Origin of the sequence: Streptomyces sp. CHD11, from assembly GCF_018638295.1 — a bacterium.
Classification (GTDB): Bacteria; Actinomycetota; Actinomycetes; order Streptomycetales; family Streptomycetaceae; genus Streptomyces.
The window spans coordinates 286,666-401,330 of sequence record NZ_JABTTS010000001.1 but is presented as its reverse complement, the minus strand read 5'-3'; the positions used below and the strand labels follow the sequence as shown (position 1 = coordinate 401,330).

At 73.9% G+C, this 114,665-nt stretch carries 98 protein-coding genes and 2 pseudogenes (2 of these 100 only partly in view); 58 read left to right on the top strand and 42 right to left on the bottom strand.

From position 1 onward, the window contains the following. The 3 genes from HTV45_RS01615 to HTV45_RS01605 all read right to left on the bottom strand — a co-directional run. Positions 1–487: the beginning of a metallophosphoesterase gene (locus HTV45_RS01615; RefSeq protein ID WP_215203725.1), read on the bottom strand. It extends 1,022 nt beyond the left edge of the window; the window shows 487 of its 1,509 coding nt (coding positions 1–487); the start codon lies at positions 485–487; its stop codon lies off the left edge, out of view. A gap of 99 nt (positions 488–586) precedes the next feature. Continuing rightward, positions 587–1,342, bottom strand: coding sequence for a dienelactone hydrolase family protein (locus tag HTV45_RS01610; RefSeq protein WP_215203724.1), 756 nt, complete (start codon positions 1,340–1,342; stop codon positions 587–589). A 17-nt stretch (positions 1,343–1,359) separates the two neighbouring features. Further along, the gene (locus HTV45_RS01605; protein ID WP_215203723.1) at positions 1,360–1,980 is read right to left on the bottom strand and encodes an L-threonylcarbamoyladenylate synthase; all 621 of its coding nucleotides are present in this window, start codon (positions 1,978–1,980) and stop codon (positions 1,360–1,362) included. A 159-nt stretch (positions 1,981–2,139) separates the two neighbouring features. Here HTV45_RS01605 and HTV45_RS01600 point away from each other — a divergent pair, with 159 nt between their 5' ends. The 7 genes from HTV45_RS01600 (at position 2,140) to HTV45_RS01570 (ending at position 9,568) form a co-directional block, all read left to right on the top strand. Beyond that, complete coding sequence (locus HTV45_RS01600) at positions 2,140–3,630, top strand: helix-turn-helix domain-containing protein (RefSeq protein ID WP_215203722.1); 1,491 nt, start codon at positions 2,140–2,142, stop codon at positions 3,628–3,630. A gap of 356 nt (positions 3,631–3,986) precedes the next feature. Then, the gene (locus HTV45_RS01595; RefSeq protein WP_215203721.1) at positions 3,987–4,223 is read left to right on the top strand and encodes a hypothetical protein; all 237 of its coding nucleotides are present in this window, start codon (positions 3,987–3,989) and stop codon (positions 4,221–4,223) included. 292 nt (positions 4,224–4,515) lie between these two features. Then, positions 4,516–6,174 carry a catalase gene (locus HTV45_RS01590; protein ID WP_215203720.1) on the top strand — a complete coding sequence of 553 codons (1,659 nt, stop codon included), beginning with the start codon at positions 4,516–4,518 and terminating at the stop codon, positions 6,172–6,174. A 225-nt stretch (positions 6,175–6,399) separates the two neighbouring features. Beyond that, positions 6,400–6,723: a hypothetical protein gene (locus tag HTV45_RS01585; RefSeq protein ID WP_215203719.1), complete on the top strand. Its 324-nt coding sequence runs from the start codon at positions 6,400–6,402 to the stop codon at positions 6,721–6,723. Positions 6,724–6,796: 73 nt separating this feature from the next. After that, a complete protein-coding gene (locus tag HTV45_RS01580) occupies positions 6,797–7,330 on the top strand; it encodes a DoxX family protein (RefSeq protein WP_215203718.1) in 534 nt (177 codons plus the stop codon). Between the two features lie 90 nt (positions 7,331–7,420). Next, positions 7,421–7,984 carry a hemerythrin domain-containing protein gene (locus HTV45_RS01575; RefSeq protein WP_215203717.1) on the top strand — a complete coding sequence of 188 codons (564 nt, stop codon included), beginning with the start codon at positions 7,421–7,423 and terminating at the stop codon, positions 7,982–7,984. 360 nt (positions 7,985–8,344) lie between these two features. Next, the gene (locus tag HTV45_RS01570) at positions 8,345–9,568 is read left to right on the top strand and encodes an MFS transporter (protein ID WP_251690990.1); all 1,224 of its coding nucleotides are present in this window, start codon (positions 8,345–8,347) and stop codon (positions 9,566–9,568) included. 201 nt (positions 9,569–9,769) lie between these two features. On the opposite strand, the gene rfaE2 is transcribed toward HTV45_RS01570, so the two are convergent. The 8 genes from rfaE2 to HTV45_RS01530 all read right to left on the bottom strand — a co-directional run bounded on the left by rfaE2 (position 9,770) and on the right by HTV45_RS01530 (position 19,024). After that, positions 9,770–11,194 carry a D-glycero-beta-D-manno-heptose 1-phosphate adenylyltransferase gene (rfaE2, locus tag HTV45_RS01565; RefSeq protein WP_215203715.1) on the bottom strand — a complete coding sequence of 475 codons (1,425 nt, stop codon included), beginning with the start codon at positions 11,192–11,194 and terminating at the stop codon, positions 9,770–9,772. Beyond that, entirely contained in the window at positions 11,191–11,820 is a 630-nt protein-coding gene (locus HTV45_RS01560) for an SIS domain-containing protein (RefSeq protein ID WP_215203714.1), read from the bottom strand. Before HTV45_RS01560 ends, rfaE2 begins: the two co-directional genes overlap by 4 nt. Positions 11,821–11,915: 95 nt before the next feature. Next, positions 11,916–13,193 carry a glycosyltransferase gene (locus HTV45_RS01555; protein ID WP_215203713.1) on the bottom strand — a complete coding sequence of 426 codons (1,278 nt, stop codon included), beginning with the start codon at positions 13,191–13,193 and terminating at the stop codon, positions 11,916–11,918. Continuing rightward, positions 13,190–14,155: a glycosyltransferase gene (locus tag HTV45_RS01550; protein WP_215203712.1), complete on the bottom strand. Its 966-nt coding sequence runs from the start codon at positions 14,153–14,155 to the stop codon at positions 13,190–13,192. Before HTV45_RS01550 ends, HTV45_RS01555 begins: the two co-directional genes overlap by 4 nt. A 49-nt stretch (positions 14,156–14,204) precedes the next feature. Beyond that, positions 14,205–15,269: a glycosyltransferase family 2 protein gene (locus HTV45_RS01545; RefSeq protein WP_215203711.1), complete on the bottom strand. Its 1,065-nt coding sequence runs from the start codon at positions 15,267–15,269 to the stop codon at positions 14,205–14,207. After that, positions 15,266–16,939 (bottom strand): carbamoyltransferase C-terminal domain-containing protein, encoded by a 1,674-nt coding sequence (locus tag HTV45_RS01540; protein WP_215203710.1) that lies wholly within the window; start codon positions 16,937–16,939, stop codon positions 15,266–15,268. Before HTV45_RS01540 ends, HTV45_RS01545 begins: the two co-directional genes overlap by 4 nt. A gap of 62 nt (positions 16,940–17,001) precedes the next feature. Further along, a complete protein-coding gene (locus HTV45_RS01535) occupies positions 17,002–17,964 on the bottom strand; it encodes an NAD-dependent epimerase/dehydratase family protein (protein ID WP_215203709.1) in 963 nt (320 codons plus the stop codon). A 550-nt stretch (positions 17,965–18,514) separates the two neighbouring features. Beyond that, positions 18,515–19,024, bottom strand: a complete 510-nt coding sequence (locus HTV45_RS01530; protein WP_215203708.1) for a hypothetical protein — start codon at positions 19,022–19,024, stop codon at positions 18,515–18,517. Positions 19,025–19,197: 173 nt separating this feature from the next. Between HTV45_RS01530 and HTV45_RS01525 the strand changes: the two genes are divergently transcribed. The 6 genes from HTV45_RS01525 to HTV45_RS01500 all read left to right on the top strand — a co-directional run bounded on the left by HTV45_RS01525 (position 19,198) and on the right by HTV45_RS01500 (position 24,531). Then, on the top strand, positions 19,198–20,445 hold the full coding sequence (locus HTV45_RS01525) for a cytochrome P450 (protein ID WP_215203707.1): 1,248 nt from the start codon (positions 19,198–19,200) through the stop codon (positions 20,443–20,445). A gap of 141 nt (positions 20,446–20,586) precedes the next feature. Further along, on the top strand, positions 20,587–20,772 hold the full coding sequence (locus HTV45_RS01520; RefSeq protein ID WP_215203706.1) for a hypothetical protein: 186 nt from the start codon (positions 20,587–20,589) through the stop codon (positions 20,770–20,772). A 22-nt stretch (positions 20,773–20,794) separates the two neighbouring features. Continuing rightward, positions 20,795–21,487 carry a hypothetical protein gene (locus HTV45_RS01515; RefSeq protein ID WP_215203705.1) on the top strand — a complete coding sequence of 231 codons (693 nt, stop codon included), beginning with the start codon at positions 20,795–20,797 and terminating at the stop codon, positions 21,485–21,487. Next, positions 21,484–22,485, top strand: coding sequence for a hypothetical protein (locus HTV45_RS01510; RefSeq protein ID WP_215203704.1), 1,002 nt, complete (start codon positions 21,484–21,486; stop codon positions 22,483–22,485). The genes HTV45_RS01515 and HTV45_RS01510 overlap by 4 nt, the downstream gene beginning before the upstream one ends. Then, positions 22,482–23,399 carry a hypothetical protein gene (locus tag HTV45_RS01505; RefSeq protein ID WP_215203703.1) on the top strand — a complete coding sequence of 306 codons (918 nt, stop codon included), beginning with the start codon at positions 22,482–22,484 and terminating at the stop codon, positions 23,397–23,399. Before HTV45_RS01510 ends, HTV45_RS01505 begins: the two co-directional genes overlap by 4 nt. 37 nt (positions 23,400–23,436) lie before the next feature. Continuing rightward, positions 23,437–24,531 carry a serine hydrolase gene (locus HTV45_RS01500; RefSeq protein ID WP_215203702.1) on the top strand — a complete coding sequence of 365 codons (1,095 nt, stop codon included), beginning with the start codon at positions 23,437–23,439 and terminating at the stop codon, positions 24,529–24,531. A 48-nt stretch (positions 24,532–24,579) separates the two neighbouring features. On the opposite strand, the gene HTV45_RS01495 is transcribed toward HTV45_RS01500, so the two are convergent. The 5 genes from HTV45_RS01495 to HTV45_RS01475 all read right to left on the bottom strand — a co-directional run bounded on the left by HTV45_RS01495 (position 24,580) and on the right by HTV45_RS01475 (position 29,798). After that, positions 24,580–25,950 (bottom strand): trypsin-like serine protease, encoded by a 1,371-nt coding sequence (locus HTV45_RS01495; protein ID WP_215203701.1) that lies wholly within the window; start codon positions 25,948–25,950, stop codon positions 24,580–24,582. A gap of 162 nt (positions 25,951–26,112) precedes the next feature. Continuing rightward, on the bottom strand, positions 26,113–27,774 hold the full coding sequence (locus tag HTV45_RS01490; protein ID WP_215203700.1) for an alkaline phosphatase: 1,662 nt from the start codon (positions 27,772–27,774) through the stop codon (positions 26,113–26,115). Positions 27,775–28,015: 241 nt separating this feature from the next. Next, on the bottom strand, positions 28,016–28,771 hold the full coding sequence (locus tag HTV45_RS01485) for a metallophosphoesterase (RefSeq protein WP_215203699.1): 756 nt from the start codon (positions 28,769–28,771) through the stop codon (positions 28,016–28,018). Further along, on the bottom strand, positions 28,771–29,055 hold the full coding sequence (locus HTV45_RS01480; RefSeq protein WP_215203698.1) for a BON domain-containing protein: 285 nt from the start codon (positions 29,053–29,055) through the stop codon (positions 28,771–28,773). The genes HTV45_RS01485 and HTV45_RS01480 overlap by 1 nt, the downstream gene beginning before the upstream one ends. Positions 29,056–29,102: 47 nt before the next feature. After that, the gene (locus HTV45_RS01475) at positions 29,103–29,798 is read right to left on the bottom strand and encodes a nucleotidyltransferase family protein (RefSeq protein WP_215203697.1); all 696 of its coding nucleotides are present in this window, start codon (positions 29,796–29,798) and stop codon (positions 29,103–29,105) included. Positions 29,799–30,060: 262 nt separating this feature from the next. Between HTV45_RS01475 and HTV45_RS01470 the strand changes: the two genes are divergently transcribed. The 7 genes from HTV45_RS01470 to HTV45_RS01440 all read left to right on the top strand — a co-directional run bounded on the left by HTV45_RS01470 (position 30,061) and on the right by HTV45_RS01440 (position 39,930). Further along, positions 30,061–30,612: a hypothetical protein gene (locus tag HTV45_RS01470; protein ID WP_215203768.1), complete on the top strand. Its 552-nt coding sequence runs from the start codon at positions 30,061–30,063 to the stop codon at positions 30,610–30,612. 21 nt (positions 30,613–30,633) lie between these two features. Further along, a complete protein-coding gene (locus HTV45_RS01465; protein ID WP_215203696.1) occupies positions 30,634–34,968 on the top strand; it encodes a cation-translocating P-type ATPase in 4,335 nt (1,444 codons plus the stop codon). A 366-nt stretch (positions 34,969–35,334) separates the two neighbouring features. After that, positions 35,335–36,408 carry a zinc-dependent alcohol dehydrogenase family protein gene (locus HTV45_RS01460; RefSeq protein ID WP_215203695.1) on the top strand — a complete coding sequence of 358 codons (1,074 nt, stop codon included), beginning with the start codon at positions 35,335–35,337 and terminating at the stop codon, positions 36,406–36,408. A 102-nt stretch (positions 36,409–36,510) separates the two neighbouring features. Continuing rightward, on the top strand, positions 36,511–37,110 hold the full coding sequence (locus HTV45_RS01455) for a hypothetical protein (RefSeq protein WP_215203694.1): 600 nt from the start codon (positions 36,511–36,513) through the stop codon (positions 37,108–37,110). Between the two features lie 157 nt (positions 37,111–37,267). Further along, positions 37,268–39,001, top strand: a complete 1,734-nt coding sequence (locus tag HTV45_RS01450; RefSeq protein WP_308308981.1) for a SulP family inorganic anion transporter — start codon at positions 37,268–37,270, stop codon at positions 38,999–39,001. Next, positions 38,998–39,441 carry an ATP-binding protein gene (locus HTV45_RS01445; protein WP_215203692.1) on the top strand — a complete coding sequence of 148 codons (444 nt, stop codon included), beginning with the start codon at positions 38,998–39,000 and terminating at the stop codon, positions 39,439–39,441. The genes HTV45_RS01450 and HTV45_RS01445 overlap by 4 nt, the downstream gene beginning before the upstream one ends. Before the next feature lie 135 nt (positions 39,442–39,576). Beyond that, positions 39,577–39,930: a metalloregulator ArsR/SmtB family transcription factor gene (locus HTV45_RS01440; protein WP_215203691.1), complete on the top strand. Its 354-nt coding sequence runs from the start codon at positions 39,577–39,579 to the stop codon at positions 39,928–39,930. 205 nt (positions 39,931–40,135) lie between these two features. Here HTV45_RS01440 and HTV45_RS01435 read toward each other — a convergent pair whose 3' ends face one another. Beyond that, the gene (locus HTV45_RS01435; protein ID WP_215203690.1) at positions 40,136–40,825 is read right to left on the bottom strand and encodes a class I SAM-dependent methyltransferase; all 690 of its coding nucleotides are present in this window, start codon (positions 40,823–40,825) and stop codon (positions 40,136–40,138) included. A gap of 73 nt (positions 40,826–40,898) precedes the next feature. Between HTV45_RS01435 and HTV45_RS01430 the strand changes: the two genes are divergently transcribed. Next, a complete protein-coding gene (locus HTV45_RS01430; protein ID WP_215203689.1) occupies positions 40,899–41,351 on the top strand; it encodes a flavodoxin family protein in 453 nt (150 codons plus the stop codon). Positions 41,352–41,404: 53 nt separating this feature from the next. Here the strand turns inward: HTV45_RS01430 and HTV45_RS01425 are convergent, their stop codons facing one another. Then, positions 41,405–42,535, bottom strand: coding sequence for a YihY/virulence factor BrkB family protein (locus tag HTV45_RS01425; protein ID WP_215203688.1), 1,131 nt, complete (start codon positions 42,533–42,535; stop codon positions 41,405–41,407). Positions 42,536–42,640: 105 nt separating this feature from the next. On the opposite strand from HTV45_RS01425, the gene HTV45_RS01420 reads away from it, so the two are divergent. The 4 genes from HTV45_RS01420 to HTV45_RS01405 all read left to right on the top strand — a co-directional run bounded on the left by HTV45_RS01420 (position 42,641) and on the right by HTV45_RS01405 (position 47,086). Beyond that, positions 42,641–43,273 (top strand): N-acetyltransferase, encoded by a 633-nt coding sequence (locus HTV45_RS01420; protein WP_215203687.1) that lies wholly within the window; start codon positions 42,641–42,643, stop codon positions 43,271–43,273. Between the two features lie 236 nt (positions 43,274–43,509). Continuing rightward, the gene (locus tag HTV45_RS01415) at positions 43,510–44,184 is read left to right on the top strand and encodes a lytic polysaccharide monooxygenase (protein ID WP_215203686.1); all 675 of its coding nucleotides are present in this window, start codon (positions 43,510–43,512) and stop codon (positions 44,182–44,184) included. A 284-nt stretch (positions 44,185–44,468) separates the two neighbouring features. After that, positions 44,469–46,496, top strand: coding sequence for a DUF1996 domain-containing protein (locus HTV45_RS01410; protein ID WP_215203767.1), 2,028 nt, complete (start codon positions 44,469–44,471; stop codon positions 46,494–46,496). A 398-nt stretch (positions 46,497–46,894) separates the two neighbouring features. Further along, complete coding sequence (locus tag HTV45_RS01405; protein WP_215203685.1) at positions 46,895–47,086, top strand: hypothetical protein; 192 nt, start codon at positions 46,895–46,897, stop codon at positions 47,084–47,086. Positions 47,087–47,174: 88 nt separating this feature from the next. On the opposite strand, the gene HTV45_RS01400 is transcribed toward HTV45_RS01405, so the two are convergent. Continuing rightward, positions 47,175–49,748, bottom strand: coding sequence for a SpoIIE family protein phosphatase (locus tag HTV45_RS01400; protein ID WP_215203684.1), 2,574 nt, complete (start codon positions 49,746–49,748; stop codon positions 47,175–47,177). A 153-nt stretch (positions 49,749–49,901) separates the two neighbouring features. Here HTV45_RS01400 and HTV45_RS01395 point away from each other — a divergent pair, with 153 nt between their 5' ends. Beyond that, complete coding sequence (locus HTV45_RS01395) at positions 49,902–50,480, top strand: hypothetical protein (RefSeq protein WP_215203683.1); 579 nt, start codon at positions 49,902–49,904, stop codon at positions 50,478–50,480. Between the two features lie 28 nt (positions 50,481–50,508). Here the strand turns inward: HTV45_RS01395 and HTV45_RS01390 are convergent, their stop codons facing one another. Continuing rightward, positions 50,509–51,174, bottom strand: coding sequence for a GAF and ANTAR domain-containing protein (locus tag HTV45_RS01390; protein WP_215203682.1), 666 nt, complete (start codon positions 51,172–51,174; stop codon positions 50,509–50,511). A gap of 272 nt (positions 51,175–51,446) precedes the next feature. Here HTV45_RS01390 and HTV45_RS01385 point away from each other — a divergent pair. The 6 genes and pseudogenes from HTV45_RS01385 to HTV45_RS01355 all read left to right on the top strand — a co-directional run. Continuing rightward, positions 51,447–52,121: pseudogene (locus tag HTV45_RS01385) on the top strand (restriction endonuclease); the annotation flags it as partial. Between the two features lie 488 nt (positions 52,122–52,609). Then, positions 52,610–53,482, top strand: a complete 873-nt coding sequence (locus HTV45_RS01375; protein ID WP_215203681.1) for an oxygenase MpaB family protein — start codon at positions 52,610–52,612, stop codon at positions 53,480–53,482. Between the two features lie 95 nt (positions 53,483–53,577). Next, a complete protein-coding gene (locus HTV45_RS01370; protein WP_215203680.1) occupies positions 53,578–54,084 on the top strand; it encodes an SRPBCC family protein in 507 nt (168 codons plus the stop codon). After that, entirely contained in the window at positions 54,077–55,708 is a 1,632-nt protein-coding gene (locus tag HTV45_RS01365) for an NAD(P)/FAD-dependent oxidoreductase (protein WP_215203679.1), read from the top strand. The genes HTV45_RS01370 and HTV45_RS01365 overlap by 8 nt, the downstream gene beginning before the upstream one ends. 114 nt (positions 55,709–55,822) lie before the next feature. Continuing rightward, a complete protein-coding gene (locus HTV45_RS01360) occupies positions 55,823–56,281 on the top strand; it encodes a hypothetical protein (protein WP_215203678.1) in 459 nt (152 codons plus the stop codon). Further along, positions 56,278–57,159, top strand: a complete 882-nt coding sequence (locus tag HTV45_RS01355) for an SDR family oxidoreductase (RefSeq protein WP_215203677.1) — start codon at positions 56,278–56,280, stop codon at positions 57,157–57,159. Before HTV45_RS01360 ends, HTV45_RS01355 begins: the two co-directional genes overlap by 4 nt. A 362-nt stretch (positions 57,160–57,521) precedes the next feature. Here HTV45_RS01355 and HTV45_RS01350 read toward each other — a convergent pair whose 3' ends face one another. From HTV45_RS01350 to HTV45_RS01325, 6 genes are all read right to left on the bottom strand, one after another. After that, positions 57,522–57,911, bottom strand: coding sequence for an STAS domain-containing protein (locus HTV45_RS01350; RefSeq protein WP_215203676.1), 390 nt, complete (start codon positions 57,909–57,911; stop codon positions 57,522–57,524). A 2-nt stretch (positions 57,912–57,913) separates the two neighbouring features. After that, the gene (locus HTV45_RS01345) at positions 57,914–58,996 is read right to left on the bottom strand and encodes a B12-binding domain-containing protein (RefSeq protein ID WP_215203675.1); all 1,083 of its coding nucleotides are present in this window, start codon (positions 58,994–58,996) and stop codon (positions 57,914–57,916) included. Then, complete coding sequence (locus HTV45_RS01340; RefSeq protein ID WP_308308996.1) at positions 58,993–60,633, bottom strand: PP2C family protein-serine/threonine phosphatase; 1,641 nt, start codon at positions 60,631–60,633, stop codon at positions 58,993–58,995. Before HTV45_RS01340 ends, HTV45_RS01345 begins: the two co-directional genes overlap by 4 nt. Positions 60,634–60,875: 242 nt before the next feature. Next, positions 60,876–61,559, bottom strand: coding sequence for an adenosylcobinamide amidohydrolase (locus HTV45_RS01335; protein ID WP_215203674.1), 684 nt, complete (start codon positions 61,557–61,559; stop codon positions 60,876–60,878). Positions 61,560–61,634: 75 nt separating this feature from the next. Continuing rightward, positions 61,635–62,060, bottom strand: a complete 426-nt coding sequence (locus HTV45_RS01330; RefSeq protein ID WP_215203673.1) for an ATP-binding protein — start codon at positions 62,058–62,060, stop codon at positions 61,635–61,637. A gap of 82 nt (positions 62,061–62,142) precedes the next feature. Further along, complete coding sequence (locus tag HTV45_RS01325) at positions 62,143–62,292, bottom strand: hypothetical protein (RefSeq protein ID WP_215203672.1); 150 nt, start codon at positions 62,290–62,292, stop codon at positions 62,143–62,145. Between the two features lie 820 nt (positions 62,293–63,112). Between HTV45_RS01325 and HTV45_RS01320 the strand changes: the two genes are divergently transcribed. Next, positions 63,113–63,541, top strand: coding sequence for a hypothetical protein (locus HTV45_RS01320; RefSeq protein WP_215203671.1), 429 nt, complete (start codon positions 63,113–63,115; stop codon positions 63,539–63,541). Positions 63,542–63,782: 241 nt separating this feature from the next. Continuing rightward, a complete protein-coding gene (gene pgm, locus HTV45_RS01315; protein WP_215203670.1) occupies positions 63,783–65,423 on the top strand; it encodes a phosphoglucomutase (alpha-D-glucose-1,6-bisphosphate-dependent) in 1,641 nt (546 codons plus the stop codon). A gap of 56 nt (positions 65,424–65,479) precedes the next feature. On the opposite strand, the gene HTV45_RS01310 is transcribed toward pgm, so the two are convergent. Beyond that, a complete protein-coding gene (locus tag HTV45_RS01310; RefSeq protein ID WP_215203669.1) occupies positions 65,480–65,995 on the bottom strand; it encodes a hypothetical protein in 516 nt (171 codons plus the stop codon). 492 nt (positions 65,996–66,487) lie between these two features. Between HTV45_RS01310 and HTV45_RS01305 the strand changes: the two genes are divergently transcribed. The 4 genes from HTV45_RS01305 to HTV45_RS01290 all read left to right on the top strand — a co-directional run bounded on the left by HTV45_RS01305 (position 66,488) and on the right by HTV45_RS01290 (position 71,423). Continuing rightward, positions 66,488–67,471 (top strand): alpha/beta fold hydrolase, encoded by a 984-nt coding sequence (locus HTV45_RS01305; protein WP_215203668.1) that lies wholly within the window; start codon positions 66,488–66,490, stop codon positions 67,469–67,471. A gap of 60 nt (positions 67,472–67,531) precedes the next feature. After that, positions 67,532–67,945, top strand: a complete 414-nt coding sequence (locus tag HTV45_RS01300) for a hypothetical protein (RefSeq protein ID WP_215203764.1) — start codon at positions 67,532–67,534, stop codon at positions 67,943–67,945. Between the two features lie 539 nt (positions 67,946–68,484). Beyond that, positions 68,485–69,516 (top strand): hydroxyacid dehydrogenase, encoded by a 1,032-nt coding sequence (locus tag HTV45_RS01295; protein WP_215203667.1) that lies wholly within the window; start codon positions 68,485–68,487, stop codon positions 69,514–69,516. Next, a complete protein-coding gene (locus HTV45_RS01290; RefSeq protein WP_215203666.1) occupies positions 69,513–71,423 on the top strand; it encodes a DUF2264 domain-containing protein in 1,911 nt (636 codons plus the stop codon). Before HTV45_RS01295 ends, HTV45_RS01290 begins: the two co-directional genes overlap by 4 nt. 35 nt (positions 71,424–71,458) lie before the next feature. Here HTV45_RS01290 and HTV45_RS01285 read toward each other — a convergent pair whose 3' ends face one another. Beyond that, complete coding sequence (locus HTV45_RS01285; protein ID WP_308308975.1) at positions 71,459–72,268, bottom strand: hypothetical protein; 810 nt, start codon at positions 72,266–72,268, stop codon at positions 71,459–71,461. Positions 72,269–72,444: 176 nt separating this feature from the next. On the opposite strand from HTV45_RS01285, the pseudogene HTV45_RS33845 reads away from it, so the two are divergent. Both HTV45_RS33845 and HTV45_RS01280 read left to right on the top strand, forming a co-directional pair. Then, positions 72,445–72,664, top strand: a pseudogene (locus tag HTV45_RS33845) (hypothetical protein); the annotation flags it as partial. Between the two features lie 283 nt (positions 72,665–72,947). Continuing rightward, on the top strand, positions 72,948–73,712 hold the full coding sequence (locus HTV45_RS01280; protein WP_215203665.1) for a L,D-transpeptidase family protein: 765 nt from the start codon (positions 72,948–72,950) through the stop codon (positions 73,710–73,712). Positions 73,713–73,813: 101 nt separating this feature from the next. Here HTV45_RS01280 and HTV45_RS01275 read toward each other — a convergent pair whose 3' ends face one another. Both HTV45_RS01275 and HTV45_RS01270 read right to left on the bottom strand, forming a co-directional pair. Next, on the bottom strand, positions 73,814–74,821 hold the full coding sequence (locus tag HTV45_RS01275) for an MASE1 domain-containing protein (RefSeq protein ID WP_215203664.1): 1,008 nt from the start codon (positions 74,819–74,821) through the stop codon (positions 73,814–73,816). Positions 74,822–74,873: 52 nt separating this feature from the next. Beyond that, positions 74,874–75,704 carry a PP2C family protein-serine/threonine phosphatase gene (locus HTV45_RS01270; RefSeq protein ID WP_215203663.1) on the bottom strand — a complete coding sequence of 277 codons (831 nt, stop codon included), beginning with the start codon at positions 75,702–75,704 and terminating at the stop codon, positions 74,874–74,876. A gap of 191 nt (positions 75,705–75,895) precedes the next feature. Here HTV45_RS01270 and HTV45_RS01265 point away from each other — a divergent pair, with 191 nt between their 5' ends. Then, positions 75,896–76,246 carry a hypothetical protein gene (locus tag HTV45_RS01265; protein WP_215203662.1) on the top strand — a complete coding sequence of 117 codons (351 nt, stop codon included), beginning with the start codon at positions 75,896–75,898 and terminating at the stop codon, positions 76,244–76,246. Between the two features lie 152 nt (positions 76,247–76,398). Next, complete coding sequence (locus HTV45_RS01260) at positions 76,399–78,450, top strand: discoidin domain-containing protein (protein ID WP_215203661.1); 2,052 nt, start codon at positions 76,399–76,401, stop codon at positions 78,448–78,450. Positions 78,451–78,459: 9 nt separating this feature from the next. Here the strand turns inward: HTV45_RS01260 and HTV45_RS01255 are convergent, their stop codons facing one another. Both HTV45_RS01255 and HTV45_RS01250 read right to left on the bottom strand, forming a co-directional pair. Then, positions 78,460–80,043: a glycerol-3-phosphate dehydrogenase/oxidase gene (locus tag HTV45_RS01255; protein WP_215203660.1), complete on the bottom strand. Its 1,584-nt coding sequence runs from the start codon at positions 80,041–80,043 to the stop codon at positions 78,460–78,462. Beyond that, the gene (locus HTV45_RS01250; protein WP_215203659.1) at positions 80,040–80,648 is read right to left on the bottom strand and encodes a TetR/AcrR family transcriptional regulator; all 609 of its coding nucleotides are present in this window, start codon (positions 80,646–80,648) and stop codon (positions 80,040–80,042) included. Before HTV45_RS01250 ends, HTV45_RS01255 begins: the two co-directional genes overlap by 4 nt. A gap of 74 nt (positions 80,649–80,722) precedes the next feature. Between HTV45_RS01250 and HTV45_RS01245 the strand changes: the two genes are divergently transcribed. From HTV45_RS01245 to HTV45_RS01230, 4 genes are all read left to right on the top strand, one after another. Continuing rightward, positions 80,723–82,315: an FAD-binding oxidoreductase gene (locus HTV45_RS01245; RefSeq protein WP_215203658.1), complete on the top strand. Its 1,593-nt coding sequence runs from the start codon at positions 80,723–80,725 to the stop codon at positions 82,313–82,315. Positions 82,316–82,397: 82 nt separating this feature from the next. Further along, on the top strand, positions 82,398–83,279 hold the full coding sequence (locus HTV45_RS01240; protein WP_215203657.1) for a YegS/Rv2252/BmrU family lipid kinase: 882 nt from the start codon (positions 82,398–82,400) through the stop codon (positions 83,277–83,279). 673 nt (positions 83,280–83,952) lie between these two features. Further along, positions 83,953–86,184 carry a catalase/peroxidase HPI gene (gene katG, locus HTV45_RS01235; RefSeq protein WP_215203656.1) on the top strand — a complete coding sequence of 744 codons (2,232 nt, stop codon included), beginning with the start codon at positions 83,953–83,955 and terminating at the stop codon, positions 86,182–86,184. A 135-nt stretch (positions 86,185–86,319) separates the two neighbouring features. Continuing rightward, positions 86,320–86,550: a DUF2945 domain-containing protein gene (locus HTV45_RS01230; RefSeq protein ID WP_215203655.1), complete on the top strand. Its 231-nt coding sequence runs from the start codon at positions 86,320–86,322 to the stop codon at positions 86,548–86,550. A gap of 359 nt (positions 86,551–86,909) precedes the next feature. Here HTV45_RS01230 and HTV45_RS01225 read toward each other — a convergent pair whose 3' ends face one another. Next, entirely contained in the window at positions 86,910–90,164 is a 3,255-nt protein-coding gene (locus tag HTV45_RS01225) for a family 78 glycoside hydrolase catalytic domain (protein WP_215203654.1), read from the bottom strand. A 479-nt stretch (positions 90,165–90,643) separates the two neighbouring features. Between HTV45_RS01225 and HTV45_RS01220 the strand changes: the two genes are divergently transcribed. Then, the gene (locus tag HTV45_RS01220; RefSeq protein ID WP_215203763.1) at positions 90,644–91,090 is read left to right on the top strand and encodes a hypothetical protein; all 447 of its coding nucleotides are present in this window, start codon (positions 90,644–90,646) and stop codon (positions 91,088–91,090) included. Between the two features lie 200 nt (positions 91,091–91,290). On the opposite strand, the gene HTV45_RS01215 is transcribed toward HTV45_RS01220, so the two are convergent. From HTV45_RS01215 to HTV45_RS01200, 4 genes are all read right to left on the bottom strand, one after another. Next, positions 91,291–91,713, bottom strand: a complete 423-nt coding sequence (locus HTV45_RS01215) for a DUF350 domain-containing protein (RefSeq protein ID WP_215203653.1) — start codon at positions 91,711–91,713, stop codon at positions 91,291–91,293. Positions 91,714–91,801: 88 nt separating this feature from the next. Next, positions 91,802–93,910 (bottom strand): bifunctional serine/threonine-protein kinase/ABC transporter substrate-binding protein, encoded by a 2,109-nt coding sequence (locus tag HTV45_RS01210; protein WP_215203652.1) that lies wholly within the window; start codon positions 93,908–93,910, stop codon positions 91,802–91,804. Between the two features lie 214 nt (positions 93,911–94,124). Continuing rightward, positions 94,125–96,338 carry a bifunctional serine/threonine-protein kinase/ABC transporter substrate-binding protein gene (locus tag HTV45_RS01205; RefSeq protein ID WP_215203651.1) on the bottom strand — a complete coding sequence of 738 codons (2,214 nt, stop codon included), beginning with the start codon at positions 96,336–96,338 and terminating at the stop codon, positions 94,125–94,127. Continuing rightward, a complete protein-coding gene (locus HTV45_RS01200; RefSeq protein ID WP_251690877.1) occupies positions 96,331–97,185 on the bottom strand; it encodes a hypothetical protein in 855 nt (284 codons plus the stop codon). The genes HTV45_RS01205 and HTV45_RS01200 overlap by 8 nt, the downstream gene beginning before the upstream one ends. Positions 97,186–97,372: 187 nt before the next feature. Between HTV45_RS01200 and HTV45_RS01195 the strand changes: the two genes are divergently transcribed. The 4 genes from HTV45_RS01195 to HTV45_RS01180 all read left to right on the top strand — a co-directional run bounded on the left by HTV45_RS01195 (position 97,373) and on the right by HTV45_RS01180 (position 101,519). Further along, positions 97,373–97,729, top strand: coding sequence for a hypothetical protein (locus tag HTV45_RS01195; RefSeq protein WP_215203650.1), 357 nt, complete (start codon positions 97,373–97,375; stop codon positions 97,727–97,729). A 171-nt stretch (positions 97,730–97,900) separates the two neighbouring features. Then, the gene (locus HTV45_RS01190; RefSeq protein ID WP_215203649.1) at positions 97,901–99,142 is read left to right on the top strand and encodes a glycoside hydrolase family 16 protein; all 1,242 of its coding nucleotides are present in this window, start codon (positions 97,901–97,903) and stop codon (positions 99,140–99,142) included. Between the two features lie 279 nt (positions 99,143–99,421). Further along, positions 99,422–99,979 (top strand): tellurite resistance TerB family protein, encoded by a 558-nt coding sequence (locus HTV45_RS01185; RefSeq protein ID WP_215203648.1) that lies wholly within the window; start codon positions 99,422–99,424, stop codon positions 99,977–99,979. A gap of 88 nt (positions 99,980–100,067) precedes the next feature. Then, positions 100,068–101,519, top strand: coding sequence for a WGR domain-containing protein (locus tag HTV45_RS01180; RefSeq protein WP_215203647.1), 1,452 nt, complete (start codon positions 100,068–100,070; stop codon positions 101,517–101,519). 81 nt (positions 101,520–101,600) lie between these two features. Here the strand turns inward: HTV45_RS01180 and HTV45_RS01175 are convergent, their stop codons facing one another. Continuing rightward, on the bottom strand, positions 101,601–102,338 hold the full coding sequence (locus HTV45_RS01175) for a D-Ala-D-Ala carboxypeptidase family metallohydrolase (protein ID WP_251690874.1): 738 nt from the start codon (positions 102,336–102,338) through the stop codon (positions 101,601–101,603). Between the two features lie 227 nt (positions 102,339–102,565). Between HTV45_RS01175 and HTV45_RS01170 the strand changes: the two genes are divergently transcribed. Then, entirely contained in the window at positions 102,566–103,288 is a 723-nt protein-coding gene (locus HTV45_RS01170; protein ID WP_215203645.1) for an FAD binding domain-containing protein, read from the top strand. Positions 103,289–103,411: 123 nt separating this feature from the next. On the opposite strand, the gene HTV45_RS01165 is transcribed toward HTV45_RS01170, so the two are convergent. Further along, positions 103,412–104,890 (bottom strand): glutamate-cysteine ligase family protein, encoded by a 1,479-nt coding sequence (locus tag HTV45_RS01165; protein ID WP_215203644.1) that lies wholly within the window; start codon positions 104,888–104,890, stop codon positions 103,412–103,414. 482 nt (positions 104,891–105,372) lie between these two features. On the opposite strand from HTV45_RS01165, the gene HTV45_RS01160 reads away from it, so the two are divergent. After that, complete coding sequence (locus HTV45_RS01160; protein WP_215203643.1) at positions 105,373–105,819, top strand: DNA-binding protein; 447 nt, start codon at positions 105,373–105,375, stop codon at positions 105,817–105,819. On the opposite strand, the gene HTV45_RS01155 is transcribed toward HTV45_RS01160, so the two are convergent. Further along, positions 105,771–106,517, bottom strand: a complete 747-nt coding sequence (locus HTV45_RS01155; protein ID WP_215203642.1) for a lysophospholipid acyltransferase family protein — start codon at positions 106,515–106,517, stop codon at positions 105,771–105,773. The genes HTV45_RS01160 and HTV45_RS01155 overlap by 49 nt on opposite strands. 290 nt (positions 106,518–106,807) lie before the next feature. Here HTV45_RS01155 and HTV45_RS01150 point away from each other — a divergent pair, with 290 nt between their 5' ends. Next, positions 106,808–107,002: a DUF2795 domain-containing protein gene (locus tag HTV45_RS01150; protein ID WP_215203641.1), complete on the top strand. Its 195-nt coding sequence runs from the start codon at positions 106,808–106,810 to the stop codon at positions 107,000–107,002. Positions 107,003–107,103: 101 nt separating this feature from the next. After that, entirely contained in the window at positions 107,104–107,517 is a 414-nt protein-coding gene (locus HTV45_RS01145; protein WP_215203640.1) for an SRPBCC family protein, read from the top strand. A gap of 93 nt (positions 107,518–107,610) precedes the next feature. Here the strand turns inward: HTV45_RS01145 and HTV45_RS01140 are convergent, their stop codons facing one another. Then, complete coding sequence (locus HTV45_RS01140; RefSeq protein ID WP_215203639.1) at positions 107,611–108,447, bottom strand: pentapeptide repeat-containing protein; 837 nt, start codon at positions 108,445–108,447, stop codon at positions 107,611–107,613. Between the two features lie 93 nt (positions 108,448–108,540). Beyond that, positions 108,541–109,488 (bottom strand): methionyl-tRNA formyltransferase, encoded by a 948-nt coding sequence (locus tag HTV45_RS01135; protein WP_215203638.1) that lies wholly within the window; start codon positions 109,486–109,488, stop codon positions 108,541–108,543. Between the two features lie 257 nt (positions 109,489–109,745). Here HTV45_RS01135 and HTV45_RS01130 point away from each other — a divergent pair, with 257 nt between their 5' ends. From HTV45_RS01130 to HTV45_RS01120, 3 genes are all read left to right on the top strand, one after another. Further along, the gene (locus tag HTV45_RS01130; protein WP_215203637.1) at positions 109,746–111,095 is read left to right on the top strand and encodes a lysine N(6)-hydroxylase/L-ornithine N(5)-oxygenase family protein; all 1,350 of its coding nucleotides are present in this window, start codon (positions 109,746–109,748) and stop codon (positions 111,093–111,095) included. A gap of 101 nt (positions 111,096–111,196) precedes the next feature. After that, positions 111,197–112,255, top strand: coding sequence for an iron-siderophore ABC transporter substrate-binding protein (locus HTV45_RS01125; protein WP_215203636.1), 1,059 nt, complete (start codon positions 111,197–111,199; stop codon positions 112,253–112,255). Positions 112,256–112,353: 98 nt separating this feature from the next. Further along, positions 112,354–114,665: the start of a non-ribosomal peptide synthetase gene (locus tag HTV45_RS01120; protein ID WP_215203635.1), read on the top strand. The gene runs 11,929 nt beyond the window's last position; the window shows 2,312 of its 14,241 coding nt (coding positions 1–2,312); the start codon lies at positions 112,354–112,356; its stop codon lies off the right edge, out of view.

The window sequence follows — 114,665 nt, the reverse complement described above, 5'->3', positions numbered from 1 at the left end:
CCTCGTACCAGTCGTGGTTGCCGGGTATCGCGTAGATCGGGGCCCGGTAGTCCCGGTACGGCCGGAAGAACTTGGGGCCGTAGTCGTCTGCGCTGCCCACCGGGTAGATCACATCGCTGGCGATCAGGGCGAAGGCGGTGTCCCGGCCCTCTTCCAGCAGGCCCGGCACGACCGCGTACTGCGGATCACCGCCCTCCCCGGTGTCGCCGAGGACCAGGAACGAGAACCGGTCCGGGTCGTCGCGCCGGATCACCTTGTCCTGCGGGGCGCCGGCCGCCGCGCACCGGGCCGTCCAGCGGGCCCGGACACCTCCCGTGGGGTCCCCGAACCAGGAGGCCAGGACGCCGTTGCGGGCGGCCAGGAGCATGCGTGGGTCCAGCCAGGAGATCTTCTCCGTCCGGCGCCGCGGCATCAGCCGCCGGTACGTACCGCGTTCGGCGGCACCCCAGCCTGCGCCTTCGGCGGTAACGCGTGAGGAGTCGGACACCGCTGCACCGTAACAACGGTGCGGAGAAGGGGCGGTGGCGGGGGGTCCGTGGCGAGGGCGCCGGACCCCCGCCACAGGAAGCCGAGTCGGCGGTGGGGTTCAGAAGGTACGGGCCAACAGGCCGAGCAGGGCTGCCCAGTGACGCTCGTCCGCCTCCTTGTCGTAGGCGGCCGTGTCGGACTGGGTGTATCCGTGCCCGGCCCCGGTGTACACCTCGCAGCGGTGCCGGACACCGGCGTCCGTCAGGGTCCGCTCCAGACGCCCGATCTGCTCCGGCGGCAGCGACGGGTCCCGGTCGGCGTGCCCGAAGTAGAGCTCGGCGGTGATCCGGCCGGCGAGCAGGTGCGGGCTGTCCGGCGCGTCCGGGGCCAGCCGGCCCCCGTGGAACCCGGCCGCGGCGGCCACCCGCTCCGGGTGGGTGCCGGCCGTGCGCAGCGACAGCGCCGCGCCCATGCAGTAGCCGGTCACCGCCACCGGACCGCCGGCCGCCGCCGGGCAGTCGGCCAGCCACCGCAGATACGCGCCGGCGTCCCGGGCCGCCCGCTCGGGCGTGAGCTGCCGCATCACCGGCATGAGGCGCCGCAGCAGCGGGCCCCGCGCCGCGTCGTCGATGAAGCCGGGCAGCTCGGCCACCGGGGCGGGCCCGCGACGGTAGAACACGTTCGGCACCAGGACGGTGTAGCCGGCCCCCGCCAGCCGGTCGGCCATCTCCCGCAGTCGCGGACGCAGACCGAACGCGTCCATGTAGAACAGCACCGCCGGCCGGGGTGTCCCGTCCGCCGGACGCGTCAGATACGCGTCGGCGGTCCCGTCCTCGGTGGGGACGCCCACGCCGGTCCCCGTCACGGCGCCCACGGCCGGCCCGCTCCCGGTCACTCGAACCGCGAGACGTCGCCCGCGCCCCGCCGGACGATCTCCGCCTCGCCGCCGGAGAAGTCGATCACCGTGGTCGGCTCGGTGCCGCAGTCACCCGAGTCCAGCACCGCGTCCACCTGGTGGTCGAGCAGGTCCTTGATCTCCCAGCCCTGGGTCATCGGCTCCTCCTCGCCGGGCAGCAGCAGCGTGCTGGACAGCAGCGGCTCACCGAGCTCCGCCAGCAGCGCCTGGGTGACGACATGACCGGGGATGCGCACGCCGACGGTCTTCTTCTTCGGATGCTGGAGCATGCGCGGCACCTCCTTCGTCGCGGGCAGGATGAAGGTGTAGCTGCCCGGGGTCGAGGCCTTGACCGCGCGGAACACGTCGTTGTCGATCCGTACGAACTGACCGAGCTGCGCGAAGTCACGGCACACCAGGGTGAAGTGGTGCCGGTCGTCCAGTTTGCGGATGGTGCGGATCCGGTCGATGCCCTCGCGGCTGCCCAGCCGGCAGCCGAGCGCATAGCAGGAGTCCGTGGGATACGCGATCAGGGCGCCTGCGCGGATGCTGTCGGCGACCTGGCCGATGGTGCGCGGCTGGGGGTTGTCGGGGTGCACGTCGAAGTACTTCGCCATTCACCGAGCTTATGCCGCCCCCGCGCGAGCAGCGCACACCCCGGGGCCCGCACTCCTCGGGGCCGGGCGCGGCGCCGCACCTGACGTGAGCGTCGTGCACCGGTGGGGTAACGTCCCCGACCTGGGCCGGGACCGCGAGGCGAAGAAGGGACGACCGGGGTGGCAGGCCGTAACGACGCAGTACGAGGGGCGCCGGGCGATGCCGGGGAGCCCTCGGCCTGGGCGCGGGAGCTGCTCGGTCTCCTGCGGCCGGCCGAGCGGGACGCCGGCCGGGTCGTCGACTGGCTGGCCGGCGCCGCGAACGCGGAAGTCTCCCTCCAGGACGCCACCGGCGCTCTCCTCGCCGGGACCCGGCTGTCCCTGGACGAGTCCCTCGTCGCCGGCCTCGGCTCCGGCCGGATCGCCTCCGCCGCCTGGGAGGGGGAGGGCCGCCATCTGCGCCTCGTACGGATCGGCCATCCCTCGGGCATCCGGGTAATGGCCGTCTCCCGCCGGACCCCCTTCGACCGGCACACCGCCGACGTCGTCACCCACACCGCGCAGGTCCTCGAACTCCTGCTGGCCGCCCACGAGACCACGGCGGCCGGACGCCGGCTCCAGCGGGCCACGGCCGACCTGCGGCTGGCCATCCTGCAACTGCTGATGGTGGAGGACACCGTGGCGGCCCGCCGGGTCGCCGCCGGACTCTGGCCGGGGCTGCTGGACGCCGACACCGCCTGTGTCTACGTCGTCGAGTCCGCGCCCGCCCGGCGCGAACGGCTGGTGGCGGAGTGCCTGGACACCACGCGGGACGAGGCGCTGGTCGTGCGGTGCCCCGCGATGGACGGGCACGTCATCGTCGTCAGCCCCCGCCCGGCCACCGCCTCCGATCTGCGGTCGCTGGTCGGACGGTATCCCGGCACCTTCCTGGGCGGCAGTGTGTGGCAGAGCCTCGCCCGAACCGCCACCGCGTACGGGCAGGCCGTCAGCGCACTGGCGGTGGCGCGCTTCAGGGAGGACAAGACGGCCGTGTACGCCGAGCGCACCCACCCCGAGCGGCTGATGGACCCCGCCGCCCTGCGCGGCTGGGCGGGACGGGTGCTGCGTCCGCTGGACGCGCTGGCCCATCACACCCGCGCCGAACTGCTCGCCACCACCCGGCTCGGTCTGGAGTTCACCGCCGTCAACACCGCCAAGATCCTGGGCGTCAGCCGCAACACCGTGCGGGCCCGCATGGAACGCGTGGAGACCATGCTCGGCACCGACTTCGACGACGTCACCGCCCGCGCCGTCGTGCACCTGGCGCTGCACACCCAGATCAACCTCCAGGACGGACAGGCGGGCACCGACCCGGACGCGCCCTCCCCGGGCCTCGCCGGTCTGCTGGCCGGCCCCGCCATGGGCACCTGGGCGCGGGAACTGCTGGGCCGGCTCGACGGTGGCACCCGCAACGTGCGCCGCACCCTGCGCACCTGGATCGCCGCCGGGGGCAACGCCGAGCGGGCCGCGCTGACCCTGGGGGTCCATGCGCAGACCGTACGCGAGCACGTGCGCAGCGCCGAGCCGGTCCTCGAACGCCAGTTGCTGGCCGCGGGCACCGGTCTCTACGAGGTCGTACTGGCCCATCTGGTGGTGGGCGAGCTGGAACAGCCGGTGCTCACGGCGGAGTAAAACGGGCCATTCGGACGCGGTTGTGCACGGATGAGTCCTCCGGCGGCCGCAGCGGGCATCGGCGCGATACACACGCGCCACCCGCTCCGGCTAGTTTCTAGCCACGACGGGGGCCCGACCGGAACGGGGGACCGGTCGCGCCTCCGTCCCTGGCCCCCGGGCGCCTTCCGCTCCGCCCTTCCCGCCCGCCGCGCCCCGGGGCTCCGCCGTCTCCGGCGACGCGCCGCCTCTCCTCCGACGCTGTGTGTCCTCACGGCGGGCGGGTACCCGACCGCGGCTGTGCAGCCCGTCCCTCCCGTGCGTCACGCCGCGGACCGGGCGGGCGGCGAACGAGCGATCGCGAGGAGGAGACCCGGATGACCAGCGATACGGAGACCGGCGGCGCCACCGGCACGCAGGACAAGGACTACAACCTGATCTGGTACGTCGAGGCGTGTCTGAGCAACGCCCTGCGCCTGGAGAACTACATCCAGGACGCCGAGCGGGCCAAGGACACCGAGGTCGCCGACCTGTTCCGCAAGGCCCAGGCGGACAGCCGCAAGGGCGCGGAACTGGGCAAGGGACTGTTGCGCGCCCGTCTCGACGGCAGCTGAGCACGCCGCTTCACCGGTCCGGTCACCCTGCGGTGACCGGACCCGCGCCGTCCCCGGCCGGCCGCCTCCCCGGTGCACGACAGCGGGCCCGCCTCACCCGCGCACCCGCACCCGTGCCGCCGGACGCCATCGACCGGACGGCGCAATCCACGCACAGACGCATCCCGGCGGCGTCCGGCCCGGTGCGGCGTCCGCCGCGCCTTCGAGTCGCAGCCGGCCGTGATGCGCGGCAGCATGACCCCCGTACACACGCGACCGGGGGGACGACGAGCAGCGCAAGGAGCCGACCAAGATGACGGACGTTTCGAGCCGGGGACCCGCGCCGGGCGACGACCGCAAGGTACTCACCAACCGGCAGGGCCATCAGGTCTACGACAACCAGAACCAGCGCACGGTCGGCGCCCGGGGCCCCGCCACGCTGGAGAACTACCAGTTCCTGGAGAAGATCAGTCACTTCGACCGGGAACGCATCCCCGAGCGCGTCGTGCACGCCCGCGGTGTCACCGCCTACGGGTACTTCGAGGCGTACGGGAAGTGGGGTGACGAGCCCGTCTCCCGCTACACCCGGGCCAAGCTCTTCCAGGAGCAGGGCAAACGCACCGACGTGGCCGTCCGCTTCTCCACCGTGATCGGCGGACGCGACTCCTCCGAGGCGGCCCGTGACCCGCGCGGCTTCGCCGTCAAGTTCTACACCGAGGACGGGAACTGGGACCTCGTCGGCAACAACCTGGGCATCTTCTTCATCCGGGACGCGATCAAGTTCCCGGACGTCATCCACGCCCTCAAGCCCGACCCGGTCACCTTCGAGCAGCAGCCGCGGCGCATCTTCGACTTCATGTCGCAGACGCCCGAGTCCATGCACATGCTGGTCAACCTGTTCAGCCCGCGCGGCATCCCGGCGGACTACCGCCATATGCAGGGTTTCGGCGTGAACACCTACAAGTGGGTCAACGCCGCGGGTGACACCAAGCTGGTCAAGTACCACTGGATGCCCAAGCAGGGCGTGCGCTCCATGACCGAGGAGGACGCCGCGAACGTCCAGGCGGATTCCCTCGGCCACGCCACCAAGGACCTGTACGAGGCCGTCGCGCGCGGCGACCACCCCGAGTGGGAACTGCTCGTCCAGATGATGGACGACCACGAGCACCCGGAGCTCGACTTCGACCCGCTGGACGACACCAAGACGTGGCCCGAGCAGGACTTCCCGCCGCACCCTGTGGGCCGGATGGTGCTGAACCGGATGCCGGACAACTACTTCGCCGAGAACGAGCAGATCTCCTTCGGCACCGGCGTCCTCGTCGACGGACTGGACTTCTCCGACGACAAGATGCTCGTCGGCCGGACCTTCTCCTACAGCGACACCCAGCGCCACCGGGTCGGCCCGAACTACCTGCAACTCCCCGTCAACCAGGCCAAGAACGCGGAGGTGCACACCAACCAGCGCGACGGCCAGATGACGTACCTCGTCGATGACTCCGGGCAGAACCCGCAGGTCAACTACGAACCGTCGATCACCGGCGGGCTGCGCGAGGGCGAGTACCCGACGCACGACGACCAGGGCCCGGAGATCGTGGGCCGGCTCACCCGCAAGCGCATCCCGCGCACCAACGACTACCTCCAGGCGGGCCAGCGCTACTGCCTGATGGAGGACTGGGAGCGCGACGACCTGGTGAAGAACTTCACCGACCTGTTCGCCCAGTGCGACCGCGAGGTGCAGGAACGGATGGTCTGGCACTGCCTCCTGGCCGAGAACGACCTCGGCCGCCGGGTGGGCGAGGGCCTCGGGATCATGCCCGAGGACGTCGCCCACCTGGAACCGCTGGCGAGCCAGACCCTCACCGACGAGGACCGCAAGCGGCTCTCCAGCCTCGGCGACAACCCGCCGCGCGACGTGACGGGGCTCACCATGACCCACTGCGTCCCCGACGAACGCCATGTGGTGACCCGTTGAGCGGTCATCCGGAGACGGCCGCCCGCGCCACCGCGAGCGCCTGCCAGGCGTAGCCGCGGCCGGAGGCGGCACGGCGTGCACCAGCGGCGGGAACGGCTGGTGCACGCCGACGCGTGTCGGCGATGCCCGGCGCAGGAGCCCGGCGGCCGCCGAACGCTCACGCGGGACGGTGAAATCCCGGCGCCGGCCGATCGGACGGGGCCGCGCCGGGGGAGCACTGGGATCATGACAAGTGCATCGTTCCAGCGCACCCTCACCCTGCCCGCCTCGCTCTGCGAGGACGCCGCACACCACCTGGAGCAGGCCGCGAGGCGGACGGTCGACGGAGCCGGAATCCCGCTGAAGGCGTTCCGCGCGGCCGCCGACAGCGACTACACGCTCCCGGTCTCCGTGGTCGAACAGGCGGCGGGCTGTCTGCTCGTCCTGGCCACGGAGACCGCGCAGACCGTGCGCCCCTCGGTGCTGCGCACCACCATCGGCGTCGCCCTGTGCCTGCGCGACGCCGTCGAGGCGGTCCACCAGCCCGCGCTCACCACCCGGTTCTGGTGACGGCCCGCCGATTGCCCCCATCTCCCGGGGGAACCCGGCGCGTTCGCACCACCGACACCCCCAGGAGCAGTCCATGAGTCTGTTGCGTGTCCTCGGCCGGCCGATGCTGGCCTCGATGTTCGTCGCGGGCGGGCTGGATTCCGTCCGTCACCCCGAGAACGTCACCGACATCGCGGAGCCCGTCGTCCGGCCCGTCACCGGCCGCGTACCGCTGCTGCCGGACAGCACCGAGGACTGTGTGCGCCTCAGCGGCGCCGTCCAGGTCGCGGGCGGACTGCTGCTGGCCACCGGACGGATGTCCCGCCCGGCCGCGCTGGCGATCGCCCTCACGCTGATCCCCACGACGCTGGCCGCCCACCGCTTCTGGGAGGAGGAGGACCCCGGTCAGAAGGCCCAGCAGCGCATCCACTTCCTGAAGAACCTCTCCATGCTCGGCGGCCTGCTGATCGCCGCCGACGACACCGGATCCGCCCCCTCGCTGCTGTGGCGCGGCCGGCACGCCGCCCACGATCTGCGGCGCGACGCCCACCTGGTCAGCCGCTCCGTCCGGGCCGGCGCCGGGCCCGCCGCGATGGCGGGCCGGGTCCGCGCCAAACTGTCCTGCTGAGGAACGGGCGGCGTTAGGACCCCTGTGACGAGGGGACCCGGAGCCGGAGAGTGGGCCCGGCTGGGGGCCACCGAACCGGAGGAGAAAGACATGGGACACGGAGGCAACGTCATCGACGAGCTGGTGACCGACCACCGGGAGGTCGAGGAACTCTTCGGCAAGATCGAGGCGCTGCCGCCCGGCCACAAGGACCGCAAGGTCTACGCGGACCAGGCCACGATCGAACTGGTCCGGCACTCCGTGGCCGAGGAGGCCTACCTCTACCCGGCCGTGCGGGAGCACCTGCCGAACGGCGACGTCCTGGCCGACCGGGAGCTCGAGGACCACGCCACGGCCGAGCGGACCATGAAGGACCTCGAGAGCTGCGACGCGGGTGACGCCGAGTTCGACCGGCTCATTGGCTCGCTGATGAGCGAGATCCGCGGGCACATCGCCGACGAGGAGCAGAACCTCTTCCCGAGGCTGCGAGCCGCCTGCTCCCCGGAGCAGCTGGACGAGCTCGGCGACAAGGTGCGTCAGGCGAAGAAGACGGCCCCGACCCGTCCGCACCCGTCAGCCCCGGACAAGCCCCCGGCCAACAAGCTGCTGGCACCGGGCGCCGGCATGGTCGACCGGCTCCGCGACGCGTTGAGCGGGCGCGGCAAACACGGCTGACACCGGGAGCGAGGGCCCGCCGCTGCGAGCGGCGGGCCCTCTGGCGTGCCCGCGCCCTGTGAGCAACCGCACTCGTTACCCCAACCCCTCGCAGACACGGCGTATTTGACCCGCGCGGCCGGGTGCTCTCCCGGCTGCCCGGAACCGACTCGGCGTTCCCTTCTGTCACGATGGTCCGCGCCCAGTCCAGGTGAGGGGAGCCGCCGCGCAGCGCTGCCGGCGTTCCGCTTCCCGCGCCCCCTTCGCTGAGCCCTCCGGCTCGTCTCCGAGTAGCGCACTGTGTCTTCCTCACCCACCTCTGCACCCACCCCTGCCCAGCCCGTCTCCCGCTCGCCCTGGCGGTCCCTGCGGCACCGCAGCATGCGCTGGTGGTCCGTCGCGAACTTCGTGTCCAACGCCGGTACGTGGATGCAGCTCACGGTGCAGAACCTGCTGGTCCTGCAGATCACCGGCTCCGCCGCCGCCACCGGCCTGTCCATGTCCGTGCAGGCCGCTCCGGCCCTGCTGATGAGCGTCCTCGGCGGTGCGGCCGTCGACCGCTGGCCGCGGAAGCTGACGGCCGCCGTCAGCCAGGCGCTGCTCGCCGTCATCGCCTTCACCACGGCCACCCTGGTGGCACTGGACCGGCTCGACATGACGTCACTCATGGCGCTGGCCGCCGTCACGGGCATGATCGCCACCGTCGACAACCCGGCCTGCGCCCTGCTGGGCAACGATCTCGTCCCCGCCGAGGATGTGCCCTCCGCCATCGGCGTGGGCGCCCTGGTCTTCAACGCGGGCCGGCTCGCGGGCGCCGCGCTCGCCGGAGTGACGGTCGGGTTCCTCGGCACCGCCGCCGCCTACTTCGCCAACGGGTTCTCCTTCCTCTTCGTGACCGCGGTCATCCCCTTCCTGCGCCCGGCGGCCGGAGCGGTCCGCCACGTCGCCGAGAAGAGGGGGGAGCGTCCCCGCGCCGCCCTGAGCGTCCGCGAGGGGCTCGCCTTCTTCGCCCGCCGGCCCCGGCTGATGGCCCTCGCCGGAGTCACCGGCATCAGCGCGGTCTTCGGACGCAACTACGGGCTCACGCTCGCCGTCCTGGTCACCGGGCCGCTCGCGGGCGGCCCGGGTGCGTTCGGCACGGTGTCCACCGTCCTCGCCGTCGGCGGAATCCTCGGTGCGGTGCTCGGCGCGCGGCTGCGCAGGCCGTCGGTGCGGCTGGTCGGCGCCCTCGCGGCGACGGGCGCGCTGCTTCAGGTGGTGGCGGGGATGTCACCGTCGCTGGCCGTGCTGATGGTCCTGGTGCTGCCCATGGCCGTCGTCGAATCCGTCTCCGACACCACCGGAACGGCCGTCCTGCAGACCGATCCGCCCGCCCATCTGCGCGGACGGGTGATCGGCGTCTGGGGCAGCGTCGGCACCGTATGGAGCCTGGGCGGCCCGCCCGCCCTGGGCCTCCTCATGGAACTGGCCGGTCCCCGGGGCGCCCTGATCGCCGGCGGCCTGATCATCGCCGCCTCCATAGCCACGGGGCACCTCCTCCACACCCGCCGCACCCCCACCCCTCTCCCGCTCGCCAGGCAGCACACCCTGGAAACGGCGGCCTGACCCACTCGGCCCGTCCGGCGCCCGAGGACAAGGCCCGTCCAGGGCCGAAGGGGGCCCGGCCGGAGGGGGTCCGGGGCGCAGCACCGGGGACGGACGGGACGGGAAGGGGCGGCGGGGGCGAGACACCCCTCGGGGACCTCCCGCCGCCCGCCCCGGGGCCCCCGCAGTCTGCCCCGCCCCACCCTTCCCCGGCGCCGCCCCTCACTCCTCCCCGGACCGCACGGCAACCGCCGCCGCCTGCGCCGCCCGCCGCGCCAGCAGCGTCGTGGACCGCCCGTCCAGGTACGGCAGTACCACCGCCTGCCCGCCCCACCCCCGCAACACCTCCGCCTCCGGCAGCTCCTGCACCGAGTAGTCGCCCCCCTTCACCCACACATCCGGCCGCAACCGCCCCAGCAGCGCCGCGGGCGTGTCCTCCTCGAACACCACCACCGCGTCCACGCTGCCCAGCGCCGCCAGCACCCGCGCCCGGTCCACCGCCGGATTCAGCGGCCGCCCCGCCCCCTTGCGCCGGGTGACGGAGGCGTCGGAGTTGAGGCACACGATCAGACAGTCCCCGATCCGCCGGGCGCTCTCCAGCAGCCCGACGTGCCCGGCGTGCACCAGATCGAAGCAGCCGCCCGTGGCGACGACGGTCCCGCCGCGCGCCCGCACACGCTCCGCCAGCGCGAACGCGTCGGCCACGCCGGCCGCGGAACCGGGCCCCGGTCCGGGCACCACCGGCGCCCGCCACAGGTCCGGGTTCCCCGCCCCGCCCGCCGCGACGAACGCGGCAGCCGCGGCGACCGCCCGCTGCAGCGCCTCCTCGGGCAGCAGCCCGTCGGCCAGCGCCGAGACCGTCGCGGCGGCGAAGCAGTCCCCGGCCCCGCAGGGATCCCCCTCCGCCCGGAACGGCGCCGGGATGAGCATCGGCGTACCCTCGCCCGGCCGGGTCAGCAGCACCCCGCGGTCGCCGAGCGTGACGGCGACACCGGCCGCCCGCCAGCGCTCCGCCAGCGCCGCCCCCCGCTCGGCGAAGGCACCGAGCGACGGACCCGACACCCCCCGCATGCCGGCGCACAGAGCCACCGCCTCCGCCGCGTTGGGCGTGACGATCCGTGCTCCCGGTACCGGCGGATCGCCCTTGGGATGCGGATCCCACACCAGGGGGATGCGACGGGCCGCCTCCTCCAGCTGCGCGCGCACCGCCCCGGCGGTGTGCCGCCCGTAGTCGGCGACGAGCACCGCGTGCGCGCCCGCGAGCGCCGCGCACACCGCCGCGTCCGGTTCGCCCGGCGTGCCGCCGCCCCGGTCGATGCGCACCACCGGCCGCCCGCCCGCCAGCACCCTCGTCTTCACCGGCAGCGTGCCGTGCAACGGCAGCTCCAGCAGCCGGACCCGGCCGCTGAGCCCCCGGCGGACGGCCTCGCTGGCGGGGTCGTCGCCGAGCGCGGTCACCAGGGTCACGTCCCGGCCGCCGCGGGCGGCGAGGGCGGCGGCCAGCCCTGCCCCGCCGGGATGCCGGTGGTCGCCGGTGACGTCGACGACCGGCGCGGGCGCGTCCTGGGCCAGCCGGGTGGCGACCCCCTCGATGTCCTCGTCCAGCAGTACGTCCCCCACGACCACGACGGGCTTGGGCGCGGTCACGGCGTCCTCCCCGGGACGGCCGCCGTACGCCGCGCGAAGGGCGCGGAGAGCACGGCGGTGTCGAACGACTCACAGAGGAGGTGCACGGCGACGAGATGCGCCTCCTGGACGGTCGCGGTGCTGCCGGCCTCCACGCACAGCGCCTCGTGGGCGGCCTCCGCCAGCGGGTTCGGGCCGGGCCCGGTGAGCGCCCACACCCGCAGCCCGGCCCGGCGGGCCGTTACGGCCGCCGCGATCAGATTGGCGCTGCGCCCCGAGGTGGAGAGCACCACCAGGACGTCGCCGGGGCGTCCGTGGGCGGTCACCTGGCGGGCGTACACCTGGTCGAAGCCGTAGTCGTTGGCGATGGCGGTGACGCTGGAGGTCTCCGCGTGCAAGGCGATCGCCGCGTACGCGCGCCGTTCCTGGCGGTACCGTCCGACCAGCTCGGCGGTCAGATGCTGGGCCTGGGCGGCGCTCCCGCCGTTGCCGGCGGCCAGCAGCCGCCCGCCGCCGGTCAGGACCGTGGCGAGACGTCCGCCCCAGTCGGCGATCCGGGGCAGTCCGTGCAGGCGGAGGCCGTCCAGGGCCTCCTGGAGCGACCGGCAGTGCAGTTGCGCGGCGTCGACCGCGGGGTGTTCGGTCATCCTGTTCGGGCGCACCGCCTCGGTGAGGACGGCGGAGGACCCGCACCTCCTTCCAACTTCGGACGTCGGCGGACCGCCGGGGACGGTCCGGCCCGTCAGCCGGCCCGGGTCGCGGCGTGTTCCGCGTCGAGGACCTCGCAGTACGCCGCCTCGGTCGCCGCGGCGATCCGCGGCCAGCCGTAGCGGCTGAGCACCCGGCGGCGCCCGGCCGCCCCGCAGGCCCGCCGCGCCGCCGGGTCGGCGAGCAGCGCGGCCACGGCGCGGGCCAGCGCCTCCGGGTCGCCGGGCGGCACCAGCCGGCCGGTTCCCGGATCAGCGACCGTGTCGAGCTGGCCGCCGACCGCGCTGGCCACCACCGGCCGGCCACAGGCCATGGCCTCCAGCGGGACGATGCCGAACGGCTCGTAGTCGGCGGGGCACAGCACCACGTCGGCGGAGCGCAGCAGCGCGGGCACCCGGGCGGCGTCCATCCCGCCGGTGAAACGGACCCGGTCGGCGACCCCGGTGTCCCGGGCGAGAGCGCGCAGCCGGCGGATGTGCGGGTCGCCGTCCAGACGGCCCGGGGGAGGTCCGCCGGCCACGACGAGTTCGGTCCCCGGCAGCCGGGCCAGCGCCGCCACCGAGACCTCGGCGCCCTTGCGCGGCACCAGCCGGCCCAGCTGCAGCAGCCGGTACCGGAACGGCCCGCGCGGCGCCACGGGTCCCAGCGGCGTGAACCGGCCGGTGTCCACACCACACGGCACGACGCCGATCCGGTCCGCCGGCACACCCATCCGGAGCAGCTCGGCGACCTCGTCCCGGCAGGTGGCGACGACCCGGTCACAGCCCAGACCCACCTCGGTCTCGCAGCCGATCCGCTCCGGCGGGCTGGTGTCGGCGAGCCTCTGGTGCCGCCGCTTCACCGTGCCCAGCGCGTGATACGTGTGCAGCAGCGGCAGGTCCAGCTCCCGGGCCGCCCGCAGCGAGGCCAGACCCGACATCCAGTAGTGCGAGTGAGCCACGTCCGGGGTGCGCGCCCGCCACATCCGGGCCAGGTGCTGCCCGAACTCCTCCATGTACGGCAGCAGCCGGTCCTTGGGGACCGGTTCCGGGGGACCGGCCGGGACGTGGTGCACCTCGACGCCTTCGCGCAGGGTCACCCGGTCGGGCAGGCCGGGACCGTCGCGGCGGGTGTACACGGTGACGCGGTGGCCGCGGTCGGCGAGCGCCCCGGCCAGGGCGGCGACATGGACGTTCTGCCCGCCCGCGTCCACTCCGCCGAGGGTGGCGAGGGGGCTGGCGTGTTCCGAGACCAGCGCGACGGCCAGCACGCCCGGGGCGGCGCCGTCACCGGCGGGCGGGCCGGCCGGGAGGGGACCGAGGACCGGTGTCATGAGCACACCTCCGTGATCAGGCGTTCCCAGTCGTCCAGGAACCGCTTGAGCCCGTACCGTTCCAGCGCGGCCTGCCGGGCTCGCGCCCCGTCCGCTGCGGCCGCCCCGGGGTCCGCCAGATAGCGGCGGGCCGCGAGGGCGAGGACGTCGGGCCGGTTCGACACGGTGCCGGAACCCTCCGGCACCGCCTCCACAACCTCGGTGGCGGCCAGTGCCAGGACCGGCAGCCCCAGGTGCATCGCCTCCAGCAGGGACAGCCCGAGGGAGGTCCAGCGCACCGGGTGCAGATACATCCGGCGTTCGGCCATCGCCGCGTGCAGTTCGCGTTGCGGCAGGTCGGCGGTGCGGCACCGCTCCGGCGGCAGTCCCAGCTGCCCGGCCAGGGAGTCGGTGCCCATCCCGAACACATCCAGCGGCACCGCGGCGGCGAGCGCGGGCAGTAGGTCCGTACCGGTGCAGCGGCCGCGCCGCAGCGGTTCGTTGACGACGACGGCGGCACGCTCCAGCCGCCCGGTGTAGCGGTGGCCGGGGTCGACGATGCCGTGCTCGATCACCTCGGTGCGGGTGCTGCCGCAGTCCCAGAACAGCCGGTTGAAGTGCGTGACGTGCACGAGCGTCAGATCGGAGCGGTCGGCGAACGGGTGCCGGGTCTCCGGCACGGCGCCGTCCGGGGCGTTGTGCTCCAGGTACACGGCCGGTACGTCCCGGCCGGGGCGGCGGCCGCCGAGCCAGTGCTCGGCGAGCCGCAGCTCGTGCGGCCGCTGCAGGACGACCAGGTCGAACGGGATCTCCCGCAGCTCCCCCGGTGTGGCCTCGCGCACCGACGCGGGCCAGGCGAAGGTCCGCGCCCGGCCCAGCCCGTCCGGACCGCGGTCCGGGGTGACCGGGACGACGTAGGTGTGCGGGCCCTGGACGAACGCCGTCGTCCAGGAGCCGTGTACATGCCACAGTAGAATGTTCATACGGCGGCGTCTCCTCGGTTCGTCCGCTCCCCCTCCGGCGGTGGGCGGGTCATGACGGCAGCCGTTCACCGGCCGACGGCGGGTGGGCGGGCACGGGGGTGCCGGCCCGCTGGGGGCGGGCCCGTGCCGCGCGGTGGCGGAGGTGTCCGCCCAGCCAGTGGAAGGCCGCCGCGGGCGGGATGAGGGCGCTGGTGAGGGCCATGGTGATGATCTCCTCCCGGGTCCGCGGACCAGGGAGGACGCGGGCCAGGGCGAACTCGGTGGTTCCGGCGAGCCATCCGCCGAGGCAGGCCGCGGCGGCCCGCGGCCGGCCGGACAGTGCGCAGCCCGCGGCTGCCAGGCCCGCCGCGGTCACGGCCAGATGCCCGGGCAGCCGCCCTCGTGGCGCCCCGGCCCGCCGCCACCAGTCGTGGCCGTGCAGCCGGGACATCAGCACGTCGTCGGCGTTGCCCGCCTGGAGCCGTACGGACACCCAGCGGCCGGCCGGCCGTACCGGGTGGGTGGTGGTGCGGCGCCCCCCGGCCAGTGTCCAGCCGGCGTCGAGCACCCGCAGCGCCAGGTCCGCGTCCTCCCGGAAGGCCCTGCGGAAGCGTTCGTCGAATCCGCCGGCGGCCTCCAGCGCCCGGCGCCGGTACACCATGTCGGCGGTGATCCAGCGGGCGCGGGCGAGACCGGCGGTGTTGCGCTCCCAGTCGGTGGGCCGGCGGCCGGCCGGCAGCGGTACGTCGATGCGCGCGGTGATCCCGGCGGTCGCGACGCTCGCCCCGGCGAGGTCGAGGGCCAGGTCGTCGGCCCAGGTGGGGCCGGGGACCACGTCGTCGTCCAGGAACACGATCCACGGCACGTCCCCGGCCGCCCGCCAGCCGGTGTTGCGGGCGGCGGCCGGCCCTCGCGCCCCGCCGGGCACGACGAGGGTGCGCGTGCGCAGTGACGGTGGAACCGCGGCGGTCAGCGGCGCGGCGGCCGGGTCCGGGCGGTCGTCGACCACGACCACCCGGGCCGGACCGGGCCCGTCAGCCTCCGCCAGCGCCTCCAGACACCGGGCCAGGCACGGCCGGCCGAGCGTCGGCACCACCACGGCGTACTCACCGTTCGGAGCAGGGGACCCGGTCATCGCTGAACCTCGCCTTCGCCGCCGGCGGGGGAGCGGAAGACGTCACCGCGCCGGATCGCGTACGGGCCCATGGCCAGCAGATCGACGGGTGAGGAGCCGAAGCACTCCAGGGCGTCGCGGGGGTCGTCCACCATGGGCCGGCCGGCCGTGTTGAGGCTGGTGTTGACGATCACGGGCAGCCCGGTCAGCCGCTCGAACTCGCCCAGCAGCTTCGCCACCAGCGGCTCGCGCGCCGGATCGACCGTCTGGATGCGTGCCGTGCCGTCGACGTGCACCACGGCGGGAATGCGCTCCCGCCAGGCGGGGGCCACCTCGTGCACGAACAGCATGTACGGACTGGGCAGCGGCCCGTCGAAGATCTCGGCGGCCCGGTCGGCGAGCACCATCGGCGCGACCGGCCGGAACTGCTCGCGGCCCTTGACGTCGTTGAGCCGCTCCAGATTGCCCGCGTGCCCCGGATGGGCGAGCAGTGAGCGGTGGCCGAGCGCCCGGGGGCCGTACTCACCGCGCCCCTGGAACCAGGCGACGACGCCGTTGCCGGCCAGCGTCCGGGCGGCCGTGGCGGCGATGTCCGCCGGCCGCTCGAAGGGCACGGCGGCCGTCTTCAGCCACGCTCCCAGCTCCGCGTCCGACCAGTCCCGGCCGAGGTCGGCGCCGGTCATGGGCTCCGGCCGGTCACCGGCCCCGGCGGACAGCAGCAGGGCGCCGCCCAGCGCGGTGCCCGCGTCACCGGACGCCGGCTGCACCCACACGTGGGAGAACGGGCCCTCGCGGGCGATCCGGGAGTTGGCGACGCAGTTCAGGGCGACGCCGCCGGCCAGGGTGAGCACGGAGTCGTGGGTGCGGCCGTGCAGCCAGCGCACCAGATCCAGCAGCGTCTCCTCCAGCACGGCCTGCGCGCCGGCGGCGACGTCGGCGTGGTCCCGGGTCCAGGGCTCCTCCGGGCCGCGCGGCGCGCACAGTTCGCGCCAGGGCACCCCGGAGGCGTGGAAGCCCCCGTCGCCGGTCGGATACACGTACCTGCGCAGTTCCGGGAGCATGCGCGGGGTGCCGTGGGATGCGAGGGCCATGACCTTGAACTCGTCGGAGGAGCGCAGGAAGCCGAGGTGCTCGGTGAGTTCCTCGTAGACGAGGCCGAGGGAGTGCGGGAGGTCCTGCGCGCGCAGGGACTCGAGCCGGTCGCCGACGCGGCGGGCGGCGAGGTGCGAGGCGCGTTCGCCGCGGCCGTCCAGCACGAGTACCGAGCAGTCCCCGGCGCCGGGTGCGGCGAAGGCACCGGAGGCGGCGTGCGCCAGGTGGTGCGGTACGAAGCGGACGGTGGCGGGATCCAGGCCCGGCAGCGCGGTCCGCAGGAAGCCGGGAGCCTCCCGCGCGTAGGTGAGCCGCAGGTGGTCCCAGGGATCGTCCAGGCCCATCGCGTCGGCGGGACGGGCGAGCGCCGGGTCGAAGGAGTAGGCGACCGCGTCGAGGTCCCGGGGACGCAGCCCGGCGCGTTTCAGACACCAGGCGGCGGCCTGCTCGGGCAGCTCCCAGGCGGAGAACGGCACCGGCCGCTTGCCGTGCTTGCGCCGGGAGAACCGTTCCTCCTCGGCGGCTGCGACGGTCCGCCCGTCGATCACCAGGGCGGCGGCGGGGTCGTGGAAGAGGGCGTTGATGCCGAGGATGCGCATGGCGGACGGCCTTTCGCGGATGGGGGGCGGGGGCCGCGGGTCCTGAGCGTGCGGGGCCGTACTCAGTGACCGGTCTCGGAGCGGAACCAGGCGATCGTGCGGCGCAGCCCCTCCTCGGCGTTCACCCGGGGTTCCCAGCCGAGCTTGTCGCGGGCCAGCGTGATGTCGGGGCAGCGCACCGCCGGGTCGTCCACCGGGCGCTCGATGTAGCGGACGTCGGAGTGGGAGCCGGTGAGCGAGACCACGAGCCCGGCCAGTTCCAGCATGGTGATCTCGGCGGGGTTGCCGAGGTTGACCGGCCCGCGCATGCCGTGGGCGGCCGCCGCGAGGATCCCGGTCACCGTGTCGTCGACGTAGCACAGCGAGCGGGTCTGGCGGCCGTCACCGGTCACGGTGAGCGGCTCGCCGGCCAGGGCCTGCCGGACGAAGGTCGGCACGGCGCGGCCGTCGTGGCCGCGCATCCGCGGGCCGTAGGTGTTGAACAGCCGCACGATGCAGGCGTCGGTGCCGAGGGTGTCCGCGTGGGCGGTGGTCAGCGCCTCACCGAAGCGTTTGGCCTCGTCGTAGACGCTGCGGGGGCCGACCGGGTTGACATTGCCCCAGTAGCGCTCGTCCTGCGGGTTCTGCCGCGGGTCCCCGTAGACCTCCGAGGTGGAGGCCAGCAGGAAGCGGGCCTCGGAGTCCTGGGCGAGCCGCAGGGCGTTGCGGGTGCCGAGACTGCCGGCCTCCATGGTGTGCAGCGGCAGTCGCAGATAGTCCGCCGGGGAGGCGGGCGAGGCGAAGTGCAGGACGAGGTCGGGCCGCCGGTCGACCGGCAGTTCCTCGGCCACGTTCGCCCGTACGAGCGTGAATCCGGGCCGTTCCAGCAGCGGGGTGACGTTCTCCGGCCGGCCGGTGCTGAAGTCGTCCACACAGGTGACGGCGGCGCCCGCGTCGAGCAGGGCGGCGCACAGATGGGAGCCGACGAATCCCGCGCCGCCGGTGACGACGGCGTGCTCCCAGCTCCGGGATATGACGGTGCTCATGTCCTACGGCCCTTTCGTCGGAGGCGTCGGCGTCCGGGGCGGCACCGGTGTTTCCGGCACCCGGACCGAGACAGCCGACCACTCGACCAGCCTGGGCCGGGCCGCCCGGCACGGCAGGTCCGACTACTGCGTTCCGGTGAATCACGCAGCGTGAGGACGGCGCGGCAAGCGCCGTTCTCGCAGGCCGGAGGGGTGCCCGGCGGGCCGGGGACAGCGGCGGGTCCCGCCTGCCCACGGCAGGTCCGACGGCCTTCCCCGGCGGACGGTGCTGCGGGGCGGGCGAGATGGGCACGCGCGGTTTCCCGGACCTGGGAGCCAGGCGGTCGCGGGAGCTGCCCCGCCCGGGGGTGTGCTCCGGCGATCTGCCGCGGTGGGTCCCGGCGCGGGGGCGGGGTGCGGCGGGGTGCACGTTCGGGCCGGGGCAGAGTGTCCGGGGCCGGGGCAGACACCGCCGGGGACGTGAGCCGGACCCCGCGCCGTACCCGGGAGGTCCCGCGCCGGAGCGGTGAGGGGCGGGAGCTGTCGCCGGGCGGTGAGGTCCGGGTGCGGGTCAGGCCGCGAGGGTGGGGTCCGGGGCGAGGAGGGTGAGCAGGGACGCCCGGTGGAGCGTGCCGACCGGGGCGAGCAGATCGGGGTGACGCAGGAGGGCCGCGGAGCGGCGGTCGGTCTCGTCGGGGACGAGGAGGCGGCGGTACCGGGCCGGTGTGTCCCCGCCGAGTGCGCCCACCGCGCGGGCGGCCAGTTCCGGTTCGGCGAGCAGGCAGGCCGCCCAGCTGGCCAGGACCTCGTCGACCCAGGTACGCCAGGCGTCCGCCCGCGCGTCGTCGCCCGGGTCCGCGCCGGTGATCCATTCCAGCCGCGCCGAACCGCCCGGCCCCGCCAGGGAGAGCAGGCCCGCGTCCATCGCCGTCGGGTACCGGAGCCGGGCCGCGACCGTCACCGCCTGCCGCGCCTGCGCCTCGCACAGCGCGGAGGCCAGCGCCCCGCCGGACGCGGGGAAGGAACGCGTCAGCCACTGCGCGGTGGCCGCGATGACCGGGGAGAGTTCTGTGAGGTGCACTGCCGGGCCGTCCGAACCGTCGGGTGAGGGGGACCGGACGGAACGCTAGCCGCCGGCCCGTCCGTCCCGGCGTGACCCGCGCCTCCTTCCGGGCGTGGCCTGCGCCACACCCGTACGGGTGCCCTCCCCGCCACCCGGCGTGTCCGGGGGAGCCCGGCGGGCACCCGGCGGCCATGGACGTACTCAGCCGCCCCTTGATCGACCGCACCCTGCCCCTGCTGGCCGAGGGCTACGCCTGGCTGCCCAACCGGATGCGCGACACCCCGGGCCCCGTGGTCCGCACCCGGATCCTGGGCCGGCCCGCGCTCGCCCTGCGCGGACCCGAGGCGGTGCGCTTCTTCTACGACGAGCGGAACGTGCACCGGCACCGCGCCATCCCCGAACCCGTGCTCGCCACCCTGTTCGGCCACGAGGCCGTGCACACCCTCGACGGGGCCGCCCACCGCGCCCGCAAGTCCCTCTTCCTGCCGCTGCTCGAACCGGGCCGGATCACCGGCCTCGTCGGCCAGGTCACCGCGGCGTGGGACGAGGCCGTACCCGACTGGGGCCGGCGCGACTCCGTCGTGCTGTTCGACGAGGCGGGCACGGTGCTCACCACCGGGGTCCACCGGTGGGCCGGCATACCGCTGGACGGAGCCGGGGCGGCGGCGACGGCGCGCGACCTCATCGCGATGGTGGACGGCTTCGCCACCGCGGGCCCGCGCCATCTGCGCGCCCGGCGTGCCCGCGCCCGGCAGGAGGAACGGCTGGGCCGGCTGGTGCGGGACGTACGCTCCGGCGCGGTCACCGCCGACCCGGACACGGTGCTCGGCTCGGTGTGCCTCCACCGCGGCACGGACGGGCGGCCACTGGACGAGAAGACGGCCGCGGTGGAACTGCTCAACGTCGTCCGCCCGACGGCCGCCGTCGCCTGGTTCGTCGCCTTCGCGGCGCACGCCCTGCACCGGTGGCCCGAGTACCGGGAGCCCCTGGCGGCCGGGGACCTCGCGTTCACCGCCGCGTTCGCGCACGAGCTGCGCCGCTTCTACCCGTTCGTGCCGTTCCTCGGCGGACTCGCGGCGCGCGACCTGTTCTGGCGCGGCGAGTGGGTCCCGGCCGGGGGACTGGTGGTGCTCGATGTCTACGGGCAGAACCACGACGCGTCGCTCTGGGGCGATCCGTACGCCTTCCGTCCGCGGCGCTTCCTGGAACGGCCCGTGGAACGCGACGAACTGATCCCGCAGGGCGGTGGCGATCCGTCAACGGGCCATCGCTGCCCCGGTGAGGGCATCACCGTCGGCGTGCTGGAGGCACTCGCGGGGCGGCTCGCCCGGATGGAGTACACGGTGCCGGAGCAGAATCTGGCCATCCCGCTGGGCCGTGTCCCGACCCGTCCGCACAGCGGTGTTGTCCTTGCGGGAGTACGCCCGGCGGCCGATTAGCCCGCTGTGTTCCGTGCCGCCGCCACCCCCCGGCATGTTGAAGAAGTGACGAAAGTAAGTGCGGGAAAAGTGGCGTGATTTGTCCGATTCGGGTGATTCTGGAAAGCGAACGTACTCGCTACGCCTCAGGGAGATGGTGTTATGCGTTCCGAAAAGATCACCGAAGAGCTCACCGACGTCAGGAGCCTCGACATCGAGGCGGCTCTCGACCCGGCCGAGGCCGACGGTGTGTACCGCGACAGCCGTCAGTGCGCCGCGCTGGCTCTGCTCTCCGGTGCGACCAAGCTGCTGCTGTCGCCCCCGACCCCGCGCCCGAAGAAGGGCTGAACGGATCGACGGGAGTAGTCAGATGGAGCAGTCAGGCACTTCGACCCGATTGCAGGCCGCGGTGCAGGACCTCGCTTCCGGTGTGGTCTCCGCCCTTCGGGGCGGGGGCCACCCGCACGTGGTCCCCCCGGGGGCCGACGGAGAAGCGGGAGACCTCGCACTCGCCGCCGTACGCGTGCTGGGAGCCGACGCGTTGCTGCCCGGCGCATTGCTGCGCACCCCGCCCGACCCGGCGGACGTGGCCGTGTTCCGCAAGGCCGTCGAGGCCCATCCGCCACGCGCGGACGCCGCGCCCACCGTCCGCTGGAGCCACTGGGGCATGGCACGCACCCTCCGGCGGCTCGACCCCTCCGCCGCCACCGGACCGTCCGCGGAACCGGACACCGGATGGCTCGACGGGGCGGGCTGGCAGGTCCTCACCCACCAACTCGCGGTGCTCGCCCCGCTCGCGCTGCCCGGCGAGCAGTGCGCGGTGGGCGACCTGGCCGCACGCCGGCCCGTGGACGTGGCCCGCGGATTCGTCCGCGCGGTGCGCCGCAGGGACTGGCGGCAGGCCGCCGGCGCCGGCCGCTGGCTGACCCTGCTGCCCGGTGTGCCGGACACGGTCGGTCTCGAAGCGGGTCTCGACTTCGTGGAACTGATGGGCGGACGGGACCCCCTCGTCGCCCTCCAGGTACAGGCCGCCCGGATGGTCCGCGCCGGAGCGCTGGTGTGACCCCGCCCGACGGCCTCCGGGATCTCCGGGACATCCGGCGCGTCGCCGAGGACGCCCTGGAGTGGGCGGACGCCCACCGCGCCGGCTTCGCGCTGGGCGACGACGCGCTCGCCGTGGACGGCGAGGTCGACCGCAGTTGGAAGCCGCTGGGCGAACTGGCCCAGGTCTGTGCGACCGTGGCCCGCCACACCGCCCCCGCCGACCCCCTCCACGCCCGCGCCCGTTCCCTGCTGGACCTCGCCTGGCGGGAGACGGAGGAGGGTGAACTGTTCCTGCGGCTGCAACGGCTGGAGCCGTTCGCCACCTACCCGCTGGAGGTGTACGCGGCCCTGGCCTCGGCCGGGTTCCGGCACCCCGCCTTCGAGCAGGCGGCGGCCGTGGTCGCGCGCACCCGGGGCTGGCGGCTCACCGAACAGGACCCCACCCGGAGGCTCGGCGTCCTGCGCGCCGAGGAACGCTGCGGCATCCACCGTCCCGCGCCCGGACCGCCGCGGACCTGGCTCGGCGGCCTGCCCGAGCCCTGGACCTTCGGACGTGACGCCGGATACGCCCTCACCCACGTCGTCTTCCACCTCACCGACTGGGGCCGCGACGCCGGAGGTCTGCCGCCGGACCTCGCCGGCTATCTGACCGACTGGCTGCCGCCCTGGCTCGACACCTGTCTGGAGGCCGGGATGTGGGACCTGAGCGCCGAACTCCTCGCCGTGGCCGCGGTCGTGGCCCGCCCGGCCGGTGACCCGCCGCCCCTCGACGCCTGGCGGCGGATCGGCGCGGCCCGGCGTCCCACCGGCGAACTCCCCCTGGAACGCCGCGCAGCCGTGCCCGGCGGCCCCGGCGAGGGCCCCGAACAGCCTGGCGGCGAGCACTATTTCCTGCACCACTACCACTCCACCCTCATGGCCGCCTTCGCGGCCGTACTGACCAGCGAACGCCCCGCCGCACCCCCCGCGGGCCCCGGCGCGCGGCACCGGCACGGCGGACAAGGAGCGCCGGCATGACCGACACCCGCCTGATCCACACCGTCGGAGTCGGCGCCATGGAATGGCTCTGGGCGCACCGCGACGGCTTCCGGCTGGAACCCGACGTGGACCCGGAGGTGGGCTTCCTGGAACGCTTCAAACCCGTCGGCGAACTCGCCCTGGTCTGCAAGGTGCTGTTCCGCGAGGGGGTCGCCGGATCCCGCCAGGCGCAGCTGGCCCGTCAGCTCCTCGACCACGTCTGGCGCGAGACCCTGGACGGCGGCACCATGCTGGTGCGCGGTCAGCGGACGGAACCGGCCTCGCCCATCCCGTTCGAGGTGTACCTGCCGTTCCGGGAGCTCGGTTACAGCCAGCCCGAGGTGGAGCGGGCCGCCGTGCTGAACCACCGGCTGGACAGCTGGCAGGCCTTCGAGACGACCCCCACCCGCCGGCTCGGCCTCTCCGCGTTCCAGCGCCGCTTCGGACTCACCCCGCTGCCCGCCGAGTCCGAGGCGCTGCGCACCACCTGGCTGGCCCGCACTCCCGAACCCTGGACCGTCGAGGGCCACATCGGCTACGACATCACGCACTGCGTGTTCCATCTGACCGACTGGGGCGAGCACCCCGAGGGTCTGCCCCCGGACATCGCCGACTACCTCGCCACCTGGCTGCCGGCCTGGATCGACGACTGGCTCGACCTCCAGCGCTGGGACCTGCTCGGCGAACTCCTCGTGGTCGACGCCTGTCTGCCCCGCCCCACCCTGGACGAACCGGCCTGGACGGCCTTCGCCGCCGCGCAGCAGCCGGACGGCGCCATGCCCGCGATCCGCACGATGCCCGACGGCGACGAGGAAGCGGTGTTCGACGTCGTCTACCACTCGACACTGGTCGCCGCCTTCGCCTCCGTACTGGCCACGTCCCGGGCGCTCACCGAACTGGCCCGGGCGTCATGACGGCCGTGTCCCGGGCGCCCGGGCCGGCCCGGGCGTCATGACGACCGCGTCCCGGGTGTCCTGGCCGGGCCGGGTGTCCGACGGGGAGGCCGGGCCGGAGGCGGGGCACGGCCGGGACCGGGACGACGGGGACCGGGGTGAACGGCTCGAGCGTGCCGTCGCCGCGTCGGACGCGCCCGATGCCGTGTTCGCCCTCTCCCGCGACGGCCGGCGCACCGTACGCACCGGGGGGACCGCACCGCCACCGCCGTACCCCCGCGACACCCTGCGGTACGAGGCCGGTTCGGCCACCAAGACGTTCACCGGGCTGCTGCTGGCCGAGCTGATGGACGAGGGGCTGCTCTCCGGCGGGGAACCGGCCGTCACCCTCCTCGACGGCGGCCGCCCGCCCGGTACCGACCCGGTCACCCTCGCCCACCTCGTCACCCACACCGCCGGGCTGCCCGCGCTCCCCGTCTCCTTCTACCCGCGGGCCCTGCCCGCCTGGCGCAGCAACCCCTACGCCCGGTTCCCCGACGCGCGGGTGATCGACGCCTTCCTGCGTCACCGCCCCCGCCACCGGCCCGGCGCCCGCTGGCGCTACTCCAACTTCGGCGTCGCCGTGCTCGGTCACGCCCTGGCGGCCGCCACCGGCACCCCGTGGCCGGACCTGGTCACCGGCCGGCTGCTGCGGCCCCTCGGCCTGCGGCACACCGCGCCGCGGGCCGGCGCCGGTGCCGGAACGGACGCCACCGGGCACGGCAAGGACGGCACGACCACCGTGCCCGGCTTCGACGCGGGCGGCTTCCAGGCGGCCGGCGCCGTCCGGGCGACCCCGCACGACCTGCTCACCTTCCTCGAAGCCCATCTCGACCCCGCCCGGTGCCCCCCACTGGCCGGCGCGCTGCACGCCGTGCGCACGCCCGTGCTGCGCCGCGGACCCGGGCACCGGCATGTGCACACCGTCGCCTGGTTCCGGCATCCCACGGACGGCGGTCCGCTCTACTTCCACAGCGGGGCGACCCTCGGACAGCAGACGTTCCTCGGCTTCCGGCCCGGCACCGGCACCGCCCTGGCCGCGGTCTGCACCCGCCGCTTCCGCGCCCGCGACCCGTTTCTCGCCACGGCGTACGCCCTGCTCGCCGAGGAGTGACCGGACGGTGGGGCGCCGGCCCCGGCCGGCCCCCCACCGTTCAGGCGGTCAGAGCCGCTGCCACAGCGCCGGGGTACCGGCGGGCGCCCACACACCCTGCGCCTGGTGGGTCTGCAGACACTGGTACGTCACGCCGTCCCGGGTCACCGTCGTGCCCGCCTCGTAGACCCGGCCGGCCGTCCACGCCTCGGAACCGTCCTCCGGCGAGCCCGGTGTGGTCTGCGCGGCCGCGGTGGTCAGCGTGAGCCCGAAGTCGCTCAGGATCGGGTTGACCGGCTGGTAGAACGTCGTACCGCCCCGGGTGCAGTCACCGGAACCGCCCGAGGTGACTCCCTGTGCCTGCGCGCCCGCGAGATACGGCCCGCCCGAGTCTCCCGGCTCGGCGCAGACCGTCGTCCGGGTCAGCCCGTCGACCCTGCCCTCCGCGTAGCTGACGCTCGTGTCGTGCTGCTCGACGGTCCCGCAGTGCCATCCGGTGGTCGAGCCGGAACGGCACACCGACGCCCCGACGAGCGCCTGTGCCGAACCGGTGACCTGCACCTCCTGGCCGTCCTGCGCCTTCACCCGCGGTGTGGGCGTCCACTGGTCGTTCGTGGCCACCCACGCCATGTCCTCGCCGGGGAAGGTGGAGGCCTGGAAGGTGCCCTGCGCGGTGCGGTCGTAGCCGGTGCTCGTCGCGCCCGGTCTGCCGCAGTGCCCGGCGGTGACGAAGCCCGCCTGCGCGCCCCTGGTGACGGAGAAGCCGACGGAGCAGCGCGCGGAGTCGTTGATGTAGAAGGCGTCGCCACCGGTGATGTCCTGCAGCAGCCGCGGCCGTTCGGCCGTCATTCGCACGCCGACGTCCTCCCCTGCGAGCCCGGCGGCCTTCACGAAGGCGGCGCCGGCGGCCTGGCTGGTCGCCTGCACCATGATCCGGTTCTTCGCCACGTCGATGTACCAGACCGGTGTGTCGAGGGTCTCGACGCCGGTGGCCGCCGTGTCCAGCTTCCGCTTCGCCGCCCGCAGTTCTGCCAGCGTCCGCTCGACCACCTGGGCCGTGGCGCCCTGGGCCTCGATGGCCGGCACGTCCAGGGCGTCGGTCGTGGCGACCGTGAGCTCACCGGAGGTGTCGCCGTGCACCCAGGCCCCGGCGAACCGCTCGCCCAGGGCGTTGCGCAGCCGGCCCGCGCGTGCGCCCGCCTCGGCCTCGTTGACCAGGCGTTCGGAGGCCTGCCGCGCATCCAGGCCCAGGTCGCGCTGGAGGGCGCTGAGGAGGTGGGGGGACGGCCGGTCCGCGCCCAGGGTCTGGGCCGCGCTCGGCGGCGGCCCCGCCGCGGGCGTGGGGTCGGCCGCCGCGGAGGAGGGGAGTCCGGCGAGGACGAGGGCGCCGAGCGCGGTGAGGGCCGTGCGGCGCGCGGTCCGGACGTGACTGGGGACCATTCGGTACGTCTCCTTCGTTCGGGGCGGCGAAGCTGCCGAGGAGACTCAGGCCTTTCCCGGCGCGCCCGACACGATGTCAGGACACGCCGGGGTTAGCGCTTTGGAGACATGAACGGACGCCAAGTGCAGTAGGCGCGTGAGGCCCGCGGGCACCCGGACGGGTCACACGGGTGTCAGTCCGGGCGAGCCGGCCTCCGTGACGAAGGAGGCGGCCGTCGTGACCGGGGCGCCCGGTGTCGTCACGGCCGGGACGACCCGGAAGTCGGCGCGGGCGTGCTCCCGGCCCAGCTCCACGCGTACGTAGCCGCGCCGGCCGTCGTAGAACCTGAGGTGCGGATTGGCCCGCATGTACGTGTCCCAGTTGGCCGGGTGCTCCGTCCCGTTCATGCCGCTGGCCACGGAGGTGCACGTCAGCTCCGTACCCAGGGTGGGGGAGCCGGGGTCGTCGAAGTCGTCCTTGATGTCGAAGGCGTACCCGACATGGACGTCACCGGTGAGGACCAGCCAGTTGTCGACACCGGCCGCCTTCGCGCCGGCGACGAGCCGGCCGCGGTTCGCGCGGTAACCGTCCCAGGCGTCCATCGACATCTTCGCCTCGGCGTTCAGATCCATCTTGCGCTGGCAGAAGGTGACCTGCTGGGGCATCACGTTCCACAGCGCGTCGGAGGTCCTCCACCCGTCGACCAGCCACCGCTCCTGGGCGTCCCCGGTGAGGCTGCGCGCCGGATCGTCCGATTCCGGCCCGGGGGCGTGCACGGTGTCGCCGTAGGCCTGGTCGGAGCGGTACTGCCGGGTGTCGAGGATGTCGAACTGGGCGAGGGTGCCCCAGCGCAGCCGGCGGAAGAGCTGCGCGTCGGGGCCCTCGGGCAGCTGGTCGGCGCGCAGTGGCTGGTTCTCCCAGTAGGCGCGGTAGGCGGCGGCCCTGCGGGTCAGGAACCGGGCCGGGTCGCTGCCGTTCTCGTCGATGGCGGCCGCGTAGTTGTTCTCGGTCTCGTGGTCGTCCCAGGTGACGACGAACGGGTGCGCGGCGTGCACGGCGCGCAGGTCGGGGTCGCTCTTGTAGAGCGCGTACCGCATCCGGTAGTCGGCCAGGGTCGTCGTCTCGCGGTTGAACTCGGCCGGCAGCGTGACGTCGGTGTAGCCGCGGGCCCCGCCCGCGGAGTCGACGGCGTACTCGTACAGGTAGTCGCCGAGGTGGAACACCACGTCGACGTCCTCCCGCGCGAGATGTCCGTGCGCGGTGTAGTAACCGTGGTGGTACGCCTGGCAGGCGACCGCGGCGAGCCGCAGGCCCGTGGTGTCACCGCCGGCCGGGGGAGCGGTGCGGGTGCGGCCGGCGGGGCTGATCCAGGTGCCCGTGCGGAACCGGTAGTAGTACTGGCTGCCCGGTTCCAGGCCCGTCACGTCGACGCGCACGCTGTGCGCGTACTCGGGAAGGGCGAGGAGGGTGCCCCGCCGCACCACCAGCGCGAACGACTCGTCGAGGGCCACTTCCCAGGAGACCTCCACCCGCTGCTGCCCCAGGCCCCCGTCCGGTGTGAAGGGCTCCGGGGCGAGCCGGGTCCAGATGAGCACCGAGCCGGGCAGCGGGTCCCCGGAGGCGACGCCGAGGGTGAAGGGGTCCTCGGTGATCCGGGCCGCGTCGAGCCGGGGCGCGGCGAAGGCGCCGCGCGCGGGCAGCTGGGTGGTGAAGGCGAGGGTGGCCGCGGCGGCGACGGTCAGGAAGCGACGGCGGGCCAGATGCCGTGCGGCGGTGCGCAGTTCGGCGTCGTGGGGGGTGGAGGCGAGCGCGGACGACGGTCCGGGACGGCCCGACAGCGCCATCTGGGGTCCTCTCCTACGGGATCAGCACAGGGCACGGAAGCCTGCATGCTAAGCAGACAAAATGACCAAAAGGGGTGTGCCGTGCCGGGTGTTCCCACGAGAGGGGTACGGGGCGGTGCGGGCACGCCTGCCCCGGTCACCGGGAGGAGCGCCGCCGGTGCTTACCTGCGGTGCCGGTGCCGGTGCCGGTGCCGGTGCCGGTGCCGGTGCCGGTGCGGGGTGCGGGGTGCGGGATACGGGGTCAGACGGCCGGCGTCCCGGCGCCGACGCGTTCGCGGACCGGCAGGTGGTACACGTGGAACGCGCGGCCGATGACCGGCTGGGCGACATTGCGCACCTTGACCCCGCCCGTGGTCATGCCGTGCTCCGTGCCCGCGTGCGCGTGCCCGTGCACGGCGAGGTCGGCGCCGGCCGTGTCGATCGCCTCGGCCAGCAGATAACTGCCCAGGAACGGATAGATCTCCAGCGGCTCCCCGGCCAGCGTCTCGGGTACGGGGGAGTAGTGGGTGAGGGCGATCCGGACGTCGCAGCCCTCCGCGGCCAGCCGCTCCAGCGCGGTCCGCAGACCGTCGGCGCACCGCCGGGACACCCGGACGAACTCCTTCATCACCGGCTCGCCGAACTCTCCGGCGCTGGCCCCCACGAACCCGCCGCCGAAACCCTTGGTGCCGGCCACGCCGACCCGCACCTCCCCGACCGGCACGACCGCCGACTCACCCTCCAGGACCTGTGCACCGGCGTCCCGCAGCAGGTCCGAGACCTCGTCCTGGCGGTCGTCGTGGTGGTCGTGGTTGCCGAGCACCGCGACCACCGGCACCCCGAGGCCACGGATCTCGTCGGCCACCACCCGCGCCTCCCCGACCGTGCCGTGCCGGGTGAGATCCCCCGCCAGCAGCAGGAGGTCGGCCCGCTCGGGCAGGGTGTCGAACGCGGGACGCAGCACGCCCCGGGTGTCGGGGCTCATGTGGATGTCCCCCACGGCGGCGACGCGGATCATCACAGCTCCTCCGCGTGGTCGGGCGACGAGGGTTCACTGATCACGATGTCGCAGTGCACCTCGAGTCCGGTCAGTTCCTCCCGCACCGTGCTCAGCACCTCCTCGCGGCAGCGGGCGGAGGGGACGGTGCCCGTGACCCGTACGGTCCCGCCGCGGACCTCGACCCGCACACCGAGTTCGCCGAGTTCCCCGGAGGCGAGCCGGTCCTGGAGGTGGGCGACGCGGTACTCGGGGCTCCGGGCGGCCTGTGTGCCCGCCGCGGAACCGGCGTCGTGGATGCTCATGGTCGTTCCTTCCGCCGGCGTTCGGATGAGGCGTTCGGATGAGGCGTTCAGATGACGTTCAGGCGTTCCAGGAGGAAGAAGAAGGCCGCGGGCATGGGCTCGTCCCCGTTCTCGCGGCGGACGCGGTCCCAGTCGACCTTCTCCCGCAGGGCGCGGGCGATCGGCAGGACCGCCCCGAAGTCGCAGTGGTGCTCGGAGAAGGCGGCCACCAGGCCGGCCAGCAGATCGGTGGGTGCCAGGACCGGCATGCGTACCGACTCCACCGGAAGCTCCCGCGCCCGCTGGAGCATCTCGGTGGAGACGGGCCGGTGCGCCAGTTCGAAGATGATGTCCACGTCCTGTCCGAAGCAGGTGGCCTTGATCAGCCAGTCCTCGGGCGGGGTGTAGACCGTCAGCCCGGCCTCCCGGAGTGTGGTGGCCACGGCCTCGGCGTCCTCCGGCCGGACGCAGAAGTCGACGTCGTGCTGGAGATTGCCGCTGCCGCCGTGGGCGTGGACCGCGACACTGCCGGCCAGCGCGAAGAGATGCCCGCCCCGCTTCAGTACCGCGCCGACCTGCTTGGCCGCCTCCAGGATGGCCTGATTGCGGTCGCGCGGCAGTTCCGGGACGTCGCCCTCCACCGGGGGCCGCACCTCGGCCGGAGCAATCGGCGGCGGATTTCCCGGGGCGTCCGAGGCCAGACGGAGGTCCGGGGACGCCGGGCGAACGGCGCCGGGCGTGGTGTCCTCGCCGTTCTCCGTCATGACCGCTCCCTCATGACCGCTCCCTTCGCCGGCCGGGCGGTCCCTGCGGCCGCGACTCCGGCCCCCCGCCCGCCCGGGAAGCTACCTAGTACCCGGCGTGCCCGTTCCGACACGGAGGCGGGCGGGGGGACGTCCGGCCGCGCACGGCCGGGGGACAGGCTCGGGTGTACTGGGAAAGCGCTCGGGCCCGTAACGGTTGAACATGGGGTGAACGGCACCTGTGCCGTGGGTTCCCCCGATGGTCGCGCTCGCGGAGGTCGACATGGACCAGGACACGTCTCGTTCGCCGGATCTGCCGCAGCCGCTGCGGGCGGTCGCCGGCGGTCTGCGCCGGCTGCCGGGTGCGGAGCAGGTGGAGAGGGTGGCAGGCGGCGCCCTCGACACGATCGGCGCGGTCTCCCCGCGCGGACGCCGGATCGCCGTCTACACCGGAGCGGGGGTGCTCGGGGTCGCCGGGCTCGTCGAGTGGCCGGTGGCGCTGACCGGCGCGGCGGTCGCCTGGCTCACCCGGCCGCGTCCCGGACAGGGGGCCGACGGCGCACCGGCCGTCACGGACGGGCACCCGCGGGCGCCGGGCCGGGGTCTGCCGGAACACGGCCGCGAGGCCGGCTCCGAGCCGCCCGCGGGCCCGGGTGACCGGCTCACACCCGCACGCCGCACGGGTGGCCGGACGGACCGTACGGTGCACCACGAGCCCGCCAAGGTGGGGGACACCGCCACCGCCGAGGGACTGAAGCAGGTGGCCGAGGCCACGACGCACCACGGGCCGTCCGCCGCCCCCGCGCGAGCGCGCGGCGACCGGCAGACCCGCTGAGCCACGATCACGGAACCCCAGATGCTCACACTCTTCGACGTAGCCCCTCTCGCCGGCGCTGTGGCGGGAACCGCCGCCGGCGCCGCCCGCGGCGCCGCACAGGGACTGACGTCCGTCCAGGACACGACACGCAGGCTGAGCCACGTCGCCCGGGGCGCCCTCGGCGGCGGCCGGCACTGGCGGGCCGGACACCGCGTCCACCTGGCCCTGCACGGCCCGGACGGTACCCTCGCCCCGCTCGCCCGCAAGGCGGCCGCCGAACTCCTCGGCCACCCGGACGTCCTGACCGCGTACTGGGACGAGGGACTGGCCCGTCTCGTGGTGACCGCGGTGACGGACACGGCCGGCGACCGGGTGAGCGAGCACGCCGTCGCACTCGCCGCCCGCCTCGGACTGACCGAGGAGGCGGGCCCCGAGGAGCCCGAGGAGGAGACGGCGAGCGCCCACCCCGGCGACCCCCGCGACGTCAGGCTCGCCGCCGCCGGTCTGCTGCTGGACGCCGCCGGCGCGGCCGGGGCCCTGGCGGGCCGGTCCCTGCGCCTGCCCCGCAGCCCCAAGGCGGTCACCGCCGCCGTCACCCTGCTGCGCGAGAACCCCCGCTTCCGTGCCCTGCTGCGGCAGCGGTTCGGCCGCAGCGGTATGGAACTCCTGCTCGCCGCCGCCAACGCCGCCGCGCACGGCGCGGGACAGTCCCCCGTCTCCCTCGTCCTCGACGCACTGCTGCGCACCGGTCAGCTGGCCGAGGCGACCGCCCGCGCCGCCGCCTTCGAGACCCTGCACGACGCCCTCTGCCTCGAACGGCGCACCAGCATCCCCTGCCCCGCCGGCGTCCGCCCCCCGCTGCACGTCACCCCGGCCCAGGCCTACGCGGCCCACGCCGGCACCGGCAGCGTCGCGGGCGCCGCCGCCACCCTCCTCGTCACGCACGACGCCGCGGAGGCCGCCGAAGCGGTCCTGGCCGGGTCACCGAAGGCGGCACGCTACGGCCCCGCCGCCTTCGACGCGCTGCTCGGCGCCCGGCTCGCCGGATCGGGTGTCCTGGTCCGCAGCGGGCGGCGACTGTGGCAGCTGGAGATCGCCGACTCCCTCGTCCTGCACGCCGACGCCCTGCGCGACCCCACACCCCCCACCTCCGGGGCCGTGTTCCACGACCCCGTCGACCCCTGCGCCGAGGCGGTCCTCGACGCCGCCCGCCGGGCAGGACTGCATGTCGTGATCACCGGCGGCTCCGACCTGAAGGACATCACCCGCCTCGCCGACGAGGTCGCCCCGGCCGGCCTGCCGTTCGGCGACGTCGTACGGGCACTGCAGAACGACGGGCACATCGTGGTGAGCGTCGCCCGGGTGGCCGCGCACGGCAACGACGACGTGGCGGACGGTCTGCCCGCCGGCGACGTGGCGATCGCCCTCACCGACGCCCGCTCGGCGGTCGCCTGGGGCGCCGACGCCCTCGCCACGGGCGGACTGGGAGACGTCTGGCGGCTGCTGACCGCGATTCCGGCGGCCCGCCGGGTCGGCCGACGTTCGCAGACCCTGGCCCGTGCGGGCGCCGCCCTGTCCGGGCTCATGGTGGCCCGCGGCGGCACCCCCGGCGGCCGGCTGTGGCAGCGGCTCACCCGGCACGCCCCGGTGAACATCGCCGCGGCGGCCGCCCTGCTCACCGGCTGGACCGAGGCCGTACGGGTGGCCCGCGCCGCGCCGCCCGAGCCCCGGCTGCACGTGCCCTGGCACGCCCTCGAACCCCACCAGGCACGCGACCTGCTGCGCGACCCCGGTACCGCCACCGAACCCCAGGGACTCGCCCTGCTCACCGGCCGCGCCGGGCAGCGGGCGTCCCGCCTCGCCCGTACGCCGGTCCTCGGGCCCGCCCGCTGGACCTGGCAGGCGGCCGGCGCCGTCCGCCGCGAGCTCGACGACCCGCTCACCCCCGTCCTCGCCACCGGGGCGGTCGCCTCGGCGCTGCTCGGCTCGCTCGTCGACGCGCTGCTCGTCGTCGGCGCCATGGACATCAACGCGGTGGCGGGCGGACTCCAGCGGCTGCGCGCCGAACGGGCGCTGGCCCGGCTGGCCGCCCGGCAGCGGCCCCAGGCACGCCGGCAGGACGGCGAACGCCGCACGGTCACCGTGGACGCCGCCCGGCTGCGGCCGGGGGACCGGATCACCCTCACCGCCGGCGACGTCGTACCGGCGGACGCGCGGCTGCTGGAGGAGGACGGGCTGGAGGTCGACGAGTCCTCGCTCACCGGCGAGTCCCTGCCCGTCACCAAGGGCCTCGAACCGACCCCCGGCGCGCCGGTGCCCCGGCGGACCTGCATGGTCTTCGAGGGCACCACCGTGGTGGCCGGCCGGGCCGACGCGCTCGTCGTGGACACCGGCGACCGCACCGAGGCGGGACGCGCCGTCGCCCTGGCCGCCCGCACCCCGCCGCCCGCCGGGGTCCAGGCACGCCTGCAGGAACTGACCCGCAAGGCACTGCCGGTCACCCTCACCGGCGGCGCGCTGGTGACCGGGCTCTCCCTGCTGCGCGGCAGCCCGGTCCGGCGGGCCGTCAGCGGCGGGGTCGCCGTGGCCGTCGCCGCCGTCCCCGAGGGGCTGCCACTCGTGGCGACCGTCGCCCAGATGGCCGCCGCCCGCCGGCTGTCCCGGCGCGGCGTCCTGGTCCGCACCCCGCGCACCCTGGAGGCGCTCGGCCGGGTCGACACCGTCTGCTTCGACAAGACCGGCACCCTCACCGAGAACCGGCTCCGGCTGGTCCGGGCGGCCACCGCCGACGGCACCGTCCTCGCCCCGGGCGCCGACGGCGCCGTGCCGGTCGTCCGGCTGGCCGCGCGCGCCTGCCCGCAGGAGGAGACCTCCGAGGGACGCCGCGTCCACCACGCCACCGACGAGGCGGTCCTCGACGCCGCCCCGCCCGACCCCGCCTGGACGGCCGAGGGCGAACTGGCCTTCGAGGCCAGCCGCGGCTACGCGGCGGCGGTCGGCCGCGAGGGCGCCGACGGCACAAGCCGCATGCTCGTCGTGAAGGGCGCCCCCGAGACGGTCCTGCCCGCCTGCCGCGACCTCCCCGACGAGGCGGCCGGGACGGCCCACACCCTCGCGGGACAGGGGCTGCGCGTCCTCGCCGTCGCCCGGCGCCCGTGCCGGCGATCCGACCCGGACGCCGAACTCGACGCCGAACTCGGCGACCTGGAGTTCGCCGGGCTGATCGCCCTCGCGGACGTGCCCCGCGAGACCTCGCAGGAACTGCTCACCGCACTGCGCCGGTCCGGCATCCTGCCCGTCATGCTCACCGGCGACCATCCGGAGACCGCCCGCGCCATCGCCCTGCAACTGGGCTGGCCGGAGGAGACGGCCGTGGTCACCGGGGACGAACTCGTCGCCATGGGACGCAGCGACCGGGTCCGCGCGCTGCACGGCGCCGGCGTCGTCGCCCGGGTCGCACCCGAACAGAAGCTCCACGTCGTGGAGGCCCTTCAACAGGCCGGCCGTGTGGTGGCGATGGCCGGGGACGGCGCCAACGACGCCGCCGCCATCCGCGCCGCCGACGTGGGCGTCGCCATCGAGTCCCGCGGCTCCGCCGCCGCCCGTAACGCCGCCGACATCGTGCTCACCACCGGTGACCTGTCCGTCCTGACCGACGCCGTCGGCGAGGGCCGCGCGCTGTGGCGCAGCGTCGCCGACGCGGTGAGCATCCTCATCGGCGGCAACGCCGGCGAGGTCGGCTTCAGCGTGCTGGGCACCCTCCTCGCCGGGTCGTCACCGCTGTCCACCCGTCAGCTGCTCCTGGTCAACCTGCTCACCGACATGTTCCCCGCCATGGCGGTGGCGGTGACACCGAGCGACGACCCGTCGACGGCGGCGCACGCCGCGACCGGCCCGATGGGCCTGGACGTCCTCGGCACACCCCTGCTGCGCTCCATCCGGCGCCGGGGCGTGACCACATGCCTGGGCGCGGTCACGGCGTACCTGTTCGGCCGTCTCACCCCCGGCACCGAACGCCGCTCCACCACGATGGCCCTGTACGGAGTGGTCGGCGCCCAGCTCGTGCAGACCCTCTCCGGACGCCGCCACAGCCCCCTGGTGTGGGTGACCGCCCTGGGCTCCGCCGCGGTGCTGGCCGGCCTGGTCCAGACGCCCGGGGTCAGCCACTTTTTCGGCTGCACCCCGCTCGGCCCCGTCGCCTGGCTCGGCATCGCCCTGGCCATCGCCCTGTCGGCGTTCGCCCCCCGCCTGGAGCGCCTCGCAGCGGTTCGCCGTCTCTACGACCTCCTCACCCGGCTCCTCCAGCACCTGAGCGACTCGACACGCCAGACCCGCCACCTCCTCCACAGCGGCATCGCCCGCCCCGTCGCGTGAGCCTCCCCCTCAAGGGCGCGGGGACTGCGTGAACGGGGGTCCGGGGGCGAAGCCCCCGGGGCAGCGGAGGCGACGAACCGGACCCCCGCCGCCCTGCCCGTGTCCGCGCGCTCCCGCCGGGTGCTGTGCCCCGCGCGGCGCGCCCCGCGCTGTGCCGCCCAGCCCCCCGCGCCGTGTGCCGTGCCGCGCGCCCAGCGCCCCGCGCCGTGCCGCGTGCCCGGCGCCCCGCGCGGATCCGCCCGGCTGCGCTCAGACTGGAAGTGAGTGCAGAGCGGCCCCGGCACCCACCCGGGCCCCACCGACACAGGCGGGCCCGCCCGCGCCCGGTGCCGAAGCCCGCCCGGAGCGAGAGAAGCGAGGATCGGCATGAAGGGTTACGTCTTCCACGGCCCCGGGCAGTCCGCCTGGGAGGAGGTTCCCGACCCGCGGATCCAGGACCCCGCCGACGTGATCGTCCGCGTCGACGCCGTCACCGTCTGCGGGACGGACCTGCACATCCTGAAGGGCGACGTGCCCCAGGTCCGCCCCGGCACCGTCCTCGGCCACGAGGCCGTCGGCGAGGTCGTCGAGACCGGCACCGACGTCCGCACCGTACGCCCGGGGGACCGCGTACTCGTCTCCTGCATCTCCGCCTGCGGGCGCTGCGGTCACTGCCGTGAGGGCGTGTACGGCCAGTGCCGCGGCGGCGGCGGCTGGATCCTCGGTCACCGCGTCGACGGCACCCAGGCCGAGTACGTCCGGGTGCCCTGTGCCGACCTCTCGGTGCACCCGCTGCCCGGCGCCGTCGCGAACGAGGACGCCGTACTGCTGGCCGACATCTTCCCCACCGCCTACGAGGTCGGCGTACTCAACGGCCGGGTCAGCCCCGGTGACACGGTCGCCGTGGTGGGCGCCGGGCCCGTCGGACTCGCGGCGATCGCCACCGCCGGGCTGTTCGCGCCCGAGCGCGTCGTCGCCGTGGACCCGGTCCCGTCCCGGCTGCAGGCGGCGAAGGAGTTCGGGGCCGACGCGGTGGCCGACGCGAGCGAGGACCCCGAGCAGCTGATCGCGGACCTCACCGGCGAACTCGGCGCGGATGTGGTCATCGAGGCGGTGGGCCTCCCGGAGACCTTCGAGCTCTGCGCCCGTATGGTGCGGCCCGGCGGGCGCCTGGCCAACGTCGGCGTGCACGGCGCACCCGCCACCCTGCACCTCGAGGACCTGTGGGCCAGGAACGTCACCATCACCACCGGACTCGTCGACACCCGCTCCACCCCCACTCTGCTGCGGATGGCGGCGGCCGGCCGGCTCCCCACCCGCCCGCTGGTCACCCACACCTTCCCGCTCGACCACATGCAGGAGGGGTACGACGTCTTCGGCAACGCCGCCGAGACCGGGGCGCTCAAGGTCGTGCTCGGCGTGCCGCAGCACGAGGTGGTCGCCGTGCGGCCCACGGTCTGACGCGGCCGCGGTCCGGGCCGTTCGGCCCATGCCGGACCGGAGCCGAAGGGCCATCCTGGAGAGGGGGCGCTGTTCGGCACCCGCGTGAGGAGGTGACCTCCCATGGCGACAGCGCATGGCGCGATGCCGCACAGAGTGCGGCTGTGGCGGTGGCGCAGGAACCCGCTGCGCCGTCGCAGCGATCTGGCCGAGGCCTGGCTGCTGCTCGCCACCCTCGTCCTCGCCCTGCTCGCAGGGATGTTCGCCGGAGTGGCCGCGGCCGGCGCGGTGAGCGGGTCGATCGAGGACCGCCGCGAGCACACCCGCGCCGTCCCTGCCGTGCTCGTGGAGGACGCCGCCCACGCCCCGCCCGCAGCCGTGGCGGAGGACGGGGACGGCCGTGTCTGGGCCAAGGTGCGGTGGGCCGCCCCGGACGGCACCCCCCGTACCGGCCGGGCGGAGGTCGACGCGGGGGCGAAGGCGGGCAGCGAGGCCACGGTCCGCAACGACGCCGAGGGCCGGCTCGTCTCCTCGCCGCCGGAGGGCGCGGACGCGCGGTTCCAGATCGTCATGGCCGGTCTCACGGTCGCCGTGGGCGCCGCAGGAGCGGCGGTGCTCGGCGGATGGGTGGTCCGCTCCCGGCTGCAGTCGCGGCGGTTGGCCGAGTGGGAGGCCGAGTGGCAGCGGGTCGAGCCGTCATGGCGGAAGCGGATGACGGGCTGAGCCCGCATGAGGGGCAGAACAGCCGAACCGGCTCCGCGCGGGGCCGGTGACGCCCCGCAGCGCGCCCCGGGCGGTGGCATGACCTGCAGAATTGCAAATTTTCGCAATTCATTACATGCTTGACTCGTCATTCCGTCGCGAACGAAACCGAGGGGCCGTGTCCGTACCGCTGTCACAGGCCGGAGTCCGGTCCCGGATCACCTCACTGCTGCCCACCCGTGCCGACCTGGGTGAGATGCGGCGCCACCCCCGCCGTGACCTGCTGGCCGGTCTCACCGTGGCGGTCGTCGCCCTGCCGCTCGCGCTCGGCTTCGGGGTCTCCTCGGGGCTCGGCGCCGAGGCGGGCCTCGCCACCGCCGTCGTCGCCGGGGCCCTCGCGGCCGTGTTCGGCGGATCCAGTCTCCAGGTCTCCGGGCCGACCGGCGCGATGACGGTGGTTCTCGTCCCGATCGTCGCGGACCACGGGCCCGGGGGTGTGCTCACCGTCGGTCTGATGGCGGGTGTGATCCTGATCGGGCTGGCGCTGCTGCGGGCCGGGGGCGGCATGCGGTACGTGCCCGCGCCGGTGGTGGAGGGCTTCACGCTGGGCATCGCCTGCGTGATCGGACTCCAGCAGATCCCGAACGCGCTCGGGGTGCCCGAACCCGATGGCGAGCGGGTCCTGGTGGTGGCCTGGCGGGCGGGCGGGGAGTTCGTCCGCGCCCCGAACTGGACCGCGCCGGCGCTGGCCCTGGCGGTGGCGGCCGTGATGCTCGTCGGAGCGCGCTGGAAGCCGGCCGTTCCCTTCTCCGTCCTGGCGGTGATCGGGGCCACCGTCGTGACGCAGGCCGCCGGTCTGGACGGGGCACCGCCGATCGGGGACCTGCCGTCCGGTCTGCCCGCTCCTTCGCTCTCCTTCGTCGACACCGCCGCCCTGGGCAGCCTGCTCGCGCCCGCCCTGGCCGTGGCCGCGCTCGCCGCCCTGGAATCGCTGCTCTCCGCCTCCGTGGCCGACGGCATGACCGTCGGCCGGCAACACGACCCCGACCGGGAACTCTTCGGCCAGGGCCTCGCCAACATCGCCTCCCCGCTGTTCGGCGGCGTCCCCGCGACCGGCGCCATCGCCCGCACCGCCGTCAACGTCCGGACCGGCGCGACCTCCCGGCTGGCCTCGCTCACGCACGCCGCCGTCCTCGCCGTGATCGTCTTCGCGGCCGCCCCGCTGGTGTCGCGGATCCCGCTGGCCGCCCTGGCCGGCGTGCTGATCGCGACGGCGGTCCGCATGGTCGAGGTGGGTTCGCTGCGGGCGATGACCCGCGCCACCCGCTCCGACGCGGTGATCCTCGTGCTGACGGCGGCCGCCACCCTCGTCCTCGACCTCGTCCAGGCAGTGATCATCGGGCTGGCCGTGGCCGGCGTTCTCGCGCTGGGTGCGGTCGCCCGCCAGGCCCGGCTGGCGCCGCTGCCGCTGGACCGGGGAGACCACACGGAGGAGGAGCACGCGCTGCTGGCCGAGCACATCGTGGCCTACCGCATCGACGGCCCTCTCTTCTTCGCCGCCGCACACCGCTTCCTGCTGGAACTGACCGAACTCGCCGACGTACGGGTGGTCGTCCTGCGCATGTCCCACGTGAGCGTCGTCGACGCCACCGGGGCGCTGGTCCTGAAGGACGCGGTGACGAAACTGGAGCGGCGCGGCATCCTCGTCCTGGCCTCCGGCATCCGCCCGGGCCACCGCCGTGCCCTCGACTCCGTGGGCGTCCTGGAACTGCTGCGGCACCAGGGCCGGGAGTACGCCACGACACCCGAGGCGATCGGCGCGGCCCGTGCCCACCTGGTACGCGACGGTGTCCTGCCGGGCGCCGCCGTGCCACCGGCCCCGGTGCCCGCACCCGCCAGGGAGGCGCCGTGACCCCGACTCCCGCACTGGGCGCGCTGCCGCGCCGCCACGTCCTCACCGTGCCCACCGGGCCGGGCGCCGTACGGCTCGCCCGGGAGACCGCCGAACGGGCTCTGGCCGCGTGGGGCATCGGTGAACGGCATCCGGCGGTGGGCCCGGCGCTGCTGATCGTGAGCGAACTGGTGGCCAACAGCGTCCGGCACGCCGCCGAGGCCTCCCCGCAGACCACGGTGGTCTACGCGGCGAGTCCCGACTGCCTGGTCCTCGCCGTGCACGACCGCCATCCGCACCGGCCCCGGCTGTTCGGACCGGACCGGCCGGGTCCGGCCGGTGCCGGGCCGGGCGGCCTCGCCACCGTGGTCGAGCTGACGCACGGCCTGGGGGGCACCGCCGTGGTCCGGGGCGACGCCGACGGCGGGGGAAAGAGCATCTGGATCACGCTCCCGCTGTGAGACCGGCGGACGGCCGGGATGTATGAAGTTGCTAATGTCGGAAAACGTCGAGGCGGGTGCCGACGAACGGATGAGGCGATGGACCGAGGGCCGGCTGTCCGGGCCGTGCTGCCGCGCCGGAAAGGGGACGGCACGATGACCACGCCGCTGTACCAGCTGAAGGCCGAGTTCTTCAAGACCCTGGGCCACCCCGCCCGGATCCGCGTACTGGAACTGCTCAGTGAGCGTGAGCACGCGGTCGCCGAGATGCTTCCCGAGGTGGGCATCGAACCGGCTCACCTGTCACAGCAGCTCGCGGTGCTGCGACGGGCGAACCTGGTGGTCGGCCGCAAGGAGGGCTCGACGGTGTACTACTCGCTGACCAGCCCGCACGTGGCCGAGCTGCTGAGGGTCGCCCGCACCATCCTCTCCGGCGTCCTCGCCGGCCAGGCCGAACTCCTCGCGGACCTCCAGGCCGCCCGGAAGGAGACCGGGCCGCCCCTGCGGTGACGGCCGGCGGCCCCGGTCCGGCTCCCCACGCGCGCCGACGCCGGACTCCGGCCGACGCCGCCCCGTCCCCGCGCGAAACCCCTGCCCCCGGCCGCGTGGGCCGAGGAAGTCGCTCCGGCGGTCCCGGACCGCCGAGCGCCGGCCGGCACGGACGGGTGTGGAGGGTGGGGGGCCGGCCGCCGGAGCCGGCGGCAGCCCGACCGGATCAGCCCGCCGGTTCCGCTTCCTCGCGGCGGCAGTGCAGGAAGAGGTGCGGTTCGGGGCGGGCGTCCGGATGGGTGGGGGTGAACATCACGCTCTCCCGCGACTCCACCGTCAGCCCCGCCGCCCCCACCAGGGCGATGACGTCCTCCGCCGCGAAACTGGTGACCCGTACGGGCTGTCCCATGAACACCCCGTCGAACTCCTCGACGTCCAGCGGCACGGTGGCCAGCGCGAGCAGGCCGCCCGGCCGCAGCGCCCGCGCCAGCCGGTGCACGAGCCGGGACTGCTCGGCCCGGGGCATCTGCAGCAGCGCGAAGTAGACACAGACCGCGTCGAAGGAGCCGTCCCCGAGGTCCATCCGCCGGACGTCCTCGCACCGGAACCCGGCCTCGGGCACCTGCCGTGAGGCGATCTCCACCATCACGGGGGACACGTCGACGCCCAGTACCCGGTGCCCCGCTCCGGCGAGCACGGCGGCCGTGGGCCGGCCCGTGCCGCTGCCCACGTCCAGCACCCTGCTGCCGGGCGGCAGCCCCTCGAGCAGCCGGTCCAGGGAGGCCCGGTGGGCCGCCGACGAGGCGAACGCCTTCTCGTACTCGCCGCCCAGCGCGTCGAACACCGCCGCCGCCGGTGACCCGTGTTCCTCGTCGACCAAGACACACCCCGTCCGTCGTGTACCGATGCGGGGCATCGTGCCACCCCCGTGCCCCCGGTACAACGGCCCCGGCTTGCGGGCGCGGCGACCCGCACGGCAGGGTCGGGGGGTGCGCACTCTGCTGATCGTCCACCACACTCCCTCACCCAACTGCCAGGCGATGTTCGAAGCCGTACTGGCCGGCGCCGGCGACCCGGAGATCGAGGGGGTGCGGGTGGTGAGGCGGGCGGCGCTGTCCGCCACGGCCACCGATGTGCTCGACGCCGACGGCTACCTCCTCGGCACGCCGGCCAACCTCGGTTACATGTCGGGGGCGCTCAAGCACTTCTTCGACCAGGTCTACTACCCGTGTCTGGACACCACCCGGGGACGCCCCTTCGGCTGTTACGTGCACGGCGGCAGCGACGTCACCGGGGCGCTGCGGGGTCTGGAGACGATCACGGGGGGTCTGGGCTGGCGGCGTGCCACGGAACCCGTGACCGTCACCGGCGAACCCGACAGGGCCGCCGTCGAGCGCTGCCGGGAACTGGGCGCCACGCTCGCGGCGGGCCTGATGGACTGAGACGTGCCCGTGCGGACGCCGGTGCCGGCGGTCCGGCCTTCCGGCCGCCGCCGTCAGGTCTCGTCCATCCGCTGCCGGTCCTGCTCGTCCCAGGCGCGTGTGTCGCGCGGCTGCGTGTACGGCTCCGCCTGCGGCGGATGGCCCCCGGCGATGGCCCGCTGCCGGGCGATCTCCGCGTCGAACTCCAGACCCAGCAGGATCGCCAGGTTGGTGATCCACAGCCAGATCAGGAACACGATGACACCGGCCATCGTGCCGTAGGTCTTGTTGTACGAACCGAAGTTGGCGACGTAGAGGGCGAACCCGGCGGAGGCGAGCAGCCAGATCGCCAGCGCCAGGAAGCTGCCCGGGGTGATCCACCTGAATCCCCTGACCTTCGCGTTCGGTGCCGCCCAGTACAGCAGCGCGATCATGATGGTGACCAGGACGACCAGCACCGGCCACTTGGCGATCGACCACACGGTCAGCGCGGTGTCGCCCAGACCGAGCAGATCGCCCGCCTGACGGGCCAGCCCGCCGGTGAACACCACGATCAGCGCGCTGATCACGGCCATCACCATCAACGCGACCGTCACCCCGACGCGTACCGGCAGCACCTTCCAGACCGGACGCCCCTCGGGCATGTCGTAGACCGCGTTCGACGCCCGCATGAACGCCGCCACGTAGCCCGACGCCGACCAGATGGCCAGCACCAGACCGACGATCGCCACGATCGAGCCGATGCCCGCGTTGCCCTGCAACTGCTGCACCGCCTGGGTGATGATGTCGCGGGCGGCGCCGGGGGCGGTGAGCTCCTGGAGGTTCTCCAGCACCTTGTCCGTGGTGGACCTGCCGGTGAGACCCAGGATCGACACCAGGGCCAGCAGCGCCGGGAACAGCGCCAGCACGCCGTAGTACGTCAGGGCCGCGGCCCGGTCGGTGAGCTCGTCGTCCTTGAACTCGCGCACACTGCCCTTCAGCGCCGCGAGCCACGCCCCTTTCGGCAGTTTGGTCAGTGAGTCCGGCGCCGCCCGTTCCACCTCGTCGTCCGGTCCGGGCCCGGTCGTGTCCGCGTCAGCGCTCCGGGTCTCCCGGACCGGGCGGTCTCCGCCCGGTGCCGCGCGCCGCGCCCCGTCGTCCCGACGATGCTTCTCCGTCGCGTTCTCGTGGGCCTGTCCGTTGCGACCCGGGATATGCAGCTTCATGGCCGCCGAGTAACCAGGGGCAGGCATGTCACGCCTTCGCCGCGCAGGGCGGTCCTGGCCGGAAAGCACTTGTGGGAGCGCTCCCAGAGATGCAGGATGCCGAGTATGACCGCGTCCCCCAGGATCCGCCCGTACCGGCGCGAGGACCGGCCCGCCCTCGACGACATCTGCGTCCGCACCGCGCACGTCGGCCAGGACAGCCGCCCCCACTTCACCGACCCCGGCGTCTTCCCCGTCACCTTCGCCGCCCCCTACGTCCACCTGGAACCCGAACTGGCCTTCGTGCTGGACGACGGAGAGGGCAGGGCGGTCGGCTACATCGTCGGCACCGCCGACACGGTCCGCTTCGCCAGGACCTTCCGGGCCGCATGGCTCCCGCTGGTCGCGGACCGCTACCCCGAACCCTCCGGACCCCCGCGGACGCCGGACGAGGAGATCGCCTGGCTGCTGCACCACCCCGAGCGGATGGTCGTCCCGGAACTGGCCGCCTGGCCCGCCCATCTGCACATCGATCTGCTCCCCGAGTGGCAGGGCCGCGGTCATGGCCGGCAGCTGATGCGGACCTTCCTCACCGCACTGCGGGACGGGGGAGTGCCGTCCGTCCATCTCACGATGGTGGCGGCCAACAAGCCCGCCCGCGCCTTCTACGGCCGGATGGGCTTCGAGGAGATCGCCACGCCGATGGACGACTCGGTCGTCTGCCTCGGCCGCGCGACGGGTGACCTCGGCCGGCTGTGACGCTCAGGCGTTTCCGTGGTCCCCTCCGCCGGAACGCGTCGTACGGGCCGCGCGTGCCGGCCGTGCCCGCGTGTGTCGAGCACATCGAACGCGCCACGGCCCGCCGGGAAGTGGCGCGAATGCGCGTTGCCGCGCCGGGCCATCAGGCGCAGCCTAGGCATTGGGAGCGCTCCCACGCGGACGGTGGGCGGCGTGCACCCTGTCCCCGCAACCCCCACAGCGGAAAGAAGGAACTCATGGTTTGGCATGCGCATGACGCATTACCGGTCCGGTCCCGCGTCTCGCTCGCTCTGACCGTCGTGGTCGCCGCGCTGCTCAGTCTGATCCCCTGGAGCGGCACCGCCGTCGCCCATGGCTCCGTGGTCGATCCCGCGTCCCGCAGCTACGGCTGCTGGCAGCGCTGGGGGAGCGACTTCCAGAATCCCGCGATGGCCCAGGAAGACCCCATGTGCTGGCAGGCATGGCAGGACAACCCCAACGCCATGTGGAACTGGAACGGCCTCTACCGCAACGGCTCGGGCGGCAACTTCGAGGCCGTCGTCCCCGACGGCCAGCTGTGCAGCGGCGGGCGGACCGAGGGTGGACGCTACAACTCCATGGACACGGTGGGAGCCTGGAGGACGACGGACATCGACGACAACTTCACGGTCCAGCTGTACGACCAGGCCAGTCACGGCGCGGACTACTTCCGCGTCTATGTCACCCGGCAGGGCTTCGACCCCGCCACCCAACCCCTGGGCTGGGACGATCTGCAGCTGGTGGCCAGCACGGGCTCGTACGGTCCCAGCCAGAACTACTCGATCCCGGTGAGCACGTCCGGCTACACCGGCCGCCACGTCGTCTACACGATCTGGCAGGCCTCGCACATGGACCAGACGTACTTCCTGTGCAGTGACGTGAACTTCGGCTGAGCCGCGCTCACCTCATCCCGGACATCGTCAAGTCCCCGCCGGCGGGCGCCTCGTCCGGCGGGGACCAGGCGTGCCCGGGGCCGCTTTCCCTGAAGTTCCCCGAAGAAAACATGAGGCGTCTGAACGCACGACGGCCCGTCTGCGTATGGGGCGTGGGAATCCCATGCCGACCCCCCCCGTGACAGACGCGTAGGAGTATTACCTTGGCACGCAACACACGCAGACGCCCGAAACAGCGCGCGACGCTCGCCGCCTTCGCCCTGATCCTGGGCGGAGGCGGGATGATGGCGGCCAACGTCTACGCTTCCGCGACGGAAGAGGGCGGGACCGGCGACGCGCAGGTCCTCTCGGGCGCCACGATCGACTGCCCGGACGTGGCCACCGCCACCCAGCTGGCCTCGGTGCCCGAAGAGGCGCGGCCGGAGGTGGACAAGGAACTCGCCTCCCTGGACGCGCAGATCGCCGATGCCTACAAGCGGCTCGGGGAATCCGCCGACGCCCTGAAGCAGGACCCGGCCTTCGCGGAGAACGCGATCGCGGGTCCGCTCGAGGAGAAGCGCTCCGCGGCCCTCGCCCGTATCGCGACCGCGATCGACCGGGTGGGCGACCGGCCCGAGGGCCTCGAGGAACTCGCCGGCTGCGCCGTGCGCGAGTCCGGCAACGCCCCCGCGCAGCCGGACGCCGGGCAGGACGGCGAAGGCGGGGAAGACGGGGGCGAACAGGCGGGTGACGGAGGCGACGGCCAGCAGGAGCCGGGTCAGGAAGAGCAGGACCAGGGGCAGCAGGACCAGGGCGGGAACGGTGGCCAGGCCGGCAACGGGCCCGTGGCCGGCGACTACGTCGACATCGAGAGCGTCCAGCCCAACGTCTCCGCGCCGCGGCAGACCGGCAACGCCTCCCGCGGTACCTTCACCAGCGAGTGCGGCGTCAACGAGAACGGCCTGTTCAACTCGGACAACGTGATCGCCGCCCCGGGTGTCGGCAACGGCGCCCACCACTTCCACGACTACATCGGCAACCAGGCCACCAACGCCTTCTCCAGCGACGACGACCTGGCGGCGGCGGAGACCAGCTGCGAGGACCAGGGCGACAAGTCGTCGTACTACTGGCCGGTGCTGCGCCTGCAGAACGGGGTCGAGGAGCAGGACGCCAACTCCCCGGGCGGCGGTATCGAGGGCAACGTCGGTGAGATCGTCACGCCCAAGGAGGTCACGCTGACCTTCGTGGGCAACCCGCAGGGCGAGGTCACCGCCATGCCGCGGCTGCTGCGCATCATCACCGGTGACGCCAAGTCGTTCGTCAACGGCCCCGGCAACGCCAACGCGTCCTGGAGCTGCACCGGTTTCGAGGACCGCCAGCTGACGGACAAGTACCCGCTGTGCCCGCAGGGCAGTGACGTGGTACGCACGTTCGACTTCCAGAGCTGCTGGGACGGCCGCAACATCGACAGCGCCAACCACCGTACGCACATGGCGTTCATGGACGCCGCGGGCAACTGCCCGTCCGGCTTCGAGCCCGTGCCGCAGCTGGTGCAGCGCATCGTCTACGACGTCGACGCGCCGAGCCTGGAAGACGGCGGGAAGACCACACCGCTGTTCGCGGTGGACTCCTTCCCGGAGCAGCTGCACAAGCCGATCACGGACCACGGCGACTTCATCAACGTCTTCGACGAGGACCTGATGAACGAGGTGGTCGACTGCATCAACGAGGGTCGCACCTGCGGCGCCGGTGACGGCGGCAACGACAACGGTGACGGCGGCAACGGCGGCGGCAACGGCGGCGATCAGGGCGAGGAGCCCCAGCAGCCGGAGGAGCCCACGGCCTCTCCCGACGACCCCGGCCAGGGTGACGGCGGTGACCAGGGCAACGGCGGCGACCAGGACAACGGCGGCGGCGACAAGCCCGGCAACGGCGGCGACCAGGACAACGGCGGCGGCGACAAGCCCGGCAACGGCGGCGACCAGGACAACGGCGGCCAGGAGCAGCCCACGCAGAACCCGGACGACCCGGCGACCGAGGAGCCCGCGGACGGCGGCGCCACCGCACAGCCCGGTGTCAAGGCCTCGCTCCCGGCCCAGGACGGCGACGCCGGTGCCGCGGACCAGGGCGGCAAGGACGACGGCGGCCAGGCGGCCCAGGCCGCCCAGGTGCCCGGCAGCCTTCCCGAGCTCGGGACCGAGGACCGCACCGGGGCACAGGCGCAGGGCGGCAGCCTGGCCGAGACCGGGGGGCAGCTCTGGCCGGCCGCGCTCGGCGGAGTGCTGGTGATCTTCGGATTCTTCGTCCTGCGGAGCGTGCGGCGCAGCGCCTGATCCCTCGCGGCACACCTTCGCGGCGGCAGGGCCCCTCGCGGGCCCTGCCGCCTCGTTCTCGTCGGGGTAGCTTCCGCCGGCCGAGCGGCCGGCGGCCTGCGGAGTCACCAGGGCCACCAGCCAGGACACGATCACGACGGCGGAAGCGCCGGGTGCGCCACTCGCCCAGCCCCGCCGCAGTGCACCCGCCCGCCGTCGCGTCGCCGCATCCGGCGCGTCGCGTCCGGAAGACATGGGCGCGTTCTCCTCTCCCCGGCCGAGCCGTTCTCGGCCCCGGCCCAGGCCCCGGCGTGCGTGACGCGCGATGTCCCCCTCAGTCACCGGTGTGTGACACTGCATGGGGAGGCCGCGGTGCTGCCCGAGGGGGAGCACCGGACGGCCGGTCGAGGGAGGCCGCGGTGGAGCAGGGGACGGTACGCACACGCGAGGACGCGGACGGGGCGGAGGCCACCGCGCGACACGCCCGCTTCGGACGTCTTCCGGAGCCGGTACGGGTGGAGGACATGGTGGAGGAGCGGCCGGCCACGTCCCCGGATCCTGCCCGGCACGCCTACGACTCGGACGAGTGGCTGGTGCGCTACTGCCTCTGACCCGGCTGCCGGCGTGGTCGCGGCTGGTGGTGACGCCGTTCCCGCGGCGGTCGTACTGGCCGTGAGACCCCCGGCGCTCCGCCCGGCCTCACCGGCCGCTCTCCCGGTCGTACGCGGTCAGCAGCAGGGCCACGTCGTCCGGGCGGTCCTCGGTCCGGCGGGCCGACCGGACGAGCTGGTCGGCGAGTTCCTCGACGGAGTCCGTGCGGCTGCGGGCAAGAAGGAGACGCACCTCCTCGATGCCGGCCTCGATGTCACCGCCGGGCGTCTCCACGAGCCCGTCGGTGTACAGCGCGAGCACACTGCCGGGGGCCAGGGTCAGCACCGTGACCGGATAGTCGGCCTCCGGTTGCACGCCCAGCATGACGCCACCGGGCAGGTCCAGGCTCTCGGTGTGCCCGTCCGGATGACGCAGCAGGGGCGGCGGATGGCCCGCCCGGACCGCCAGGGCGCGGCCGGTGGCCGGCTCCAGCTCGATGTAGCAACAGGTGGCGAAGACGTCCGTCTCCAGTTCGGCCAGCAGTTGGTTGGTGTGGGTGATGACCTCCTGCGGCGGCCGCCCGCTGGAGGCGAAGGCGTGCACCGCGCTGCGCAGCTGCCCCATGACGGCGGCGGCGCCCACGCTGTGCCCCTCGACGTCACCGATGACCAGGGCCACTCCGCGCCCCGTCCGGATCACGTCGTACCAGTCGCCGCCGATGGCCATGCCCTGCGTCCCCGGCAGGTAGCGGCCGGCGGCGCGCAGCCGGTCGATGTCGGGGAGCCGGTGCGGCAGCAGGCCTTCCTGCAGCCCCCGTGCCACGGCGGACTCGGCGTCGTAGAGCCGGGCCCGCTCCATGGCCTGTGCGGCCAGCCCGCCCAGCGCGGTCAGCGCGCTGCGCTCCTCCGGGGTGAACCGGTGGTGCGAGTCCCAGCCGAGGATGCAGGAGCCGACCGGATGGCCGGAGGCGATCAGCGGCAGGAACGCCCAGGCGCTCTTCGTGTCCAGGGCGATCCCGGGATAGGCGGTCACCAGTTCTTGTGACGACTCGAAGAACAGCGGGAGGCGGGTGGTCAGCGCGTGCACGCCGGGCAGGTTCGCGTCGAGCGGCACGCCTTCGAACGGGTCGAGGAAATGCTGCGGGTAGCCGGACTCCCACAACAGGTACATCCGCCCGTCACGGATCGTGTACAGGGCGATCTCCTGGGCGCCGAACCCGGGCAGCAACTGCTCGGCGACGGCCCGGCACACGTCCCTGACGGTGACCGCCTCGGTCAGCACGCTGGCCATCTGCACCACGTGGTAGAGCGCCCCCACGCGCGCCGGCGCGACGAGCTCCGACGGCGCTCCGGTGCCCCCGCTGACCGGCGACAGGGCCCGGCCCCGTTCCGCCCCGGCGGGGGCGTCGGTGTGGAAGACCCGGCCGGTCAGACCGTGCACACCGGGATAGAGGACAAATCCCAGCCAGGCCCCGTCCGGGGCGTGCACCAGGTACGACACCGGCTCCTGCGTCAGCATCGCCGCCCGGTAGCGGTCCTCGTAGGCCGGATCGTCCAGCCAGGGCAGTACATCCCACGGGTGATGTCCCAGCAGGCGTTCCAGGCCGCACCCCAGCAGATTTTGGCAGGGGTGATTGGCGTAGACGACCCGGCCGTCCTGGTCGAGGGAGAACAGCCCGTCGGGCAGCCGTTCCGCGGCCTCCGCCGCGGTCGCCCCGCCGGCCGCGTCGACCAGGGCGCCCACCAGGATCCGGGCGGCGCCCTCCACGCGTACGACGTGGCCCCAGAGCTCCACCGGCCGGTACCGGTTCCGGCCCTCGTCGTCCGGCTCGTCCAGCACCCTGAAGTGGCGTGCTCTGACCTGCCCGGTGTCCTCGGCCTCCCGGCGGCTCGCCCTGAGCTCGTACAGATCCTCGGGGCTGACCCGGTCCTCGACCTCCGCCATGGTGCCGCCGAACTCCGCACGGGCGATGCCCAGCAGGGACAGCGCGTCGTCGTCCCCCGACCACCGGTCGCTGTCCAGGTCCCACTCGAGGATGCCGACCTCGACGGCGCGCGCCGGGGGAGTGGGCAGCCGTACGTTCACCGGCTGGTCGTCGTAGTCGATGCCGTAGGCCATGGCTTCCGAGCCCTCCCGGCCGGGCATCCGGCGGGCGAACTCGGTGAGGCGTTCCTCCAGGTCCCGTCCGGCCGCCCGCATCGCCGCCCGCACCCGCCGCTCGTCCGCCGGCTCCCGGGTGGCGGAACGCAGCACGGCCAGCACGCCCACGTCCTCGCCGCCGACCCGCACGGGGTGGTAGGCGTGAGCGAACGAGTAGGGCAGGGCGGCGGTGAACTGGGGGAAGCGCAGCATCGTCGCACGCTCGTCCGGCAGCCAGAGATCCTCGCCGCGGCGGTACACCTCGCACGGCGGCAGCGCGCCGCCCACGGGGACCCGCCACCACGGCTTCAGCAGCGACCGCGGGACGCCGGATACCACGCAGAGCACCAGCGAGCGCCGGTCGCGCGAGCGCAGATACACCAGGCCGCCGTAGCCGCCGACGTCCTGGACCGCCGCCACCACCGGACCGGCGAGCGTGTCCTCGATGCGGTGCTCCGGGTGCGCGGTCCCGATGTCCTCCGCGTCCCGGCCATGCCCTCCCGCCGGCCGTTCCCCGTGCGGTACGGCGGCTGCATCATCCATGTCGCGCCCTCCCGGTGCGGACGCACGGGACATCCGCTCGGTTGCTACCCACCAGGATGTGCCATGCCCGGCCGTTGGGCGACCGGCCGCAACCATCGGGGCATCCCGGTCGTCTCACCCGATATCAGCAGGATGCGAGCCCAGGGGGCCAAAATGCTTCAACCGAGAACAATCTGTGTGACGTTCGCGCTCGCGGGCGCGATGCTGGCCACGGCGGCGGTCCCGGCGTCGGCGGCCCAGGCGGCTCCCGCCCGGGCCGCGGCCTGCCCCACCGGCTGGGGCAGCGTCGCCAAGTCCGACACCGACAGCACGCTCACGCCGGTACGCGACATCAGGACCGGCCGGCACGACTGCTTCGACCGGATGGTCGTCGACCTGCCGGGCGCCACGGCCGAGGGTCTCGGCTACTCCGTCCGCTATGTCGACCGTCTGTACCAGGACGGATCGGGCCGGTACCTTCCCGTCGCCGGCGGCGCCGTCCTCGAGGTGAGGGTGGCCGCGCCCGCCTACACACCCGAGACGGGCGAGGCCACCTACCCCGCACGGGCCGGCCGGCCCCTGCCCGGCGTGAACCTCACCGGGTACCGCACCTTCGAGGACACCCGGTTCGCCGGCAGCTTCGAGGGCGTCACCCAGGTCGGCCTCGGGGTGCGCGCCCGGCTGCCCTTCCGGGTCCTCGAGCTCCCCGGCCGACTCGTCATCGACGTCGCCCACACCTGGAGCGGCGGCTGACCGGCCCCGTACGGCCCCGGTCCCGGGCTCACTTCCCCGCGGTACCGGTCTCGCAGACCTGGCGCGCCACTTCACGCAGCTTGGTGTTGGTGCGCTGGGACCGTGTGCGCAGGATGCCGAAGGCCTGGTCCTCCGTGACGTGATGCCGCCCCATCAGGATGCCCATCGCCTCCCCGATCAGATGCCGGGTGGCGATGGCCTCCTGCAACTGCGCGTCGCTCACGGCGGTGGAGAAGGCCACCGCCGCGTGCGATGCCAGCAGCCAGCCGGCCGTCTCGCTGTCCTCGGTGAACACCCCGGGCTTGCGGGAGTACATGTTGAGCGCCCCCAGCTCCTCCTCCCGCGTGTACAGCAGGAACCCCATCATGCTGCCCACCCCGAGCTCCCGGCAGCGGGGTACGAACCGCGGCCAGCGCTCCGGCTCCTCGGTGAAGTCGGGGATGCGGAAGACCCGCTCGGTCCGGTCCGGCCGGGCCGCGTCGAAGCATGGTCCCTCCCGCAGGTGGCCCTGGAGGTGGTCGCTGTCGGACACCAGCTGTTCGGTGGGGGCCAGTGAACTCACCCGGCCGTCCCGCAGCACCAGGATTCCGGAGGCGTCGCAGCCGTCGACGAGGGCCACCGCGGAGCGCGTGATCTGCTCCAGGGTCGACTCGAGGGTGTGCTCGGCCAGAAGGTCACGGGCCATTGATGCCATCTGCTGCGCGAATCCCCGCCAGTCCACCCGTCCGCCTCTCTGGTCGCCGTCCGCCGGCGCACACTTCGCCTCTACCCCGCCCGCATATGCCGCACGCCGGTGAACGGAGCCATCCCGGGCAGACGGGCTACGTGATCTTCGGCGGGCCCCGCACCACATGCCGGGGCCCGCCGTGCCGGCCGCCAGAGAAGGGAACCACCACGGTGACCAAGCCCTCCAGCCGTACGCGCCCGCTGCCCCGCGGGCGGCGTTTCGACCTGCGCGCGACGGCCATGTTCTTCGGTCTCCTCGCCATCACCCTGGTCACGGGCGGTTTCGCCGTGCGCGCGCTGGCCGGAGCCGTGGAACGGCGCCCGGTGTGGGCCGCGATCCTGCTCTGCGTGGCCGTCGCGGCCGTGCTGGCCCACCGGCGCAGACGACGGCTGTCCGCCGCGCGGATCGCCCGCCGGACGGGCCTGGCACTGCACCGGGCGACCGAGACCGCACTCGACGCCCTGGACGCGCCGGAGCCGGCACCCTCGTCCGCTCCGGCCGTGCCCGCGCCCCGCGCCGAGGACCCGCGGCCCGCGTACGACGACTTCGAGGCCCTCAGCCCCGAGGAGTTCGAGGAGGCGACCGCGGCGCTGTGCGTGCGCGACGGCTGCTCGCAGGTGGAGGTGGTCGGCGGCGCCGGCGACCTCGGGGCCGATGTGGTGGCGCTGGCCCCCGACGGCCGGCGCCTCGTCATCCAGTGCAAACGCTACGGCGACGACAACAAGGTCGGCTCGCAGGACCTCCAGCGATTCGGGGGCACCTGCTACACCGTCCACGAGGCGGACGTGGCCCTCGTCGTCACCACCAGCGAGTTCACGGCCCCGGCCGAGGAGTACGCCGCGCGGTGCGGCATCGTCTGCGTCCCGCGCGACGCCCTGCTCGCCTGGAACGACGGCCGGGTGCCCGCCCCGTGGGAGACGCCCAGCGCCGCCCCGGAGACGCCCAGCGCCGGGCCGGAGACGCCCAGCGCCGCCCCGGAGGCGCACGGCCCGTGGGCCGGCGACCCCTGGCCAGGACCCATTGTCAGTGGCGGATGCCACGCTGCCGGTATGGACGAGCTGGAGTTCATGCGCGGCCGGGTCTACGGGGCGGACCACGACGACCCGGGCCCGCGCGCGGGACGGACGTACGTGGAGCTGGCCGGCGGGCCGCTGGACGGTCTGCTGCTGGATGTCACCGGCCGCGGCGAGGCGGAACTGAGGGACGGCGTCCGCCTGCCCACCGAGATAGGCCGCTACGGCACGGGCGGACGCTCGGTCTACCTGCCCCGGGGCGCCGGCGGCCGGGTGTACGACTGGTGGGGCGATGTTCCCTGAGCGGTGTGCACCCCGAGGGGACCGGGGCAGGGGCAGTACATGGGGCGTCCGCGGCCGTCGTGGGCGCGAGAAGGGCGGAGCGAGCGATGGGACTGCTGACGGAAGGCGGCGCCGGGGTACGCGACCGGATCGGTCACGCGATCTTCTCCAGGGTGGCCGGGCCGGACGGCGCGGCCAACCGCGCGCGCATCCACGACACCCCCGGGCCGCGCTGGTTCGGCCCCGAGCGGCCGGTCAGAAGGGTGCACGGGGACGCCTCGATGTTCATCGGCGGCCTGTCGGCCCTGCTGCTCCAGTCGCTCCACCCCCTCGCCATGTCCGCCGTCGCCGCACACTCCGGATTCCGCGGGGATCCCTGGGGACGCCTCCAGCGGACCAGCACCTTCCTCGCTGTCACCACCTACGGCACCGCCGACAGCGCCCAGCGCGCCGTCGACCGGGTACGTGCCGTCCACGAGACGGTGCGCGGCACCACCGCGGAGGGGGAGGAGTACCGAGCCGCCGACCCACGCCTGCTGGGCTGGGTGCACGTCGCGGAGGTCGACAGCTTCCTGCGCGCCCACCAGCGCTACGGCGCCCGCCCCCTGGACGAGGAGGGCTGCGACGCGTACGTCGCGGACATGGCGCGCATCGCCACCGCGCTCGGCATACCCGACCCACCGGTCGACCGGGCCGGCCTCGACGAGCGGCTGGCCGCCTACCGTCCGGACCTGCGCGCCACCCCCGAGGCACGCGCCACCGCCCGTTTCCTGCTGCTCGACCCACCCGTCCCGCTGCTCGCCCGGCTGCCCTACGGCGTCCTCGCCGCCAACGCCGTGTCCCTCCTGCCCGGCTGGGCCTCCAGGGCACTCTGGCTGCCGCGCGTGCCCCCGGCCGAGAGCGTGTGCGTGCGCCCGCTCGGCACCGCCGTCACCGCGGGCATCCGGTGGGCCATGGCACCGGTCCGCGGCGCCGGCTGACCCGGGCCGGGCCCTCTTCGCGAGGCCGCGGGTTGAGACCGGCCGGAGGGGGCACTCAGTGCTGGCTGGTGCCGGTCCGGACACGGGAGGTCGAAGTGGCGATTCGTCATCGTCTGATCAGGGTGGATCCGCGGTCCGTGTGGGCCGTGCTCGAGGACGGCACACGCTACGCCGACTGGGTCGTGGGAACGTCGGCGTCCGAGCCGGTGCGCGGGCACTGGCCGCAGGTCGGCTCCGCCATCGGGTACGAGGTACGTTTCGGACCGGTCTGCCTGCGCAACGAGACCGTCGTCCGTCGCTGCGTACCCGGCGAGGTCCTGGAACTCGAGGCCGAGGCGGGACCGCTCGGTACGGCGCGGATCGCCATCGAGGTGCACACCTGGGGGGACCACACCCTGGTCAAGGTGGACGAGCATCCTCTGCGCGGCGCCGGAGGCTTCCTGCACAACGTGGCCGTGGAGGCACTCATCCAGATCCGCCACCGCGCCATGCTCGCCCGGCTGGCGGAACTCTGCGAGACCGATGCCGAGGAGGAGGAGCGACGCCGCCCCATGGGCCAGGTCGTCGCCTCGCGGTCCGACGCGGGAGGCGCCCGTGCCTGACGCCGTGGTGATCGGGGCCGGACCCAACGGACTGGTCGCGGCGAACCTGCTCGCCGACGCGGGCTGGAGTGTGGAGGTACTGGAGGAGCAGCCGGAGCCCGGTGGCGCCGTCCGCCACGACCGGGGCGCCGACCCCGACTTCGTCAGCGACGTCTGCAGCTCCTTCTATCCGCTCGCCGCCGCCTCCCCGGTCGTCTCCGGACTGCGGCTGGAACGTCACGGGCTGCGCTGGAGCCACGCCCCGCACGTCGTCGCGCATCCGCTCACCGACGGCCGGTGCGCGGTGCTCGACCGCCGGGTCGATGTCACCGCGGAGTCGCTGGACTCCTTCGCGCCTGGCGACGGCGCGGCCTGGCGCCGGCTGCACGCCGTGTGGGAGACCCTGCGGCCCGACCTCCTGGACGCCCTGTTCACTCCCTTCCCGCCCGTCCGTTCCGGGGCCCGGCTGGCCGTGCGGCTGCGCGGCACCGGAGGACTGCGCATGGCGCGCACCCTGGTCCTGCCGGTGCGCCGGATGGCCGAGGAGGAGTTCCGGGGCGAGGGAGGCGGGCTGCTGCTGGCCGGCAACGCGCTCCACGCCGATCTGGCACCGGAGGCGGCGGGCAGCGGCGGCTACGGCTGGCTGATGTCGATGCTCGGACAGACGTACGGCTTTCCCGTGCCGGCCGGCGGCGCCGGAGCCCTCACCGGCGCCCTGGTACGCCGTCTGGAGACGCGCGGCGGAGTGCTGCGCTGCGGGCAGCGCGTCGATCAGGTGGTCGTGCGCGACGGCCGGGCCACCGGGGTGCGCACGGCCGGCGGCGAGACGGTCGCCGCGGACCGCGCCGTCCTCGCCGACGTGTCGGTGCCCGCCCTGTACGGCGAACTCGTCGCCCCCGAGCACCTGCCCGCGCAGCTCCTGGCCGACCTGCGGCGCTTCCAGTGGGACTTCGCCACCTTCAAGGTCGACTGGGCGCTCGACGGCCCGGTCCCCTGGACATGCGAGCAGGCCGTGGGCGCGGGCACGGTCCACCTCGCGGACGGACTCGGCGAGCTCACCCGCTTCGCCGCCCAGCTCGCCGCCGGCAGCGTCCCGGACCGGCCCTTCTCCCTGTTCGGGCAGATGACGACCTCCGACGCGTCCCGCTCCCCCCGGGGGACCGAGTCCGCGTGGGCCTACACCCACGTGCCGCACGACATCACGGACGACGCGGGGGAGGAGTCCCTCACGGGCGCCTGGGACGCCAGGGAGCAGGAGATCATGGCCGACCGGGTCGAGCGTCAGGTGGAGCGCTTCGCGCCGGGCTTCCGCGGCAGGATCCGGGCCCGGCGCATCCTCGCTCCCCCCACGCTCCAGTCCCTCGACCGGAACCTGCACGGCGGCGCCATCAATGGTGGTACCGCGGCCCTGCACCAGCAGCTGTTCTTCCGCCCGGCCCCCGGCACCGGGCGTCCCGAGACCCCTGTCAAGGGCCTGTACCTGGCCTCCGCCGGCGCCCATCCGGGCGGCGGCGTGCACGGCGCGCCGGGTGCCAACGCCGCCCGCTCCGCCCTGCGCCGGCGTCTGGCGCCCGCGCTGACCGGGGCGCAGCGGCTGCTGGCGCACCGCGACCGCACGGGCCGCAGACAGCCGGACACGGGCTGACGGTCCGGCTGTCTGCGGCCCCCCCCCCCCCCCCCCCCCCCCCCCCCCCGGCCGGGGCCCCGGCCCCGGCCCCGAGGTGCGGGTACACCATCGACGACAGGCGGAGGCGAGACGATGAGCGGACACGAGGACGGTCCCGACCGTGCCCACCGGCGCCCCGAGGGCGTCAGCGACGCGACGGTGGAGGCGCTCGGGGCGCTGTCGAAGGCCCTGGAGACCACCGAGCGCGCCCGGGGGCATCTCTACAGCTTCCATCAGCTCACCGGCACCGCCGATCTCGAACTGGACCGGGCGGTCGAACTGCTGCGGAAGGCCGGGCATGAGGACTGGGCCGAGACGGTGCGCACCCAGATACTGGGGCGCAACGTCATCCCGGGCCACTGGACGTTCCAGATCGTCGAGGCCTACGACACCACGTACCACCAGCCGTTCCGGGAGATCGAGCGAGCGGCCGTCGACGAGCTCGCCGACGGCCGCGACCACCTCTACGAGGCCGAGATGAAGGAGGCCCGCCGCACCGCCGGTCATCCCGACCACACGGCCCGCCCCGATACCGGGGGAGACGGCCGGTGAGCGGCGCCCCGCTGCGCGGCCGCACCGTGGTGGTGACGGGCGCCGCGCGGGGGATCGGCGCCGCTCTGGCCCGCGACCTGGCCCGGCGCGGTGCCCGGATCGCGCTGCTCGGCCACGAGAAGGCCGGACTGGAGGAGGTGGCGGCCGGGCTGCCCACGGTGGCACTGGCGTGCGAGACCGATATCACCGACGAGGCCGCGCTGGACGAGGCCGCCGGTCTGGTCAGATCCCGCCTCGGCACACCGTCCGCCGTCGTGGCCAACGCCGGGATCGCGGAGGGCGGCCCGTTCGCCACCTCCGACCCGGCGCTGTGGCGCCGCGTGATCGACGTCAACCTGACCGGGAGCGCGGCCACGGCCCGTGCTTTTCTGCCGGACCTGCTGGCGACGAAGGGCTACTACCTCCAGGTCGCCTCGCTGGCCTCGATCGGCGCCGCTCCGATGATGAGCGCCTACTGCGCCTCCAAGGCGGGCGTGGAGTCCTTCGCCCACGCGCTGGGCGCAGAGGTGGCGCACCGCGGTGTCGCCGTCGGCATCGGCTACCTCGGCTGGACCGACACCGACATGATCCGCGACGCCGACCGTCACGCCGTACTGCGGGAACTGCGCCGGCGCATGCCCCCGCCCGCCCGGCGGCTGCACCCGGTGGACGAGGTGGCCGCCCGGCTCGCGACGGCCGTGGAACACCGCAGCAGGGCCGTCTATGTGCCGCGCGGCCTGCGGCTGGTCCAGGTGGCCCGTATCGCGGTGCCCTCGGTGGTCCTGCGCGCGACCCGTCTGCGCATGCCCGGCCTGGAGGCGGGGGACCCGCTGCGCCACACCGGTCTTCTGGGCGCCGGCGGCACAGCGGACAGGGCCGCGGTCCGCTCCCGCCGGTGACCCGGCAGCCCGACCGGTACCGGGGAAGTGGGTCCGGCGGAGGGCAGGGACCGGTACCGCCCGGCGCGGGCGAGGCGGATGGCCCATCGAGGGGGTCGGAGCGCGGCCGCGCAGGGAGGCGTGCCGTGCCGCAGGAGACGGACGCAGCGACCGGTTTCGTCCGGTGCCGGGCGAGGCGGGGGCCGACCGAAGGAGACGGAGAGCGGTCGCAGGGGTGACGGGAGACGCCGGCCCGGGGGCGGTACGCCGCCGTGCGCACGCCAGGCCTGACCGGACCGGCTTCCCGGCCGTCGGCCACCGCCGCGGCGCGGGGGAGTGCGTGCAGAGGGCCGGCCGGCCCCACCGGTGAGCCGCGCCCTGGGTCAGTCGCCGTACGCGCTGTGCACGAGGCCGGCGCCGGGGCGCTCCGGCGCCGCCTCGGCCGTCTCCGCGGCCGTGAGATGGCCGAGGACATTGGTCCGGCGCAGCAGACGTTCGAGGGCCACGGGCCGGTTGTCCAGGTGCAGCGCCGCGCCCGCGGCACCGGTGTGACGGCGGATCATGAGCAGTTCGGCCAGCCCCAGCCGGTCGATGCCCTCCAGCGCGCGGAAGTCCAGCCGCACGGTCCGCGGCGGCTCGGGCCCGGTGAGCCGCGCCACCACGACAGCGGTCAGTTCCGCGCCCGCGGCCTCGTCGAGGTCACCGCACACGCGCACCGTCAGCGTGACCGTCTCCCGGTCGGGCGCGGGACGAACCCGGGAGTCGCGGGCCATGCTCATACCGCCGTGCCGGGAACGGCGACGGCGTCCGCCCCGTCCTTCAGAGCGGCCGCGCCCTCGCGGACGAGACGCAGGGCCCGGGGGAAGTCGTGCAGCCGCTCACCCAGGATGTCGAGTCCCATGGCCAGGGAGTGCACCGGGACGCCGCGTGCCGTGAGCACCTCGGAGGTCCACCGGAGGAATGCGGTGAACACCTCGGCGTCGTCCAGGTACAGGGCGGTGGTCAGGAAGTCGATGATGTGCACCAGGTCCTCGGCGGTCCGCTCCCGCTGCGCGTCGCTGTAACCGCGCATCGCCGGGAACCGGCTCTCCAGGTCCACCAGCACCTGCTTGACCAGGCGGCTGCGGGACCGGACGACCATGGTGTACTCCTGGTCGGCCAGGTGCGGCAGGTCGTCGACCGCGTCGCGGAACGCCATGGGCCGGGACAGACCGGCCTCCAGCGCGGCGGCCGCTCCCCGCGCGTCCGGGGCCCACGCGTCGGCGCCCAGGGCCCGTGCGTACCGGCCGTCCGCACCGAAGGCCCTGCCGCCCGCCACCACCGGCACGCCGACCGCCTGACAGGCCGTGATCGCCGCGTGCGCGGCCGGCAGATGTGTGGAGATCGATCCGGAGAGCAGGACGGCGTCGGAGTTGGTGCGGTGCTGATGGGCGACGAGATGGGGGGTCGGCGTCTGGGCGCCCAGATAGTCCACCTGCCAGCCGCGCAGCCGCAGCACCTCGGCGACGAGCCGGGCCGGGAAGGCGTGCCACTCGCCGTCGACGCAGCTGACCGTCACCCGCCCGCGGTACGGGGCGCCGGACCTGTCCACCGGCCGGCGGTGGACGAGGACGGCGATCACCCGCTCGTTGATGGCCGTGGCCGCGTGCTCCTGCGCCACGGTGATCCGGTCGGCGGCCCACTCCACGCCGATCTTCTCCTGCACCGCCGCGACGACGTCGAGCAGCAGGGACTCCTCGTTCCAGCCGGCGTCGAGGCCGGCCTGCACCGCGTCGACGGCCTCGTACTCGCCGCCCTCGATCACCGCGTGCCAGAGCCGCTCCCGCAGCTCCTGCGCCGACCAGCGGGTCCCGCTCACGGAGTCCTCCTCGGATGTTCGTTCCCGGTGCTGTCCACCCCCACCGGCGGGCCCGTGCGCGGCGCGCTGATGGCGAGGGTGGCCATGTCGTCGTGGCTGCCGGAGCCCAGCCACTGCGCGGCCAGCATCTGCACCCGCTCCACGACGGCTTCCCCCGGCATCCCGGCGCACTCCTCCAGGGCCAGCCGCAGCCGGTGCTCCCCGAACAGCTCGTCGCCCAGGGGCCCGCCCCGGGCCTCGGTGATGCCGTCCGTGTAGAGCAGGCAGGTCTCGCCGGGAGCGAGCCACTCCTCGGCCGTCCGTACCGTGACCGAGGACAGCGCTCCGACCAGGGTGCCGTGGGTGGCCGCCTCCTCGACGCGCCCGTCGGTGCGGACGATGAGCGGAGGCATGTGTCCCGCACTGGTCAGCCGGAGCCGGACCCGGCCGTCGTCCTCGCGTCCGACGCAGGCCAGCACCAGGGTGGCGAAGCGCGTGTGGTGCGACGTGAGCAGGGCTCCGTTGAGGAGATTGAGGACCTGCTCGTGATCGGACGCCAGGGGCAGCAGCGCGTGCAGGGTGTTGCGGATCTTCCCGGTGAGGACCGCCGCGTCGAGCCCCTTGCCGGCCACGTCGCCGAGGACGACGAACGTCTCCTGTGCGGGGCCCGCCCCGGGATGGACGTCGTAGAAGTCACCACCGATCCGCTCGTGGTCACTGGCGGCGCGGTAGCGCCCCGCGTAGTCCACCCCGTGCAGGCTCTCCAGTGTCGGCGGCAGCAGTTCCCGCATGAGCGTGGCCGTGATCGCGCTCTGCTCGCTGTAGAGGCGCGCGGCCGACAGGGCGGAGCCCGCGCGTGCGGCGAAGATCCGGGCGAACGCCTCCTCGTCCGGGGTGAACGCCTGCACGGTGCTGGAACGGAGCAGGATCAGCGCGCCGGCGGACACCCCGTGACCGGGGAGCGGCGTGACCATGACGGAGCCGACCGCTCCGCCGAAGCCCGCCGGTACGACCCAGCCGGGAAGGGACCCGGGGTCGATCCAGCGCGCCGGTACCGGCGGGAACCCCTGGAGGGCCTCGGCCAGTCCCGGTACGTCGCGGGGATCCATCTGCTGCGTGGTGTGCTCGGCGGCCCCGCCGCGCAGGGCGTGGGTCACGGGGTAGCGGCGCCCGACGGGCGGCAGGACGAGCAGCGCCGCGTCGGCCAGGTACTCGGCCGCCATCTGCGCGGCCACCTCGGCGCAGCGCGGCACGTTCAGCGACGACAGCAGGGTGCTGGAGACCATGGCGCGGATCGCCGCCTGCTCACGGGCATCGCGCAGGGAGGCCTCGGCCTCGCGACGGCCGGTGGTGTCCACCAGCCACCAGACGGTGCCCCCGTCCGTGACCGGGCCGGGGTGCGCCTCGAAGAACCGGCCGGCGATCTCCCCGGAGGCCAGGGGGGCGTCCGCCCGGACGCCGGCCGCTTCGGTGAGGCTCCGGTGCGCTTGCGCCAGCCAGGACGGTATCCCGTCCGCTCGCGTCCCTCCCCCGCCGCGGTCGTCCTCCAGCACCTGCCGGGCGGACGGGTTCAGATCCACGACCGTGCCGCTCTCGTCAAGGAGCAGGACCGGGTGGGGGGCATCCCTCCAAGACGGACCGTCACGGAGGTCCGCGATGTGCGGATGGGCGGATGAGCCGGGGGAAGGAATCACAGGCGCAGGCACGCTTCGTGCGCACCCCACCACCTCTCTGCCGGGAAAGTCGGTTCATCTGCCACGGTCCCCCATCCGTCACCGCGAAAGCAACCGACCCAGGTGTCGGCGTGCTCACCGGCGCCCGGGTACCCCGCAAACGGCCTCTCAGTCCCGGCTCCTCCCGCCCCCGTGCCGACCCGCGTCCGCGGACCCGACGGGCGGCCTCAGGGCGCCGTCACGGCCGTCAGCACGGCGCGGTGGACGGCGCGGGCCAGTCGCGCACCCCACAGGGAACGGGGTCCGGCGAAGGCGTACGTCTCCTCGCCGGGGACAGGTGTGCCGGCCATCACGCACACCGCGTCGGTGGGAGTACCGGAACAGTCGTGACCGGCCTCCACGAGTGCCTGCACCTTCGCCTCCGTGACCGTGGCCACCGCGTTGACCAGGGCGGCGTCGCTCAGCGGCACCGGTACGGCGGCGACGATGTTGATCGTGCCCGGGGCCTGCGGCCCGTCCGGGCCCACGCCGGGTACGGCGGCCCAGCCGCGCACCTCGATGCCGGCCGTGACGAAGGCGTCCACGCCCTCGTCGTGCCCGTGGGCGTAGACCGAGACGTCCGCCGCCGTCATCAGCCCCGCCCCGGGGCCCTCGGCTCCGCAGCCGGCGGCGAGGCCGGCGAGATGCCGGTCGGGGTCGGTGCGCCGGTAGCCGTGGGAGACCTGCGCGTTGACGACCCAGGTCCGTTCGCCGATGCCCCCGCCGAGTACGGAGCTGCTGATCGTCCGGCGGCCGGGACCCATGGTCCAGAGCAGCGCGTGCAGCCGCTCGCCGTCCTCCTCACGGACCAGGAGCCGCGGGTGTGCGAGCGTGCGGGTGGTGGTGCGGGGCGGCGGGAGTACGGCGGTCACCGGACGGGGCTCCTTGTGGGATCGGACCGGCCGATCGTACGGCCGGACACCGGCCCCGTGCGCACGGGGCCCCGGTCAGTGCTGCCGCGGCCTCTCCGGCCCCGGCCCGCGGAAGCAGGCGGTGACGGTCTTGCCGTGGGGGCAGGGATGCGCCTCCCACGCGTCGGCCAGGGCGTCCACGAGGAACATGCCGCGCCCGCCGACCCGTTCGGTGCTCGGCCCCCGGGGTGCCGGAAGGGAGGCCGAGGTGTCGTGCACCGAGATGTGCAGGCACTGCTGATCCCACGTCATGATCAACTGAGCGGTGCTGTGGGCGTGCCGGTGAGCGTTGGTGACCAGCTCCGAGACGGTCAGCAGCACGGCGTCCACCGTCTCGGGATCGGTGGTGGTCCACCTGAGCGCGTCGAGGTGCCCGCGTGCCCAGTCCCGGGCCGCCTTCACCTCGCTGTCCAGTGGCAGTGAGCGTGCCCAGCCCACCGCACGGACCGACGATCCGGTCATGAGGGTCCTTCCTGGGTCGAACGGGAGCACGGCCCGGCTGCGGGCAGCCGGGCCGTGCGGAGGAGGGGCGCGGGTGCGGGGCTCAGCGCCGGCCTCCGCGCAGCTTGCCCAGCAGGCGCTGCGCCTGGGCCCGGCGACGCGGATCGGACGCCGCCCTGCGCACCTGCTCGGTCGTGCGCCGTCCCTGAGGGCTCCTGGTGAACTGCTTGATGCGCTGGATCATGCTCGGCATCGGTGCTCCTTTCCGGGTGTCCGCTCCGCCACTGCTGCACTCCGCCTACCCCGCCCGGACGAAGTCAGCCCTGCGGCCCGCCCGGCGACCGCACGTCATCCACGGTGGCTCGTCCCCCCGCTCTCCTGCCGACCGTCGTACAGGCGGCGGCCTCGACCACGCCGACCGGCTCGTCCCGCCCGGCCGCCCGGCCGCCCGCCGACCGACTGCCCGTCCGGCCGTGCGCCTGCCGCCGGGCTGTCGGTGCGTCCGACGGTCCGCCTGCCGACCGATCACCCCTGCGTCCGTCGGCCGCCCGCCGCCCGACTGGCCGTCCGTCCGTCCGCCCGCCGTCCAGCCGCCGCCCGCCCGCTGACCGTCCGCCCGCCGTCCAGCCGCCGCCCGCCCGCTGACCATCCGCCTGCCGCCTGCCGCCTGCCGCCTGCCGCCTGCCGCCTGTCATCCGCCGGACGCCCGCCCGTCCGCCGCCTGCGTCTGTCCGTCCGTACGTCCGCCCGACGGAGCGTGCCTTCGCCGGAGCGATTCGCCCCCCGGGCCACCGACCCGCTCCACCGGCCCCGCGGAGCAGGTGTGCCGGTGGCGACCGGCCGACCGTGAGGCGGTCAACGCGCCGCACACCGCCGCTGGTTCGGCCGGTACGGGACCCGTGCTGCTGCCCGCGCACGGTGCGTGCGCGGGCCATGTCGGCCATCTCCCCCTCGGGACGCCGCTGTTGGACCGAATGCCCGTCGGCTGAGTCCGGGTCCGGTCGCGGTGCCCGCGGGCCGGCACGGGGAACAGGTCCGTGTTTGGCGCGGGGAACAGCGGCAAGTCGGTGTCCATGAGTGAACAGAGCAAGAACGCGAACCAGAAGACCGCGACCGCCCGTTCCGCCGCCTCCAAGACCCAGGATGCCGCGGACAAGGCCACCGCTCCCGCCGGCCGGGCGGCGGACAAGGCCGCCGGCAAGGCGAGTGACGCCGCGTCGGCGACCGCGGCGGGTGCCGGACGCGCGGCCCAGGCGGCGAACGGCGCCGCACAGTCCGCGGCCAAGGGGGTCGAGGCGGGCCGCCGGGCCGTCGTCGCCACGTCGGGACAGGTCGCCGCCGGCGCCAAGACCGCCTGGACCGTCATCGCCAACCGCAGGCTGGTCGCCGCCGGAGCAGCGGCCGGCCTGACCGCGCTCACCGCCGCCTCCTATGCGGTGGGCCGCCGCGCGGAACGCCACACCCACGGTCCCCTCACCCGGATGACCGGCGGACGGATCTGACCCCACCGGCGAACCGGCCGCGGGAGGTGGTCGCGGCCCGGCGGGCGGTGCGGCCCACGGCGCGCACCCCGCTCGGTCGGTGGACGCGGCCGGACGGCGGACGCGACGCGGTGACGGTCCGGCTCGGGGACGACGGGACGGCCGAGAGGGCCGGCAGGCCGGGCGCACTCGCGCGCTACGGCCCCGAAGAGGAAAGATGTCTCCGCAAGCGAAGAATCAACCCCTGCGGAGGAGTGGGCACATGCAGCACGAGCGAGCGGGCGGCCCGGCCGGTCCCGAGGATCTCGTCGACGTCGCTCGGCTGGTCACGGCGTACTACGCACTGCACCCCGACCCCGGGGAACCGGGGCAGCGTGTCGCGTTCGGGACGTCGGGACACCGCGGCTCCTCCCTGGCGGCCGCGTTCAACGAGGACCACATCGCCGCGACCAGCCAGGCCATCTGCGAGTACCGTGCCGCACAGGGCACCGACGGACCGCTCTTCCTGGGCGCCGACACCCACGCGCTCTCCGAGCCCGCCCGGGTCACCGCCCTGGAGGTGTTCGCCGCGGCCGGGATCACGGTGCTCATCGACAGCGCCGACGGCTACACGCCGACCCCGGCGGTCTCGCACGCCGTCCTCGCCCACAACCGGGGCCGCACCACGGGCCTCGCGGACGGGGTCGTCGTCACCCCGTCGCACAACCCGCCCGCCGACGGCGGCTTCAAGTACAACCCGCCCAGCGGCGGACCGGCCGGTTCGGACGCGACCGGCTGGATCCAGGACCGGGCCAACGAGATCATCCTCGGCGGCCTCAAGGACGTCCGCCGCATCCCGTACGCCCGCGCCCTCGCCGCACCCGGGACCGGCCGGTACGACTTCCTCGGGACCTATGTCGCGGATCTGCCGGACGTGCTGGACCTGGACGCGATCCGGGCGGCCGGCGTACGGATCGGGGCCGACCCGCTGGGCGGGGCGTCCGTGGCCTACTGGAGCCGGATCGCCGAACAGCACCGCCTCGACCTCACGGTGGTCAACCCGCTCACCGACCCCACCTGGCGGTTCATGACGCTGGACTGGGACGGCAAGATCCGTATGGACTGCTCGTCGCCGCACGCCATGGCGTCCCTCATCGGCCGGCGTGACCGCTTCGACATCGCCACCGGCAACGACGCGGACGCCGACCGGCACGGCATCGTCACCCCGGACGCGGGGTTGATGAACCCCAACCACTATCTCGCCACGGCGATCGGCTACCTCTTCGCGCACCGTGAGCGGTGGCCGGCGGCCGCCGGGGTCGGCAAGACACTGGTGTCCTCGGCGATGATCGACCGGGTCGCCGCCGACCTGAAGCGCGAACTGGTCGAAGTACCGGTCGGGTTCAAGTGGTTCGTGGACGGACTGGCCGACGGCACCCTCGGCTTCGGCGGCGAGGAGTCGGCCGGGGCGTCCTTCCTGCGCCGGGACGGATCGGTGTGGACCACCGACAAGGACGGCGTCATCCTCGCGCTGCTCGCCTCCGAGATCACCGCGGTCACCGGGAAGACGCCCTCCGAGCACTACGCGGCGCTCACCACCCGCTTCGGCGAGCCCGCCTACGAGCGGATCGACGCCCCGGCCACCCGCGAGGAGAAGGCCCGGCTGGCGAAACTCTCCCCGGCCCAGGTCACCGCCGACACCCTTGCCGGAGAACCGGTCACCGGGGTGCTCACCGAGGCTCCGGGCAACGGCGCGGCCATCGGCGGAATCAAGGTGACCACGGAGAGTGCCTGGTTCGCCGCCCGGCCCTCCGGCACCGAGGACGTGTACAAGATCTACGCCGAGTCGTTCCAGGGGCCCGCTCACCTCCGCCGGGTGCAGGAGGAGGCCAAGTCCGTGGTCCTCGCGGCGCTGGGCGGCTGAGCCGCACCTCGTACGGCGATGTCCCGGTCACCCGGCGGAGGGTGACCGGGGGCGCGTCAGCCGGCCTGGACCGCCGGGCCGGAGGAGGACGGGGAAGTGAGTCCGGGCGCCCGGGACGTCGCCGCGGTGGGCAGGTCCGCCGGCGCCACCTCGGACTGCTGCAGCACGCCGTCGCCGCCCGGCCCCTCGACCGGAGTGCCCGCCCCGGTCGACAGGTGGGACCACGCGCCCAGCGCCAGCGCGATCGCGGCCGCCGTGCCCACCACGCGCCCCACACGGCGCACTCTGGCGCGGCGGTCCAGGTCCCGCCAGGAGGGGCCCTCCCAGGGATCGTCGGGCCGCCACAGATCGCCGACCGGGGCGGCGCTGCCCGCGTCCGTCCCCGGGGCAGGGGCGCGGGGACGGGGCGCCGGCCGGGTCGTCCGCTGCCGCGCGGAGGGCTCCCTGGGGGCGGTGGCCCGGATGGCGCGCTCCGTGTCGGTGAGGAACCGCTGCCAGACGTCCTCGGGCACGGACGGGGTGCCGTCGTGCTCGTCCGGCGATCCGCCGGCGTCCGGGCTCTGCGCGGTCACGTCCGTCGATTCCTCTCGTGTGCGGGAGCCCGCCACGGCCGCTCGGCCGACAGGCCGGGGTCCCGCCAGATCATTGCACAGCGCGAAAACGTCAGGACAGAGGGCCCGGCCGCCGTTCACCCGCGACGGTGCCGATCGAGCCGGTTCGGCCGGAACCGCCCCCGGCGCGTTTCCCGGTGCGGCGGCACCCCTGCGAGGTGACCCCCGGTCCCACGGCGCGCCTGTCACCCTGACGCCGGAGGAGGACGACTCGGGACGGGGCGAGGGTGGCGGGCATGCCGGACCGGACCGGGTGGGCGGGCATGCCGGACCGGGAGGCGAGCGCGGCGGATCCGGCGGACGAGCACGTGGTGGACGGCAGGGCGAGCGCGCGTTTGCCGGACCGGCAACACCGCTCGTTCCGCCGGGGCCGCCGGGGCCATGCTCGGCGGAGGCTCTCCGGCGCTCAGCGGGCCGGGAGGGCCGGACGTCCCGGACAACCCTGGAGTACCCATGTCACAGCACCCGGCGACCGGTCCCACGCATCGCCTCGTCCCCTCGCCCGCCGGCCGCACGCACGTGGTGGAGCAGGGCAGCGGCCCTCTGGTGCTGCTCGTCCACGGCTTCCCGGAGTCCTGGTACTCCTGGCGCCACCAACTGCCGGCCCTCGCCGCGGCCGGCTACCGCGCCGCGGCCCTCGACGTGCGCGGCTACGGCCGTTCCTCCCGGCCGGCCGCCACGGACGCCTACCGCATGCGGGAACTCGTCGCGGACGCCGCCGCGGTGGTGCACGCCCTGGGCGAGCGGACCGCGGTCGTCGTCGGCCACGACTGGGGGTCGGCCGTCGCCGCGAACGCCGCCCTGATCCGGCCGGACGTCTTCCGCGCGGCGGCCATGCTCAGCGTCCCGTACGCCCCGCGCGGGGGCCCGCGGCCGAGTTCGGTGTTCGCCGCGATGGGCGGCGACGACGAGTTCTACGTCTCGTACTTCCAGCAGCCGGGCCGTGCCGAGGCGGAGATCGAACCCGATGTACGTGGCTGGCTCGCCGGCTTCTGCAGGGCGCTGTCGGCCGACACCATGCCCGCACCCGGCATGCCTTCGCCGTACTTCGTCAGCCCGGGCGGAACGCTCCGCGACAGGTTCCCCGCGGGACCCCTCCCGGCCTGGCTGACCGAGGAGGACCTGGACACCTTCGCCGGGGAGTTCGAGCGCACCGGGATGAGCGGAGCGCTGGCCCGCTACCGCAACCTGGACCGTGACTGGGAGGAGCTCGCCGAGTACGACGGCGCTCCCGTCACCCAGCCCTCCCTGTTCATCGGCGGCGGACTCGACGCGTCCACCACCTGGATGGCCGACGCGATCAGCGCCTTCCCCGTCACCCTCCCCGGCCTGGTCTCCTCCCACATCCTCGAAGGCTGCGGCCACTGGCTCCAGCAGGAACGCCCCGACGAGACCAGCCGCATCCTCACCGACTGGCTCACCGGCCTGCCCAAATAGGCATGCTAGGTTCATATTCGGAACGCGAACGTGTTCACGCGCAGGGACGGTGACATCTCGATGACGTCGGCAGACAGCGGTACGCCGGGCGACGACGCCCCGCTTCCGCGCCTCCTGTGCGACACGGCCGCGCTGGCCGCGGGCGCCGACGACGCTTCGGCCGGCGCCCTGTGGCGGCTGGAGGAGCCCGGCAGGCAGCTCGACGCCAATGTCGTGCACCTCCCGCCGGGGCAGCACGTCGACACCCACCGCGAGCCCGAACTCGACGTCCTCCTGCTCGTCCTCGCGGGGGACGGCACCCTCACCGCCCCCGACGGCCCGCACCCCCTGCCCACCGGCACCCTGACCTGGCTCCCGCACGGCTCCACCCGAAGCCTCGCCGCCGGACCCGCCGGTCTGACGTATCTCACCGCACACCGCCGCCGTCCCGGCATGCGGATCCAGAGCCGGCCCCCGACAGCCGGGAACATGTGAGCAGCACGCCGAGCACCGGCGGCGGAGTGCGCACGACGCTCGGGCCGGTCCGTCAGGGGGATCCATCTCCTTCCCACTCCACAGCGCCGGTGCGCTGACGGTCCGCGCCCGCCCGGACCGGGGGCGGGAATCGCCGAGGAGCTGAGGCGCTGTGGGGAACCGCGGGTGACGACGGCACGCCGCGCGGCTTCCCGGTACCGCGGCGCCGGGGCGGCGTCCCTGACCCGTGTCACGGACGAACCCGCCGCCGCCCCGGCCCGCCGCACTCCCGCCTCGGCCCCCGCCGGCCGACCGTGCCCCTGGCGCGCGCGGAGGGCCGGACCGGGAGCGCCGCCGACGCCCGCGGTCCGGCCGGCGCGGGCAGACGGATGAGAGAGCCGGAGCGGCGGGACGAGCGCTCGAAGTTTCGTTCCGCTCCGGCCGGACCATTCACTCAGTGATGCTCCGACTCACCACCCCGCACCCGCGCTTCCGGCGCGGCGGTCCGACCCGCCGGTGCCGCGAAGTGACCGCGACCGCCCAAGGAGTTGCGTCACACCATGACCGAGCCACCGGCCGGCCCCGGCTCCCGCCCCCGGGCCGCACTGGCCATGTCCCCGGATGCCGCCGCGGCCGTCCTCGGCCCCGAGTTCCTCACGACCCTGGCGCAGTGGTGCGATCTCGCGCCCCCGCCGGTGCTGGACGACCTCACCACCCCCCGGGCCCGTACCGTGCTCGCCGACGTCGACCTGCTGGTCACCGGCTGGGGCTGCCCACCGCTGGACCCGGACGTGCTGCGCTCGGCGCCACGGCTGCGCGCCGTCGTGCACACCGCGGGGAGCGTACGCGGCCATGTCACCGACGCCTGCTGGGAGCGCGGCATCGAGGTGTCCTCCGCCGCCGCGGCCAACGCCCTTCCGGTGGCGGAGTACACCCTCGCCATGATCCTGCTCACCGGCAAGCGGGTGCTGGAGACCGCGCGCGACCACCGCGCCTCGCGCACCGCCCCGGACTGGCTGTGCACTCCCCGCACGGTCGGCAACCACCACCGCACCGTCGGGATCCTGTCGGCGTCGCTCATCGGCCGGCGGGTCATCGACCTGCTGCGCCCGCACGACTTCGAGGTGCTGCTGCACGACCCGTACGTCGGCGCCGGGGAGGCCCGTGAACTCGGCGTGCAGCACGTCGGACCGACGGAGCTGTTCCGGCGCGGCGACACCGTGAGCGTGCACACCCCGCTGCTGCCGGAGACCCGTGGGCTGGTCGGCCGCGACCTGATCGACTCCATGCGCCCCGACGCCGTACTGATCAACACCGCACGCGGCGCGATCATCGACCAGGACGCCCTCACCGAAGCCGTGCTGGCCGGCCGGATCCGCGCGGTGCTCGATGTCACCGACCCCGAGGTCCTGCCGCCGGACCACCCGTTGTGGGAGTGCGACAACGTTCTCCTCACCCCCCACCTCGCCGGCTCCCAGGGCAACGAGTGGCGCCGGCTGGCCGGACTCGCCCTCTCCGAAGCCGCGCGCTGGTGCTCGGGCGAGGGCTTCCTGCACCCCGTACCGCGCGAAAGGCTGGCCTTCCTGGCATGAGTATCCCCTTCGCACTGCCCGTCGACGACCACGACGTCAGCCCCCGCACCGGCTACACCCGTGCCCACTGGGAGGCCGTGGCGGACGGGCTGCTCACCGCGGCCTGGCGCCGGAGCACCCCCGGCTGCGCCCTGCTCGACCTGCCCGGCCGTCCCTCACGCTCGGGAGTACGCTCCGACGGACTCGAGGGCTATGCCAGGACGTTCCTGGCCGCCGCGTTCCGCGTCGCGGGAGCGGACGGACACGATCCCCACGGGATGCTGGAGCGTTACGCGAGCGGTCTCGCCGCCGGCACCCGCACCCCCGGCCGTGACGACACCGAGTCCTGGCCGCTGATCCTGGACTTCGACGTCCAGGGCCAGCCGATGGTCGAATCGGCGTCGGTCGCGCTCGGCCTGCGGCTGACCGCGCCCTGGCTGTGGGAACGGCTCGACCCCGGTGTGCGGGACCGCGCGGAGGAGTGGCTGCGGGGCGCCCTGCGGCACACCCCGGCGCCCAACAACTGGTACCTCTTCCCTTACACGGTCGCCGGGTTCCTGGAGTCGGTGGGCCGCGGCGACGCCGAGACGGCGGCCGCGCGCGAGCGCGGACGGCTGCTGCTGGAGGACTGGTACCGGGGCGACGGCTGGTACGCCGACGGGGACGGGCGCGCCTTCGACCACTACAACGGCTGGGCCCTGCACCTGTATCCGGTGCTCGACGCCCACCTCGCGGGCGACGCGGCGGCGTCGACGCACTACGGCGCACGCCTGCGCGCCCATCTGGCGGGCCTCGCCCTGATGTTCGGCGCGGACGGGGCGCCGCTGCACTTCGGCCGTTCGCTGACCTACCGCTTCGCCGCCTCGGCCGCCGTCTCGCTGGGTACGGTGACCGGCCACACCCCGCTGTCACCGGGCGCGGCACGCCGCATCGCCAGTGGCAGCCTGCGCCACTTCCTGGACCGGGGCGCGCTGAGCGCGGACGGCCTGCTGATCCCCGGCTGGTACGGCCCGCACGAGGCGGGTCTGCAGAGTTACTCGGGTCCGGCGTCGCCGTACTGGGCGTCGAAGGCGTTCGTCGCCCTGCTCGCCCCCGCCGGCTCCGCCTTCTGGACGGCGCGTGAGGAGGCCGCGCCCGTGGAGGAGTCCGACCGGGTGCTGGCGCTGCCCGCGCCCGGACTGCTCGTCCAGGCGACCCGGGCCGACGGGATCGTGCGGCTGCACAACCACGGCAGCGACCATGTGCGCCCGCACGAGGGTGAGTCGGCGGCCGAGGACGACCCGCTCTACGGACGCCAGGCCTACTCCACCCGGACCGGTCCGACGTCCGCCGGGAACACCGCCGACAACCACCTCAGCGTGCGGACCGGTGGCCGGCACAGTGTGCGCCGCCGCATCCACCCCCTGGGCGCCGGGCACGGCGACGGCTGGGGCTGGGCCGCCTCCTGGCACCGGCCCGTCTTCACCGCGGGCCCGCCGATGGTGCCCGGCCTGCGTGTGGAGAGCGTCACCGTGGCACACGGCCGCCACGAACTGCGGGCTCACCGGGTGGTGGGGGCGCCGGCGGAGTCCCGGCTCACCCTCACCGGCTGGGCGACCGGCCCCGAGGAGTCACTGACCTCCGCCCTGTACGGACTGCACGGCTGGGACGACCCGTCCGCGCGGACGGTCCGCGCACCGCAGGGAACGGCCTGGACCCCGTGGGCCCTGCTGCCGCGCCTCACCGGCCGCTGTGAGGGCACCTCGGTTCATGTCGCCCTGGCGTCCCTCACCGATACCGGGGACACCGGCACCGCGCCCACGCCCCTGTCGGAAGCCGTCGACGACGTGCTGGTGGACGACGCGGTGATCGAGGTGGTCTGGGCCGGCGGCACGGCCCGTACCCGGATCGCCTTCGGCCCGGTGCGGGTGAGTCACACGCCGCGCTGAGCGGTCGGTGGCGGCGGCGAACGGATGAGCCGGCGTCAGGACTGTCCGCCGTCGCTCTCCGGGGCCCGCCCGGCGGTTCCGGCGGCGGTTTCGGAGGTGGTGTCGGGGGTGGTGTAGAAGACCGACGAACCCTGCTTGGTGCGCTGGGCCTGGTTGCGGGCGACGAGGCCCTCCAGGGTGCTGCGCACCACGGTGGTCCTGATGGTGCGCTCGGGGTGTGCCTTCCCGAGCGCGTCGGTCACCTCCGCCGCCGACCGCGGCGCGCCCTGCTCGCGCAGGTGCGATCGCACGAGGTCGACCAGCTTGGGCCCGTCCTTTCCGGCTCCCCGTGCCCCGGTCGGCCCGGTCGCGGACGGGGCCTTGGGCGCCTGCTTCGCGGACGCCCGGGTGGACTTGGCCGGCCGGGTCCCGGCTCCCTGAGCGCCGGACCGCTGTGCCTTCGCCGCGCCCGGCTTGCGCGCCGCCTTCCCGGGCGCGGTGAGCGCGGCCGCCTTCCCCGCGCGCTTCGGCTTCCCCGTCCCCGACCCGGCGCCGCCCCTGGTGCGCGGGGCCGGGACGCTCGCGCCGCCCGGTGCCGCATCGGCCCCGGGAGTCGCCGAGGCATCGGCTGTGCCGGCGGACCCGGCGGACCCGGCGGACCCGGCGGGCGCGGTGACGAGGCCGAGCGCCTGCTGCATGTTCACCAGGATCGCGTGGTCGTGCTGAAGCACCGTCAACTGCTTCTGGAGCGAGGCGATCTCCGCGGTGACCCGCTCCTGCTCCTCGACGTTGCGCTCCAGGTCGCCCGCCACCTGGGCGGTGTACTGCGAGGTGAGGTCGGTGGCTGAGGTCGAGTTCTCGGACACGTCGGTGCCCCTTTCTTCCCGTTGGTTCCCCTGATGGCCAGCCATGGTACGGCCGACGGCGGTCGGCCGTTCGTGCTGAACGACCGCCGGTTGACGTCCCCGGCGGTGCGGAGGCGGCACCGGCCCGTGCGGCGGGTTGTGTGCATGCCGTTGTAAAGAGGGCCACGAGCCGGAGACTTCACTCGACCCACGACGGCATCCGGTTCAAGACGGGCGGCGGTGCGATACCCGACGCCCGGATCACCTCGGTCACCCGTCGGCAGATCGGACAACGGCTCCGGCACCTTCGCCACGGGGGGCGTCCGCGGCAGCGCCACCCTGACGGACGTCACCGTCACCGGTTCGGCCGAAGGGGATGTGGTGATCGAACCGGGTTCCCAGTTCGTGATCAACCGGTGGCACCGCATCCGCGCGCTGCTCCGTCCGGTGGGCCCGTACTCCACCCGGGGTGCGGGTCCGTCACTCGTACGGGTGTCTTCCGGGCCCGGTCGACGGCACACCGGGGCGGCGCAGACGGGGGACTTCACCGGACTCGCGCGGCGAAGCCGAGGCGGATCCGGCCGGTCGAAGTCAGGCTGAGGGCATGGCTTCATCGATCGACTGCCCGCGCCGTCCGTGCCACCGAGCTCCGGCCCGGGGCGGACGCCTGGCCGCAGTCCCCGTCCGGGCAGGCGGCCGTGTGTCGTTGACGGCCGTCCTCCTCCTCGTACTGGCGACTCTGACCGGGTGCGGGGCGGGCACCGCCCCGACGACGGGCGCCCCCGCAGACACCGCACCGGCGGCCACCGCACCGGCGGGCGGGCCGCCGGGCACGGCGAACACGGCCCAGGGCCGGGCCGGCGCGGAGACACGACTGCCGGCCCAGGTCCCCGGGCTCGGTCCGCGGACGCTCGCGTGGATCCCGCGGAACGCCCGTCAGGTGCTCGTGGTCACCGGCCGGGACAGGAACGGCAACCGTTCCGAGGCCGTGCTGTACGAACACACGGACCTGGGCTGGGAGGCGGGGCCGGCCCGGCCCGCCCGCAACGCCCTGAGGGGATGGACCGACGACCACTGGGCGGGCGATCTGCGCTCACCGATCGGGGTGTACACCCTCACCGACGCCGGTGGGCTGCTGCCCGATCCCGGTACCGCCATGCCGTACGACCGGTCGGACGGGTTCACCGTCGGCGGCACGGGTTTCGAGGGGGAGCCACTGGAGGGTTCCTTCGACTACGTCATCGCCATCGACTACAACCGCGAGCCGGGCACCACCCCGCTGGACCTGACCCGTCCGCGCGGCGGTGACCGGGGCGGCGGCATCTGGCTGCACGTCGATCACCAGGGGCCCACCCAGGGCTGCATCAGCCTCGAGAAGCGCCATATGAGGGAACTGCTGCGTGCCCTGGACCCCGAGCGCCACCCGGTCGTGGTCATGGGAGACGCCGCGTCCCTCGGCGAGTGACGCCGGAGGGGCTGGATCCAGCCCCTCCGGCGTCCGGGGAGCGGGGCCCGGGGCGGAGCCCCGGTTCCGGGACGGGAAGGGGCGGCGGGGGCGGGAAACGGTCAGTCCGCGTTCCGGCCCCGCCCACCCTCGTCCCGCGGGGACCGCCCCGCCGCGGATTCTCCCGCCGTCAGATGCTCCAGCACCTCCACCAGTTCCTGACAGGCCCGCTCCACGGACCGCCGCGTATGGTGCTGCTCGGTGATCACCGCGGACAACAGCAGCGAGGTCAACGCCATCGCCCCGTTGAAGGCCTGCAGATTGACCATCACCTCGATGTCGGACAGCCGCTCGAACGGCCCGATCCGGTCGTTCGCCGCGAGCGTGGCCATGACGGAGGCGAACAGCGCGCACAGCACGCTGCCGGTCAGCCGGAACCGCAGCGCCGCCCAGATGAGCAGGGGATAGACGGAGAACAGCAGACTCGCCGGGCTGCGCGTCGCCAGCGGCACGAGACCGCCCGTGATCACCACCAGTCCCAGCGCCTCCTTCCACCTCGACCAGTGCAGCGGAGGCCGCAGCCGCAGGAGCATGAGCACCACCGGGGCGACGAGCAGCACGCCCATCGCGTCGCCCACCCACCAGGCGAGCCACACGCCCCAGAAGTCCCTGCCCGGCAGGTCGCCCGTGGCCACCAGGAGTCCCGCTCCGGTGGACGAGCTGATCAGCATGGCCGAGAAGGCGCCCAGGAACACCAGGGCGAGACAGTCGCGTAATCGGCTGAGGTCGGAGCGGAACCCCACCATGCGCAGCGCGAGGTACCCGCAGACCGGCGCGGCGGTGTTGCCCGCGAGGACGCCCGCGGAGGCCGGCTGCAGCGTGGTGAGGTGCAGGAGAACGAGCAGGGTGCCGAGGGTGATTCCCGCCCAGCAGCGCAGCCCGAACACCAGCAGGCAGGCGAGGGCCACCCCGGTCGGCGGCCAGAGGGGCGACACCACCGCTCCGGCGACGGACAGCTCGCTCAGCAGCCCCAGTCGTCCACCGGCGTAGTAGCAGGCGGCGACGGCCAGCGTCTCGAGCACGACGAGCGCCGGTGTACGAAGATCCTGAGCGGCCACCACACAAGCCATCACACACCGGGGCAGCCGGGACGGCGAGGTGGGAGACCGGGTGCTGTCGGCTCTATGGATGAGAGTCCAGTCTGTCGTGCCCGATCACCAGGACGGCCGCGTCGTCGTCGTGCCCCACCAGCTCCGCGCCCTTGATCAGGGCGGCGGCGAGCGAGTCCGCGTCCATACCGGCGACCGCGGCGATGCCGGCGAGCCGCGCGGCCTGTTCGAGGCCCTCGTCGACCGGCATCGACGGCCCTTCCACCACCCCGTCCGTGAGCATCACGAACACCCCGCCGGCGTCGAGGCGGTGCCGGGTGACGGGATAGGACACCCCGGACTGGATCCCCAGCGGAGGGCCTCCCTCGTCCCGGGTGGTCCCCGACCGGCCGTCCGCGGTGGCCCACACGCACGGGAGATGCCCGGCGCGGGCGCTCTCCAGCAGCCGGGTCCGCGGGTCGAGCCGCATGAAGGTGCAGGTGGCGAACAGGTCGGAACTCAGCGACAGCAGCAGTTCGTTCGTCCGGCCGAGCAGCTCGCCCGGATCGCTGTCCACGGAGGCGAGTGCCCGCAGCCCGACCCGGACCTGACCCATGAAGGCGGCGGCCTCGATGTTGTGCCCCTGCACGTCGCCGATGGACAGACCGATCCGGCCGTCGGGCATGGTGAACGCGTCGTACCAGTCGCCGCCCACGTTGAGACCCTGGTAGGCGGGCGCGTACCGCACGGCCAGCCGCACACCGTCGGCGACCGGGAGCCCGCGGGGCAGCATTCCGCGCTGCAGGGCGATGGCCAGTTCCACCCGCGAGCGCTGGACCTCGGCCTGCGCACGTGCCTGAGCCGTCAGCGTCCGGAGCCTGACCAGCAGCTCGTCGCCGTCGTCCGTGGAGCCGGTGCGGGACATGGATCACTCACTCGGGCGAGGACACTCACGCGCGGCACCCGCCCTCGGGGACAAGACGCGCATTCATATATGAAAAGGATGATAGTCAGCGAGTGGGGCGCCGGGCCAGTCGCGGGTGCCGGGGTCCGGCCGGGGAAGGCCGGGCGGCCGTTCCCGCCCGCCCGGCCGCCGGACGTGTCTAGGCTGTGCGCATGGAGCAGCGGGAGATCATGCAGCGGAGTGTCGGCATCCTCACCGAGGCTCTCGAGATGCGGCGGCGGCTGCGTGAGAACCCGGACGCCGATGTCGCCGGGAACGGGGCGGTCGCCACTCTCCTGGAGGAGATGCTGCCGCACGTCCAGTTGCCGGCCGACGCGAACCCGCGCGAGGTGGCGGACATCGTCACCGGGAAACTCGGCCCCGCCATCGTGCAGATCACCTCGGCGCTGACCTTCGCCTTCATCCAGCTCGCGGAGGTCCACGACGAGGGCCGCACCGACGTGTCCTCGGCCGACGTCCTGCGCTCCATCTCCCTGCACTACGAGACCGGCGGGCAGCGGTAGTCCCGGCCGTCCGCCCGGTGCCGCCGCGCACCGGTGCCCAGGAGGGCCGTGCCGGTGCTGCCCGGACCCTTGACGCCCCACGTGCCGGTAGTCATCCTCACCGCAAGAGATTGTGCAGGTCATGACAATCCCAGCGGCGGAGGGCGTCCCCGATGACCACGTACCGTTCCCGACGACACCTCGGGGTCGTCACCCTGCTCCTCCTGGTGCTGGCCGCGCTCCTCGTCCCCACGCCCAGCTCCGCGGCCGACCGGAACTGGTGGGACCCCGCGGCCCGGCCGGCGCCGGACTCCGGGATCGACGTCACCGGCGAACCGTTCAAGGGCACCGACTCCGCCGGCGAGGTACGGGGTTTCGTCGACGCGCACAACCACATCATGTCCAACGAGGCCTTCGGCGGCCGGCTCATCTGCGGAAGGGCGTTCTCGGGGAAGGGCATCGCCGACGCGCTCAGGGACTGCCCCGAGCACTACCCCGACGGCTCGCTCGCCGTCTTCGACTTCATCACGGGCGGTGGTGACGGCAGGCACGATCCGGCCGGCTGGCCGACCTTCGCCGACTGGCCCGCGCACGACTCGCTGACCCACCAGCAGAACTACTACGCCTGGATCGAGCGCGCCTGGCGCGGCGGCCAGCGGGTGCTGGTCAACGACCTGGTCACCAACGGCGTGATCTGCTCCGTGTACTTCTTCAAGGACCGCGGCTGCGACGAGATGACGTCGATCCGGCTCCAGGCGAAGCTGACGTACGACATGCAGGCGTACATCGACGGCATGCACGGAGGCCCGGGGGAGGGATGGTTCCGGATCGTCACCGACAGCGCGCAGGCGCGCGACGTCATCGCGCAGGGCAAACTCGCGGTCGTTCTCGGTGTCGAGACGTCCGAACCCTTCGGCTGCAAGCAGATCCTGGACGTCGCGCAGTGCGACCGGGCCGACATCGACGCCGGACTCGACGAGTTGCACGCGCTGGGCGTGCGCAGCATGTTCCTGTGCCACAAGTTCGACAACGCGCTGTGCGGCGTGCGCTTCGACTCCGGCGCGCTCGGCACCGCGATCAACGTCGGGCAGTTCCTGTCCACCGGCACCTTCTGGCGCACGGAGAAGTGCACCGGTCCGCAGGCCGACAACCCGATCGGCCTCGCCGACGCCCCCGGCGCCGAGCAGGAACTCCCCCAGGGCGTCAAGGTGCCCGCCTACGCCGACGACGCACGGTGCAATGTCCGCGGGCTCACCGAACTCGGTGAATACGCCGTACGCGGCATGATGGAACGCCGCATGATGCTCGAGATCGACCACATGAGCGTCAAGGCCACCGGCAGGGTCCTCGACCTCTTCGAGGCCGAGTCGTACCCCGGGGTGCTCTCCTCGCACAGCTGGATGGACCTGAACTGGACCGAACGGCTCTACCGTCTGGGCGGGTTCGCGGCCCAGTACATGAACGGCTCGGAGCACTTCGTCGCGGAGGCGGAGCGAACGGAGCGGCTGCGCGACGAGTACGGCGTGGGCTACGGCTACGGCACGGACATGAACGGGGTCGGCGGCTGGCCGGCACCGCGCGGGGCGGACGCCCCCGACCCCGTCGTCTACCCCTTCCGCAGCGTCGACGGCGGCTCCGTGCTCGACCGGCAGACCACCGGTGAGCGCACCTGGGACCTGAACACCGACGGAGCCGCGCACTACGGCCTCGTCCCCGACTGGATCGAGGACATCCGGCGCGTCGGCGGACAGGACGTGGTGGACGACCTCTTCCGGGGCGCCGAGTCCTACCTGGACACCTGGGGAGCATCCGAGCGGCACCGGGCCGGCCCCGACCTCGCCGAGGGCGCGCGGGCCACGGCCAGTTCGACCGAGTGGAACCCCTTCACCAGCTACGCGCCCGGCAGGGCGGTGGACGGCGACCGGGGCACCCGCTGGGCCGGTGACCGGCACGACGACCAGTGGCTCGGCATCGACCTCGGCGACACCCACCGGGTCGGGCGCGTCAGCCTGGACTGGGAACGGGCGTACGGCACTTCGTACCGCGTCGAGCTCTCCCTGGACGGCACCGACTGGCGCACCGTCTGGTCCACCACCGCCGGTGACGGCGGTCTGGACACGGCCGTGTTCGCCCCCACGCCGGCCCGCCACGTGCGTGTGCGGTTCCTGGAGCGGGGGACGCAGTGGGGCTACTCGCTGTACGAGGTCGGCGTCCGGGGCTCCTGAGCGTGCGGCTCAACCGCGGTGCGGCAGCGCCCCGCCGGCCAGGGAGCGTACCGCCTCGAACGCCGTGTCCCGGTCGGCGGGGACGAGTCCGATGCGGGTGCGGCGGTCCAGGACGTCCTCCTCGTCGAGCGCGCCTTCGTGGCGCAGGGCCCAGAGCAGTTCGGCCCGGGTGACCGGGTAGCCGGGCACCACCGGTTTGGCGAGACCGGGCTCACGGGCGCCGAGCGCGTGGACGGCCGGTGCCTCGGTGCCGTACAGCCGGACGAGCCGGCGCGGTGCGGGCAGGGAGGCGAGGACGTGCGGCGCCGCGGCGCCCACCAGCGGCAGGGAGGCGGTGGGGGAGGGGCCGGCCGTCAGCCCGCGGACGCGGACGGCGGCGTCGACGGCGTCCTCGGCCATGCGCCGGTACGTGGTGAGCTTGCCGCCGACGACGGTGACGACACCCTCGCAGGAGGTGAGCACCGCGTGCCGGCGTGAGAGGTCGGCGGTCCTCGGCGCGCCCTCGGAGCTCCCCTGCGTGGTGTCCAGCAGAGGGCGCAGTCCGGCGAAGGCGCCGACCACGTCGCCGCGGTGGACGGGGGAGTGCAGGACGGAACAGAGGACGTCGAGGAGGAACCCGATGTCCGTCTCCGGTACCTGCGGGACGTCGGGGATGTCGCCCTCCACCGGCTCGTCGGTGAGGCCGACGTAGACCCGGCCGTCGTCCTGCGGCAGAACGAGCACGAAACGGTCGCTCTCGCCGGGGACCGGGATGTGCAGACCCGCGGACAGCGGCCCGAGGCTTTCGGGTCGCAGGACGAGATGGGTGCCGCGGGAGGGCCGGATCCGTACGCCGTCGACGAGGCCGCCCGCCCACACACCGGACGCGTTGATCACCGCGCGGGCGCGGATCTCGCCCTCCTCGCCGGTGAGTTCGTCACGGACCCGGGCCCCCGTCGAGGTCAGCTCCAGGGCCCGGACCCGGGTGAGGACCCGCGCTCCGCGTGCGGCTGCCGTCCGGGCGAGGGCGGTCACCAGACGGGCGTCGTCGGTGAGCCGCCCGTCCCAGGAGAGCAGTCCGCCGCGCAGTCCGCCGCGCCGCAGGACGGGGGCGAGATGACGGGTCTCCACCACGCCGAGGCGGCGCGGCGGCGGCAGGGTGGCCCGTGCGGTGCGGGCGGCCAGCCGCAGCGTGTCGCCGGCCCGGAAACCGGCCCGCGCCAGGGCGGCCTGACCGCCGGAGACCATCGGGGTCAGGGGCAGCACGAACGGCTGGGCGTGCACGAGGTGGGGCGCGGTGCGCTCCATCAGCACCCCGCGCTCGACCGCGCTCTCGTGGGCGACGCCGAGCCGTCCGGAGGCGAGATAGCGCAGCCCTCCGTGAATGAGTTTGCTGCTGAAGCGGGAGGTGCCGAAGGCCAGGTCGTGGGCGTCGACGGCGACCACGCTCAGCCCGCGGGCCGCCGCGTCGAGGGCGGCCCCCGCGCCGGTGGCGCCGAGACCGACGACCAGGACGTCGACGGCCGGACCGCCGACGGCAGCGGTCAGTTCACCCGCCCGCCGGGCGGCGGAGAGGGACGAGGCGGCGGGCCCGCCGGGGGCGGAGGCGTTCATGGCCTGAGGGTCCTCTCCAGGATGTCGCGCAGTTCACCGAGGAAGGCCTCGGGGGCGAGTTCGGGATCGTCCTCTTCGGTCATGGTCCGCAGGGACAGGGTGAAGGACTGCACGATCAGCAGCACCGACCGGGCCTGCCGCTCCGGATGGGCGGTGCGCACCGAGCCGTCGGCGTGCCCGTCGCGCAGGGCGCCGGCCAGCAGTTCCAGCAGGGCTTCCTGGCTCGCCCCGCGGCGGTCCAGCACGTAGGGCAGCAGCAGTTCGGGATCGACGTCGAGGATCTTGTGGAAGAGCGGATGGGCACCGAAGGCGCGCACCGCCGCCACCAGCCCTTCGGTGAGCACGTCGCGCGCAGGCACGCCGGGCTCGGGCGTCGGGATGGCCCCGGTGGCCACCCCGATCCACTCCCGGGTCATCAGATCGCCGACCAGGGAACGCACATCGGGCCAGCGCCGGTACAGCGTCATCCGGGACACCCCGGCGCGGCGGGCCACGTCGGTGAGTGTGGTGCGGCGGACCCCGACGGCCAGGACGCAGTCCCGCACCGCGTCGAGCACCGCGTCGTTGTCCGAACCACCGGAAGCGTTGTGACGAATAGGCGTCATGTGTAACAGTGTAACGCCACGTGAGGCCGTCGGTCGACGGCATCGCTCATTCCCGACCGGTGAGGACGACAGCCATGGACATGCTGTGGAGCGGCTGGGGGGACCCGGCCGAGGCGACACCGCTGCCCGGCACGGTGACCGGGCTGTTGCGCGATCTGCTCGGTGTCAAACCCCGTGAGGCGGCCCCCGTCGCCATCGGGGACCTGGCCGTCCCCGAGAGCCCGCTGACGCCCGGAGCGCGCCGCGCCCTGATCGGGGCCCTGGGCGACGAGGCGCACGTACGCACCGACGCGGAGACCCGGGTCCGGCACACCCGCGGCAAGTCCACCCCCGACCTGCTGCGCGTCCGTGCGGGAGACGTGACCGCCGTCCCCGCGGCCGTGCTGCTGCCCTCGGGGCACGACGAGGTCCTCGCCGTCCTGCGGGTGTGCGCCGAACACGGCCTGCCGCTGGTGCCGTTCGGCGGCGGCACCTCCGTGGTCGGCGGACTCGCCCCCGAAGCGCGGGGCGCCTTCGTCGCCCTGGACCTGCGGCGCATGGACGCCCTGCTCGACCTCGACCCGGTCTCCCGCACGGCGACCCTGCAGCCCGGCCTGCGCGGGCCCCGCGCCGAGGCGCTGCTCGCCGGACACGGCTTCACCCTGGGCCACTTCCCCCAGTCCTACGAGTGGGCGACCATCGGCGGTTTCGCCGCCGCCCGCTCCAGCGGACAGGCCTCCGCCGGCTACGGCCGGTTCGACGAGATGGTGCTCTCCCTCACCCTCGCCACCCCCGAGGGCACCCTGGACACCGGCCGGGCCCCCCGCTCGGCCGCCGGACCCGACCTGCGCCAGCTCGTGCTCGGCTCGGAGGGAGCCTTCGGCGTCATCACCTCGGTGACCGTACGGATCCGCCCGGTTCCGCGCACCTCGGTCTACGAGGGCTGGCACTTCCCCTCCTTCGAGGAGGGGACGACCGCGCTGCGCCGGCTCGCCCAGGACGGGCCGCGGCCCACCGTGCTGCGCCTGTCGGACGAGACCGAGACGTTCATCGGCCTGGCGAACCCGGAGGCCATCGGCTCCGGCGCACCGCAGGAGGCCGGCTGCACGGCCGTCACCGGCTACGAGGGCACGCAGGAGGACACCGCGTACCGCAGGGAACGCGCGGCGGCCGTCCTGCGTGCCTGCGGCGGAACCCCCTTGGGCGAGGAGCCGGGCCGCCGCTGGGCGCACGGCCGCTACTCCGCCCCCTATCTGCGCGACGCGCTCCTCGACGCCGGGGCGTTCGCGGAGACGCTCGAGACGGCGACGTTCTGGTCCCGTGTCCCCGGGCTGTACGCCGCCGTCCGCGACGCGCTCACCGACACCCTCACCGGCGCCGGCACCCCGCCGCTGGTCATGTGCCACATCTCCCACGTCTACGAGAACGGCGCCTCGCTCTACTTCACCGTGGTCTCCGCCCAGGGCGAGGACCCCGTGGCGCACTGGACCCGCGCCAAGCACGCCGCCAACGAGGCGATCCTCGCCGCCGGCGGCACCATCAGCCACCACCACGGGGTCGGCACCGACCACCGGGAGTGGTACGCCCGTGAGGCGGGCCCGCTGGGCATCGACGCCCTGCGTGCCGTGAAGCGGCGACTGGACCCGGCGGGAGTGCTGAACCCCGGCGTCCTGCTGCCCGCCGGCTGACCCGCCCACGCTGCCCCTTCACGCTGTCCGTCCACGCGCCGTCCTCGTCCCCGTCCCGTCGGCCCGCCCCGGAGGCACCCCGATGCGCCAGTTCACCGCCGTCGTCAACCCCACCGCGGGCGCGGCCACCGGAGCGGCGGCCCTGCTCGCACTGGCCCGGCACCTCCGGGAGGAGGGCGCCGACCTGCGGACCGAATACAGCCGCAGCCTGGACCACGCCCGGGAACTGGCCCGCGACGCCGGGCGGAGAGGGCGTGTCGTCCTCGCCGTCGGCGGCGACGGCATCGCGGGGGGCGTCGGCGGCGCCCTCAGCGGCACCGGTGCGACCCTCGGCCTCGTCCCGGCCGGCCGCGGCAACGACTTCGCCCGCGCACTGGGGCTGCCGCGGGACCCGGAGGCCCTGGCCCGCATCCTGCTCCACGGTGAACCGCGCCAGGTCGACACCATCGAGGTCGGCTCGGCCGTCCACGACCGCGCCGTCGTGCTCGGCAGTGTGTACGCCGGTGTGGACGCGCTCGCCAACCGCCACGCCAACCGGTCCGGACTGCTGAGGGGTCCGGTCTCCTATTACGCGGGCGGCCTGCGGGCCGTCACCACCTGGCGGCCCGCCCGCTACCGGGTCACCGTCGACGGCGAGGAACACCCGCACACCGGCTACACGGTGGTAGCGGCCAACTCCGGCTTCTACGGATCCGGCCGGATCATCGCACCGGACGCCCGCGTGGACGACGGCCTGCTGGACATCGTCATGATCGACAAGGCGCCCCGGCTGCTGTTCTTCGCCCTCATGAACGAGCTCAGGACCGGTGCGCACGTCCACCGGCCCCAGGTGCGGATCCTGCGCGGCCGCGAGATCCGCATCGAGGCCCACCGGGAGGTCCCCTACGGAGCCGACGGAGAGGTCGACGCGGTCCTCCCCGTTACGCTGCGGGTCCTGCCCGGAGCGCTGAACGTGCTGTACTGACCGCCGGTCAGGGCCGGGTGCCGTACCGGTGGCGGCGCTGGGCCGGCCGCGCGAGCGCCACGGCGCCCGGCAGCAGTCCGAAAGCGCGGGCCGCGGCGTCGTCGGAGCCGCGCAGGCTTCGCTCTCCCCGTCCGCCGTCCGCCGTCCGCCGTCCTTGGTGTCGCGGCCGTCCTACCCCGCCCCGTGCGCACGCCTGCGCCGCGAGGACTCCCCTTGACCCGGCGGCACCGCCGCCCCCTCTCCCCGGACGGAGCGGCGTAACTCGCACGTCGCCCACTCGTACCGGACACGCCCCAAGACTGGATCCATTCGTTCTCTGGAATTACTCGCGTCCAGGCCTATAGGTTCGGCCTATGACCGCGACCCGGCCGCCGACCGCCGCCGAGGAGCTCCACGGCGCGGGCCCGCGCGCGACCGTGGCCCGTGTCACCCTCCTCGGCGCCGTCCACCGGAGCGGCCGGGCCCGGCGGTGGGGAGCACGCGACCGATGCGCGCGGGCGGCCGGACCGTGTGCCGCGTGCGGTGCACGAGACGATCCGCGTGCTCGCCGGGGCGGGGCCGGTGACACGCCCCGCGGTCCTGTCGCCGATGCCCACCGCGCGGCCCGTGCCCCGGCTGTTCCACCTCCCGCAGTACCTGAACTGCGCGAACCATCACCCTCGGAAGGACCCCGATGACCGAGAACCATGACGCGATCGTCACCGAACCCAAGGCGGAGGAAGCGGGTGGCTGCCCGGTCGCGCACGGACGCGCCTCGCACCCCACCCAGGGCGGCGGCAACCACCGGTGGTGGCCCGAGCGCCTCAATCTGAAGATCCTGGCCAAGAATCCGGCCGTGGCCAACCCGCTCGGAGAGGACTTCGACTACGCCGAGGCGTTCCGGGCCCTCGACCTGCCGGCGGTGAAGCGGGACATCGCCGAGGTGCTGACCACCTCTCAGGACTGGTGGCCGGCCGACTTCGGGCACTACGGCCCGCTCATCGTCCGTATGGCCTGGCACAGCGCGGGCACCTACCGCGTCAGCGACGGCCGTGGCGGGGCCGGGGCCGGCCAGCAGCGCTTCGCCCCCCTCAACAGCTGGCCGGACAACGCCAACCTGGACAAGGCGCGCCGCCTGCTGTGGCCGGTCAAGAAGAAGTACGGCCAGAGCCTGTCCTGGGCCGACCTGCTGATCCTCTCCGGCAACGTCGCCCTGGAGACGATGGGCTTCACCACCTTCGGCTTCGCCGGCGGCCGCGCCGACGTCTGGGAGCCGGAGGAGGACGTCTACTGGGGCCCCGAGTCCACCTGGCTCGGCGACGAGCGCTACACCGGGGACCGGGAGCTGGAGAACCCGCTCGGCGCTGTCCAGATGGGCCTCATCTACGTCAACCCCGAGGGCCCGAACGGCAATCCGGACCCGATCGCCTCCGCCCGCGACATCCGCGAGACGTTCCGGCGGATGGCGATGAACGACGAGGAGACGGTCGCCCTGATCGCCGGCGGCCACACCTTCGGCAAGACCCACGGCGCGGGCCCGGCCGACCACGTCGGCGACGACCCGGAGGCGGCCGGCCTCGCGGAGCAGGGCCTCGGCTGGCGCAACACCTTCGGCACCGGAAAGGGCGCCGACACGATCACCAGTGGTCTCGAGGTGACCTGGACCAACACGCCGACCACCTGGGACAACAGCTTCTTCGAGATCCTCTTCGGCTACGAGTGGGAGCTGTTCCGGAGCCCCGCGGGCGCCCACCAGTGGCGGCCGAAGGACGGCGCCGGAGCGGGCACCGTGCCCGACGCCCACGACCCGTCGAAGAGTCACCAGCCGACCATGCTGACCACGGACCTCGCCCTTCGCTTCGACCCCGTCTACGGCCCGATCTCACGGCGCTTCCTGGAGAACCCGGACGAGTTCGCGGACGCCTTCGCGCGCGCCTGGTTCAAGCTGACCCACCGCGACATGGGACCGAAGTCGCTCTACCTCGGCCCCGAGGTGCCCGCCGAGACGCTGGTCTGGCAGGACCCGCTGCCCGAGCGGACGTACGACCTCATCGACGCCGCCGACGTCGCCGTGCTCAAGGAGCGGGTCCTCGCCTCGGGTCTGCCGGTGTCCGAGCTGGTGTCGACGGCCTGGGCGTCGGCCTCCTCCTTCCGCGGCAGCGACAAGCGGGGCGGCGCCGACGGCGCGCGCATCCGTCTGGAGCCGCAGCGCGGCTGGGAGGCCAACGACCCCGACCGGCTGGCGACGGTGCTGCGCACGCTGGAGGGCATCCAGGAGTCCTTCAACTCGGCGCAGACCGGTGGCAAGCGGGTCTCGCTCGCCGACCTGATCGTGCTGGCGGGCGCCGCGGCCGTCGAGAAGGCCGCCGGGGACGGCGGCTTCGACATCGCGGTGCCCTTCACACCGGGCCGCGTGGACGCGTCGCAGGAGCAGACGGACACGGAGTCGTTCTCCGCCCTGGAACCGACCGCCGACGGCTTCCGCAACTACCAGGGCAAGGGCAACCGCCTGCCGGCCGAGTTCCTGCTCCTGGACAAGGCCAACCTGCTCACCCTGAGCGCCCCCGAGATGACGGTCCTGGTCGGCGGCCTGCGCGTCCTGGGCGTCACCCACCAGCGGTCCCCGCTCGGCGTCCTCACCACCTCTCCCGGCACCCTGACGAACGACTTCTTCGTCAACCTGCTCGACCTCGGCACCACCTGGCAGGCGACGTCCGGGGACCAGAGCACGTTCGAGGGCCGCGACGCGGCCACCGGAGAGGTCAGGTGGACCGGCACCCGCGCCGACCTGGTCTTCGGATCGAACTCCGAACTGCGCGCGCTCGCCGAGGTCTACGCGAGCGACGACGCCCGGGAGAAGTTCGTGACGGACTTCGTCGCGGCGTGGGACAAGGTCATGAACCTCGACCGGTTCGACCTCGTCTGAGCCGTCCCTCCCACTGATCCGGGTCGGCCCCCCGCGGGGGGGCCGGCCCGGACGTGCGTCACCTCCGGGATGCGCGGGGGCCGCCCTGCCTCCAGGGTGGAAGCGAGCCGATCGCCACCGAAGGAGACGCCGGACATGGCCAAGGACAGCGACCGCAGCGACGAGCCGGACAAGGGCGACGAGGTCGCCTGGAGCAGCCACGGCAGCGAGACGACGGGCAAGGTCGAGAAGAAGATCACCAAGCGCACGCAGGCCTCCGGCCGCACGGTCGACGCCTCGGAGGAGGAACCGCAGTACGAGGTGCGCAGCGACAAGTCGGGCAGAACCGCGGTGCACAAGCCCTCCGCGCTCAGGAAGAAGAAATGAGCGCCGTGGAACCCCGACGCGACCAGGCGGCCCGGGGCGGGTCCCGTACCCGGGTCGACACGGGGCCGGCCGGTCTCGGGCGGTAGCCCGGGACGGACGTGTGCCGTGCCGCGGAGCACCGGCGCCACCGGCGGTCCGCGGGGGAGACCGCTTCCCCCGCGGACTGCCGCCCGCGCCGGTGCTCCGCCGCCTCCCGCGCCGGTGACGGGCCTGGCCGGCGCTTCCGGCCGGACCCGCGGTCCCGTGCCGGATCACCACACCGACCCGGCGGTGCCGCGCGGCCCGTCACGCATCCGGCCGGCCCGACGCGGCCGGCCGCCCGGCACACGCCACCAGGCCGAACGCCGCCTGCCGGGGCGCTAGGCCCGCCCGGTGAACTCCCATGCGCCGTGCGGCACCCGGTGCACCACGAACCCGGGTTCCTCCCGCAGGAAACGGGCTCCCCGCGGTACGGTCACCCGGGAGCGTCCGTCGCCCGGTACATGGACCTCGGCGCTCGCGCCCACCGGGACGCGCACCCTGAGCCGCAGCCGGCCGTCGATCCGTGACCAGGAGACCGCCGCCGGCCCGCGCACGGTACGGATCGAGGTGCGCGCCCAGTCCACCCCCGTCCGGGCGTCGGGCCGGACCACGAAGGTGCGGTACCCGGCGTCACCGGGACGCAGACCGGCCACGCTCTCGTACAGCCACTGCACGACCGTGCCCTGGAAGTAGTGGTCGCGGGAGCGGGAGTCCAGCGGCCACATCTCCCACATGGTGTCGGCGCCGTTCTCCCGCCAGTACCCCCAGCCCGGATACGTCCGCTGCGTCGCGACGGCGTGCGCCACGTCCGGGCGGCCGTGGGCACACAGCACCCTCAGCAGCACGCTGGTGCCCAGCGCGCCCGTGTCGAGGTGGTTGCCGCGCTCCTCGATGTCCTTGACCAGACTGTCGAGTACGGAGGCACGGGCGCCCGGCGGTACGAGCCCGAAGGCCAGTGGTACCGCGTTGGACGTCTGCCGGTAGCCGGGGTCCTTCGCCGTGCGATAGTGCCCCTGCGGGCCGAGGAACGCCGCGTTGAGGGCCTCCTTGAGTTTCCCGGCGGCCTCCCGGTAGCGGGCCGCGGTCCCCACCTCGCCCAGCAGATCGCCCATCTCCGCGGTGTGCGACAGGGCGCGGTGCAGATACGCCGTCGCCGTGAGCCGGGTGTCCTCGGGCGGATTGCCGCCGTAGCCGGGCGGCAGATAGTCGCCCAGGGCGGTGACGGCCAGTCCGTCCTCCAGCCGGGACAACTCCCAGTCCAGATAGCGCACCAGGGTGTCCCAGTGCTCCCGGGCCGCCCGCTCGTCGCCGTACACGCGGTACATCTCGCGTATCACGAACGGGTACACCGTGGTCCACTCCGGGGACGGCGCCGCCTCCCGGTACCCCCACCCGCCGCTCGGCACGATCACCGGCAGCTGCCCCGTGCCGGTCTGACTGTCCGCCAGGTCGCCGAGCCACTTCGACAGCAGCCGGTGCATCCCGAAGGCGTACGCCATCACGGGTGTGCCGACCTGCGCGTCGCCGGTCCAGCCGTTCTTCTCGTACATCGGGGTGTCCGTGGGGATGCCGTGCAGGTTGTTCAGCACGGTCCGCCGCATCGCCCCGTCCAGCCACTCGTAGAACGGCTCGGAGCAGGCGAAGTCGCTCACCTCCTCGACCCGGGTGTGCACCACCCGGCCCAGCACCTGCTCCGGGGACGGCCGGGACGGCAGCCCGCTGATCTCCACATAGCGGAAGCCCTTGTACGAGAACGAGGGTTCCCAGACCTCCTCGCCGCCGCCCGCGCACACGTACTCGTCCGTCTGGAAGCGGCCCGGCACATGCCCCGTCGCGGCGTGCACACTGCCGTCCTCCTCGAGCTTCTCGCCGTGCACGAGTCGCACCACGGCGCCCTCGGCCGCGTCCCGGACGGTCAGCCGGGTCCAGCCGGCCATGGTGCGGCCCATGTCGACCACGTACACACCGGGGCGCAGCTCGCTGATCTCCTCGGGCCGTACCGTCTCGATGATCTCGATCGGATCGTGCGGCTGGGCCCGCAGCCTTCCCCCCGGCGCCTCCTGCACCCCGGCCGGGCGCCACGCGCTGTCGTCGAATCCCGGGAGGGTCCAGCCGCCGGGAGTCAGACGGGCGTCGTAACTCTCCCCGGCGTACAGCGAGTTGGAGCGAACGGGGCCCTCGGTCAGCCGCCAGTCCCCGTCCGAGACGACGGTGGTGCGGGAGCCGTCCGGGTGGTCGATCTCCAACTGGGCGAGCAGCCGCGGCTCGCCGTGCCACGGCGCGCGGTGCCAGTTCCACACGTTCGGGGTGGTCATGCCGTAGAACCCCCGCCCGAGGGTGACACCGAGAGCGTTCTCCCCACGCTCCAGCAGCCCGGTCACGTCGTGCACCGCGTACAGCACGGTCTCGTCGTAGTCGGTGAAGCCGGGGTCGAGAACCTGCCGCCCGACCCGGTGGCCGTTGAGCCACGCCTCGTAGTAGGCGAGTCCGCTGAGGTGGAGCCGCGCCCGGGAGATCTTCTTGCGCACGGTGAAGCCCCTGCGGAGCAGCGGCGCGGGCTGCTCCGGCTCCTCCACCGACACGCCCGAGCCCCACGGCCCCTGCCCGTACGGCGCCAGCACCGCGGCCGCGTCCCACCCGCTGTCGTCGAAGTCCGGGCGCTGCCATCCCTGTTGCTCGGTCCCCGAGACGCGCCACCCGTCCCCGGTGACCAGTTCGTGCCGCTGACCGCCGGCTGTCTCCACGATGAGCCGGACCAGCAGACCGCCCGGGTTGACACTGGCGCCGCCCCGGTTGGTCGCGAGCGCGGCGAGAACGACCTCCCGGGACGAGGTGTCGCGGACGAGTGCGGTCACGTCGGCGACCTGACCGGTGCGCCAGCCGTCCTGCCGTTCCGGCGCGTGCAGTGTGCGCTCCCCGCCGGCGTACAGGGTGAAGTCGTCGTCGGCGGTGGCGGTCAGCACCGCCCGCCGGACGGCCGTGCCGGCCGGCAGCGCGAGGCGCGCCCGGAACCACCGCGGGCCCTCGGGCGCGTCGGAGGAGGTGGCACCCGGCGACCAGATCCATGAGGCGCCCTCGAACGACGGCGGCCGCGGCGGGGCGTCGGCACCGATCCAGCGCGCCCGCCAGTCCTCGTCCGACAACGTTGTCTCCCACCAGCGCGGCTCGCTCCAGCGGGACGCGCGACCGGCGGCGTCCCACACGCGTACGCGCCAGAAGTAGCGGGTGCGGGGGCGCAGTGCGGGACCGTCGTAGGCGACTGCGACCGTCCGGTCGGAGTGGACCTTCCCGGAGTCCCAGACCTTCCGGCCGTCCCAGCGGGCGCGGTCGCGCACCACCTGGACGCGGTAGGCGCGCTGCCGGGCGCCCTGTCCCGGTGCCGCCAGTTCCCAGGACAGCCGGGGGCGTTCGACATCCGTGCCGAGCAGTGTCCCGGCGTACTCCACGGTGGTGCGCACCACGCGCAGCCCGCCCGCCGCCGGTCCGCTCGCCGGCGAGGCCGCCGCAGGCGCGGCGCCGCCGAACGCGCCGATACCCGCTCCCGCGGCCACGGTGCCCCGCAGGAAGACCCTGCGCTTCCATCCTTCAGCCATGTTGTGCGTCCCTTGCTCGTTGTCGGCCCACGATGCTTGAAACGTTTCACTCACGCTGTGCGGCGATCCTAGGGACACCCTGAGAGTCACTGCAAGAGGTGTGCGGACGGCGAAAAGGGCGATCAGTGGGGGGAGCGGGCCACCGAGGAGGAGGAGGGTCCGCGTAGGGGAACCGTCGTCCGGGTTCCGCAGACCCGGGACATGGCCGGACGGACGACGGCCGCGAGACGGCTCGCCCGCAGCCGGGGAGCGACTCCGCGGCGACCTGCCCGGAGTCCGGAATCGCCCCGCCCGGAGTGGGGGATCGCTTCGCCCGGAAGGGGGCGGTTCGCCATCGGACGGCGACACGCCGGGGCGGGAACGGGGTAAACCCTTACGACGTTGTCAGTGTGAGGTAGCACAATGATCGGAAAAGGAGATCAACTCCGGCGCGGCGCTGGGTAGACGGTCTCGTGTCCGGCTCCGGAAAGGTCCTGCTGATGCTCTCCACCGTCGACCGCTCGAGGTCCCTCGTCGCCCTGCCGACGGCGCACCGCCCGCAATCCGGGAGGGGCTCCGGCCCGGCGCCGGCGGGCCGCCCGTCGGGCGCGGCCGCCGACGCGCTGCGCGTCATCGCCGACCCCCGCACCCCCACCTACGTCACGGTGTACGCGAACGGCCGCCGCAGATACAGCTACTGGCGCCCCCTGGACTCCGCCACCGGCACCGGCGGCTGCTACGCCGCGCTGCCCACCGCCGACTGCGACGAGCTGCGGGCGACGGGACGGATCACCCTGGGCGAACCCGTCGTGGACCCCAACCGCACCACGTACCGGGTCCGCGCGGCCGTCCGCGCCCAGTCGGCCGTACGCGGAGAGCCGGCGGTCGCGCCCACCCGGCCCGAGCGGGTGCGCGGCGCGGCGCCGGAGCGCTTCCGGGTGGCGTGAGGGCCGGGCGCCGCCGGTCCCAGGTGTGCCGCAACCAGACGTTGGGTTCCCGGTACACCCCCTGGCCGGTCGAGCGGTCGATCCGGAGCAGCGCGAGTCCGTCCGGGGCCGTCTTCGACTGCGTCGGCGGATCCTCTTCCGCGGGGGCCGGTGACCGGATGCCGGGCCTGTCCACGGGCCGCGTCAGCCGGTGTGGCGTGTCAGGCGATGGACGCCGAGACGATGGCGGACACCGCGAGGTTGCAGGACGCCGTCACCCAGACCGCCGGGTGGGGTTCGGGCTCCACCAGCGTGGCACCCAGGCGCCCGGGGGTGATCAGGTCCACCACCAGGAAGGCCACGGCCATCATCACCAGCCCCAGCACCCCGAACGCCGCGGTCGACACCAGCCCCTTGCCGAAGTCGTCGTACGTCGTCCAGATCGAGGTGAACACGATGCCGCCTATGCCGAGCAGCGAGGAGCTGAGCACGACGGAGGCGTTGCGGTTGCGCTCCTGCCAGATCTGCCGGCCGAGCTTTCCGGGCGTCAGCACGTCGACCAGGACGATGCCGAGAACCAGCAGGACCAGTCCGAGTGCGCCGTAGGCGCTGGCCCGGCCGAGTCCGTTGACGATGTCGCTCATGGGTGTGCCGGCTCCGTAGCGTGAATGATCGCGGTCAAGGGCGTGCAAAATGTAGCGCACCCGTACGGCCGACCGGCCCTGTGCCCCGTCACGCCGGGCGGCCGATGTCGTCCGCGCGGGCGACGAAGCGGGTGGCGCCGCCGGTGATCCGGTAGAGGAAGCCGCCGCCGTCCCGGTCGGTGTCGTAGAAGTGACCGCTCGGGTCGTAGGCGATTCTGCGCGTGATGCCCTGCCAGGGGCGGCGCAGCAGTTCCGAGCGCAGGGCGCCCCGGCCGTCGTCGCCGGCGGCTGCCAGGCCGTGGGCGGCGAACCGGACGGCGTCGTGGGCCTCGGCCGCCCAGGGTGCGGGGGACCGGCCGTAACGGTCGCGGTAGGCGGTGGCGAAGGCGCTCAGACGCGGGTCCGCCCCGGCGTCGGCATAGGCGGTGCCGACCATCCAGCCCTCCGCCTCGGCGAGGAACGGACGGCCGATCACGTGCTCGCCCGCCACGCGCGCACCACGGTGCCCCGTGTCCCGCAGCGCGCGGGCGAAGCCGGCGGCACGCTCGGCCCGCAGCCCGACGAACATGACCGCGTCCCGCGGGCGTTCGGCGATACGGCGGGCGACGGCGGAGAAACCCCCGCCCGCCCCGACCTCCTCCACCGCGCTCTCGCCCTCGAGCTTCCCGTACACCGTGACGATCCGCACCGACGCGCTGGTCTCCGCCGCGTCGGTGAGATCGTGCACGATCACGGTCCGGTCCGCCTTCACCACCCGGTTGAGGTGACGCAGGATCGCGGGAGGTCCCGCGGTCCGGGTCGGGCGCAGCAACAGCGCGGTGCCGAGGGCCAGGCTGTCCAGACGGTTGGTGTCCGCCCGGGTGACCACGATGGTCATCCGGGCGCGCGAGCACGCCTCGACGGCCGCGGGCACGGTCGCGTTCGTCCCGGAACCGAGCACCACCGCCATGTCCGGTGCGGCGACCAGGCGGGCCACCGCCGACGCCGCGCCCCTCGCGGTGCCGCGGTCGTCGGCGGTGCGCAGCGTCAGGTCGAAGGCCCGCCCGGCACCACGGTTATGCTGGTCGACCGCGAGACGCGCGCCGTGCTCATGGGCCGCGAAGGTGCTGTCCGCGCGGTGGCCGAGCAGACCGACGGCATACCTCGGCCGGCTGCCCGGTCCGCTGCCCCCGGGATCGTCGCGGGGCCTGAGCCACCAGGCACCCGCCGCCGCGGTGCCGGCGCCGAGCGCCGCGCCGGTGACGAGCAGACGCCGCCGGGTGGGGGAGGACCCGGCCGGTGGCGGACCGGCCGGGCCGCCGTCGACCACGGTGGGGTCGGGGACGGGCAGGCCGACGATGTGCGAGGCCTGCGCGGCGATCAACGAGGGCAGTCCGCGCGGCAGCCAGCCGTCCGCCTCGAACTCGCCGAGCAGGGCGCGCAGTTCCGCGACCTCCGGCCGCTGCTCCGGGTCCTTCGCCAGACATCGCCGTACGACCTGTTCGAGGCCGGGGGGCACGCCGTCCATGTCCGGCTCCCCGTGCACGGTCCGGTACAGCGCCCCGGCCGCCCCGCCGCCGCCGAACACCGCCCGGCCGGTGCCGGCGTGGGCGAGGACGCAGCCGAGGGAGAAGACGTCACTGGCCGGGCCCACCGCACGGCCGCGCGCCTGTTCGGGCGAGAGATAGCCGGGGGAGCCCACCACGGAGCCGTCGGCGGTGAGCGCGGTCGCCCCGACGGCCCGCGCGATGCCGAAGTCGATCAGCCGGGGCCCGTCCGCGGTGAGCAGCACGTTCGCCGGCTTGACGTCCCGGTGGACCAGGCCCGCCCTGTGCACGTCGTCCAGCGCCTCCGCCAGGGCGGCGCCCAGGGCTCTGAGCTGCTTCTCGCCCCAGGGCCCGTGACGGGCGACGGCCTCGGCGAGAGAGGGCCCGGGAACGTAGGCGGTGGCCAGCCACGGGGAGGCGGCGTCGGCGTCGGCCGCCAGGACCGGCACGGTCCACCGGCCGCCGAGCCGGGCCGCGAGTTCCGCCTCGCGCCGGAACCGCGCCCGGAAGCCGGCGTCGTCGGCGTGCTCGGCCCGGATGACCTTGAGCGCGCACCAGGTGCCGTGCGGCGAACGCGCCAGGTAGACCATGCCCATACCACCCGAACCGAGCCGGCCCACCAGACGGTGACCGCCTGCCTCCGAGGGGTCGAACGGCCTGAGCCGCTCCATGCCCGGTGCCTCCCCTTCCGGTACGTCATGCCCTGTCGTCGCCGTTCCGTCCGCAGCGGGCAGCCGTGCACGCTCCTCCGAGAGGGGCGCCCCCCGCTCGCCGTGACCGGGTACATCCGGTCCGGTGTTCCGGGGCCCGGCAGCCGGGAGCACGCACCTCACCTCGCGTGGCCCGCCCGCCCCCCGGGCGGACGGCGGGAACGCGACGACAAGGCTAGGCCGAAGCCTCCGCCGCGCGCTCGAGTTCGGTGAGCGAACCGCGTTGCACGAAGCGTCCGTTGCTCACCTCGTGGACGAACGTGCCGTCGGACCAGCCTCGGCCGTCGGGCTCGTACTGATGGTATTCGCCGAACGCGTAGGGACGGGCGATGCCCTGGTATCTGGCCTTCGCCATACGTGCGCCGAGGGCGGCCCGCACAGGGCGGCGGCCCGTGCCGGCCGGGACCGAGCGCGCGAACTCCGTCAGCAGCATCCGCGCCGTGTCGTACGCCTCGGCGGCGTACGGCTCCGGCGCGGTGCCGTGGCGGCGGCGCCACGCCCGTACGAACGACCTGGCCCGTCCCGTGGTCAGCGCGGTGGTGTCCGCGGCGGCGGTCACCACGTACCAGCCCTCGCCGGCGGCGCCCGCCCGCCGCGGGAACGCCGTCCCGTACAGCTGGTGCTGCATCCACCGCGGTCCGTCGAAGCCGGCCGCGGCCAGCTGACGGGCCGCCCGGACCGTGGCGTCCAGCGGACCGAGGTAGGCGAAGGCCGTCACGCCCGCGGCCAGCAGGGAGCGGACGGCCGCCACGCCGTCGTCCGTCTCCTCGGCCACCACCTTCGGCAGGGCTTCGTCGCCCAGGACCCCCTGCCACTGTCGGACCAGCAGGGTGCCCTGGTCCTGGATGACCGTCCCGCCCGCCCGGTCCAGCACCACGCCGAGCCGGCCCGTCTTCCCGGTCACCAGGGCGTGCAGCGCCACCCAGCTCGCGAGCGCCGAATGGGAGGCGCCGCTCTGGAACGACGACCGGGGCGACGTCAGGAAGTAGTCCTGCTGGCCCGTGGTGCTGGAGACATGGGTGAGTCCCGCCCCGCCGTAGACGTTGGCCGCGGCCCGCATCGACACCTCGTCGACCGGTCCCAGGACGGCGACGACGTCCCGGTCGGCCGTGAAGGACGCGGCCACCTCCCGGGCGCTCCGCTGGTCGCCCCGGTCCCGCAGCACCCGTACCGTGACGTCGAAGCCGCGGTCCGGGCCGGCGTTGTGACTGTCGGCCGCGAGGCGTGCCGCACGCTCCACCGGCCCGCTGAACAGGGCGGACGCCGGACCGCTGGTGGCGTGGACGCCCAGTACGTACGAGGGACGTCCCGGCTTCGAGCCGCCCGGGTCCCCGTCACGGGCCGCGAGTACCGCCGCGGTGGCCGCGCCGCCCGCCGTGAGCAGCAAGGCCCCGCCGGCCAGCAGCAGCCGGCGCCGGGCCGGCCGCCGGACGGAGTCCTCCGGCCCGTCCTGCCCCGGGGCGGCGCCGCCGGCCGCCTCCTCGTCCACGACCGTCGGCTCGACGCCGGGCAGCGCGAGACCCTCGGCGGCACGCGCGGCGACCATCGCGGCGACCGCGTCGGGGAGCCAGCCGGCCGCCTCCGGGGCGTCCTCCGAGAGCCGCCGTGCCACGTCGGCCGCCGTGGGGCGGGTGTCCGGCTCCTTGGCGAGACAGCGCAGCAGCAGCGGCCGTGCCCCGCTCTCCACCGCGTCGAGTTCCGGATCGTCGTGGACGGTCCGGTACAGCAGCGCGTCCGGTTCCCCGGTCCCGAAGGGCGGCCGGCCGGACAGCGCGTACGCCAGGACGCAGCCGAGCGCGAAGACATCGCTCGCCGCGGTGGCCGGCTCACCGCGGGCCTGCTCCGGGGCGAGGAAGCCGGGAGTGCCGACCACTTGGCCGGAGACGGTCAGCGCGGTGTCGTCGGCGGCCCGGGCGATACCGAAGTCGATGAGCCGTGGTCCGTCCGGCGCCAGCAGAATGTTCCCGGGCTTGACGTCGCGGTGCACCAGCCCCGCCGCGTGCACCTCGGCCAGCGCGCCCGCCAGCAGCCCGCCCAGTACGCGTGCGGCGCGGGCCGGCAGTGGGCCGTGCGCGGCGACGGCCTCGGCGAGCGAGGGGCCGGGTACGTACGCCGTGGCCAGCCACGGTGTCAGCGCGTCGGCGTCCGCGTCGAGCACCGGCACGACCCAGGCGTTCTCCACCCGCCGGGCCAGCTCCGTCTCCCGGGCGAACCGGGCCCGGAAGCCGTCGTCGGCGGCGCTCTCGGCATGGATCACCTTGACCGCGGCGAGCTGCCCGGAGTCGGTGCGTCCCAGGTAGACCACGCCCATGCCGCCCGCTCCGAGGCGGCGCAGCAGACGGAACGCGGCGATGCGGGAGGGGTCGGACGGACGCAGCGGCTCACTCATCGCCTGCCGCCTTCCCGCTCGCTTCGTCGGATCTCCCCCGGCGGTCGACCGCGGCGGCGACGAAACCGACCCCCCTGACCACGTCCGCCGAGACGGCCGACTGCTCCTCCCCGGTGCGCCCGGCGCCGTAACGGGCGGTCGCCGCCACGGTGACGGGACCCAGCCGGAGTTTGAACCAGTCGAACGGGCGCGCACCCTTCTCCCCGTCCACCAGCCACTCGCCGCTCTCCGTCAGATCGTCCTCGGCGATGGCGTTGCGCTGGTCGTCGAAGGTATTGGCCTGCGAGTACAACTCCCGCACCCGTTCCTTGGTGTTCAGCCGCTGCTCCGGGCAGCGCAGCGCCTCCTCCAGGGACACCGCCATGTCCCGGCGCCCCTCGAGGGTGCTCCGGTGCACCGTGACGGTCAGGGAGACGTACACGGCCTCCTTCTTCCCGGCGGCCGGCAGGACGAACGCCCGGGTGAGGCCGGCCAGTACATGGTCCGGCAGAGGCTCACGGTGCCAGAGACAGTCCTCGCCCAGGACCGCCCACCGGGACGGGTCGCTTTCGTAGGGCCGGTTCCTGCGGAATCCGACGCCGAAGTAGTCGGGCTGAACCTCGAGTTCACGCAGGAAGGCGACCGCCTCGGCCCGTGTCCGGGGCGCCCGGTCCTCCGGCAGGGTGTACGGCTCGTCCGCCCCGTCCGGAGCGGCGGAGGAGGACGGGCCGGGACTCGCGTCACCGGCCGTGTTCCGCTCCGGCCCCGACGACTTGGCCGCACCGGCCTCCTCTTCCGTTCCCCCCGTGCAGCCCGCCACCAGCAGCGCTCCCGCCACCGCGGCCACGACCGGTCTGTGCGCGACCATGCCCCCGCCCCCGCTCTCCCCTTGACGGCCCCGTTCCCTGGCAGCAGTGTGGCGCACGGGGAGCGTGGACGGGTAGCAACTCGCGTGCAGCAAAAGGGACTTGCTCGAAATCCGGGGTGATGAGTCATGTCCGCGCGCATCCGGGGCATCAGGAGTCCATCGGCCGGACCGAGAAGGGACACGAGCCATGAGCAGGGGCAGCCGCACTCTCACCGTCCTGTACGTCGCCGTCGCCCTCTGGCTCTCCTTCTGCGCCGTGCGCACCTGGGGCACCGTCCCCCTCTGGACCAGCCTCGCCATGGCCGCGGCCGCCCTCTCCCCTGTCGTGGGCGTGGTCCGCGAGACGGTGATCGCCGACGAACGGCGTGCCGTCGCCGTGCTGCGCGAGCGGGAGGGCCGCCGGGCGGCGTGGCGCGACGTGGCGGCCGCGGCGCTCGCGCAGGCCGAGGTGGAGGCCGCGTGCTGCGAACGCTGGTGGACGTCCTGCGCCACCGAGCACGACCCGGCCTGCGCCCACCGGACCTCGTGGGGCACAACGGCGTGAAGCACCGGCCGGCCTCGGGGACCGGCCGGGCGCGGCACCGATTCCTGGTCTGTACCAAGGTCTTGACGGCTGCTTACCGCACCTCTTGAATCAAGTCGTTGCGCATTCAACCCCCCACAACCTCGGTCCGGCACGCCCGTACCCACGGGCCGCCGTACGGAAGGGAGAGCCATGTTCTCTCCGCGCACCCGCCGCAGATGGCTGATCGCCGCCCTGTCCGCCGCGCTGGTCGCCTCCGGCGCGGTCGGCACCACCGCACAGGCCGGGCAGCCGGCGGACGTCACCGCCGCGGCGGCGGCCGTGACGTTCTCGGACACCTTCGACGGACCCGCCGGCGCCGCAGTCGACTCCTCGAAGTGGCAGGTCGAGACCGGCGACAACGAGAACAACCACGAGCGGCAGTACTACACGTCCGGCAACAGGAACGCCGCTCTGGACGGCCAGGGCCATCTGGTCATCACCGCCCGCAAGGAGAATCCGTCCAACTACCAGTGCTGGTACGGGACCTGCCAGTACACCTCGGCGCGGCTCAACACCGCGGGGAAGTTCACCGCACAGTACGGGCACGTCGAGGCCCGGATGAAGGTGCCGCGCGGGCAGGGCATGTGGCCCGCCTTCTGGATGCTGGGCACGCCGGTGAACTGGCCCGACTCGGGTGAGATCGACATCATGGAGAACGTCGGCTTCGAGCCCTCCACGGTGCACGGAACGATCCACGGACCCGGCTACTACGGCTCCGGCGGCATCGGCGCCGGGTACACGCTGCCGGGCGGCCAGTCCTTCGCGGACGCCTTCCACACCTTCGCCGTGGACTGGGCACCGGACTCGATCACCTGGTCCGTGGACGGGAACGTCTACCAGCGGCGCACACCCGCCGACCTGGGCGGGAAGCAGTGGGTGTTCAACAAGCCGTTCTTCCTGATCCTCAATCTGGCGGTGGGCGGATACTGGCCCGGCGACCCGGACGGCTCCACGGTCTTCCCGCAGCAGCTCGTGGTGGACCACGTATCGGTGACGACGGGTGACGCGCCGGCCGGCGGGGCGATCCGCGGCCTGGCCGGCAAGTGCGCCGACGTCGCGGGGGCGGGCACGGCCAACGGCACCCCCGTACAGCTCTACGACTGCAACGGCACCTCCGCCCAGCGGTGGTCGGCCGGCGGTGACGGCACGATCCGGGCGCTCGGCAAGTGCCTCGACGTCGCTTCCGGCGGCACCGCGGACGGTACACCCGTCCAGCTGTGGGACTGCAACGGCACCGCGGCCCAGCAGTGGGTGGTCACCGGGGCACGCGACATCGTCAACCCGCAGGCGGACAAGTGCCTTGACGTGACGGGCAACAACTCGGCCAACGGCACCCGGCTGCAGATCTGGACCTGCTCGGGCGGCGCCAACCAGAAGTGGACGGTGGGCTGAGCCGGAGCCGGAGCCGGAGCCGGAGCCGGAGCCGTGACCGAAACCGGACCTGACGCCTGAGGGACGCCGCCCCGGAGCTCACCGTCCGGGGCGGCGTCCGGTCGTCCGGCCACCGAATCCGTCTGGGCCGCTGAGGCCGCGATGGTCTTTTACCTTCTTTTGCCCTGCGGGAACACGGCCGGGGGCACGTGCGTTTGACGGTCCGTGAGTACCCGTCCCGGTGACCGGGACCGGGCGGACAGCGGCACAATCAGGCGATACGACCAGAGGTGGCACCGAATGGCGATGTGGGACCGGCTCAAGGACCAGGCCAGGACGCTCCAGCAGTCCCAGGGCGGGCGGACGGGAGGCGCGCGGCAGCAGGGGCAGGGGTCGTCGTCCTCCTCCGGCGGCGGCTCCAAGGCCAAGCTGGTGGGACTGTTCAAGTCTCAGCTCGCCTCGGCCAAGACGGAGTTGAAGAGCGGCGCCTACCGGGACGCGAGCATGGCGATGTGCGCGCTGGTCGCGGCGGCCGACGGCCGGGTCGACCCGGCGGAGCGGCAGCGGGTGGAGGAGCTGATCGTCTCCAACGAGGTCCTGCAGAACTTCCCGCCGGACCAGCTCCGCAAGCGGTTCAACGAGCACGTGGACCGGCTCACCGCCAACTTCGAACAGGGCAAGGCGCGGGCGCTGGAGGACATCGCCAAGGCGGCGAAGAAACCGGTCGAGGCGCGGGCGGTCGTCCAGACCGGCATGGTCGTCGCCGGTGCCGACGGCAGCTTCGAGCCCTCCGAGCAGTTCGCCGTGCGTGAGGCCTGCGCGGCGCTCGGTCTCTCACCGCAGGAGTTCGGCGTCTGACGGCCCTCCTGTTGTCAGTGGCTCCCCTTACGGTTTGATCAGTGGGCCCGCCGGAGCGACCGCGGGCTCGTCCGAAAAGGGGTATGCCATGTCTGCCGGGTCCACGGTGTCGACGACGTATCTGGAGCTGTCCCAGGAGGACGGGGGCGCGCACAAGTTCTACGAGGTGTCCGTCGACGCCCAGGTGGTGACGGTGCGGTACGGCCGGATCGGCGCCGCGGGGCAGACGCAGACGACGACCTTCCCCTCGGCGGCGAAGGCGCGCGCCGCCGCGGCGAAGAAGGTGGGGGAGAAGGTCCGCAAGGGTTATGAGCCCGCGGTGCCCGGCCGGCGGGCACCGCGCTCGGTGACCCGGCGTCAGGTGGCCTCCGCACCGTCCACCGCGCGCGCCGTGGCTCCCGTGCTGTGGCGGTTCGGTACGGGCTCCTCGGCGTTCGGCATCCATGTCGACGACGACCGCTGCTGGGTCGGCAACCAGTCCGGAGACGTCTTCACCCTGGACCACGAGGGCAGCGTGCTGGCCCGGTTCAGTCTGCCGGACGGCGTGAAGTGCCTGGTGGCCGACGACTTCTGGATCTACGCGGGATGCGACGACGGCCGGGTCTACGACCTGTCCTCGAAACTGCCCTTCGCCGCCTACGACATCGCGGCGGATGTCGACATCTTCTGGCTGGACATCCACGAGGGCGTTCTCGACGTCTCCGACCGTGAGGGCCGGCTCACCGTCATCGACCACGAGGACGAGCACCAGTGGTCACGCCGCAGCCAGGGCGACCACGCGTGGATGGTCCGCGCCGACGACCGTGCCGTCTACCACGGCCACCACCAGGGCGTCACGGCCTACGCCCCCGACGGCAGCGGCGAGCTGTGGCACACGCCCACGAGCGGCGGCGTGCTCTTCGGCTGGCAGGAGGACGACACCGTCTACGCGGGGACGGCGCACCGGGTGGTGCAGCGGCTGTCGAAGGCGACCGGTGCCGTCGAGGCCACCTACGCCTGTGACAGTTCCGTGTACTCGTGCGCGACCGCGCCGGGCGGACGGTTCGTCTTCGCCGGGGACGCCGCGTCGTCCGTCTACTGCTTCGACCGGGACGGCACGCGGCTGTGGAAGCTCGGCACGGGGGGCGGATCGGCGCTGTCGATGCAGTACCGGGACGAGCGGCTGTACCTGGTGACCACGGACGGATCGCTGGTGTGCGTGGACGCGAGCGAGGCGGCGGTCGCCGCGGCGCAGCAGGGCAGCGTGCCGGTCGTGCGGGACGTCAAGCTCGCCGCGGCCCTGCCCACCTACACGCCGGCGACGACCGCGACCGCGGTGGCCACCGTCGCGCAGCCGCCTGCCGGCGCCGTGGTGGTCGAGTGCGTGCAGGACAACGGGCGGCTGCGCGTCCATGTCGTGTCCGGCGGTTACGAGGAGTCGTGGAACGTGCAGTTCCCGCGCGCGATACGGGTGCCCGGCGCGCGCTACGTGGTGGACGCGCTGCATCCGGCGGCCGGCGGCTTCTACCGGGTGCGGGGGGAGATCCGGCGGCTGCTGTGACCGGGAGGCCCACCGCCCTTTCCAGCGCCCGTGGTTCCCCGGAACGGGGCCGGGGAACCACGCCGGGCGGCTGTGGTGCGGTCAGATTCCGCAGGTCGGCGCGGACCAGTAGCGGCTGCCGCGGTGGTCGACGTGCGTGTGGTCGTTGTGTCCCGGGTAGCCGGGGCCCAGAATGCCGCGGAAGCCGTGGTTGCGGGCCTGCTTGGCCAGGGTGCACAGGGAGTGCGGTCCGGCGCCGAGGTCGGCCCCGTCGCCGTACAGATGGCGGCTGCCGCTCGCCCCGCCCACGGCGTCGTTGCAGGCGTGGGAGCGGAAGCCGCTGGTGACCCGGATCGGCTGGTCACCGAGCGCGTGCCGCAGGGCCTCCAGTTTCCACATCGTCCGCAGCGCGTTGGACCTGGCCGTCGCGGCAGCGACCGCGCCGCCCGACCAGGTCGAGTTGCAGCGGTTCAGCTCGGCGTAGGAGAAGTGGACGGGCGTGCAGTCGTCGTCCTGGAGGGCGTACAGCTTGTTGAACGTCTGGTTGCCCGCCACGCCGTCGGCGGACAGGCCGTAGGCCGACTGGAAGCGCTTGAGCGCGGCCATGGTGGCCGGCCCGAAGGCGCCGTCCACGGCCAGCACGGAGCCCTGGCCCGGGTAACCGCCGAGCCGGATCTGGAGCTGGGTGACGTCGGCGCCCGAGGCGCCCTGGGACAGGGTGCGGGTCCAGGTGTAACAGCCGTCCGCGTGCGCGGTGCCCGCGGTGGCGACGGAGCCCACGACCAATCCAGTCGCGAGCATGACAACCGAGAGAAGCAGGCGTACTGCACGTCCGAACATGCGAACTCCGGTTCCGGGAGGTGTGGTTCTGCAGATGACGAGCCATGTGACGCGCGTCAACCATGGAGCAAGTACCCGGCCGAGCGCAAGGTCCCGACCCATGGGCGCACACGGCGAACTCGTGAGCCCTGTACGCGCCCCCGCGACGGTGCCGACAATGCAGTGCCCCGGATCACCAGCGAAGTGGCTTGTTCCCCGCCCCCGTTGAGGAAAGTAGGTCGACCGCCGTGTTGTTGCGTCTGCCCACCACCCTGTCCGAAGCACGGCAATGTCTGGCCGAGGGGGCGGTGCCCGTCGGCGGCGCCACGCTCGTGTGGGCCCTCTGGCAGCGCGACGGCTTCCCCGAGCAGGCGATGTCCCTGCGCGAACTGCCCGAGGCCAACCGGACGGAACGCCAGGCGCTGGGCGCGGCGGTGCTGCTGCACCAGGTGGACGACCGGGTGCCGGAGGTGCTGCGCGGCGCCGCCTCGACCGTGGGGACCGGCGCGGTCCGCCGGACGGCCACCGTCGGCGGCAACATCGTCGGCAGCACCCTGCGCTGTCTGCTCCCCGCGGCGCTGGTCCTCAACGCGCGGGCGACCGTCCTGGACCGGGACGGCGCGTACGAGACCGACCTGGGCGAAGTGGTGGCCAAGCGTCATCTGCTGCTCGGGATCCGGTGGCAGGACCCCGTGGCGAGCGGCTACCGCAAGGAGCCCGGCGAAGTGGGCGGCCCGCCGCCGCTCGTCGTGGCCACCGCCGTGCACACCGGTGGCGACGGCCGGCACCACCTCTCCGTCGCCGTCCGGGACGGCTACGAGGTGATCACCGGGACCGCCGGCTGTCACTCCGGCCCGGAGCAGCTGTTCCGGGACCTGGAGCGCACCGGCCTGGCGTCACTGCCCGAGCCGGCGCGGGAGGCCGTGCGCCGGGAAGCGGCCGGCATCCTGGACCGTCTCGGGGACCGCTGACGCGGCCGCGCGCCGCCCGGGCCGCGCCGGCCGGAGCGTCGGCCGCCGGCGTCCTCGCGGTGCCGGACCACGACGACCGGGCAGGACGCGTGCTGGGCACAGCGCCGGCTGACGCCGCCCGCGTCACTCCACGGGCCAGGTGTGGACCGGGGCGTTGAGATGCATGTAGTCGATGTACTGCTGCGTCATCCGCCGCAGCGCCTCATGGCGGCCGCAGTGCGCGGTGGCGTCGATGTGATGGAACATCTCCTTCTGCCACACCGCTCCGTTGCGGCCCGTCACGCACCGCTGCTCGATGATGCCGAGCAGCGGCTCCCGCCACGCCTCGTCCATACCGGAGCGCTCCAGCCCGCGGTGTGCCAGCGGCAGCAGCCGCCGCAGGACGAGTTCGGCCACCGGCACCTCGCCCATACCGGGCCAGTACAGCCGGGCGTCGATGCCGTGGCGCGCCCCCGCCCGCAGATTGTCCTCGGCGGCCGAGAAGGACATCCGTGACCACACCGGCCGCTCCTCCTCCACCAGGGCCCGGGTGAGCCCGTAGTAGAAGGCGCCGTTGGCGAGGGTGTCCGCGACGGTGGGACCGGCGGGCAGTACCCGGTTCTCCACCCGTACATGCGGTTTGTCGCGGGCGACGGCGTACACCGGGCGGTTCCAGCGGTAGATGGTGCCGTTGTGCAAGGTCAGTTCGCCGAGTTCGGGGATGTCTCCCCGCGCCAGCGTGTCCGCGGGGTCCTGTTCGTCGCACAGGGGCAGCAGGGCCGGGAAGTAGCGCAGGTTCTCCTCGAAGAGGTCGAAGACGCTGGTGATCCACCGCTCCCCGAACCACACCCGGGGCCGTACCCCCTGCGCCTTGATCTCCTGCGGGCGGGTGTCGGTGGCCTGCTCGAAGAGCGGTACGCGCGTCTCGTGCCACAGTTCCTTGCCGAACAGGAAGGGGGAGTTGGCCGCGAGCGCGATCTGGACCCCGGCGATCGCCTGCGCCGCGTTCCAGTAGCCGGCGAACCGCTCCGGGGAGACCTGGAGGTGGAACTGCGTGCTGGTGCACGCGGCCTCCGGAGTGATGGTGTCCGCGTAGGTCCGCAGCCGGTCGACACCGGTCACCTCGATGCGCAGATCCTCTCCGCGTGCCGCGAAGATCTGGTCGTTGAGCAGCCGGTAGCGGGGGTTCTCCGACAACGCGCCCTCGCCGACGTCCTCCTGCCGCAGGGTGGGCAGGACGCCCGTCATGATCAGATGCGCCCCGACGGACCTGGCGCGCTGCTCGGCGTGGTTCAGAGCCGCGCGGATCTCGGACTCCCAGGCGTCGGGGCCGCCCGCCGTGAGTCCGCGGGGCGCGATATTGATCTCGAGGTTGAACCGGCCCAGCTCCGTGTCCCAGGCCGGGTCCGCGATCGCCTCCAGCACGTCGGTGTTGCGCATCGCGGGCTCCGCCCGGTCGTCGACCAGGTTCAGCTCGATCTCGAGCCCCACCTGGGGCCGCTCGGCCTCGAAGCGTGACTCGCGCAGCATCTGCGCGAGCGCGTCGAGGCAGTCCTGCATCTTGACCCGGTAACGGCGGCGGTCCTCGCGGGTGAAGGTGAGCGCCGGGACGTCGCGTCCCATCGGTCTCCCTCCAGGGTGCTCGTCCTCGGAACCTGTCCACCCCAGCGTCGCACCAGCGGGCGGGTTGGACCACGCGAGGCGGTGCGGCCGCTCGCGCCGCCGGCCGGGAAGACGGCCGGATGGCCGGGGAGCGTGGTGCTGCCCTGTTCGGCCATGCCGCGTTCCTCCGCCGTGTCGCCGGACTGGCGGACCACGATCCGTGTCCGCGGGCCGTCCTCGCCCGGCTGCACGCTGATGGACGCGGGCGCGGGCTCGCCGGGGACGTCCATGCCCCCTACCTGCAGGCGGTTCCCGTCGACGTCCGGACAGGCCCCGCTCACCGGGGAACTCGCCGGCGTCCGGGGCGACCACGGTGGCCCTCCAGGCACCGCCCGGCCGTACGTCCGTCCGTCTCGACCGAGCCAGGGGCGGCGGACGCCCGGGCCGGTCCATGGGCGGTGTATGTCGTTGACAACGGAATGTTCATGGGCGAGGCTCGTCCTATGTCCGGCACCCCTGAACAGCCCACCGATCCCTTCACCCCACCGAGTTCCGGCGCGGCCCGCGCGCACCGGGAGCACGAATCCCTGTTCCGCATCGCCGAACGGCACGCCGCCACGGACGGTCAGCGCCGTCGGCAGATCCATCCCTTCATGATCAGTCCTCACGAGGCGGTCAGGCTGGTGTCGTTCCTGCTCAGCGGCGCGGCGCTGCCGGAGGACGGCGAACCCCGGGTCGACCGCGCGGACATCACCGCCGCGCTGAGTCTGCTGCCACGCGCCCGCGCCGAGATGGACGAGCTCGAGGCGGGTCTGCTGCGGATGGCGCGGGGACGCGGCATGACCTGGCCGGAGATCGCCTTCGGGCTCGGCCTGCGCAGCCCGCAGGCCGCCCGGCAGCGCTACGAGCGGCTGGCCGAGCGCACCGACACCGAGGCGGAAGACGCGTAGGCGGGGGACTCCTGGCCGGCGGACGCGCAGCCGGTGGGAGAGCCGTCGGGGACCGGCTCACCCACCGCGTCGGCGGCCTGCCGCCACGCGGCACCGACCGCCTGCCGGGCCACCGCCGTACCCGCCGCAGTCCCGGCCGGCAAGTGCACGGGCCGGCCGATGTGGACGTGGAAACGCGGCCGGCGCACCGGAGCGGTCAGCACACCCGCCAGCTGTTTCGCGGCCGGTCCGGAGGCGAGTCGCCGGGCCCCCGCCTGGCCCACGGGAACGACCGGAGCGCCGGTGGCGGCCGCGAGCCGTGCCAGACCGGTACGGAAGGCCCGGGGTCCGGCACACCCCGCGCCCTCGCGCGAGGGCAGTCCCCCCTCCGCGTAGATCAGCACATGGCGCCCCGACCGCACCGCCCGCGCCGCCGCCTCCAGCGCGTCCGCCGCGCGGGCGGTTCCCCGGCGCACCGGGATGTGGCCGTCCCTGGCCAGGGCGCGCCCCAGCACCGGCACACGCCACAGTCCCGCCGTCGCCATGACGACCGGCGTCACCCCCACACCGCGCAGGGCGGCCAGTACGAGGGCCGGATCGGCCACCGAGTCGTGGTTGGCGACGAAGACACTGCCCGCGGGGATGTGCCCGTCGGCTTCTCGGGTGACGGTGAGCCGCCCGAACAGGGGCAGCAGGACGGCGGCGGCACGGCTGAGCACGGGACGGCCTCTCGACGGACGGACGTGGTGCACCTCAGCCTGGTGCGATCCCGGTCCCGGCGCCTGAGTACGCCTACCCGGGCCCGCGGCTCCGCCTACTCGGGTATCCGCGCCGCCGGACCGGATCTCCGCCGACGCGATCTCCGCCGGACCGGATCTCCGCCGGACCGGATCTCCCCCGGACCGGATCTCCGCCGGTCCCCGGGGATGGAGAATCACCTCTCAGCGCCCTGGGTACCCGCCACGTCCTCGCGCGGATCCGCCGCGTCGCTCCACCGAGGGAGGCCGACATGGCCGAGCTCAACCCCATCGAACTGCAGAAGGCTCTGAAGGGCGCCGAGTACCCCGCCGGCCGTGACGACCTGGTCGCGCTGGCGAAGAGCAACGGCGCGGACAACACTCTCGTCCAGAAGCTGACGCGGAGCGGGAGCAACCGGTTCGACGGCCCCGACGAGGTGCAGAAGGCGGTCTTCGACAACGAATGACGACACGGGCCCGGGCCGCCGTGGGCCCGCCACGGCCGCACGGCGGCCCGGGCCTCCGTCACGCGCTTGCCGCGCGACCCCACCGGAAGGCGGTACCGGCGATGACCGAGTACGAACGCTCCCGCACGATGCCCGCATCACCCGAGCATGTCTTCGATCAGGCGGCGAACATCGACCAGATGGGTGACTGGCTGCCGGAGGCACTGCATGTGCACGCGGAGGAACTGCCCGCCGTCACCGTCCACGAGGACCGGACCGACGAGGACACCTCCGCCCTGCTGCGTGCCAGGCCGGACCAGATGCGGATCGAATGGGGCACGCGTGACCGGGGCGAATACACCGGCTGGCTCCAGGTGGCCGGTATCGGCAGCGGGGCGAGCGAGGTCACGGTGCACCTCTCGTTCCTCGAGGACGGTCACGACCCGGGCGGGAAGCATGTGGGCGACGCCCTGGAGTCGAGCCTGCGGCGCCTCGAGGAACAGGTACGGCTGCGCTTCGACACCGCGGCCGGCTGACTTCCGTCCGGGAGGACACCGCCTGGGCGGCGCGACGCGCGACGAGGTCCGCGCACGGCCGGCCACCACCGCGGGGCGGTCGGGAGCGGCCGGCTACCAGTGGGACGGGCGGCTGAAGGCGGGCGGCAGCACGGTGGCGGCGTCGCCCCGGGCGGCGTTCAGCTGTGCCTGGGTGAGGAACAGGGCACCGGTCAGATCGGCGCCGCTGAGATCGGCGTCGCGCAGATCCGTTCCGATCAGATCCGCGTCCCGCAGGTCCGCTCCGCTGAGGTCGGCGGCGACGAGCAGGGCACCGCGCAGGCTCGCCCCCCGCAGAGCGGCGCCGGACAGTTTCGCGCCGACGAGATCGGCTCCGCGGTGGTTCTTCCTGCGGCCCGGGAGATGGGCCCGGGCCAGCTCGCCCGCCCGCAGCAGCAGGACGTTGACCTCGCCCCGCAGTGTGTTCACGTCCAATTCGACGATCGATCCGGCGCTGCCGCGGGTCAGGCCGTCGATCCGGTCCCGCGCCCGCCGCAGCTCCTCGTGCACGGGGCGGGCCGGCGCCAGGCCGAGGGCCTCGGTGATGTACCAGAGCAGCTCGTGCAACTGCCGCATCACGGGGAAGACCCCGGCCATGTCGGGTGCCGTCTCCGGTGCCGCGCGCCAGTCGGTGCCGCCGAAGGTGACCTGGGACACCTTCTGGCCGGCGCCGAAGCAGTCGAATACGGTGCAGCCGGCGTACCCCGTCTCGCGCAGCCGTTCGTGGATGCCGCAGCGGAACTCCGTGGTGAGGTTCGCGCAGGGCTTCCCGGCGGGCTTGGTGACGGCGAAGTCGGCGGAGCGGGCGAAGGGCAGGGCCACACAGCACAGGCCGAAGCAGGCGGAACAGTCGGCCCGCAGGTCCTGGCGGTCCCCGGGGAAGGGGAGGGGGACTGCGTGCTGTGACGGCACCGTGTGTGCTCCAGTCGTGCGGCGAGCACCGCACACCGCGGCACTCCGGGATCCGCCGCCATTCTCGCAGAAGTCACCCTGTGCCCGGAGCTCTCAGGCGTGCCCGGTGAGATAGCCGCCCATCGACGTGAAGTACTCGGCAGCGCCCAGTTCCCGGCCGTCCTCGGTCCGTACCCGGGTGATCGCCAGGCCGTGGTTGCGGCCGGTACGGGCGCCGGCGCCGGCGACGATCACCACCCCGTCGCCCTCGCGGTAGAAGACACGGCCGGGTGTGCCGCCGTAGCGGCCCTCGGACACCACGGCCGACAGGACCTCGATGCGCCGGCCCCGGTGGAAGGTGAAGGCGCTCGGGTAGGGGGCGGACTGGGCGCGGACGAGGCGTTCCAGGTCCTGGGCGGGCCAGTTCCAGTCGATGCGGCTGTCCTCGGGGGACCGCTTGTGGAAGAAGCTGGCGAGGGAGCGGTCCTGCCGGGTGAACTCGGTCTGCCCGGAGGCGATCAGGGCGAGGGCTTCCGTGGTGACGGGGGCGATCAGGCCGACGGTCCGGTGGAACAGGTCGGTGGCGGTGTCCTTGGGCCCGACCGGGACCGAGCGCTGGAGGACGATGTCGCCGGCGTCCAGTTCCTCGTCCATCAGGTGGGCGGTGACGCCGACCTCGGTCTCGCCGTTGATGAGGGCCCAGATGAGGGGGGAGAAGCCGGCGTACTTCGGCAGCAGTGAGTCGTGGACGTTCAGTGTGCCGTGCCGGGGCAGGCCGTAGACGTGCGGGGGGATCCAGGTCCGCCAGTTGTTGGCGACGATGATGTCGGGGTCGGTGTCCTTGAGCCGCGCGAACAGTTCCTCGTCGTCGGGCCGGTCACGGATGAGGACGGGGACGCCGTGTTCCCTGGCGAGCCCGGCGACCGAGTCGCTCCAGATCTTCTCGTAGGCGTGTTCGCTCCTGGGGTGGGTCACCGCCAGCACCACGTCGTGCCCGGAATCCAGCAGGGCCCGCAGGGTGCGGTGGCCCCAGGTCTGATAGCCGAACATGACGACTCGCATACGGTTCCTCCTCGGGCGGAAACTGAGCCACCGTCAGTAAAGCAAGGCTTACCTAACATGGCAACGGGGCTTTATTGGAGCGAAGTTGAGTAAGTGTCAGGTAATCGAACTCGCGCACTGCCCCGTTTTGTCCAGTCGACAGCCATGCGAACGAAGCTTAGGCTTCCCTAAGTTCGCGGGCCGCTGTCCTGCTCGGCGCGCCCCTCCTCCCGCAATTCCGAGGCCGGAGCACCGGCCGCCCGCACGATGGGAGTGACATGGCTCAGGTTCTTCCTGGCGACGCACCACCGGTCCACGACCTCATTGGCATCGGATTCGGCCCGTCCAACGTGGCGATGGCGATCGCGCTCAGCGAGCACAACGCGGGCGTCGGCAGGCAGGAGGCGGTCACCGCCCACTTCTTCGAGCAGCAGCGCACCTTCGGCTGGCACCGGGGCATGCTGATCGACGACGCGACGATGCAGGTGTCCTTCCTCAAGGACCTGGTGACCCTGCGCAACCCGAGCAGCGCGTTCAGCTTCCTGCGCTATCTGCAGAGCAGAGGACGCCTGATCGACTTCGTCAACCACAAGAGCTTCTTCCCGCTGCGCAGGGAGTTCCACGACTACTTCGAGTGGGCGGCCGCGAAGGTCGACGACATGGTCTCCTACGGCCACGAAGTGGTCGCAGTGGAGCCCGGCTTATGTGACGGAAGGGTCGAGTACCTGGATGTGACGGCCCGTTCGGGTGACGGGCTGGTGGTCCACCGGGCCCGCAACCTGGTCATCGGTACCGGTCTGCGTCCGCGCATGCCGGACGGCGTCGAACGTTCCGACCGCATCTGGCACAACTCCGACCTGCTGGCCAGGGTCGACGCCCTGGACGGCACGGACCCCACACGCTTCGTGGTCGTCGGGGCGGGACAGAGCGCCGCCGAGAACGTGGCCTATCTGCACCGCCGCTTCCCCGGCGCGGAGGTGCACGCCGTGTTCTCCCGCTACGGCTACAGCCCCGCCGACGACAGCAACTTCGCCAACCGCATCTTCGACCCCGAGGCGGTCGACGATTACTTCACCGCACCGGAGGACGTCAAACGCACCCTGATGGACTACCACGGGAACACCAACTACTCCGTGGTCGACAACGATCTCATCGAGGACCTGTACCGGCGGGTGTACCAGGAGAAGGTGCTGGGAACCGAACGGCTCCACTTCCACAACGTCTCCCGCGTCGTCTCCGTCACCGAGACACCGGAGAAGGTGCACGCCACCGTCGTGTCCCTGGTCACCGGGGAGAAGACCCCGCTCGACGCCGACGTCGTGGTCTACGGCACGGGATACCTGCCCGCCGACGGTCTGGCGCTCCTGGGTGAGACGGCCGGACTCTGCCACCGCGACGACGAGGGCCGGATCCGCGTCGGGCGGGACTACCGGGTCGCGGCCCGCCCCGAACTGCGGTGCGGCATCTACCTCCAGGGCGGCACCGAGCACACCCACGGCATCACCTCCTCCCTGCTGTCCAACATCGCGATCAGGGTCGGCGAGATCCTGGACTCGATCCTCGGCCGGGGCCCGTCCTCCCCCGCGGCACCCCGCCCCCTCACCGACGGCATCGGCACCTCCCGGTAACGCCGCCTCCCGAGTACCCACCCCCCACACCGCCGCGCACCGCCCAGGGCGTCGTACCGGCGGGCGCGGCACCCCTGTGACATCCCGTGAAAGGAACCAACGTGTCCACTGGAACACGCCCCGCGCCGGCGCGGATCGCCGGAGCCGTCACCAGGACGGTCGTGGCCGCCGTAGTCGCCGCGCTCGCCCTCACCGCCTGTGGGGGCGGGACCGACAGTTCCTCCTCCGGGCCGGACTCCCCGTCCCCGGCCGGCGGGGGCGCGGGGTCCGCGGCGTTCCCCGTCACGGTCGAGCACAAGTACGGCAGCACGACCATCGAAGAGGAACCGGAGAAGGTCGTCACGCTCGGCCTGTCGGACCAGGACGCGGTCCTGGCGCTCGGCGTCAGGCCGGTCGGCGCCGTCGACTGGTTCAAGGAGAAGCCGTACGGCAAGTGGCCCTGGACCAGGGAACTCTGGGGGTCCGACACCCCCGAGATCGTCGGCGAGCGCGACGAGTACAACATGGAGAAGATCGCCGCACTCCAGCCCGACCTGGTCATCGCCCAGTACTCGGGCATGAAGAAGGAGCAGTACGACACGCTCTCGAAGTTCACCAAGGTCGTCGCCCAGCCCAGGGACTACCCGGACTACGGCGCTCCCTGGCAGGAGATGACCCGTCAGGTCGGCACGTCGCTGGGCAAGGACGAGCAGGCCGAGAAGCTGATCGAGGACATCGACGCACGGTTCGGCGAGGTCCGCGACGCCAATCCCCGGTTCGGCTCCCTGACGCTGGCCGTGGCCGACAGCTTCGAGGCCGGCAAGTACTCGGCGTTCACCGCGACCGACCCCAAGGCGATCTTCTTCAAGGAGCTGGGCTTCCAGTCGAAGCCGGAGATCGACAAGCTGGCCAAGCCGGGCTGGAACGTGGCCGAACTCAGCGCCGAGAAGCTGAACGTGCTCGACGTCGACCGCCTGGTCTGGGTCACGTCCGGCACCGACGCCGACGACCGGATCAAGGCGGAGCCGCTGTACAGGAAGCTGAAGGTCAGCCAGGACAAGCGCGATCTGTTCGTCCCCTACCAGGACCCCGACATCGGCGCCGCGTTCTCCTTCAACACGGTCCTGTCGATCCCGTACGCGATCGAGGAGATCACCCCGCTGCTCACAGCCGTCGAGTGAGGCCCGCGGGCGGCGGGGGCCCGCGGGCCCCGCCCGCCGCGCCGGTCCGCCACCGTCACCCCGCACACCGACGCACATCAGGGAAGGGCTCTCCTACGATGTCTGACGCCGAGCCGGACCGGACGACCGGGACCTCGCTGCCCCTGACCGGCGGACAGACCGGTGTCTGGCTCGCCCAGCAGATCGAGCCGGACGGTTCGGCCTACCAGCTCGCGTACGTCCTCGACCTGCGCGGTGAGGTCGACACCGGCCGGCTGGCCGCCTCGGTCCACCGCGCCGTCCGGGAGACCGAGGCCCTGCACGTCCGTATCACCGCCGACGACGGGGAACCCCGGCAGACCGTCGTGCGGTCCCCCTTCGAGGTGCCCGTCCTCGACCTCCGCGGCGAAGGCGACCCGGAGCGGGCCGCCACGGCGTGGATGGAGGCGGACCGCGACCGGCCCGCGGACCTCGCCGGCGGTCAGCTGTTCGCCCACGCGGTGCTCCGGCTCGGCGACCGCCATGTGCTCTGGTACCAGCGTTACCACCACATCGTCGTCGACGGCATGGGCGTCACCCTGATCACCCGCCGCGCCGGCGATCTCTACACCGGGGGGGAGGAGGCACCCGCGATCCCCGACGGCGCGCTCTCCCGCACGGTCGCCGCCGACCGGGCCTACCGGGAGTCGCCCCGGCACCGGGCGGACCGCGCCCACTGGCTCGACCGGATGGGCGCCCGCCCCGAGCCGGTACGCCTCGCCGGGCGCGCGGCTGGACCGACGACCCGGCGGGTCAGGCGGTCCGCACTGCTCGGCGCACGGGACACCGCCCGGCTGGACGCCGCGGCCCGCGAGGCGGGCGTCCGCCCCTCCCGGCTGCTGATCACCGCCGTGGCCGCCTATCTGCACCGCGTCAGCGGCGCCCAGGATCTCGTCCTCGGCCTGCCGGTCACCGCCCGCCACGACGAGGCGACGGCGGACGTGCCCGGCATGGTGTCCAACGTCGTACCCCTGCGGGTGCCGGTCCACCCTGCGACCACCGGGGCCGAACTGGCGTCCGTGATCCGGGACGTCGTCGCCGAGGCCGTGGCACACGGGCGCTACCGGGCCGAGGACCTGGCCCGTGACCTCGGACTGACCGAAGGACTGGCCGAACTGGTGGGGCCGACGGTCAACATCCTCCCCTCCGGCGCCGGCCTGTCCTTCGGCGACCACAGCGCCGAGCTCCACCCGGTCCGGCTCGGGCCGGTGGGCGACCTGGCGTTCACCTTCTGCCGGACACCGGACGGACAGGGCGTCCGTATCCACCTCGACGCCGACGCCGACGCCGACGCCGGCGCCGACGCCGACGGGGGTGCCGGGGCCGGCGGCGAACAGACCCTGCGCGACCACGAGCGCCGCTTCCTCATCCTGCTGGACGCCCTGACCGCCGATCTCCACCGTCCTCTCGGACGCATCGACCTCACCGACCGCCGTGAACGCGAGCGGCTGCTGGACGAGTTCGGCGTTGCACCGCGGGAGGTGCCGGAGCTGACCTGGCCCGCCGCGTTCGAACAGCGGGTCCGCCGGGCGCCCGGCTCCGTCGCGCTGGTCTTCGAGGACCGCGAACTGACGTACGCGCAACTCAACGCCTCCGCCAACCGGCTGGCCCGTCTGCTGGTGTCCCGGGGGGTGCGCGCCGGGGACGTCGTCGCCGTGGCCCTGCCCCGTACGCCGGAACTCGTGATCTGTCTGCTCGCGGTGCTGAAGACGGGCGCCGCCTACCTGCCGCTGGACGCGGACCACCCGCGGGACCGCCTCACCCACATGCTGTCCGACGCGGGGGCCCGAGCGGTCGTCACCGTGCGGTCGCTGGATGCCGGCCTTCCCCCGGCGGCGGCCGGCCGTGTCCTGCTGGACGACCCGGCCACGGCCGACGAGTGCGCCGCACAGGACGCCTCCGACCTCGCCCTGCCGATCCCGCTCGACAGCGCCGCGTACGTCATCTACACCTCCGGCTCCACCGGCCGGCCCAAGGGCGTCGTCGTCACCCACGACGGCGTCGGCAGCCTGGTCGCGACCGCCACCGACCGGATCGGCGTGGACGCCGGCAGCCGCATCGCGCAGTTCGCCTCGGCAGGCTTCGACGTCACCGTCTGGGACCTGATCATGTCCCTGTGCGTGGGCGGACGGATCATCCTCGTCCCCGCCGGGCGCCGCGTCGCGGGGCCCGCCCTCACCGAGTACATCGCCGCGCACCGCGCCACTCATATGATCCTGCCGCCGTCGCTGGTCTCCGCGCTGCCGCAGGACTGCGAACTCCCCGACGGCGCCGTCCTTGTGGTCGGTACCGAGGCGGTGCCCGGCGAGCTGATCGCCCGCTGGGCCGGGCGGCTGAAGGTCGTCGTCGCCTACGGCCTCACCGAGGCGAGCGTCAACTCCACGCTGTGGAT

Coding starts and splice junctions, on each gene's coding strand:
- HTV45_RS01605 (WP_215203723.1), bottom strand. CDS start 1,980: ATGGCGAAGTACTTCGACGTGCACCCCGACAACCCCCAGCCGCGCACC.
- HTV45_RS01595 (WP_215203721.1), top strand. CDS start 3,987: ATGACCAGCGATACGGAGACCGGCGGCGCCACCGGCACGCAGGACAAG.
- HTV45_RS01590 (WP_215203720.1), top strand. CDS start 4,516: ATGACGGACGTTTCGAGCCGGGGACCCGCGCCGGGCGACGACCGCAAG.
- HTV45_RS01585 (WP_215203719.1), top strand. CDS start 6,400: ATGACAAGTGCATCGTTCCAGCGCACCCTCACCCTGCCCGCCTCGCTC.
- HTV45_RS01580 (WP_215203718.1), top strand. CDS start 6,797: ATGAGTCTGTTGCGTGTCCTCGGCCGGCCGATGCTGGCCTCGATGTTC.
- HTV45_RS01575 (WP_215203717.1), top strand. CDS start 7,421: ATGGGACACGGAGGCAACGTCATCGACGAGCTGGTGACCGACCACCGG.
- HTV45_RS01570 (WP_251690990.1), top strand. CDS start 8,345: ATGCGCTGGTGGTCCGTCGCGAACTTCGTGTCCAACGCCGGTACGTGG.
- HTV45_RS01560 (WP_215203714.1), bottom strand. CDS start 11,820: ATGACCGAACACCCCGCGGTCGACGCCGCGCAACTGCACTGCCGGTCG.
- HTV45_RS01555 (WP_215203713.1), bottom strand. CDS start 13,193: ATGACACCGGTCCTCGGTCCCCTCCCGGCCGGCCCGCCCGCCGGTGAC.
- HTV45_RS01550 (WP_215203712.1), bottom strand. CDS start 14,155: ATGAACATTCTACTGTGGCATGTACACGGCTCCTGGACGACGGCGTTC.
- HTV45_RS01545 (WP_215203711.1), bottom strand. CDS start 15,269: ATGACCGGGTCCCCTGCTCCGAACGGTGAGTACGCCGTGGTGGTGCCG.
- HTV45_RS01540 (WP_215203710.1), bottom strand. CDS start 16,939: ATGCGCATCCTCGGCATCAACGCCCTCTTCCACGACCCCGCCGCCGCC.
- HTV45_RS01535 (WP_215203709.1), bottom strand. CDS start 17,964: ATGAGCACCGTCATATCCCGGAGCTGGGAGCACGCCGTCGTCACCGGC.
- HTV45_RS01525 (WP_215203707.1), top strand. CDS start 19,198: ATGGACGTACTCAGCCGCCCCTTGATCGACCGCACCCTGCCCCTGCTG.
- HTV45_RS01520 (WP_215203706.1), top strand. CDS start 20,587: ATGCGTTCCGAAAAGATCACCGAAGAGCTCACCGACGTCAGGAGCCTC.
- HTV45_RS01515 (WP_215203705.1), top strand. CDS start 20,795: ATGGAGCAGTCAGGCACTTCGACCCGATTGCAGGCCGCGGTGCAGGAC.
- HTV45_RS01505 (WP_215203703.1), top strand. CDS start 22,482: ATGACCGACACCCGCCTGATCCACACCGTCGGAGTCGGCGCCATGGAA.
- HTV45_RS01500 (WP_215203702.1), top strand. CDS start 23,437: ATGACGACCGCGTCCCGGGTGTCCTGGCCGGGCCGGGTGTCCGACGGG.
- HTV45_RS01495 (WP_215203701.1), bottom strand. CDS start 25,950: ATGGTCCCCAGTCACGTCCGGACCGCGCGCCGCACGGCCCTCACCGCG.
- HTV45_RS01490 (WP_215203700.1), bottom strand. CDS start 27,774: ATGGCGCTGTCGGGCCGTCCCGGACCGTCGTCCGCGCTCGCCTCCACC.
- HTV45_RS01485 (WP_215203699.1), bottom strand. CDS start 28,771: ATGATCCGCGTCGCCGCCGTGGGGGACATCCACATGAGCCCCGACACC.
- HTV45_RS01480 (WP_215203698.1), bottom strand. CDS start 29,055: ATGAGCATCCACGACGCCGGTTCCGCGGCGGGCACACAGGCCGCCCGG.
- HTV45_RS01475 (WP_215203697.1), bottom strand. CDS start 29,798: ATGACGGAGAACGGCGAGGACACCACGCCCGGCGCCGTTCGCCCGGCG.
- HTV45_RS01470 (WP_215203768.1), top strand. CDS start 30,061: ATGGACCAGGACACGTCTCGTTCGCCGGATCTGCCGCAGCCGCTGCGG.
- HTV45_RS01465 (WP_215203696.1), top strand. CDS start 30,634: ATGCTCACACTCTTCGACGTAGCCCCTCTCGCCGGCGCTGTGGCGGGA.
- HTV45_RS01460 (WP_215203695.1), top strand. CDS start 35,335: ATGAAGGGTTACGTCTTCCACGGCCCCGGGCAGTCCGCCTGGGAGGAG.
- HTV45_RS01455 (WP_215203694.1), top strand. CDS start 36,511: ATGGCGACAGCGCATGGCGCGATGCCGCACAGAGTGCGGCTGTGGCGG.
- HTV45_RS01440 (WP_215203691.1), top strand. CDS start 39,577: ATGACCACGCCGCTGTACCAGCTGAAGGCCGAGTTCTTCAAGACCCTG.
- HTV45_RS01435 (WP_215203690.1), bottom strand. CDS start 40,825: ATGCCCCGCATCGGTACACGACGGACGGGGTGTGTCTTGGTCGACGAG.
- HTV45_RS01425 (WP_215203688.1), bottom strand. CDS start 42,535: ATGAAGCTGCATATCCCGGGTCGCAACGGACAGGCCCACGAGAACGCG.
- HTV45_RS01420 (WP_215203687.1), top strand. CDS start 42,641: ATGACCGCGTCCCCCAGGATCCGCCCGTACCGGCGCGAGGACCGGCCC.
- HTV45_RS01415 (WP_215203686.1), top strand. CDS start 43,510: ATGGTTTGGCATGCGCATGACGCATTACCGGTCCGGTCCCGCGTCTCG.
- HTV45_RS01410 (WP_215203767.1), top strand. CDS start 44,469: ATGGCGGCCAACGTCTACGCTTCCGCGACGGAAGAGGGCGGGACCGGC.
- HTV45_RS01400 (WP_215203684.1), bottom strand. CDS start 49,748: ATGGATGATGCAGCCGCCGTACCGCACGGGGAACGGCCGGCGGGAGGG.
- HTV45_RS01395 (WP_215203683.1), top strand. CDS start 49,902: ATGCTTCAACCGAGAACAATCTGTGTGACGTTCGCGCTCGCGGGCGCG.
- HTV45_RS01390 (WP_215203682.1), bottom strand. CDS start 51,174: ATGGCATCAATGGCCCGTGACCTTCTGGCCGAGCACACCCTCGAGTCG.
- HTV45_RS01375 (WP_215203681.1), top strand. CDS start 52,610: ATGGGACTGCTGACGGAAGGCGGCGCCGGGGTACGCGACCGGATCGGT.
- HTV45_RS01360 (WP_215203678.1), top strand. CDS start 55,823: ATGAGCGGACACGAGGACGGTCCCGACCGTGCCCACCGGCGCCCCGAG.
- HTV45_RS01350 (WP_215203676.1), bottom strand. CDS start 57,911: ATGGCCCGCGACTCCCGGGTTCGTCCCGCGCCCGACCGGGAGACGGTC.
- HTV45_RS01330 (WP_215203673.1), bottom strand. CDS start 62,060: ATGACCGGATCGTCGGTCCGTGCGGTGGGCTGGGCACGCTCACTGCCA.
- HTV45_RS01325 (WP_215203672.1), bottom strand. CDS start 62,292: ATGCCGAGCATGATCCAGCGCATCAAGCAGTTCACCAGGAGCCCTCAG.
- HTV45_RS01320 (WP_215203671.1), top strand. CDS start 63,113: ATGAGTGAACAGAGCAAGAACGCGAACCAGAAGACCGCGACCGCCCGT.
- pgm (WP_215203670.1), top strand. CDS start 63,783: ATGCAGCACGAGCGAGCGGGCGGCCCGGCCGGTCCCGAGGATCTCGTC.
- HTV45_RS01305 (WP_215203668.1), top strand. CDS start 66,488: ATGTCACAGCACCCGGCGACCGGTCCCACGCATCGCCTCGTCCCCTCG.
- HTV45_RS01300 (WP_215203764.1), top strand. CDS start 67,532: ATGACGTCGGCAGACAGCGGTACGCCGGGCGACGACGCCCCGCTTCCG.
- HTV45_RS01295 (WP_215203667.1), top strand. CDS start 68,485: ATGACCGAGCCACCGGCCGGCCCCGGCTCCCGCCCCCGGGCCGCACTG.
- HTV45_RS01290 (WP_215203666.1), top strand. CDS start 69,513: ATGAGTATCCCCTTCGCACTGCCCGTCGACGACCACGACGTCAGCCCC.
- HTV45_RS01275 (WP_215203664.1), bottom strand. CDS start 74,821: ATGGCTTGTGTGGTGGCCGCTCAGGATCTTCGTACACCGGCGCTCGTC.
- HTV45_RS01270 (WP_215203663.1), bottom strand. CDS start 75,704: ATGTCCCGCACCGGCTCCACGGACGACGGCGACGAGCTGCTGGTCAGG.
- HTV45_RS01265 (WP_215203662.1), top strand. CDS start 75,896: ATGGAGCAGCGGGAGATCATGCAGCGGAGTGTCGGCATCCTCACCGAG.
- HTV45_RS01260 (WP_215203661.1), top strand. CDS start 76,399: ATGACCACGTACCGTTCCCGACGACACCTCGGGGTCGTCACCCTGCTC.
- HTV45_RS01255 (WP_215203660.1), bottom strand. CDS start 80,043: ATGAACGCCTCCGCCCCCGGCGGGCCCGCCGCCTCGTCCCTCTCCGCC.
- HTV45_RS01250 (WP_215203659.1), bottom strand. CDS start 80,648: ATGACGCCTATTCGTCACAACGCTTCCGGTGGTTCGGACAACGACGCG.
- HTV45_RS01245 (WP_215203658.1), top strand. CDS start 80,723: ATGGACATGCTGTGGAGCGGCTGGGGGGACCCGGCCGAGGCGACACCG.
- HTV45_RS01240 (WP_215203657.1), top strand. CDS start 82,398: ATGCGCCAGTTCACCGCCGTCGTCAACCCCACCGCGGGCGCGGCCACC.
- katG (WP_215203656.1), top strand. CDS start 83,953: ATGACCGAGAACCATGACGCGATCGTCACCGAACCCAAGGCGGAGGAA.
- HTV45_RS01230 (WP_215203655.1), top strand. CDS start 86,320: ATGGCCAAGGACAGCGACCGCAGCGACGAGCCGGACAAGGGCGACGAG.
- HTV45_RS01225 (WP_215203654.1), bottom strand. CDS start 90,164: ATGGCTGAAGGATGGAAGCGCAGGGTCTTCCTGCGGGGCACCGTGGCC.
- HTV45_RS01220 (WP_215203763.1), top strand. CDS start 90,644: ATGCTCTCCACCGTCGACCGCTCGAGGTCCCTCGTCGCCCTGCCGACG.
- HTV45_RS01215 (WP_215203653.1), bottom strand. CDS start 91,713: ATGAGCGACATCGTCAACGGACTCGGCCGGGCCAGCGCCTACGGCGCA.
- HTV45_RS01210 (WP_215203652.1), bottom strand. CDS start 93,910: ATGGAGCGGCTCAGGCCGTTCGACCCCTCGGAGGCAGGCGGTCACCGT.
- HTV45_RS01205 (WP_215203651.1), bottom strand. CDS start 96,338: ATGAGTGAGCCGCTGCGTCCGTCCGACCCCTCCCGCATCGCCGCGTTC.
- HTV45_RS01200 (WP_251690877.1), bottom strand. CDS start 97,185: ATGGTCGCGCACAGACCGGTCGTGGCCGCGGTGGCGGGAGCGCTGCTG.
- HTV45_RS01195 (WP_215203650.1), top strand. CDS start 97,373: ATGAGCAGGGGCAGCCGCACTCTCACCGTCCTGTACGTCGCCGTCGCC.
- HTV45_RS01190 (WP_215203649.1), top strand. CDS start 97,901: ATGTTCTCTCCGCGCACCCGCCGCAGATGGCTGATCGCCGCCCTGTCC.
- HTV45_RS01185 (WP_215203648.1), top strand. CDS start 99,422: ATGGCGATGTGGGACCGGCTCAAGGACCAGGCCAGGACGCTCCAGCAG.
- HTV45_RS01180 (WP_215203647.1), top strand. CDS start 100,068: ATGTCTGCCGGGTCCACGGTGTCGACGACGTATCTGGAGCTGTCCCAG.
- HTV45_RS01175 (WP_251690874.1), bottom strand. CDS start 102,338: ATGTTCGGACGTGCAGTACGCCTGCTTCTCTCGGTTGTCATGCTCGCG.
- HTV45_RS01165 (WP_215203644.1), bottom strand. CDS start 104,890: ATGGGACGCGACGTCCCGGCGCTCACCTTCACCCGCGAGGACCGCCGC.
- HTV45_RS01160 (WP_215203643.1), top strand. CDS start 105,373: ATGTCCGGCACCCCTGAACAGCCCACCGATCCCTTCACCCCACCGAGT.
- HTV45_RS01150 (WP_215203641.1), top strand. CDS start 106,808: ATGGCCGAGCTCAACCCCATCGAACTGCAGAAGGCTCTGAAGGGCGCC.
- HTV45_RS01145 (WP_215203640.1), top strand. CDS start 107,104: ATGACCGAGTACGAACGCTCCCGCACGATGCCCGCATCACCCGAGCAT.
- HTV45_RS01135 (WP_215203638.1), bottom strand. CDS start 109,488: ATGCGAGTCGTCATGTTCGGCTATCAGACCTGGGGCCACCGCACCCTG.
- HTV45_RS01130 (WP_215203637.1), top strand. CDS start 109,746: ATGGCTCAGGTTCTTCCTGGCGACGCACCACCGGTCCACGACCTCATT.